This window comes from Tardiphaga sp. GW822-FHT04G09 (genome assembly GCF_058800725.1).
In genome coordinates, this window is record NZ_JBXAMO010000011.1 from 1 (window position 1) to 114,730 (window position 114,730).

Genomic DNA, 114,730 nt, shown 5'->3' on the forward strand with positions numbered 1-114,730 from the left:
CTGCTCCGTGCAAATCACGGAACCCTATGAATCAGCGATTGAACCTCTTGGGAATCCTGAATGTCGATCGGCCCTAGACCGCGCGCTCGGCCAGCTCAGGGGCGACATCCTCGTCTTCGAGCTGTTCGAGGCAGAACCTATCCATTCGAGGCCGCGGGACCACGGGGCATTTCTGCAACCCGGGGTGTCCGGACCACCATGCTTCGACGATCGACCGGATCTGGCCGGGCGCCTCGCTTCACCACGTCTGGTTTCGGGAATTATCACCGATGCCGTAGCCGTAACTGGTCGGCGCCCTCGCATAGGACCCCCTCAGCCGCACCGCCGGAGCGGAGGAAGGCACACTCACGCGGGCCGGAGCATGGACACGCCGTGGCGCGCGACGGGCTGCGCCGATATCGGTGGAGAGCCGGGGATCCCCGATCCAGCGATAGGCCCCGTCGGACGCCGCCGAATTCTCCACCATGGAGGCCAGCATCACGAAAGCCACGGACGCGGCTACCACGAGCCGCCTGGCCGATTTCACCATCATCATGCGCGCAGACATTTGAGCGATCCCTTCATAGTGGTTGAGGTAGCGAGATATCTTCAGGAGCGGCCGTATGAACTATTCATCAAAGGCAGAGACGATCGTGCAAGCGTTCGCGGCGGCGTTTCCGGATACTCCTGAGGAGCATCACTGCTGTCCCGCGAGTTCGGATGTCATCACGTTGTTGCGCCGCCAGGCATTGGGGCTGGCTCCGGTCGCGCGGCGAAACTGGCGGCACAGGTGCGCCTGATCGGAGAAGCCGCAATCGATGGCTATCTCGCAGAGCGATTTGCCGCTGGATTTCATCAGCTCCATCGCGCGTGTCAACCGGCGGGAGACGATATAGGCATGGGGAGACTGGCCAAATGTGGTCTTGAACGCATTCGAGAAGTAACCGCAGCTCAGGCGAGCGATACGCGCGAGATCCGATACCTGGATCGCTTCATCCAGATTTGCATCAATGTGGCGCTTGATACGATCGGTCTGCCAGCGCGCGAGGCCGCCCCGGGCGGGGCTGACGGGCGACGGCTGGACCGGGGCTTCGAGCAGCGAAGCGGCCTGTTCGATGCATCTAAGAGCCGCACCGACATCCGATCCGATGGCCTGCCGCGCATCTAGCAGGAGTTGCGCGACCGTCGTAGAACTTGCGTCAGACAATACGCCGACGAACGTGTCAAAACTCCTGGGCTGTGAATCGAGCAGCATATCGGTCTCTCCTTCTGGTGGTGAACGCCATCAACATCGCGATGACTTCGACAATCCGAAGGTGGAAGATTCCGGCCGCATGGACCATTCTACGAGAATAGAGATTCAGGAAACAAAGGTAATCCCACCATATACCAAGGTTTACCGAGGCAGGATGATGCCACCGAGGTCGACGATTTTCCAATCCCCTGCAGAAGGCGGGACCTGCCTCTTGTTTTGCGACTCAAATGACCAATTCTGATCGGGAGCGACGACCCTCACAGCTCCCCATGGCCGTTGCGGCAGCCATCCTGGCCGCAGGCATTTTTGCGTTCGACGCCTTCAGCACATTCGAGATCGCCGTCGCGGCGCTTTATATCGTCGTGCTGCTGATGGCGCTCCGTTTCACCAATGTCACGGGCATCATTCTGATTGCGTTGGGCTGCATCGGCTTGACGCTCCTCGGCTACCTGATCGGCCACGTCAATGCCCCCAATGAGGGAGCGATGCTGCGCGGCATCGTGAGTGTTCTCGCCATTGCTATAGCCGCGGTGCTCTGCGTCCAGATCAGGACGTCGGATGCAAGGCTCCGGCAGAGCGAAGAGCGTTATCGCAACATCTTTCAGAGCACGAGTGTCGCTATCTGGGAGCAGGATTTCACGGAGGCTGCCAATGCCTGCGCGCCGATCCTGCAACAAGGCCTGCCCCGACTTCGGGACTATCTCATGGCCAATGAGGACTTCCTCAAGCATTGCCTGTTTCTGGTGCGGACCATCGACGCGAATGACGCCGCGAAGCAATTGATCGGCGATCTTGGCCAGAAGAACGTTCAGCAGTCCTGGGATGCTGCACTTGAGCCGGAGACTTTGGTCGCCTTTCGCGAAATCCTGCTCGCATACCTTGCGGGAGAAAGCTCTTTCACGATTGAAGCGACCATCCGTGCCGTCAACGGCGAATTGCGCACCACCATCGTCACCGCAACCTTCCCGAGCGATCGCTCTCGCTCCGTCCTGATCAATTCGCTCGATGTCACTGCCAAGATCGCAGCCGAGCAGGCACTCCAGCAGAGCATCGCAGAACTCACCCGCGTCTCGCGCATCGCCACATTGGGCGCTCTGACCGCGTCGATCGGCCATGAGGTCAATCAGCCTCTCGCCGCGGTGGTGACCAATGCGGAGGCGGCCTTGCGCTGGTTATCGCGGGAGCGGCCCGATCTCGGCGAAACCACGACATGCCTCAAGGAAGTGGTGCAGGAGGGGCGAAGGGCCGGCGATATCATTCACCGGCTGAGGTCTCTCCCGTAAAGGGCGAACTGGCGCGCGGTCCGGTCGATATCAATGCGATCATCACGCAGGTACTGGCGATGGTCCAGCGCGATCTGGCGCAACATCAGATTGCCGCGGCCCTCGATCTGACACCCGATCTGCCCACCATCGCCGGCGACGAGGTGCAGCTTCAGCAGGTGCTGATGAATCTCGTCAGCAACGCCGTGCACGCCATGAAGGCGAGTGCGACGAAGGAGCTGAGGGTGCGATCGACACGCGACGCGACACAGGGAATTCTCGTCACTGTGCGCGATTCAGGATCAGGTATCCCGGACGACCATGTGCAGCGCCTGTTCGCGCCGTTCTTCACGACAAAGGCCGAGGGGATGGGCATCGGTCTCTCGATCTCCCGGTCCATTATCGAGTCGCATCACGGGCGCATCTGGGCGGAGCGAAACGAGGATGGTGGAAGCACCTTTCATTTCATGATACCGACAGCCACCGCAGAGGGACCTGGCAACCTTGGCTAACGACGCAGAAGCACCTTTGGTCGTCATCGTCGACGACGAAGCCGCCATCCGCACTGCGGTCGGCAGTCTGCTGCGTTCGGTTGGTTATGATGTCAGTTTCGCCTCCTCGGCCGCCGAGCTGCTCGACAGCGATATTCTCACCAAGGCCAGCTGCCTCGTCCTTGACATCCGGCTGCCCATCGTCAGCGGCCTCGATTTCCAGAAGCGCCTCGCCGATCTCGGCAGCAATACACCCATCGTATTCATGACCGGCCATGCCGATGTGCCGATGACGGTCCGCGCCATGAAGGCCGGCGCCGTCGACTTTCTGGCCAAGCCGTTTCGCGATCAGGAAATGCTCGATGCCGTCGCCGGCGCCGTTGAGCGCGACCGCAAGGCGCGGCAGGAGCGCGACGGGCTGGCCGGTATCAAGGAACGGTTCGGCACATTAAGCGCACGCGAACGCGAGGTGATGGAATTTGCCACCGCGGGGCTACTGAACAAGCAGATCGCCGCCAGGCTGAACCTCAGCGAAATTACGGTTAAGATTCATCGCGGCAAGGTGATGAAGAAGATGGATGCGAAATCCTTCGCCTCTCTGGTGCGCATGGCTGAGGCCATCGGCATGAAACCGGCTCCCGGTACCTCGCGATAAACCTCAGTATGATTTCGCTGCACGGCAATATTTGACAGTATCCCAGGCGAAACGGCTCAACACTGGGGTCGCTGTCAAAGCCGCCGTGTGGAGATTGCGTTGAACGCTGAACATGCCATTGCCATCATCGACGATTCCTCGTCGGTTCGCCGCGCGCTTGAAAGCCTGCTGCGATCGCTGGGCTTCGCTGTCCTCAGCTTCGAATCCGCCGAGGCGTTTCTGACATCGCCGGCGGCCCTCGATACGTCATGCGTGGTGACCGACGTGGAAATGCCGGGCCTGACAGGCATCGACCTCTATGAGCGCATGCGCTCGGACAACAACGAAACGCCGGTCATCTTCATCACAGCCAATTCCGAGCAGAAAGTGCGTCAGCGGCTGGGCAACACACCCTGTGTCCTCAATAAGCCGTTTGAAGTTGACGAACTCGCGGACTGCATCAACCAGGCTATCGCAGCGCCATAGCCGCCGGCACCCGCCCCGATCATCCGGGCGCCGATCCCCCATGAATGACGGGCTCGCATGCCCTGCACGCCGTCACGCAGCGGTTTTAACCCGCGTGGGTGTCGGATAGTGTGCGCGCACTTGCATGGGGGAAAGACATGAGCTTGTCCGGAATATTTGCGCGCGTCGTCGCGGTGATCGGTGGCGCGGCGCTGCAGTGGCGTCGTCTACAGGGCAACGTGCACGCGCCCGCCTGGGGCAGCGCGCCGGTGGTGCCGGAGGCAAAGCCGCAAGGCGCCATCCCCACATTAAAGATGCCGACGGCCCAGGGCTGGGCCGAGGGACAGAAGCCCGTGGTCGCCCCCGGGCTCAAGGTCAACGCCTTTGCGACCGGCCTGAAACATCCGCGCTGGATCAACGTGCTGCCCAATGGCGACGTTCTCATCGCGGAGGCGACGCAGGTTGCAGGCCCGGTGCGCAACATGTTCGGCTATGCGATGCAGGCTACGATGCGCCGGGCCGCCGCGCTTGGCGTCAGCGCCAACCGCATCACGCTGCTGCGCGACCGGGACGGCGACGGTGTCGCCGAGATCAGCCAGACCTTCATGGAGGGACTGAACCAGCCGTTCGGCATGGCCCTGCTGAATGACACCTTCTATGTCGGTAATGTCGATGGCGTCGTGGTCTTCCCCTATGTGGCGGGCGCAGACAGCATCACCGCCCCGGGCAAGAAACTCACCAATTTCAAATCCGGCGGCCATTGGACGCGGAGCATCCTGCCGAGCCCGGATGGTAGCAAGCTCTATATCGGCGTTGGCTCGCTGAGCAATATCGCCGAGAGCGGCATGGAAGCCGAAGAAGGCCGCGCGGCTGTCTATGAACTCGATATCGCTACTGGCAAGAGCCGCATCTTCGGCGCCGGATTGCGCAATCCGGTTGGTCTCGCATGGGAGCCTACGACCGGTTCGCTCTGGACCGTGGTCAATGAGCGCGACGGCCTCGGCGACGAGACGCCGCCGGACTACCTGACCTCGGTGCGCGACGGCGGCTTCTATGGCTGGCCCTATTGCTACTGGGGCAAGACGGTCGATGACCGCGTCCCGCAGGATCCGGCGCTGGTGGCCACCGCGATTACGCCCGACTATGCACTGGGCGGGCATACTGCGTCGCTCGGCCTGTGCTGGCTGCCGGCCAGCACGCTGCCGGGCTTTCCAGACGGCATGGTCATCGGCCAGCACGGCTCATGGAATCGCAGCACGCTGAGCGGCTACAAGGTCGTCTTCATCCCGTTCGTGAACGGCAAGCCATCCGGGCCGCCGCGGGATATCCTGTCGGGCTTCCTCGCACCCGACGAAAAGGCGTCCTACGGACGCCCGGTCGGTGTCACGCTCACCTCCGACGGCGCATTGCTGGTGGCCGACGATGTGGGCGATGTGATCTGGCGTGTAACGGGTGCGGCCTGAGGGCCGCGGAATAATCCGGCAGGCTCGTGGAGCACGCGTTAGTCGCGTGCTCCACGCTCCGACCTACTTCATTGTTGGCATCACGAATTCCGGCCCCTGCGCAATGCTTGTCGGCCAGCGACTGGTGACCGTCTTGAGCCGGGTATAGAAGCGAACGCCTTCGGGGCCGTGCATCGAATGGTCACCGAACAGCGAGGCCTTCCAACCACCGAAAGAGTGGAAAGCAACCGGCACCGGAATCGGCACGTTGATGCCTACCATGCCGACGCGGATGCGATGAGCGAACTCACGCGCGATGTCGCCGTTCTGGGTGAAGATAGCGGTGCCATTGCCGTATTCGTTGTCATTGATCATGCGCGCTGCCGTCGCGTAGTCCGGCGTACGCACCACCGCGAGCACAGGCCCGAAGATCTCTTCCTTGTAGATCTTCATGTCCGGCGTCACGTGATCGAAAAGCGATCCGCCAATGAAATAACCGCCCTCGTTGGAGCGGAATTCGCGGCCGTCGACGATCAGCTTGGCGCCCTGTTCGACTCCGGAATCGACATAGCCGCGCACCTTGTCGAGATGCTGCTGGGTCACCAGCGGACCCATTTCGGACTCGGCGTTGAAGCCTGAACCAACCTTCAGCGCGCGAATCTTCGGCTCCAGCTTGGAGATCAAGGCATCCGCCGTCTTCTCGCCGACCGGCACCGCGACCGAGATCGCCATGCAGCGTTCGCCGGCCGAGCCATAGGCAGCGCCCATCAACGCATCGACGGCCTGATCGATGTCGGCATCGGGCATCACCACCATGTGGTTCTTGGCGCCGCCGAGCGCCTGGCAGCGCTTGCCGGTGGTGGTCGCGGTCGAATAGATGTAGCGCGCGATCGGAGTCGATCCGACGAAGCTGATTGCCGCAACGTCGGGATGATGCAGCAGCGCATCGACGGCTTCCTTGTCGCCATGCACGACGTTGAACACGCCGGCCGGCAGACCGGCTTCGGCCAGCCATTCGGCAATCAGAAGCGACGCCGAAGGATCACGCTCCGAGGGCTTCAGCACGAAGGTGTTGCCGCAGGCCAGCGCCACCGGGAACATCCACATCGGCACCATGACCGGGAAATTGAACGGCGTGATGCCCGCGACCACGCCCAGCGCCTGTCGTACGCCATAGCTGTCGACACGCGTGCCAACATTCTCGCTGACTTCGCCCTTGAGCAACTGCGGCGCACCGACGGCGAATTCGACGACTTCGAGGCCGCGCTGGATCTCGCCCTTGGCGTCCGACAGCGTCTTGCCGTGTTCGGAGGTGATCACCGCGGCCAGATCGTCGATGCGATCTTCGCAGATACGCAGGAACTTATTGAGAATGCGGGCACGGCGCAGCGAGGGCGTATCGGCCCAGCTTTCGGCAACCGCGAGCGCGGCAGCAACCGCGGCACCCACTTCGGACGTGCTGGCAAGACCCACCTGAGCCGTCTGCTCACCGGTGGCAGGGTTGAAAACAGGCGACGTCCGGCCGCTGCGACCTGCCACCTGCTGTCCGCCGATATAGTGCTTGATTTCCGAAGCCATCGAACTCTCCTTTGATGCTCCGGCGGTCTTGCGCCGCTTCCCCCGCCCGGACAACGCGAAGTATTGCGGCTTCGATGTGCAGCAAATAAAGTCCCGCGATGGATTGGGACAAAGTTCGGATTTTCCTGGAAGTCGCCCGTACCGGCCAGATTCTCGGCGCCGCCAAACGGCTAAAACTCAACCATGCAACAGTGGCGCGCCAGCTCACCGCTCTCGAGAAAGACCTCAAGACAAAGCTCCTGAACCGGCAGACGACCGGGTCTTCGCTGACACCATCAGGGGTTGCGCTTCTTGCAGCGGCAGAGCGCGCGGAATCCGAACTGCTCCGGGTCGGTTCGCAGCTTACCTCGGCCGCCGACAAGGTTGCGGGCACGGTGCGGATTGGCGCACCGGATGGGCTCGGCAACTACTTTCTGGCAGATAAGCTGGGAGGCTTTGCGGCCGCCAATCCGGATCTCATCGTCCAGCTTGTGGCGCTACCGCGCACCTTCTCGCTCGCCAAGCGCGAGGCCGATATCGTGGTGACGCTGGAACGTCCCGATGAAGGCAAGCTGATCTGCACGAAGCTCACCGATTACACGCTGAGCGTCTACGCGTCGGAGGACTATCTGGCCCGATCGACGCCGATCCGCGAGCCCGGCGATCTCGCCGACCACCTGCTGATCACCTATATCTACGACATCATCTACAGCCGCGCCCTCGACTATGCGTCGACCTTCAGCGAACTGATCACACGACGTTTCGAGTGCGGCAGCGTGGTCGGCCAGCTCGAGGCCGTTCGCGCCGGCCATGGCGTCGGCATCCTGCACGATTACGCCGCGCAGCTTTATCCCGGGCTGAAGCGTATCCTGCCGGCCAGCCGCTTCACACGCAGCTACTGGCTCGTCTCGCATCCCGACACGCATGACACCAGCAGAGTCCGGGAGATCCGCCGCTATATCGTCGCCAGGGTGCGCGAAGCGCGCAACCAGTTCATCGTGCAGTAGCGGTCGTTGCGCTCAGCTCGCGGAAACGACTACGCCGAATTTGGTGAAGAACTCGCCGGCCAGCTTCTTGGCGGTGGAGTCGATCAGACGCCCCCCGAGCTGCGCCAGCTTGCCACCGATCTGGGAATCCACCTCGTAATGCAGGATCGTCTCGTTATCGCTGACCGCTTCGAGCCTGATCGCCGCGCCGCCTTTGGCGAAGCCGGCCACGCCGCCGGATCCCTCGCCGGTGATCTTGTATCCGTTCGGCGGATCGAGATCGCTCAACGTGACCTTGCCGCCGAATGTCGCCTTCACGGGCCCGACCTTGATCACAACCGTCGCCGTCATCTCGGTCGACGAAGTCATGTCCAGCACCTGACAGCCGGGAATGCACTGCTTCAGCACCTCCGGATCGTTGAGTGCGGCCCAGACCTTGTCGCGTGAAGCCGGGACGGTCTGGCTGTCTTTCATCTGCATGGAATCACCTGTCTGCAAGCATGCGCGTCACACCGCGCAATAACGTTCCTGGATTTCCTTGTCGGCGAGCAATGCAGCCGAGCTGCTTTCATAAACGACCTCGCCCTGATCCATGATGATCGCGCGATCGGCGAGGCGCAGCGCCCATTCGACATTCTGCTCGACCAGCAGCAGCGTGACGCCCTGATCGCGCAGCTTGCGGAACAGCACGCCCATCTCCTCGACCAGTACCGGCATGATGCCTTCCGATGGCTCGTCGAGCAGGATCATCTTCGGCTTGGCGATGGTCGCGCGGGCGATGGCCAGCATCTGCTGCTCGCCGCCCGACATGGTGACACCTTCCTGGTCGAGACGTTCCTTGAGACGCGGAAAGCTCTCGGCGATTTCCTCGATGGCTTCGCGTTCATCGATCTTGCCCGCGCTGGCGACGAGGCCGAGCTGCAGATTCTCGCGCACGGTGAGCCCCGGAATGATCCGGCGCTCTTCGGGCACGTAAGCGAGGCCGAGCCGGAACCGGTCATGCGCCTTCATCGACACCAGATCGTGGCCGTCGAAAGTGATGCTACCGGTGGTCTTCGACATCAGCCCCATGACCGAACGGATCGTAGTGGTCTTGCCGGCACCGTTGCGGCCAACGAGCGCCACGACCTCGCCCTGCGCCACCGAGATCGAGACCCCGTGCAGCGTATGGCTGGCGCCGTACCAGGCGTTCAGGTCTTTGGTTTCAAGCATAGCCATCGTTCTGTCCCAGATAGACGCGACGGACCTCGGGGTCCGTCTGAATGTCACGCGGTGAGCCGTCCGCAATCAGCCGGCCGTGATGCAGCACCAGGATGCGGTCACTGAGGCCGAGAATCATCTTCATCTTGTGTTCGACCAGCAGGATGGTGCGCTCCGCTGCCAGCTTCTCCAGCAGCGCCACCATTTCCTTGGTTTCTTCCGGCCCCATGCCCGCGGTCGGCTCGTCCAGCAACAACACTTCCGGATTGGAGATCAGCGCGATGGCGATTTCCAGCGCACGCTGCTGACCATGCGCCAGAAACTTCGCGGTCTCGTCACGCTTGGCGACCAGACCCACGGCATCGAGCGCGGCATCGGCCCTGGCATCCAGCTCGGTGAACTTGTTGCGGTTGGTCCAGATATTGTAGCGCGAGCGGCTGGCTTGTGCCGCGACGCGGACATTCTCGTGGACGCTCAGATCCGGAAAAATGTTGGTGATCTGGTAAGAGCGCGCGATGCCCCGATGCACGAATTCATGCTGCTTCGTGCCCTTGAGGTCCGCGCCCTTGAAGCGGATCGATCCGCTGGAGGGCGTCAGCACGCCCGACAGCACGTTGAAGAACGTGCTCTTGCCGGCGCCGTTGGGGCCGATGATGGAGGTGACGCGACCAGGCCGGAACTCCGTCGTCACGCCTTGCAGCGCGACGAAGCCACCGAACCTCACTCCGATATCGTTGACGGCGAGAAGCGGCGCGTTCATCGCATGACCCTTGTGAGAAATGTGCCCCAGATGCCCTTGGGCAGAAACAGCACGAACAGCACGAAGATGGATCCGACGATGATCTGCCAGTGCGACGTCCACAGCGAGAACACGTCTTCCATCACCAGGAAAACCAGTGCGCCAATGAACGGGCCGAAGAAGCTGCTGGCGCCGCCGAGCAGCGTCATCATCACGATCATGCCGGATGACAGATAGTGCAGTGAGTCCAGCGGCACGAAGGCCAGATGCAGCGCCGACATGGTGCCGCCCAGCGCGCAGATCGTGCCCGACAGGGTGAATGACAACAGCTTGGTGCGCTCGACATTGTAACCGCAGGTCCGGGCGCGCCGCTCGTTCTCGCGGATCGCCTCGATGGCTGCGCCGAAGGGTGAATTGAGAATGCGCGAGACCAGCCATAGCGCCAGCGCCGCGAACACCATCAACACATAGTATTTGTTGACCGGATCGAGGAAATTGATCTCGAATCCGAACAGGTTGATCTTGTTGACGGTGAAACCGCGCAATCCGTTCTCGCCACCTGTCCAGGACGGCGTCTGGAGCGCCACGTAATAAACGAGCTGCGCGAGAGCGAGCGTGACCATCGAGAAGTAGATGCCGCGCGTGCGCGTGGATAGCGCGCCCATGATGAAGGCCAGCAGTGCGCCGCCAATAACGCCCATCAGCACGGCGAGATACCACGGCACGCCGAACTGACCGATGGCGATGCCGGTGATGTAGGCTCCGGTGCCGACAAATGCCGCATGGCCGAATGACAGCAGGCCGGTATAACCGAACAGCAGATTGTAGCCGACGGCCACAACGCCATAGATCAGCACATTGACCGCCAGCGCCTTGGACGGCAGCAGCCAGGGTAACAGACAGAGTGCGAGGATCGACAAGGGAACACGATATTTGGTCATGAGCGATTTGAAGCGCACAGACCTACGCATGCTTGCAGAAGGGGGAACGGCCAGCGCCGGAGATGTCATGGTCCGCTCCGTTATGCGAGTTTGCCGAACAGGCCTTGCGGCCGGATCAGAAGAACAATGGCCATCAGCGCGAACATCACGATGGTCGCCATTTCAGGCGCGAACAGCGCCGTCATGCTGATCACGACGCCGACCAGGAGACCGGCGACGATCGAGCCGAGCAGCGAGCCGAGACCACCGATCACCGTCACGACGAAAGCTTCGGCCAGCACCAGTGCGCCCATCTCCGGATTGACTGACCGCATCGGCCCGGACAGCACGCCACCCAGCGAGGCCAGTCCAACGCCGAGACCGAACACCAGAAGCCAGACCTTGCTGATGTCGACCCCAAGCACCTTCATCATGGTCGGATCGCGCGCGCCGGCGCGCACGATCAGGCCGAACTTGGTCTTCTCGAGCCCGAGCCACAGCAGCACGACGACCAGGAACACGACACCGACGACGAAGATGCGATAGATCGGAAAGAATCCGACGCCGAGATCGACGACGCCGGTCAGTGACGACGGCGTCGGGAACGGAATGCCGTCGCTGCCGAATACGATCCGCACGCCTTCCACCAGCACATAGCTCAGGCCGAAGGTCAGCAGCAACGGGTCGTCGATCGAGCGTCCATAGAGCGGACGTATCAACACATATTCGATCAGCATCCCGAACGCACCGATCATGATCGGTGCGACAATCAGCCCCCACCAGAAGCTCCCGGTGAGCGAGGCGACCCAAAGCCCGGCATAGGCGCCGACCATGAACAATGCGCCATGCGCGAAATTCACCACGCCCAGCATGCCGAAGATGATCGACAGGCCGAGCGCGGTGATCACGAGGATCGCACCGAGGGCAACTCCAGAGAAGAGCTGCATCAGGATGAGTTCTGTATCCATGGGAAGGCGCGTACTTTCGTTTAGGCCGGGAAGCCGAGTTCGGTGCAGCTGCGCAGCACGTCTTCGGATGGTGCGTCATTGGCGAGGATGCTGAACAGGTCGCTGTCGCTCTTCATGTCGGCCTTTTTCTTCGACTCGAGCACGAGCACCGACTGTACCGACTGGTGATCGCACTTCCGGTAATATTGCGGACCCTTGGCGACGTCATATTTCAAGGCTTCCAGCGCCGCGATCACCTTGTCGGTATCGGTGCCGCCGGCCACCTGCATCGCCTGCAGCAGCGACGAGACGCCGGTGTAGCCGTAAGCGCCGTAGTCGGTCGGAATCGCGCCGCCATTGGCCGCACGATAAGCATCGTTGAACGCCTTGGCGCTCGGCAACTGGCTCTCGAGGCCCCAATAGTAGTTTGAACCGCCAACGACGCCTTCGAACACTTCCGGGCTGACTGCCAGACGCTGATTGTGCAGCAGCACCGGGACGACGATTCTGGACTGCTGCTTGAGGCCGAAATCCACCGCCTGCTTGATGGAATTGGCCTGGTCGCGGCCGAAATTGCTGATGCACAGCACGTCGGCACGCATCGAACGCAGGCGCGGCATGAAGGTCGAGTAATCGGCCGCACCGAACGGGTGCATGATCTCGCCGACGGTCTCGGCGCCAATTGCGGCCTGTGCGCGTTTGAAGCCGCGCAGCATTTCATGGCCATAGGCATAGTCGGCTACGAGATGCGCGACCTTGGTGCCCTTCTTGAAGGCGTGACGCGCCACCGCGCCAGCGGTCATCGTCGGGTTAAGCGCCTCATGGAACGTATATTTGCTGAAGTCCTTCACCTCATTGATGGTGTCGGACTGGCTGATCGAGACGTAGAGCACGCCGCGCGCGCGGGTGACTTCATTGACGGCGAGCTGCACCGCGCTGGACAGCGATCCGACGATCGCATGCACCTTGTCCTTCTCGATCAGTTCGAGCGTGCGCGTCGCCGCCTCGCCGCCATTGAGCTTGTCGTCGCGCACCAGCAGTTCGACCTTGCGGCCATGGACGCCGCCCTTGTCGTTGAACTGCTTCACTGCGAGTTCGGCGCTCTTGACCTGATCCTTGGCCTCAGCCGCGAACGGGCCGGTCAGCGGCGTCGGAAAGCCGATGCGGATCGTGTCGTCAGCCGCGCGTGCGATCCACGGCATAGCGACGACGCTCGCGCCGGTGCCGAGTGCAGCCAGCACGTGACGACGGGAGATGTGATTGCGCGTGGTGCCTCGAATATCCTTCGTCATGATGTCCTCCGTTTGATTTCTTTTATGGGTCAGATGTGTCCAAGCGCCTTGAGTATTCGTGCAGGTGTCATCGGCACCTGCGCGACCGTGCCTCCGAATGGCTTCATCGCATCATTCATCGCATTAAGCGCTGCTGCTGATGCCGCAGCCGTCCCCGCCTCGCCGACACCCTTGGCGCCGAGCTGGGTGTCCAGGGTCGGCGTCTCCACATGGCCGATTTCGATATCGGGCATCTCCACCGCCATAGGCACGAGATAATCGGCAAGCGAGCCATTGGTGAGCTGGCCGTTGTCTCCGTAGACGCATTCCTCGAAGAAGGCCGCGCCAAGGCCCTGCACGACGCCACCGCGGATCTGCTCGTCGACCAGCAGCGGATTGATCACCCGACCGCAATCCTCGACCACCCATAGCTTGAGTATCTTGACCAGGCCTGTCTCGACATCGAGTTCGAGATGGCAGGCCTGAACGCCATTGGTGAATGCGAACGGATAGCCCTGCGGCGCATAATGATGCGCGACCGAGAGTTGCGCCTGGGTGCCGGACGGCAGTGTGTCCGAGCGGAAATAGGCGATGCGCGCGATCTCGGAGAGTTCAATACGCTGCAGGGCGGTCGCGGCATCCACGATCCAGCCGCCCTGGATGTCGAGATTGTCCGATTCGTCTTGCAGGATGGCCGCGGCCACCGCCAGCACATTGGCCTTCAGCTTCCTGGCCGCCTGCAACGCCGTTTCACCGCCGATACCGGCGCCACGGCAGGCGTAGGTCGCGCCACCATGCGGAGTGGTGTCCGTATCACCTGTCATCACCTTGATGCGATTGCGATCGACGCCGAGATGTTCGGCAACGATTTGCCCGATGATGGTTTCGGTACCCTGCCCGAGTTCGGTCACTGAAATCGAGCAATGAACATCCCCGGACGGCGTGACCTTGATGATGGCGCCGTCCTGCGACGAGATGCGCGCGCCGCCGACGCCATAGAATGCCGGGCCGGGATTGGTGATTTCCACGAAACTCGCAATACCGATACCGCGATGAATGCCTTTGGTTCGCAGCTCGGCCTGTTCGGCGCGCAGCCCGTCGTAGTCCATCATCGCCTTCACCTTGGCGAGGCAGGCGTGATGCGACAGTGCCTCGAACTGATAGCCGGTCGGGGACGTGCAGGGATAGGCATCGTCGGGGATCAAGTTGCGGCTGCGGACGTCGAACACATCCTGCGCCGTCCTGTCGGCGATCAAGTCTACCAGGCGCTCGGTGACGGTGCAGGCCACCGGATGCCCGACGGCCCGGTACTGACTCATCTGCACCTTGTTCTGGAACACCACCTGCAGATCGGCGCGGTAATTCCTGAACGTATAAGGCGCGCCCATCAGGCGGTAGACCTGATTGCCTTCAACGACACTGGTGCGCGGATAGGCGGAGAATGCGCCGATGCCGGTGACATCCTCCACATCCATCGCCAGGATATTGCCATCCGCATCCGCCGCCATGCGGGCACGGACGCGATGATCACGCGCGTGAATGTCGGACACGAAAGATTCGATACGATCGGCAACGTATTTGACGGGACGGCCGAGCATCATGCTGAGCCCGACCACCGCCATGTCCTCATGATACACGTGCAACTTCATGCCGAAGGAGCCGCCAATATCCGGTGCGATCACGCGCACGCGGGATTCGGGGATACCGTAGTGGCGGGCATAGATGTCCTGAAACTGATAAGGTGTCTGCGTGGCATGATGGACCGTCAGCTGCTCCTCACTGGCATCGTAATCGGCGATGATCGCGCGCGGCTCCATGGTCACCGCGGTATGCCGGCCGAAGTGAAATTCTTCTTCCACCACATGGGCTGCGTTGGCGAAGATCTCCTCGACGCCGCCAGTATCGATCTTGCCGTGGAAACAGAGATTGCTGCCCAGTTCCGGGGAAATTACCGGCGCCCCCGGCGCACGTGCGGCATCGATATCGACAATGGCTGGCAGCTCGTCGAATTCGATCGAGACCGCCTCGGCGGCATCCTCGGCCAGCGCGCGCGTATCTGCCACGACCGCAACCACCGCCTGACCGGACCAGACCACCTTGTCGATCGGCAGCGGCAGCTGCGGCGGCGACTTCATGCCCTTGAAGTGATCCATGGCACCGACCCATGGCGTGCAAAGCTTGGCGAGGTCCTCGCCGGTGGCCACCAACCGCACGCCGGGCATCCCGCGCGCGGCCTGCGCATCGATCGAGACGATGCGAGCATGCGCATAAGGGCTGCGCACATAAGCGACATGGAGCATGCGCGGCAGCGTCATGTCGGTGACATAGCGTCCACGGCCGGCCAGCAGCCGCTTGGCATTCGGCCGCGGCACCGAACGGCCGATATAGGAATTCGGACGGTCGAGTGAGGTCAGTGCACTCATGCGCCCCCCTCCTCGTCCTGTACGGCGGAGACGCCCTCGTGGCGCTTGCGCGCGACCATCTCGATCGCATCGACGATCGCTTCATAGCCGGTACAGCGACAATAATTGCCCGACAGCGCGTCGCGAATCTCTTCGCGCGACGGCACGCCGGGCTGCGACAGCAGGCTGTGTGCCGTCATCAGCATTCCGGGCGTACAAAATCCGCATTGCAGCGCATTGCGTTGATGGAACGCCTCCTGCAGATCGGCAATCGCCGCGCGCTCCGACAGGCCCTCGACCGTCTCGATGGTCGAGCCGCTCGCCTGCACCGCAAAGGTCAGACAGGAATGCACGACACGGCCGTCCAGCACGACGAGGCATGCGCCGCAGACGCCCATCTCGCATCCGGTACGAGTGCCGGTGAGCTCCAGTGTCTGTCGCAGAAAATCCGCCAGCGTATTGCGCGGTGCGATGCTGTGAGACACCCGGCTGCCGTTCACCGTCATCGTGACTTTGACGAGATCGCTCATGGCGCTTGCCTCGCGATCTGGCCGAGCAGACGCCCGAGCAGAACGCGCGCAAGATGGCGCTTCATCGCCGGTGGCACGTGCTCGTCTTCCGGGGGATCGATGTCGTCGCCGACGAGCGCCTGCGCCGCAGCGATGGCGGCCTGGTCCAACCGCTTGCCCTTCAGGCTGCCCTCGGCCTGCCGCGCACGGATCGGTGTGCTGCCAACGGAAAAGAACGCAATGCGAATCTCTTCAACCACGTCATCCGCGAATTCCGCCAGAACCCCGCAGCCAACCAGCGCAAAATCGCCGCGGCGGCGCGCAAGCTCGTGAAAGGCCCAGCGATGGCCGGGCTTGACCACCGGCACATGAATGGCAACGAGAAGCTCGCCCGGTTCGATCGCGGTCTGAAACAGATCGACAAAGAAATCATCGGCGGCGACGCGGCGCGTGCCGTCGCGATTGGCGATTTCAAGCTCGGCGCCCAGCGCCAGCGTCATGGCCGGAAATTCGGAGGCCGGATCGGCATGAGAAATACTGCCACCGAGCGTACCCTTATTGCGGATCGCCGGATGCGCCACATGCGGCGCGGCCTCGCTGTAAAGCGGCGCGTGCATGCGAATCAAAGGATCGACCAGCACTTCGCAATGGCGCGTCAACGCACCGATCCGCAACCAGTCGCCCTGCAGTTCAACGCCGCGCAACGTCTCGATATGAGCAATGTCGATCAGCAATTGCGGAGCCTGCAGACGCAAGGCCAGCGCAGGCACGAGACTCTGACCGCCCGCTATATAGCTCGCGTCCTCGCCAGAACCCTCGAATGCCTCCAACGCCTCCATCACCGTGGAGGGCCTGGCATAGCTGAACGCCCGCGCCTTCAAGCCTGAACTCCCGACCGTTTCACCCGCGCCAAATTTTGTGACCATTTGGTCTGAAATCTAGATCACGCGGAATTCCCCCGGTCAACTCAAAATGACCATTTGGTCTCTTTTTCGAATTGGGTTATTCAGAACTCCCGCAAACTGAAGCCAAAATGGCCAAAAAACCCATCAAGTCAGCCAAAAAGCCGCCGCGCCGCAACATGCGGGCGGCCGAGCGCGAGCGATTCATCGTCGATGAGGCCGTGAAATTTTTCGCCGAACAGGGCTTCGGCGGGCAGACGCGCGAACTGGCGAAACGCATGGGCATTACCCATTCGGCGATCTACCGACACTTCCCGAGCAAAGAGGCGTTGATCGAACGCGTCTATGAAGAGATTTACCTGAGCCGCTGGTCGCCCTCGTGGGCTGGCCTGATCCAGGATCGCACGCTATCGCTGCAGGCACGGCTGTCGCGCTTCTATCTGGAGTATGTCGGGCAGGTCTTCGAATACAATTGGGTGAGAATCTTCGTCTTCTCCGGCATGAAGTCGTTCGATATCACCAAGCGCTACCTTCAGATCGTCCGCGAACAAATCATCGAGCCCGCCTGCCGCGAACTTCGTCACGAGTTGAAGCTGCCTTCAAGCGACCAGGTACCGCTATCGGAGCGCGAAGTCGAAATGTTCTGGGGTTTGCACGGCCGCATCTTCTATATGGCCATCCGGCGCTTCGTCTACGACACGCCGACGCCGGAGCGACTAGATGACATCGTCAACGACGCGGTGAGGGTGTTTCTCGACGGCTCAAAACAGCTGATGCCCGAGCTTGTGCAATCGGCATCGTGACGTTTGCGGCCCTGTGCGGCCGCCCTCTTTGGCGATTAGCGCGGTTGTTTCTTGATCTCATCCGAGCGCTTGCGATCCCGATAGGCCTACTTCGGAACCGCGGATTCTCGGAGGCTATTATCGATCGGCCTGCACGACTATCGATCAACACAGCCACGCCGACAGACTGATCAAGTTGATCGAACACATCAAGTACAGTTACGGAGTCTGGCTCTGCCGGAGCATTGATGTAGCTCGGCACGGGTGCGCGCATTTTCTGCCGAAGGCAGTGAAATCGTACCACGCAGGCATTACGGGCTTTCCGGAGCGCTACCCTCGAAGTGAGCACTGCCGCGGCAGAGGAGAGAACCTGCTATCGTTATCGCGAGCACAACTGCCGTAGAGGAAGCCGAAACGCGCATCATCGCGTATCATTTCTCTCGGCGAGTCTTATTAGCGCGTTGTGTAGTTCGCTTACCGATCGGGGCTGTTGAGAAATACCACTGCGAACACGCTATAAATCTTTGCGCACTGCGCTACCGCAGCTCTGATACCTGTCTCCAAGTTTTAGCACAATAAACTCACTGTTTTGCCCATTGCCGCGCCAAACTCCCGCCTCAAACGTAAACAAACGTTAATCCACGGGCGCTTCGATCGAAGCTAATGCAGAACTGTAGTTACGTACCTGCACTTTCTTTTACGAAGTTTCTTGGGGGCTTCGTCAACACAATACAGGGGAACGGTATTGGCAACTTTACACTTCGCTTCCGGCAATAACATCAACGCGCAAGGTACATTCACTCCAGCTCAGGCAGGCTTCAATCTCGCCGACGTTTCGTCGGTCGAGGAAGTGAACGCTTTGCCGGCAGGCGTGAAGGGCCTCGTCTGGCTCGATCAGGGTGATGGTGTCACCCAAAGCTTCATCGACGCTGTGAAACCTTACATCGGTAATCCCAACGTCTACGGTTTCTTCCTCAAGGACGAACCAGATCCCACGGGGCAGTGGAATACCCTCGTGACCGCTGCAAATCTGAAGGCAGAGTCCGACTGGATTCACGCCAACGTACCGGGCGCGAAGACGTTCATTACCATGATGAACATGGGATCTTCAGAGAATCCCAGCTTCGCGAATACCTATACTCCGGAAAACACTCACATCGACCTCTTCGGAATCGATCCGTATCCGGTGCGGTCGGATAGCTCGACAGTCGACTACAGCATGATTGACAAAACTGTCGCTGCCGCCAAAGCCGCCGGAATTCCGGAGGCCAGCATGGTCCCGGTATTTCAGACATTCGGCGGCGGTAACTGGGTCACCGATCAGGGTGGTCACTATGTGATGCCGACCGCCGCGCAGGAACAGCAAATGCTCGACCATTGGGCATCTGTCGTTCCCAATCCGGCTTTCGACTACGCTTATGCCTGGGGATCGCAGAACGGAGACCAGGCGCTCGAAAACTCGCAAGCGCTCCAGAACGTATTTCTGCAGCACAATACGAGCACGACGACGACGGGTTCGACGTCGACGGGTTCGACGACTGGAAGCACGACTCCGGCTGACACGTCGAGCAGCAGCCCGACGACACCGGTCGACACGTCGCATAGCGGCACCTCGACGGGCACGACGTCTTCGAGCGATTCTTCGACGACGCCCACGACCTCCCAGCCAACAACGACGGCGCCGACCACCGATACCAGCAGTTCCGGGCACAACTACCATCACAAGGCTGACTCATCCCAGTCGACAGATGGAAGCACATCGTCCGGATCCGGAGGCGGACACCATCACCACTCGTCAGCCGCAACCGGGTCCGTGAGCGCTGCAGCGGATACCACTTCCAGCAGCGTTACCGACACTGCGTCGGTCGATACGTCTACAACAACAGACTCGACCTCCTCGGCCGACACTTCGACTGTGCCCACGACCTCCCAGCCAACGACAACGACTCCGACCACCGATGTCAGCAGCTCTGGACACAACCACCATCACAAGCTGGACTTCTCCCAGCTGACCGATGGAAGCACGTCATCCGGAGGTGGACACCATCACCACGGATCCGCGGCAACCGCGTCCGTGAACGTTGCAGCGGATACCGCTTCCAGCAGCGTTGTCGACACCTCGACTGCGGCGGCTAGCACCGAGCCGACGACGACGGCTCCGACCACCGACGTCGGCAACTCCGGGCACAACCACCATCATGGGCTGGACTTCTCTCATCTCACAGATGGGAACAAATCTTCCTGGGGTGGTCATCATCAGCAGGCATCCGCTTCGCCCGCTGCAACCGCAGCAGCGACGGCTGCAACGGATACGGCTTCGAGCGACGTCACCGACGCAACTCTGGCGCCGCATCTGGATCTCGCCAGCCTCCACAACAACCATCACGTGGATCACCATTCGTGGCACTGGTAAGCCCGCAGAACTGAATTTGCGGCAAAGAACGACATATGCGCGGTGATCCGCGCATATGAAAGCGACTTTGGGGGGCCTTCATGGCCCCCCATTTGGGGATCATCGCGACCCGTATGTCGCGAGAGGAATGCGTCTCGCGCAGTGCGGGATGTGTTGCGTACGAGCGCATTCGCGCTCGCTTCTTCGCATATGGCTTCTCTAACGTGAGCGCCGTCCGATTCGGGCGGCCTGGATACACACATGTATACTTCGACAAGACCGCCCGCACTTGCGGATGCGTTCCGCCAGATACGTCCAGGCCTGATTGCCGCGGGCGGGCTGTCTATCTTCATAAATCTCCTGGTGTTCGTTTCGCCGCTCTACACGATGCAGATCTACGATCGTGTACTGACGAGCCGGAACGCGATGACGCTGTTGATGCTCTCGCTTATTGCGCTCGCGCTTTTCATCAGCTACGCGGCACTCGAACACTTTCGCAGCCGCGTTCTGGTTCAGACTGGAATGCGCTTCGACCAGCTGCTCTCAGGAGAGGCTTTCGAAACAGCCCTTGCGCAGGCGGTGCGCACGGGCAGCTCGCATCATGTTCAGCTGCTGCGCGATGTCGATACATTGCGTGACGTTCTTTCCGGCGGCGTGATCACGTCGCTGATGGATGTGCCCTGGACCCCGATTTTTCTCGGCATGTGTTTTCTCCTTCATCCGTCGATCGGCCTCGTTGCCCTGACGGGCGCGCTGGCCATCCTTGCGCTCGCCTTTCTCAATGAGCGCGCGACCAAAGCGCCACTGATCGCGGCCTCATTCAAGAATCTCCACGCTCTGGACCGGTTGACCTCATCGCTTCGCAACGCGGAAGCGATTCGGGGACTCGGAATGGGACCCGCCGTGCGTGCCGCATGGAGTGCCACCCGTGGTCAGGCACTCGTTGAAGGCACCAAGGCCGGAGAGCGCGGCGGCACCTTGATCGCAATCTCGAAGTTTCTGCGGATGGCGCTTCAGGTGGCCATTATGGGTGTGGGAGCTTACCTCGCAATCCATCAGGAGATTTCGGGAGGCGTTCTCTTCGCCGCGTCTTTGATTATGGGTCGTGCTCTCGCGCCGGTAGAGGCGGCCGTCGCGCAATGGAGAGCGCTCATCTCCGCGCGCACGTCATTTTCCCGCCTTGACGAAGCCCTGCGAACTCGGGCGACGGAAAGACAACCGACGCGGTTGCCGCCTCCGGTCGGCAACATCTCCGTCGAGGCTTTGACCGTCATGGTTCCAGGATCGCAATTGGCGGCGATTGCCGATGTCACTTTCCGGCTGACCGCTGGTGAAGTTGTTGCGATCGTCGGCGCGTCCGGCTCCGGCAAATCATCCCTGGCGCGTGCATTGGTGGGAGCCTGGCCAGCCGCGCAGGGTTGCGTGCGTATCGACGGAAATGACATCCGGCATTTCGACGCCAGTTTCCTTGGGCAAAGTCTCGGCTACCTTCCGCAGGATGTTGAACTGTTCGCCGGCACTGTGCGCGACAATATCGCTCGCTTTCGTGACGGCGCCCTGGATGAGCAGGTCGTCGAGGCGGCCCAACTGGCCTCGGCACATGCGATGATTCAGCGGCTGCCGCAGGGCTACGACACAGTCATCGGAGAAAACGGGGCCGGTCTTTCCGGCGGCCAGCGACAACGCATCGGATTGGCCCGCGCTCTTTTTGGCAGGCCCGTCTTCGTCGTGCTCGATGAACCAAATGCCAATCTGGACGGCGACGGCGATCGTGCTCTGGCTGACGCCATCCAAATGCTCCGCAAGCAACGCGTGACGATCGTGATCATCAATCACAGACCCAATCTCCTTTCATTGGTCGACAAGATTGTCTTCATGCATGACGGCCGCATCGGGCGCGCAGGCACGCGCGAAGAGCTTCTTCCCTTGCTCCTTGGTGAGACCGTTGCGCCGATACGCCGCGAGTCCCGGGGGGCGGTGGAAGATCATCGAGTTGACAGGGTTTCACGCCACGCGCCGTTCTCAAATTCGGCGCGGCCTGTCCATGTGACGAGGCAATGATGAAGATTACCAGATTGCGAGCAGAGATTGCTGCACAGGACGAACTCGCGCGACTCCTCAGACGTTTGAGTAATGGCGGCCAGGCGTTTCGCAGGTCCGACGTCTTGCACCGATTCAGCGAGATCAAGGAGCGGTCGCTGACCTGGCTCTCCAAAATATGGCTGTCGATATTCCAGAACCGCGACGCTGGAAGCGCAAATGATGACCCATCGGGCGATTGGCGCACTCCGGCGAGACGGGGCTTTGGTATCGTCTTCCTGACCTTCGTTGTGTTTGGCGGCTGGGCTGCCCTGGCGTCGATTGATGGTGCCGTCGTGGCCGCAGGCTCGATCGTCGTCGAGAGCGACCGTAAGACTGTCCAGCACCTTGAAGGCGGCATTGTCAAAGATCTGATGGTGACGGGCGATGCGCATGTCGAGCAAGGGCAGGTGCTGTTGCGCCTCGAACCAACCCAGGACCGGGCACGGGAGGAGATGGCCCGTTCGGCGGTGTATTCGGCAATCGCGGAAGAGGCGCGCTTGCATGCGGAAGCCGATGGGGCCGATACAATCACATTCCCATCCGAACTGACCCAGAAGGTCTCCGACCCCTCCGCGCTGCGCGCCATCGGTGACCAGAAGCGGCGGTTCGAGGAACGCCGCGCTGCGCGAAAGATCGAGGTCTCTATCCTTGAAGAGAAGATCGGACAAGCGCAGCGCCAGATCCAGGGAAACGCTGCGCAAAGCAAGGCTGCACACGCGCAGTTCGACAGCATGGCGCAAGAATATACCAAGCTCAAGCCGCTCGCCGACCAGGGAATCGTTCCGTTCGCGCGGATTGCGACTCTGGAGCGTTCCAAATCCGACCTTGAGGGGCGGATTGGTTCATACGACGCCGATATCGCGCGCTTCGGACGGATCATCGACGAGGCACGGTTACAGATAAATCAAGTCGGGCAGAAAGTTCTGGAGGAAGCCACCGGCAAGCTTGCCGACACCCGCGCTCAGCTCGCCGACGCGCGCGAGAAGCTGCGCATGGCCGCCGACGTTCTCGGTCGGATGGATGTCCGTGCACCTCGCTCCGGACGTATCGTCAATCTGAAAGTCCACACAGTCGGCGCGGTGATTAGGCCGGGTGACGTCTTGATGGAGATCGTGCCCGACAACGACCTTCTCGTGGTGGCCGCGAAAGTATCGTCTCTCGACGTCAATCATGTACAAATCGGCATGCCTACAGAAGTGCGGCTTCCCTCGTTCAAGGCTCGCTCGACGCCGATCGCCATCGGCGAGGTTCTCTCGGTGGCGGCGGACGCGCTTCGCGACGAAGCCACGCACCAGCCTTACTATGAAGTCAAGGTTTCAGTTGAAGTAACGAAATTTCCCGAGAAAATTCGCGAAAAACTGAAGCCAGGCATGATGGCCGACGTCTTGATCGCGACTGGTGAACGCACCGTTCTTGCCTATCTCATGCAACCGATGACCGATGCAATACGACGCGGTATGCGGGAGGACTAAGGAGATCCACCGGCGTCGAGACTTGCCGAGGCCTCGCCGGTGGCTTGGTTCAGTTCAGCGCAAACGTCATTGCCGCAATGCCAAGACATTGCGGATGTTGGAGCGTTGAATGGGCGAGCGAGCGCGAAGGGCAGGTGCGCATGCGGCGAGGCGTTGGATATATCGGGCTGGTATCTTCGCAACAAAGGCGAGCGAACTGTTCCCGTTGTCCTGCACTCGTTTGGCATCTGCGTCAGTCAGGGCGTGGGCCAGCTGCATGCTGTCGCTATCTTGCGCCGGACTGAATCCAGGCCGACCAGTTGAAACGTACTTTCATATGACGGACCTTTCCCAACCTCGACCCTAACGAGAAGTTGGCTGCCCTCCGGCATTGAGCGGAGCAAGCGAACAACGTCGCCCGGAAAGGCAAGACCTTTCCCCGTTTCTAACGCCCGCCAGCGCTGTTCAACAACTGGCTCTTCGTTGATCCGGTGCGCGACCTTCACCTCGCCATCCGCGCCCTGCTTCCAGGATCCCGTTGTGGAAATGGTCAGCTCTGTGCGATGGGCGCGGCAATGGATGGCGAGCGCGGAAGCAGCATTTTGCGATGCTGTGCGCGCTGCCATCTGCGCCTCAATCTGCGGCTGATAATCCACCGGAGAGGTGGTCTCGCTGATGATCCAGTTCGGACTTGGAGACGGCGTGGCAGCATGGGTTTCGGTCATCTCCCCCAACAGCTCATCGACGCACTTCAAGCGCTCCATGCCTTCAAACTGTGAGCAGGTCTTCAAGCGATCTATGGCGCCACCGGTTTGAGCACACACAGCCTGGCTCATAACCAAGAGCACAGCCAGACCGAGAGTACCCGTGTCCTTCATGGGGACCGTCCCGCTGTTACGGCCTGCGGAAGATCAAGCCATTCCTGCGCCGGCTTAAACCGGCCGAGGCTCGGCACGCTGGCCCGCAGATTAACCTCTTTCCATTTCGGATCGAAACCAGGGGACTGCAACCGGTCGAACCGACCAAACAGGTGATCGACAAGGCGCGCCATGCGCCGGTATCGGTCAGACTGTTGTGGCCAGTTATAGGCCGCAAGAATGGTGGGGACTGCAATCGTCGCTATCCGCTCACCTTTCGGCACCAGACTCGGATAGTCCGCGGCGTCGATAGACGATGGAAGATAGTAGTCCTCAAATTTGGCGCTGTATTCGACGGGAAGGAACTTAAATCCGGGATCCCAGCGTCCCTTCAGAAAGGCGTCGACGGGCTTTGACGTCACAAACACAACGGCCGCGATTTCTCCGCGCTTCATTTGCTCCAATGCGACCTGGTGCGGAATGAACATCTTTTCCACGTTTAGTCCCAGCCGACTGAAGATCAGCGGACCGGAATAGGCGGCTGCCGTACCTTGCGTATTGAAATTGACCTTTTTTCCCTTGAGCTCTTCGAGCGACCGGATCTCCGGGCGGACGAATATGTGCAGTTCGGACGGAAAGAGGTTCAAAACGTAGGTGATGCGCCGCTCGATAGACGGAACTTGAGCTTTATATTCCTCAAGAGCATCCGTGTTGATGATCGCCGCATCAACGCCTCTAAGATACAGCAGCGAATTGACGTTTTCCGTTGCTCCGCGCGTCACGATCGGGAGGACGTGAAGCTTATCCTCCTCATTTACGACGCGAGCGATCTCTGCCGCGAGACGAAGCGGAGCGCCTTCAATGAGCCCGCCGGCGAGGCCGACAGTCCATGCATTGATGCGCTCTTTCGCGGCCGTTTCGGTCCTTTTCGCCGCCGCCGTAGCCTGCGTCTCGCGCGTCGGGAGAGATTGGGCATGGGCAGCCAGTTGCAGCCCGAACGCCGCTAATGCCATAGCAAATGAGAACTTGATGACCGACATGCGACTCTCCATTCTCGGGATGACCATCCAGGGCTGACGCGTCAGGAGCTGGCAGCTATTTCAACGACTCAATCCTCGCCTTCGCATCCTCAATGCCGCCCGCCTGTGCCTTTTCATACAGTTCGCGTGCCTTTCTGGAATCACCGAGGACCCCACGAGCGCTCCACGATTTCAGGACGCGGGCGTCGTACGTTTCCGCGAGCATAAAGGCGGCTCGCGCGCTGCCATGTCCAAGAGCGTGTTCGAGCAATGGGCGCGCCCCGCTGATGTCAGCTTGCCGGAGCAATGCGTTGGCCCGAACAAGCAGTCTCTGTTCGTCCGCCACAGAATAGGGAGCGACACTCGCCAGCACGGTTGCCGCTGATGCCACGGGGACTTGCGGCTCCACACCTGGCACGGCTTCGCGAGCGGTCGACCGTGCTTGCGGTGGCGTTTCCAACACGGACGATCGTTCCGCATATAAAGCGACGGCCTGAGTGGAAGCCCACTGCGGCAAGGCGCTCTTTCCCTCGGTCGTCTTCGCGCGGGGCTCCGCCGTGCCCTCGTTCCGGCCAGAGGGGGCGGGTTGGCGCGAAGCGAGAGTCTGAGAAGCAGGCACGGCAGCAAGCTGCTGGTTTCCAGCCTCCAATTGGTTCTTAACGAGAGCAAGCTCCTGCACAAGTGCGTCAGCACGCTCGCGCTCGCTGGCAAGAGCTCGCTTCTGCTCTGCTGCCGTGGCGTTGCTGGCCTCCGTCACCCGAAGCACCTCAGCGTGTGCCGCCGCGAGACGGCTGGCATGCTCCTCGATCTGCTGACGCGCCGAGGAGAGCTCGCGGGCGACTGCCTCGGTCCGGCTGCGCTCCTTTGCAGATGCGCGCTCTTGTTCGACCTTCGCAGCCTCGACAATCTGCGCAGCCTCCGGCGTCGCGGCGCGCGCCGCGTCGAGTTCCGCCCGGAGGGAGATCAATTCACGCTTGAGGGCTGCCGCTCCGTCTTGTTGCTGTTTAAGCTGCAGTTCGAGCGCCTGCTTTTGTTCGATCTCCGCCGCGGAGGCTTTTGCGGCGTCCGAAGCTGCGATCCGCATCGTATCGAGTTCCGCCCGAAGGGAAGCAAGGTCATGAGCGAGCGCGTCTGCCTTTCCCCACTCCTGCTGTTCGAGCGCCCGCTCTTGCTTGATCTCTGCCTCGGTGGCTTGCACAGCTTTCGAGATCACGATCCGCGCCGCGTCGAGTTCCGTTCGAAGGAAGGTGAGCTCATGCATAAGGTTGATTGTTTTTTCTCGCTCCTGTTCGAGCGCTTGCGTTTGCCTGATCCCTACCTCGATGGCTTGGCCAAATTCCTTTTCCTTGCCTGCCGCCCGCGCCGTCTCGAGTTCCGCCCGTAGGATCGCGAGGTCACTCGCAAGGGCGTCTGCCCTAGCTCGCTCTTGATCAAGCCCGTCTCTTGGCATGGTGCCGGTCGCTTCAGCCGCTGACTGCACCGCGTCGAGTTCTGCTCGGGGGCGCGCGACAAGCACAGGTGCAAGGGCTGCCCTGTTCCGTTCCCGTTCAACGGCCAGTTCCCGCTCCCGTGTTTGAGCGGATTCGGAGGCCTCCGCGCGGAATTTACTTTCACCGCATAGCCCGTCCGCCACGGCCCCAATGAAGACCCACAGAACGCAAGCTACTACCGCGGACGAGGCACGCACGGCGGTTCGGCTTGTTACGCGAGAGCCTTCAACAGCTTTGGATCGCGGTAGCCAATGCGATGCTACCTCAACTGCCTGTGACCACATCGTGACAACTCAGGTGAGCTTTTATGTGTGTCCATTTTCATGACACAGCCTTCATCGGCCGTTTGTCGATGTAGCAATGGAAGTAATCACAACGAGGTAGCCGCACCGATCGCGGCAATTAAGTAGATCACGACTGTATTGTCTGAACCATTCTTGACCCGCCTGTTCGCGCGCGACTACGCTGTAGCACACGCTTGAGCCAGCACTCCCAGCACACTCAAGGAAACAACATGAACAGATCACTCGCCGTCTTCGCCAGCGTGGCTGCCATTGGGAGTATCTTGGTGCTGAGCCCCCAAACCAGCGGCGCTGTAGAAATCAATACTTCTGCCAAGACTTCCGCCAGAATGAACGTTAACGCCAAGATGACCACTGCCGCCATCCGAACGCAGCCACATCGGCTCGTTGTACAGGTTGACGTCAATGACCCCGCGATAATGAATCTCGCGCTCAACAATGTCAGCAATGTCGCTCAGTACTACAGCGAGATCGGTCAAAAGGTTGGGATCGAAGTGGTCGCTTTTGGACCCGGACTGCATATGCTGCGAGATGACACTTCTCCCGTCAAAACGCGCATCAAATCCATGAGCGAAACCATACCGCAGCTGACCTTTTCAGCATGCGGAAACACCCGTGAGAATATGTCAAAGGCTGAGGCGAAAGACATTCCTCTTATCTCGCAGGCCAAGGTCACCAAGTCCGGAGTGATACGGCTCATGGAGCTGCAAGAGCGAGGCTGGAGCTACTTGCGACCTTGATCCAGAGGAGTGCCTCTGCGATCTGCATCGCCTCGTTCCAATCTGTTGGATCTGTTGGTCGAAGATCAGGAACAGGACGACGTGATCGCTCGTTCGATGACCGGTCGGTTGACGGTCAGATGCGGATCGATAACGAGATCGAGATGGCCGCCAGCAATCGGAATGACCTCCAGTTTTGCAAACAGAGAGTCCCATCCGAGATGGGCCGGCACCCCCCGCCGGTTGCAAAGGAATAGCGTTCCGGTGATTGGCAGGCGAGGCTTAGCACTCGCCACCCAGCGGCCGAATTCCTGCATCCGGAGAATCTCCTCGAGTTCCAACTTGAGCATGAAACGGGTGTCGGACAGACGCGTCCAGATCCTCGCATCGAGAATTCTGCAAAACTTCACCTCCCAGCGGAGTCGGACAACGCATTTTGCGATAGAGCGACACAACATTCGGTACATCGTGACCCGGTGCGATCTAATCCGCTGCAACGTACGTGACACTGCTTCACGATAGTTGCGCCTGCGGGGGCCGATATTCGTATCCAGAATACCCAGAAATTTCACCGACCGGCCTTGTGCAATCAACCGGGCTGCCACTTCAAATGCCACGCCGCCACCCAGAGAATAGCCGATCAGACTTATGTCGCCGCGAGGATGAACGGCGTTGATCTGCTCTAGAGCTGCCGCCGCCATGTGATCGACTGAACCACATCCGGTCAGGGCGGACGTCAAATCCGGGTAGCGGATCGGGATCACATGAGCCGTCTTGCTCAACTGCGCCCCGAACGCCGCCAGACTTGGGCCGTAACCCATCGAACCTGGCAACATCACAAGATGAGGGAGCAGGTCCTCGGCCGGTTGTTTCCGCGGTGCTTTACCTGCTGCGGCGACGATCTGAACCATATCGGCTGCGCTCATGTCCACCGTGAAGGCTTCCATGTTGAGCTCTTCACCGACCAGCTCTTCCAGCTCCATCACGCATCGCAGAAGCTTCAGGGAATCGCCACCTGCCTCGTCCCAACGGCCGACAACGTCACTCGTGCCGAGAATCCGCGTCCATACCTGCGCCACCATTTTTCCGGCCTGCTTCAATTCGTCCGCCCCGGGTGGCTGAGGTGAGGGCGGACCTCTTCGGTTCTCGGCATCCAGCCCCTTGAGTTTCGCGACGTCTATCTTTCCGCCGGCGAGGCGCGGAAGTTCCGCGATTTCATGCAATCTGGTGGGATGTAATGCGGAGGGAAGCGTCTGCCTGATGACGTCTCGAACGTCAGCCGTGAATGTTGCATTGGCCTCGGAACCTGGCGATGCAAAAATAATCAGCTCGTTTGAATCGGTGACGATGGCGACAGCGTCACTCACATAGGGAATTCTGCGGACGACAACCTCAAGTTCGGCGGGCTCGACACGCCGTCCATTGATTTTGAGCTGACGCCCCTTTCGCCCCAGCATCTGCATCAATCCGTGCGCATCGACAGTAACAAGATCGCCTGTCGGGAAGATGCGGCGACGGTCATCATCCGGGTCAGGTAATGCAGGGAGCACCTGACCGTTCTCCCAATAACCAAGCAATACGTGCATGCTCTTGATGATCAGTTCTCCGACCTCGCCGGTGGGCACAGGTGCTCCGTTGTCGTCGACGACGGCAAACGAAATTCCTGGAAGCAAATAGCCAACGGGTGGTGCGTTGAAATCGCTTTCCTTGCAATCGTCAGGAAGAAACCACTGCGTGCCTGTGGTTTCAGTCGACGAATAGCTGATCTGGATGAAGCAGGATGGCCTCACGACCTTTCGGACGAGCGCAATATCCGTCCATAGCACCTTCTCGCCGCCGATGCGGACAACCCGGAGCGATTCGAAATCACCGGTATCGCTCGCGGCAACCACTGCCCTCAGAAGAGCGGGAACGATATATGTGATCGTTATCTGCTGCGATCGGATCTGACGCAGCAAGCCGCGAAGGCCAAGGGCCTCGACATCCGCCATATGCAATCTCGCGCCGGTCAACAGGGCCGTGAGCATCTCTCTGGTGCCCGCAATGGTCGTGGGGCCGCTCAAAGGCATGAAGACGTCGGTGGCGTCTATGTGGCATGCATCCGCGTATTGCTGGACGCGCTGGAGCAAGCTGCGTTGGCTATTCACAACGCCCTTTGGCTGTCCGGTGCTGCCCGATGTGTAGAGCACGAGGGCAGGCGCATCCACCGAAACCGGCTCAAGCGGTGCGGCATCTCCGAAAGGTTCGTTGGCGAGGGTAATATCGATCCAACGCAGGCCGTCTTCGTGGACCCCTTTGGTTGAACTACCGTCGCCCTGCCCGATCAGCACAGAAATCCGTGCATTTGCGGTGATGTGGGCAAGTCGCTGGTCCGGATCGCGCGGATTGAGCGGCACCAGGGGTCGCCCTGCGGCCATACATGCAAGCATGGCGATCGGATGCCAGATCGAATGACGCAGTAACAGGCCGACGGCGCCCCCCTCGGGAGCTGCCGTTACAATCACCTGGGCCAATGTCAAAACTCTGATCAGAAAGTCCGAATACGTGATTTGGCGGGTGTCGTCGCTGATGGCTACGTTGTTCGGAAATCTCTTTGCCACCGCATTCAGATGCGCGATGGCGGGCACGCTGGCAAATTCGGCTCCCAGACAATTGAACGGACGATCAACAGGCCCGCCCAAGTCGAGGGGCAGCTGGGGAGGTTTCATCCAGAGAGCTTCTGCAGATTCCTCTAGATCGCCGGCAGGTACGCGCCGGACAGCGAAGGCTTTCGCGTGTTTCGACAGCGATTCATCGGGGAATCTTTGAAGTTGCATGACGGTACTCACCGTTGCTGGATGAACATCGTAGATTACAAGTCGGCGATTAGCGTCCTTCGAGTGAATGATAAAGCTGCACCAACTTTTCCACCTCGAACCACTTTCCGGGTTACCTGGTTGCGGCAGGTCGACGAAACTCCGCAACGGCGAACAGCAGGCCGGCCGTCATGTTCGCGCGTTTGTAGATGTAGATCGCCATTGCCGTGTTCCAGGCCACATTCGTCGCGGCCGTCGCCACGGCAGCCCCCATCACTCCAAAGAAAGCGATGCCGATCGCACAGGCGACGACGTTCATGACAGCTCCGATCGCTGTGATCGTGGTTGCTGCCCGTTCGTGCCCCGTCATGGTCAGAAGATTCTGTTGCGGACCGGTAGCTGCAGCAAAGATCTGTCCAACGACAAGAATTTGGGCGACCGGGGCTGTTGCAACGAATTCCTCCCCAAAAAAACGGAGCAGCGGCACCGTCAGTAACAACAGCGGAAGCGCCAGCGCAGCCGTTCCAATCAGCGACAGAACGGTTGCTCGGGCAAACAGGCTCTGAAGCGCGGCCTCATTCCGGTGCGCATGAAGCTTCGAAACGTTTGGTGAAAAGAATGTTCCCACTGCCATGCGAGGAAGAACGAGAAAGAGAGCCAAATTCAAGCCCAGCGCGAAGATGCCGGCCTCGTGAGCATGGCCAATCCAGCCGAGGATGATCACGCCGGCGCGGCTCATGAGAACCTCAACTCCAATCATGATCATGACAGGACAAGCGAGATGCCACCAGTCGCGGGGCGCATAAACCGGCGCTACCGACCGCAGCTGTGGCGGCCAGAGCTTGCGTATGCTCAGTCCGACCATCCCTGCTGTGACGGCAGAGCTTGCCATCAACGCGATCAGGACCGTTGTGGCATCGATCGGCGTGACGTTGAGTATCACGGCAAGCAGAAGCAGCACGACCATAAGGCCGTCCCGAACGAAGCGTTCGGGCGCAATCGCCGAAATGATGCCACCCAGCGCCCGTGCCGTGGCAGAACCGAGAACGTACAGCGCTACCAATGGGACGGTCGCCATACCAACTGCCAGACTGACGGTCAGCTCCCGCTGAAGCGGCTCCGCCAGGAACAGTGCGGTGGCGACTCCGCAGATCGCAATCAACATCCCGACCAGCAATGATCGCCCGAATGCAAATTGAATAACTCCGCGCGCCAATGGCCACTCTCCTGTCGCACTATAGGCCGGCACATATCGCAGCAGAACCGTATTGAACCCGAGTGCTGCGATGTAGGAGAGAAGGGTTGTCCAGGCCAAGACGTATGAGTAGATACCGTAACTCGACGCCCCTATCGTGCGGGCAATGACAAGTTGAGCCACGCACGTCAGACCGGCGCCGCCAACATAGATAACGAATGCCCACAGGCTTGCGCTGGCCATGCGCCGAGCCAGCTCGGGTTCAGGCTGAGCTGTGAAAGCTCCGATTGTCTCGGGCGCCAGCGGGGGTTGGGTGAAACTCTCCGCACAGGGCTCAAGGCTTTCGCTCTCGGGATCGGGTGACGAACTGGCCGTTCCGTTAGGCCTGAACTTGCTGTAAATTTCCTCTTCTATCCGGTCGAGAGCCTTGGACATAAGGCTGGGGTCGAGCGAGTTGATGCAGATCACCCGTTGATGCTCAGCCGCGAGCAATGAGCCAACGTAATCAGTAATCGGCTTTGCCTTGAGAAAGGTACCGACATCAGGCTCGAACCATTTTTCCATATACGTTTTTTGGCGCACTCGCTCATGGAGGCGCTGTTCCAACAATTCCTCCGGAGCATCAAAGCGGATCAGCAGATCTGATTGCGTTCTCATGGCGATGGCATGAGCTATAGTCTTCTCGTTTGCTCGGCTAAAAAGGGCCAAGGTGCAAACGATCTGTACAAAGCCCTGATCAAACAGGACGATGCGATCGGGCTTGTGCGAATCTCCCCATACACAAGAAAATCGCACGACGTATTGGCTAAGCCTGATCCACCAAACGGGGTGGTTGGGTGGCATCAGTCGCAGCAGATCTTTCGCCAGACGTATCCCTTGGGCATTTGCGATAGGCCGGCACAAGATTGCGACAGTGGCGAAGATCGCGAGAGAGACGCGTTGCAGCGCTGGAAGAAATCCACCAAAGTTCGGAAAATGATTGGGCAGATGCGGTAACGTAAGTACGAGATCGACCTTGTACCCGTGGTCACGCAGGCGCTGAGCAAGTGCCCGGCTAAAAGTTGTTTTGCCGGCGCCAGGTGGACCGAAAGTCTCGATGATCATGTTGCCCTCAATCGCTTCTTAACCAATTGCGGGGGTTCAGTTTGGACGATCCGGAGCGCTTCAGTTCGATTGCGTCTGTGCCCCACTTTCTCCAGATGGTTGCTCTCTTCGACCACTGGCGGGGTATGCCCCAAACCCTTTCGAACAGTTGCTGTGTGCGCTCACCGAACTGATCCTGTTGCGGTGGTTCGGCACGAGTTAAGACCGTCGAGAATCGCGTGATCTGGGCGGGGTTGAGATGTTCCGTCCGCACAAGTTGATGCAGCGCGCTCTGCGCGGTCTCCCGATCGGTGCTTCCACAATGAATGGCGAGTAAAACATGATCGGCCCAACTCGCCAGAAGTCTCGCTTCCGGCGCCTCCAGCAGTGAGGGTCCGTCGATGATCACGAAATCATAAGTGTCGCTCAGTTGTCGGAGCAACGCAGAAATCTTGGGATCAGCGAGAACCCGAAGCCGATGCCCGCCAGACAACGCTGCCGGCAGATAATCAATTCCAGATTCATGGATATGTTCGATGGCATCTGCAAGCGGGCGGCCATAGGCCAGGACACTGAGTAAGTTGGCGTTCTCGCCACCCGGTCGACGAACAAGTTGACCGAAGTCAATGAGTAGAGTGCGCCACCCGAGCCGGGCGGCGTAGAGACCAAGGCTCCATGCAAGTGTGGTCTTGCCTTCCCCACCGATACTGGAGCCGACGAGGACGACTCGCTGCGATCGAGGGGTTGCCGGGTCGGAGGCCAGTATGGATACCAGAATAGAGCGAATTGCTCTGGCATATTGGCTCGCAGGTTCCTCCAAAACATAATGCGGGTGCTTGCCCGGCTCCAGTGGAATCGACGGTATCAGGCCAACGCACGGAATACGTAGAGCTTCAGCGGCCTCGGATTCTGTGTGCAGGGTCCGATCGAAGTGATTCAGTATGACTGCAAGAATGCAAGCCAGCAGAGCAAAGACAATTGCCGCAGGAGGAATCATAAGTAACGGGTGTAATGAGGCCGGCTGTTCGGGCGGCGTGGCCGTTGCGAGAATACTGACGTCTGATTGCGCGGTCAGACCTTTTGCAATCAGCTCCTGCCGTCGCCGCAGGAGCGTTTCAAACTGTTGCGCCAGCGTAGTGACGTGCCATTCCAGCGTGGCATCCCGGGAGGGAGAGGACCGGTCAAGACGGGAGGCCTTTAGTTCCTCCTCTGCCTTTGTCAGGTCGCGCTGAACTTTGGATAACTGTGTCGCGAGGGAGCTCAAAGCGTACTCCACATCGCTTTGCTTCTGACGTGCGACCTCACCGACATACGATTGCGCCACCGTATTCGCGATTTCCGCCGCTCGTTGTGGATCGGAGGCTGTAGAGGTAATGGAGATGATTCTGGAGCGCCGCTCCTGGCCAACCTTCAGGCTGCGCTTTAGCGCAGCGAGAGCGGTTCCGTCATCGGGCTCGTGGTGCTTGCCAAGCAGCAGCTCTTTGGTTGCTGACCATGTACGACCAGAGAGCGCGCGCAGGCTTTGCATCCACGTTCGTGTCCTGGCCTCCGCATCGTGCCTCGCATCCTCGAGAGCGCGGAGCGTTGGGAGAAGTCTCCGCAGATACGCGTCGGACAGCATTACCGTAACATGTGTATCGATGGTGGATTCCTCGGCAGCCGGTGTCGGTGCTGCGGATACACCACTGGCATTCAAGGCATCGGCTGCGCCGGATTGTCGGAGATCAACAGCAAGTTGTGCCGTCGCCAAATAAGAAGGTGCCATAAGCAGGCCGGCAATTCCGGCCAGCAAGACGCCGATGACAATCATCCCGACGACCAGCCGCTTGTACTTCCGCACGCTATCCAGCACTCGATTCAATGAGTGGAGACCGTCATTTGAAGCCAGAGATTGTTCTGTCAGGCGCTGCCCAAGTTCGTCCTCTGCGATATCTGGCGAAAGCGCCTGCAACGGCCGAATGCGTCTTCCTACTAACGCTTCCATAGCTCGCTCCTCTACTGTGCGGGCTCGAGGGTGTCCGTCGATCGGGACATTCTCTGTTCAACCATCGTTTCCAGCCATGACTGCAACATCAGGACGGCCCATAGCGTTCGCGAATGATCGCGATGGCCGCTCAGATGGTCGTGCCAGCAGGACTGGACTCTCTGTGCATCCAGCAAATTCTGACGACGAAGGCGTGATTCGGAGAGTAGGTCTGCAGCCCATGAGCGCAGTGGCCCCTTCAACCAGGCGCCAATAGGCACGTCGAACCCCTGCTTGGGTCGATCAATCAAGTGGCGCGGCAAGTAACGGCTGAGAACCTGCCGCAAGATCCACTTGCCCTGCCCCCGACGCACCTTGGCCGTGTTCGGCAGCCGCCAGGAGAATTCCACAACGCGATGGTCGAGAATTGGACAGCGCGCCTCCAGGCCTGTCGCCATGGTGGCGCGATCGAGCTTCACCAGAATATCGCCGGGGAGATACCCGATCATGTCTCGCAGGATGAAATCAGATAGAAGATCGTTCAGTGACGGCACCTTGCCCGAATCGGTGACCATCTGCGCCGGGGTCAATTGCAGCTCGGAAAGTCGCATCACTTTCCGGTACATGTCGTCAGCGTCATTGCCTGCAAACAGTTGCGCGAGGCGGTTAATCCGGTCGCTTCCGATCATCCGCCGCAGACGACCTGGAAGAGGCAGGGCGTCGGCGATGTCCTCCCGCACGCCGCGGGCGAGCAATGACACACCCACTCCCGCGGCTCGCCGAAGTGCTCGATTGGAGTTAAGGAGCGGAGCCAGACGGGCAGTCAACAGATGCCTGGAATATCCGGCAAAACATTCGTCACCTCCGTCACCGGAGAGGACAACAGTTACATCCCGGCGGGCAAGGCGGGATAGCAGCAGTGTCGGAATCTGCGATTCGTCGGCGAACGGCTCGTCCCAAACACGGGGCAGTTCGGGTATGACATCTCTGGCCTCCGAGGGAGTGAGACGCAGCTCCGTGTGGTCCGTGCCGAGGTGACGGGCGACGGCCGCGGCACTGGCTGCTTCGTCGAAGGAGGGTTCGCCGAAACCGATAGTGAACGTGCGGACGGGACGGGCGGATTGGGATTGCATCAGGGCGACGACAGTTGAACTGTCGATGCCGCCGGACAGGAACAGCCCGATCGGCACGTCGGCAACCATACGCTCACCGACGGCCTCTCGAAGCAAGCCATCAAGATGCGACACGAGCTGGCAATCGTCCGCGGAAACGAGGTTCTCTCGGCCGTTCCTGGCAATGTCAGTCAGCGACCACCAGGTGCGCGTCTTTGCCTGAAGCGCTGCAGCATCCCGCGACACCAGAAGATCATCGGCGCTGAAGGATAGAATACTGCCAGGTGGAAGTTTGAAGACGTCTTTCCATATGCAATGCTCGTCCGGAAACCAGCCGCGGGCGAGAAATTCAGCGACCCCGCTCGGATTGATCTCTGGATGGAAATCGGGGAACGCGTCGATCGCCTTCAACTCTGAAGCAAAGACAGCGGCGTTTCGCGTTCTGGCGACGTACAGGGGCTTCTTTCCCATTCGATCGCGGGCCAGATGGAGCGTGCGGGTCTGGCGATCCCAGAGGCCGATTGCGAAGATGCCATTGCTGCGCTCCAGCGCTGCTTCGAATCCCCATCTCTCGATCATCGCGAGCAAGACCTCGGTATCGCTGCTGCCGACGAAGTTTTGGCCGAGGCGTTGAAGCTCCTGTCGCAGCGACAAATAATTGTAGATCTCACCATTGAACGTGATGACGAACCGGCCGCTCTCGGAAAGCATCGGTTGTCGCCCCGCATCCGTGAGGTCGACGATGGCGAGCCGGCGATGCCCGAATGCAATCCCGGCGTCGCGATCGCACCACGAACCGTGGGCATCGGGTCCACGATGGTGCAACCGATCCGTCATTCGGCCGATAGCATCCAGATCGTCGGATCGAGAAGCTCGTGGCATCTGAAGAATTCCGGCGATTCCACACATGATCTAGCTTCCGATGCGCGTGCGCGGCGATGGGGCGGGCGCCGATCCGAGGATCAGGCCGAGAGCAAACGCGAACCACACGATGGGATGACGCAAGATGAAATGGCTGATGCTGAAAATGGCCAGCGCAACAAACAATGCTGCCAAGGCATCGAGCTTCGCTCGGAACGCGAGCAGGAACGCGCTGGCAAAGAGGCTGCAAACAGCGATCACGGCGAGCAAGCCGCCTTGCGTGAATATGTCAAACAGTGTGCTGTGAGCCTCGAAAGGAGTTGGAAGCAACCTGTTGTCGGCGACGTTCGGCTTCTCAAGATGCGGGCCTGGCCCGAGCCCGAGCGATCCGGCTTTGAGCCCTCGACGGAGCGCATCTTCCCAGAGCTGCACTCGCAGGGACGCCGTGCGCTTCGTTGCCTCGCCGCCACGGTCCTTGGCCAAACTGATGGCCAGACCTTCAAACTCATCGGCGGTCGCGACGGCATATGGTGCTAACGTGATTGCCAGGGGAACGGCGGCAACGATGACCAGAACCGCAACTACAGACCGGAGACTGAATCTGTGTTGCGGCGAGGTCAGCCAACTGCGCAAACGCAGCAGGAAAAAGACCGCGACGGCAGTCACCATGGCAACAAGAAATGTATCGCTTTTGGTCAGGCGGCCGACGATGAAGGTTAGCAGGCAACTGAATGATCCCGCGATGCGGCCAAACCCTTTGGCCGATAGGGCAAGGCTGAGAGACAGAGGCGTCAGAACAGCGCAGTAGAGAGCGATCTGATTGGGATTCTCCGCCCAGCCTCGAAATCGATCCCAGTACCATGGATCGACCGACGGCAGGCTGATGATGGACCAGCCCGCAGCGATCTGCAGGACCAGCGCGATGTTCCAGAAAGCGATCAGAAACCATTGGGTTTGACGCAGGGCTACGTTGGTTTCCATCGTTGCCACGATGAGGCAAGTAAACGCCGCCACCAGCAGGTACGCGAAGGCGTCATGCAACATCGAGGGAAGGTCCAGTTCCTGACTCAGATAGGCCACGCATGTCCCTACGCTCAGGGCAAATGAAAGACAGACCCAAAATGCGCCGATCCGGAGCAAAGCTGTCGCGTTGCAAATCCGGCCGGTAACGACGGCACGCAATGAGACGATGACCAGCCATAGGACGAGACAGATTTCGCCAACACCGAGCGGAATTCCCGGAAGGCGCAGTTGTGAAGCTGTCGTGAGCACGACGCCAAAGGAGAGGAGCGCATTGGTGATCATGGTGCTGCCCCGCTGTGCCGGCCAGCCGTTCGATCTTCATGGACATCGCGAGGTAGACCAGTCGGGTCTTCGCTTTGCCTCCCGGTGAAAATCAGCTTCCTGTAAAGATCGGCGTAACGGTCAGCCACAACATTCAGATCGAACTCACGGCGCACGAGTGCGATCGAACGCTGACCCATGCTCTTTGCGCGGGCAGGATGCTGGAGAAGATCAAGAATGGCCGCGGCGAGCGCACGCGGATCGCGGGGCGGTACCAGATGGCCATTGCAGTTCTCCACCACAACATCGCCGCAGCCTGGCATGCGCGTGGCGACAATAGGCACACCCGCCAAAGCTGCTTCCAGCAGAACACGGGGAATTCCTTCGCGATACTCCGTCGGGAAAGCAAAGACATTCGCAATTCCGAGGAGCGCAGGAACATCGGATCGCGCACCGAGGGCGATTACGTGTGGTGCATATCGATCAATCAAAGCCTGATCGACGGCAAAGGGACCTTCGCTCTCCCTTGGGCCCACAAGCAGGAAACGTACGCGGGGCCGTGTTTCACGAACAATGGCCGCCGCGTCCAGAAGCGTGGGTATGCCCTTCTGTACGGTCAGTCGGCTCACAGTGAGGACGATTTCGTCGTCACCGAGTCCGAGTTCTGTACGAAGTTGCACGGTGGACGGCGCCTGAGCCCGTGCTGACTCGAAACCATCGACATCGATACCCGAACTTCCGATCAGTACGGCGGGGCTGTTGCCGAGCAGGCGGTAGCGACGGAAAAAGTCGCTATCCTCCTTATTTTGAAATACCGTTGCCGAGGTCCAGCGGGCTGTCAGCCGCTGCATCGCCAGGTAGGCCGGCCTGAATGCGAGAGCTTTCAGGCCCGCCGAGGAGAATACCCACCCCATTCCGTTGATGGTGCGCACAATGGGGATTGCGCCTCTAACCGCGAGAGGAGCAAGCAGATTTGGTTTGGTATCGAACGTTTGAACAACGTCCGGGCGAATGCCACGCACAAGCTGTGAGAGCTGGCCGATGGCCAGGCGATCTGCAACACGCGCGCCGAATCTATTAAAGTGATAGCGATGATACTCGATACCGCTGTTCGAGAACGGGAGTGCTGCGCCAGTTCCGGCAGCGCTCACCCGGAAACCACGACTGCGCAAAGCTGCCAGAAATGGGATCCGCAGGGAATGATCCTCGCCTCCTACGCAAAGCACGTGCAACGCCATGCTAATCCTCTCGGTCGCAATCGGAAGCAGCTCGGTCGAGCGAAAAATCGGCTACAGATGGACTTCCATGTCCACGAGTGTGATCGGACGATGCGAGCTTACGGGGCGATCACAAAGTGTCTTCATTCGTTCGAATGACGGCGGCGTCGGAAATATTCGGCGATCCTGAAAAGTCAGGGCACCGCTCCCAGAAGGATTACTCCGAAGCGCGTTTGGCATGATGTGCGCAAGCTGAGGCGTCGTATCGTCAAATCCGGAATCAGTTCAAGCGTCGGGCGCGCGAATCTGGCCGGTCGACGACCCGTTTCACTTGCCGCAGCGTTGATGCCTGGATCGATAAGGAGGCCTGCGTCAATGCTTCTCGGACTCAATTATCGGGAGAAGGCAGGACAGCAACGCGCCCGAGTAGTGCTACCAGCTCCGCCTGCCGCCGCGTCTGTGTCTTGACGAACAATGAGGCCAGGTGTGAGCGTATCGTCGTCCGGCTCAGCCGTCGGGAGCGAGCAATATCAAGTAAATTGTGACCCCGCGCTAATTCAACTGCTAGCTGGGTTTCCGCGGCTGTGAAGCCGAACAAGCGCTGGAGCGCCCGTGGGGTTGGCTCCGGATGAGCGTCGAGATCGAGCAGGATGATGGTGCTGGTTTCATCGGTCCAAACATTGAGCATCTGGCTTACCAGGCTGGTGACGCCTTCCTTGAAGGAGGTCGCGAGCCATGATGTCGAGCCAACGGGAATTTGGGCCCCCGCGCGGTTCACCAACTGCTTTACGGCGCTGTAGAGTGTTTCAGGACTGGTCGCGGACTCGCATTCGCGTTCCAGTATCGCGCGTCCGATGGCGCTCACGTCAAGCACGCAACCACGTTTAAGCAAAACCTGCCCGCAACCAATACGCGCCAGAACCGCGTGTAATACGTCACGTTGTTCGCCAAGACCGGGCTTCTTGTCTGGACTGGCGTCTGGCCGGATAGGGGGAGCGCGATTAGAAATATTGAAGATGGATTCCCTGCAGGGGTGAAGCGATGCAATCGCGCCGGGCAATGTGGCGCTCTGATTCAAATTCAACATTTCGTCATTCCCTTCGCCGACTACTTCGACCGGATGACAAGGCTTGATCGAACGGAAAGCATTCCAATTTCGACGGGCCATGTAAATGTTCAAATCGAGGTAACCCGGCTGCGCACTTGGCTGAAGCGATCTACTGTTCGTAGTGCCTCTGGCGGTCTGAATGACATGGAAGAAATGTCGTCTGGAAAAACGATGCACGTTTCAGCGCGCAGTTTTGTGCAGGCCGTCAGGCCGGATGCCGTAAAGAGCGGTATCCTTTGTGGGTACCCCTGCTTGTACCAATAGCTCAATTGGATGCGCTGGCTACTCCCGACGGGCGTAGCGCAACTTCCACCACATCTCCCGGCTCGACATCGAAATCAACTGATACGGCAATCCTGCTCCATTGCTGGCCGACCTTTCGCGCGATCGTTACCTCTGCCTGGAGATCGCTTGTTCCGACAGGTAGCGCTCCCGCACCACCGACAGGTTGCAATTTCTGACTCAGCGCCTGCAATTTAATCCGTAAGTCCGCCATGCGAACGTTTGAATCTTTCAGCTCACGCAACAGATTGATGGTTCGCTGACTGGCGACCCGCTCGATCTGGCGCACGAAGTCGTCGCGCTGACGTTGCAGCCGCATGACTTCGACCATCGTCTGCAGACGCCGTGTCGACGACAACAGAAGAGCGCGTCGACTTTCTGTGACACGAGGGCTTGGCAATGATCCCGCGCCGAACAATTTGACTATCCGATCCAGCTCATCCTCGTCAGCCTGCACCCCCTTTTCCTCACCATCCTGCTGCTTCCTGAGGGTTGAGAGCTGTGCGTCCGATTGTTTGACAGCATCCTCCAGAAAGCTTCGCTCCTTGCGATAGTCCATTTGCGCGGTCTTTAGCGACGCGGCCTCGGATTGCACGATCGGTTCGATGACGGAGGCCGGCAAGGATACATCGCCGGGCACTTTCTGATCGAAGTTATCATTGCCCTGGATTTCCGCATTGGTGCGAGCAACGTGGAAATACTCCTTGATGTACTCGGTCGATAAAGATTGATAGTCGCGTAACAGATCCGCCGGATCAGTGGCGCCGATCTGACCGCGAGATCGCAGCAGGCTAAAGCCGCCGGCGACCGCAACGGCCTGGCGTACGGTCATGGACGCGCGATAGACCAGCTGTCCGGGCGTGAGAACGTCGCCAGTGACGTAGATCGGTCGATACTCCACGACGCTCGTAATCACGTCCCCCGGCTTGATGACGAGCGCCTGCTCACGCCCATCAGGTGAGCGCTGACGCAGAATCCTGGACTGCAGCAGCGTCTCCATGCGGGTCTGAAGTTCCGACGGGGTCAGACCAGCAACCGGCACCGTACCGACCCCAGGAAGAGCGATCGTGCCGTCAATCTGGATCTGAGCTTTATTGCGCTGTTCAGGCGCTCCACCGATCGATATCTCGACAGTATCGCCGGGCGCGAGGCTGTATTGAGCTCCAAGGCAACCGTCGCTGCCTGCCAAGACAGCGATCCCTGCCCAGAAGCTGATAGGGACATAGCTGAAAACCTTACCGCGCCTGTTGCCCTTCATGACGATCTCCTTGCGCTAAGCTGTCTCCGCTTTCCCGATCGGCCCAGTCGATGCGGGAAACGAAATCGAATACCGGCCCGCCTCGTTGCCCCCAATTACTCGACCAAATGACTTGCGATCCATCGGGAGACGGTGAGCCATGCGTTTCACTCCAGTAGTCATACGGAGCGTTGCGCGTATGCGCGAGGCGGCGAAATTCGCCGCTGCCATCGATTTTCAGTGCGATGACTTCCTGAGCGAACGGAGCCACTTTCTGACCGCCGGCCGGAGCGAGCGCGGCACCGGCATAACTCACAAAGGCCCAGCCGGGACGCCGTATCGCTCGCATCGATACATGCTGACCTTCGCCATAGGGAGCGAGCGCCGTCACCTGCCCGTCCTTGAGCCGCCGTTTGATGACCTGATATCTGTCGGGCACCGACTTGCTGATACCGACATAGACTTCGTTGCCGTCGAGATCGACGGTCATGTCACCGTGCCCAGGTCGGTGATGCTCGGTCCAGCTCTGCAGCAGATCGCCCTCGATGCTGAGGACAAATGCTTGATCTGTGAAGTCGATGCGAGACTGCTGGCAGAAGATGTACTTGCCCAGCGGCGAGATCCCGCAATAGCTGTTTTTACCGGGAAGTCGCGCCAGCTCGATGTCGGGAAATTTCCGGCGATCGGAGAGATCCACTGCAAATGCGATTATCGCGCCCTGCCGGTTGGTGGCCCGCACCACGATGCGGTTACCGTCCCAGGAAGGATTGCCCTTATAAGGGCCGAACTGAAGCTCGCTATAAGTGTCCGTGTCCAGAATCACATCTTCGGTGTTGCTTCGCGGCGCCCATCGCGAAATGCGACGCCCGGCGACGCAAATCATGAGCTCTGGATCTTGCGGATGCCATTCGCATTCACCCCCGCGCTGTCGCCGAAACAGCGGCGCATAGGTGTGCCCGTCAAGAAAGCACAGACCATTGCATCCGTTGACAATCAAAAGCAGGCTCTGGTCGGCGTTCCACGCCTGCGCACTCGAATAGCGATGGGTGCAATAGGAACGCTTGCAAGCCAGGCCGTTTCCCATGGGACTTTCAGGCGTGGTCACACGAACAAAGGTCGTACCGAGGGATGCATCGGTGGCTGGATCGAGATAGCCGGGCAAATCCATGGCAGGCGCCGGGAGGAACTGGGCCTTTGCGATCGATTCCGCCGAAGCGGTTCTGGGTGAGACGAGCAAGACAAGGGCGCCACAGCACAGGAGAGCCCGGGCATACCCCAGCGGGGCCATCATGTGATGAAATCCCTCTGCCGCCGGACCTGCTTCCCCGAAAGGCGATTACGCCACCAGTCAACTGTCCGCTCCAGCCCTTCCTCCAGCTTGACCTGCGGTGACCACCCCGTCGCATGGACGAAGCGGGTGCAATCGGCGAGCAACGCTCGCACTTCCGAATTTGTCGGTCGCAGACGCTTCTCATCCTGAAGCACAGGCTTGTGGCTCGACGTAAGGTCGACGATCACGTCAATCAGGTCACGGATCATGATCGCCCGCTGACTACCTGCGTTATATGGCTGGCCGTATTCGATCCCCTCGGCCAGTCCGGCAGCCATGAACGCGGCCGCCGTATCGGCAACGAAGGTAAGGTCGCGTATGGTTGTTGCGTCCCCGACCATGATCGCAGGGCAAGAGGGATCCAGCGCCTGCCGTATGAGGGCAGCGATGATCGCCCTTTCGCTTTGACGTGGCCCAAACGTATTGAACGGCCTGAGGATGACGACCGGCACGCCGAACGACTTCGCGAAAGCCCCTGCCATCATGTCTGCCGCTATTTTGGAAGCGGAGTAAGGCGATTGTCCCTGCAGCGGATGAGTTTCATCGATCGGCATTGTTATGGCTGTGCCGTAGACCTCGCTGGTCGATGTGTGAATGACCCGCTCGGTACCGTGCTGCCGCGCAGCTTCGAGCACATTCAAGGTGCCGATTACGTTCGTTTCGACATAGGATTGCGCCGCGACGTAGGAATAAGGGATCGCGATCAGTGCCGCGAGATGAAAAACAATCTCGTGGCCGGGCACGAGGCGACCGACGAAAGCCGGATCGCGAATGTCGCCGCGAACAAGGTTGACTTCCTTTCGGGTCGAATCCGGCAGATCGTCCAGCCAACCATGGCTATCGAAGGAATTGTACTGGGCAAGAGCGGTAACGTTGGCTCCTGCCGACACAAGCGCTTCGGTCAGGTGCGAACCAATGAAACCGTCGGCTCCCGTGACGAGAATTCTGGCACCAAGGTAGCTCATGGCCGTCAATGTCCGGTTTGTTGTCCAGGGGCTTTCGATAGATCCTTCAGCGTGCATTCGGCCCGCGATCCCGCCGCTATTGCCCAGGCCGCACGAACAATCCAGCCGAGATCGGAAACCAGTGTTCGGCGCGGGAAATAGGCGAGATCAATTTTCGCCTTGGTCGGGAACAGAACTTGCCGATAGAAATCCACAGCCGCAACGTCAGCAGGATAAAACTTGCTTTCATGTCGAAACATGACCTGGCACGGACCAAAAAGGCCGGGCTTATGGTCGAGAACCTTCTCGAACCCATTGCGAAAGCAGTCGAAGAATACGAGCGATTCAGGCCGTGGTCCCACGAGCGCCATGTCGCCGCGCAACACGTTCCAGAGTTGCGGTAACTCGTCCAGCTTACTCGCAGCAAGGATGCGACCAATCATAGTGAGGCGGCCGTCTCCCTCCATTGTGAGCGGATATCCATGCCGGTCGCAATCCGGCCTGAATTTGCGAAATTTGTACATGCGGAATGGTCGGCCACTTTGACCGAGACGAAGTTGCGAAAAGAAGATCGGCTTCCCGCTCTCGATCCAGATAGCAAGCGCTACGATCAGGAAGAGAGGAGCGAGAATAGCCGCCGCAGCACCCGCAAACAGAATATCAAGGGCGCGCCGCAAGCCCACCTGCGTAACAGGAGTGGACGCCAGGAGTTGGTTAGCCGCCCCGCGCATGGCTATGCGATCGCCCCTAGTGGAAACTCCGTGCCAATTGCGGCTGCAAGGGAATTCACTGCCTGTTCCACATCGGCGGGATTCATCCGGGGGTGCAGCGGCAGCGTAAGCTCCCGTTGAGCGAACTCCTCGGTTCGCGGCAGGAACGTATCGGGGTAAAGCTCTCTGTAAAACGTCAGGTGATGTACGGCGGGATAGTGAATGGTGGTCTGTATGCCGCGCTTGCGCAGCCGATCAATCACAGGCTGCCGATCGATTGCCGGCGGCAGGACGACCGGCATCAGATGATGCGCCGATGGCCAGGGATTCGCGAAGGGTATCATCACCGCCGGGCAATGCTCCGCCATCAGCTGACGATAGCACAGTGACAGGCGCCGTCTCGTGTCATTCCATTCCGGAAGTTTCTTGAGTTGGGCAAGGCCGACGGCAGCACGCAACTCGTCCATACGATAGTTGAATCCAAGGATAGTTACATCGTAATCGGGACGGCGGCTGGTGAGGCGCTGTCGCGTGCTGCTTGTCATGCCGTGAGACCGAGCCCGCCTGATGGTTTCCCTTAGAGCACGGCTGCGGGCGATAATGGCGCCCCCCTCGGCCGTCGTCATGTTCTTGTTGCCATAGAAGCTGAATGCTGCCGCCTCGCCAAAGGTCCCTACCGCGGGCAGTCCGGGTGCATGAGCCGCATCCTCGATCAGGAGCAGGCCCTTGCGACGAGCAAAGGACTGCCAGGTGTCGCGGTGGGCGAGGTAGCCGGCGAAATGGACGAGAATAATCGCCTTGGTTCTCGATGTGCATTTGGCCTCGGCGTCATCCAGCGACATCAACGGAATCTCGGCTGAATCGATATCGACGAAGACGGGACGCGCCCCCACATAGAGAACGCTATTGGCTGTGGCGACGAAGGTCAGTGATGGAACAAGAACTTCGTCGCCCGGCCCAATGCCGAGCGCGTGCAGGATCAGGTGGAGGGCTGCCGTGCACGAACCGACGGCGATCGAATCCTCGGCCTCATGAAGATGGGCGAACGCTTGTTCAAATTCCCGGACGCGGTCTCCCATCGTGACCCAGCCGCTCTCGATGACGGAGGCCAGGGCTGTTTGCTCGTCCGGACCCAGGACTGGCTCTGATACCAATAGCATGTGTTATCTCCGATCCCGGATTCAGCGAAATATCTGGAGTGACACGAGCGACAGCCGTGACATGCAACATCTTCGTCAGGCTGCGGCGGTTGCCACGAACGCCGGAGGCGACTGCTCGTCCCATGCGATATCCTGAGCCTTGAGGAAGTCGTCTACCCGCCCGATGTCGAGCCACATGCCGTTGTGCTTGAATACGTTCACGGGTATTTCCTCCTCCAGCATCTGGGCCATCAGATCATCGAAGCCGAATGGAACACCTGACGGAATGCGATCCAGCACCGAGGGATCCATGCAGTAGATGCCCATGCTCACGAGATGCGACAGTTCAGGCTTCTCGCGAAATCCTGTGACGCATCCGCCCGTCTCATCGATCACGCCGAAGTCCATTTTGGTAGGACGTGTGGCGGTGGCAATGGTGAGAGGACCCTGGTGCCGCCGATGACAGCTCACGAATTGACTGAGGTTCAGGTCCGTAAGCACATCGCCATTGAGGACCAGAAACGGCGCATCGAGCTGTTCTCGTAAAAGTGACAGCGGGCCGATCGTTCCAAGCGGTTCCAGCTCCTGCGTATAAACGATCTGCATATTCCACTGGTTGCCGTCGCCGCAAACACTGCGAATAAGATGGCCCAGATATCCAGTCGTGATGAACACGTCCCTGATTCCGTTTCGCCTGAGCCATTTGAGCAGGAGTTCGAGAACGGGCCGCGATCCGATCGGCATAAGCGGCTTCGGCAAGATGGATGTATGCGGCCGCAAGCGCATTCCCTTTCCGCCGCATTGGATGACAGCCTTCATATTATCCTCCTGTGTTGCTGGAGCGCGCAATCGTTCATCATGTCAACGCGAAAGCCCGACCTGGCGCTGATGGCCGAACCGGAATGGCATTGAAGAGAAAACTAGACGCGGACTATCAATACGTCTTCGTGCGTTTGCATGAGATGCGGAAAGGATAGTTGGAATGACATGAGTACATGTATCGGAGCGCAATGCTGCAGCTCCGCATCGCGCATGATGGGACTAGCCGGGCAGGTCTTTGGCTGTCTCGCGGCGTGAATGTCGGAAAGCAAGTTTCACATCGTCGCGATTGGAATGGCGGCGACAGCCACGACGAGCCGGCTTGTAAGCCAGCCTGCCAGCAACTGCCGCCCGGCGCCTGTCACGCGCGCGACGTTGCATCAGCCGTCACCGAGGGTCACCGAAACGATTCATCGGGTCGCGTCGCGACCGCCTGCGCGATTGTCGGCGCCTCACGCGCCTGCGCTTGATCGTTCACCGGTACGAGCACCACCATTCGATAACCATCGATCGGCGCGATCGTTCTGGTCTGCGCAATAATCCCTGGCTATTTGCCGAGCCGTGCCGTGACACAGATCTTTCCGTTGATGCCCTTACGGATCAGACGGTCGATGCTAGAGACTTCAACATGCTTTGACGCATGGTTGATCGTACCCATTGGCACGGGTGCTTCGCTTTTCTTGATCTCGGAGATCATAGCAACCGGATTTGAAAGCCGGCTGTTCGAATCACCAGATGAAGGCGGAGAGTTGCTGTTTGCTGGTTCTGCCAGCGATCCGTTGTTCATCCCCCAAATCGCTGCCTGTGTCCGATTCTGGACTCGGAGCTTGCGAAGGATCGCCTTGACGTGAACTTTTACAGTTGCCTCGGCGATATGGATCTTCCGCGCGATGCTTTTGTTGGAAGCGCCTTCAATCAGGCACTGCAAAATTGATTTCTCCCGTGGCGACAATTGCGGCGTGGCCGGATCTTCTGTCGTGATAAGAATTGCCTGCTTTTTGTCCTGGTCGTGCGATTCCGCATCGCCCGCATAACTACCTTCGGGTGCAAGAACAGATGATAGAAATGCCGGAGGAAAGATTGTTTCCCCCATCATGATCAATTCAATGGATTTTATGAAGACATCGCACGTCATAACGTTGACGAAGTAGCCGTTAGCACCCGCCCGAAACGCGGCGGCCAGTTCGTCCCTTCGATAGTGATCGGCCACGATCGCAATGCGGCCGTCCGGATGGTGGTCCCTGAAAAGTTCGATTTGTTCAATCGCGGCGTCAAAATCATGGCCGGTGTGAACAATAAGAAACAGAGGTTGGTGTGCTTGCAGTTGGCCCGGGAGCAAATCATCGACACTTGATACTGAGGCAAGGATACGAAAATTTGCTGAGCGTAGAATTCTGGCAAGCCCCTCTCTGAGAAGAATACTTTTTCCAACGAGAATAGTTAAAAAAGATTGCTGCCTCCGCATCGCGACCCTCCCAACCATACGCAAACTGATATTCAAAAAAAAAGAGCTATTGAAATCCGAGTTCTTCTTGGTGATCCGTCGGCGGCTAAGCGCCGCTTCTTCGGCAGGTTTTGGTATTGAAATATTTTCAGCCGGCAAGAAACTCTGTCATTGTAGCAAGCCTTTCGTGGTCGGATTTTGAAGAAGCCTCCTTTGCCGGTCGTGACGATTTTACGAATGTTAGATGCGAATTCCCGATCTCCCTATATACCTTTGGTTATAGATGATGCGCCGGTACTGAGGGATGTCGTTCATAATAGCAAACCGGGCCACCGCCACAGATTCCGCAGCGTGATTGCGTGCTTCGTCACACGGCCTCTATCTTGGAGTGATACTTTTATAAGTAGCCACCCAACGTTGCGGCGCAGCGAGGGTGCGTTTTCAGAAAATTAGTGACTCCGGGGTTAAGAAGGAAATATTTGGGGTAGCGTGGAGTTTAAGTGTTGGGGGGCTAGGCTGAGGACCGCCCATGAACTGCACCAGCGTCGTGATCGCAGACCGCCATCCTGTGGTTCTGCAAGGGTTAACGAGCGTGCTTGAAGCGCAAAACGGCTTCAAGGTTGTCGCATGTTGCAGCACAGGCGCGAGCTGTATCGAAGCGATTCGAAATCTGACGCCCGACATCGCCGTTATCGACATCGCAATGCCAGGCCTGACCGGGCTGGAAATAATTACCATCGCCAACTCCGAGGGGCTTTCCACGCGCGTCGTCTTTTTCGCCGCTGTCATTGAGGAACGCCAACTGGCTTTATCGGCTGCGGCTGGCGCCTACGGTGTCGTCCTGAAGGACGTGGCTCTCGAAACCCTGGTGCAGTCGCTGCGGGAAGTCGCAACCGGCCAAAGGCTGTTGCCGCCCCCCTCAATCGATCACATCATACCTTCCGAGCAAAAGAATAACGCTATCACGGAGCGTGTGCTGACGGTGCTGACAGAGCGCGAGCGTCAGATCATGCGCCTGGTCTCCGAAGGGCTGTCGAACAAGGAAGTTGGGCGTCGGCTGAATATTGCTGATGGCACCATCAAGCAGCATCTCCATCACATCTATCAGAAGCTTGAAATCAGTAACCGGACGGTGCTTGCGGCGCTTGCTATATCGCACATCGAACGTGGAGGCCTGCTTGAGGATCAGGCTCCGATAGTTCATTGTGATTGAGCATGAACAGTCCCGCGCTGACCCGCGCGCCACGTCCCCTCTTGGATCCTTCGCCAGATCGAACGCCTCGATGGCCGATTGTCAATTTTAAAAATTGCGACAGATCGCGATTTCGGAAATAGACATGCCTGTCACGCACTCAGCCCTCAGTCTCGATCGCGTAATCGGAGGCCTGAGATCGTGACTCATGGCGGCGAGCATCCGAGTGCGGTCGTCAGATATCCGCTGCCAGACATAACTAGCCTTTGACGTCGTTCACGTTGAAGAGCATGCGTGAATAATCCGGCGCGCGCGGGATGACCCCATATTTTACGAACAGATTGGCGGCGTTGTCCAAGATCGGGATCAGTGCCGGCGTGACTGCGTGGAATTCGCGCGACGCTGGCGGCACGAAGATCGGCGCGACCTTCGGATCAAGATTGCCGAGCTTTTCCCACAGCCGTGCGGTCGCTGCGGGATCCTTGGCCGACTCGGCGGCGCTTTCGCGCAGAGCATCAAATGCTGCCTTGATGGTTCGCGGGTGCTCCTTCGCGAACTGCTCGCGAACGATATAGATCAGCAGGTTCTCCGATCCGACGTCGCGGCCACTGACCAACTTCACGCCATTGCCCTTCGTCTCCGCAGACGCGCCGAACGTCCGCCAGGTCGCGATCGCCTCAACCTGCCCCCCATTGAAGGCGGCCAGCGCGTCCGCCGGGTCAAAATAGCTGATATCGACGTCTTTTGGGCTGATCCCGGCACGATCCAGCGCCTTCAGGAGGACATGATGGCCCGACCCTCCTTTGTCGCTGGCGATCTTGCGACCCTTGAGGTCGGCGAGGCTGTTGATGCCAGCGGCCTTTTTCACCCAGACCCCTTCGCCGTCGAGGTCCGGCTCCTGATAGCCGAAGATCTTGAACTTGGCATTCCCGAGCACCGCCGGCGCCGCATTCGTCGAGGTGGTGAAAGTCGCATCGACCTGACCGGCGGCGAGCGCCTCATAGGGCGTGCCCGGATAGGGGCCGCGCCACACCAGCCTGGCGCCCGCTTCACCGAGCCTGCGGTCAAATGCGCCATTCTCCTTGGCGAGATTCGACGTGGTGAGACCGCGGATGACGCCGAACTGAAAATCAACCGGCTTGGCGCCCTGCGCGGCTAACGGCGCAATATCGGCCAACATCAGCGCGAAGGCCAACCCGGCAAGAGCCGCAGCCAAGAGCAGCGAGTTGAAACGAAGCGACATGATGTCGGTACTCCAAGGGGAAAGGAGGAATCGGACGAGAGCGCGACGCGTCTACGCGACGGTCACCAGGCTTGCGGCGAGTTCACGGGAGAGTGTCCAAATGGCTTTGCTTCGCTCATTAATGGCATCGGAAAGACGAACCGAGCGCAGCACTCCTGCTTGTGCGAGGACGTCGGCCACCCGCTGCTGTTCGGATCTGAAATCGTCATCAGCGACGGACAGGCCCTCCGCTCCGGTCTGCCGGCGAATGCCACGCTCCAAAGCATCGCGCCCGACCGGGCTGCCGTCCTCAAGCAACGCGGCCGCTTCCCGAGGGTTTTGCCCGAGCCAGCGGCCCGCCTGATCCAACGCCGTAACAATCTTCGCAAGCGTTCTGGGCGCGCGGGCCACGATCTCGCTGCGTACAAAACTGACGCTGCGATTGCTCCAGACGTCGCCGACGGCAACGAGTACCCGCAGCGCAGGGTCGTCGATCTCCTCTGGTCGCGCGACCCATGCGTCGACGCTGGCCGGATCGACCCGGCCCTGGCTATCGACGAAGCTGACCGGAATGATATCGCGGAATGATCGACCGATGCCGTCCAGCGCGAGGGCAACAAACGCCGTGTGCCACGAGCCGACGGCAAAGCCGATGCTGCGCCCGACCAGACCAGCGAGATCACGAACCGGGGATGCGGCAGGCACCACGATGGCTCCGGAATGCGGGCGGGGCTGGCCGACCGCAAGATAGGTGATGTCCTGGCCTGCGGCCTGGATGGCGATCGGCGGCGTCGCGCCGGTCAGCCCGACATCGATGGCGCCATCGGCAAATTGCTTCGGCGTCTGCGTGCCGTGTCCGTAATAGACCCACTCGACCTCACCACGCAGCGCCTCGCGGATGCCGGCAAAAGCCGGTGCCCACAGCAGGATCGGGCCAGCCGGCGACTGCGGATGAATTCCAACCTTCACACTCATCACCGCACCCCCACGCCGTTGAGTTGGTTGTTGAAGGTGCGCGCGGTGCGCTGCGCGGCCTCGCGCTGGGGATTGACCGGGCTGAGCGGAAGCAACGGCAGCAGGTCGTCCGCAACGCGGAGCGCTTCCTCCGGCAGCGGGTGATGCGACAGGATGAATTTGTCGACCCCGATATTGTGATATTCGATCAGGCGCGCGGCGACCTGGGCGGGCGTGCCGACCAGCGTGATACTCGACCCGACGCGCAACAGGCCGTAGCCCGCCCAAACGTTCGGTGCGATTTCGAGATCACGCGCATGCTTCGGCAATTTACCCCCATGCAGAGCCGACGCACGTTCCTGTCCCACCGACTGTCCGGCGCGCAAACCGCGCTGAAGCGCATCGACTGCATCCTGATTGGCATATTGCAGCATGTTGTCGACTTCGGCCCAGGCCTGCTGCTCGGTATCGCGAACCACGACATGCACCGTCATCGCGGTTTCGACCTTGCGACCATATTTGGCCGCTGCTGCACGGAACGTCGCGATATGGGCTCCCTGCTTGTCGAGTGGCTCGGCCCAGCTCGCATAGACGTCGCCGTGTTTCGCAGCGAGATCGATCGCCACGTCCGACGATCCACCGACCCAGATCGGCGGATACGGAGACTGGATCGGCGTCCCGACGGGCTGACCGCCGCGAATGTCGAGATACTTGCCCTGGAAATCAATCGGTCCAGAATGGCCGCCAATGAAGCGGCGATACACGTCTAGGTATTCGGCGCCGTGCGCATAACGCTCATCATGCTGCAGATGGACACCGGACGCGCTCAAGCCGGCATGACCGTTCACGATGTTGATATCGAGCCGGCCGCCTGACAGATGATCAAAGGTCAGGGCCTGCTTCGCCAGCAAGGTCGGCGACAGCAGCGACGGATGGACCGCGATCAGGAAGCGCATTCGTTCGGTATGAGCCGCGAGCGTCGATGAAATAACCCAGGGATCCCAGCCACCGCCTGCACCGGTTGCGACCAGCGCGCCATGGAAACCCGAAGCATCGATCGTCGCGCCAAGTGCTTTCAGGTAGCGGCGATCGACGTGACGCGTCTTCGATGCATGCCACGGATGCTGACCGTCGACGTAGAAAACGTACCAATAGACTTCCATTTGTGCTTCCTCACTTATGCGCGTGTGTCAGAATCGGGCCGTGCAGCGGCGTAACGGGCGTGGGCAGCCTCCAGCGGGCGCGAATCAATCCAGGCTTTGAGATCGACCGGCCGGCTGATGAAATCGTGACGCAGCAGAAAGTCGTTCTGCGATTGCAGCGCAGCGAGGCTCTCTTCACCGAGATCGATATCGAGACCATCGGCGAGATCGTCGCCCCAGCTCTGATCGACCAGCGTCTCGGATGTCTTGAACTCCTGCGCCATCAGGCGCACCACCTCGACGCGGTGGGCGCGGGCCCAGTCTCGCGCGCGCAGAAGCTGGAGGATGACCCGCTCGACGATTTCGGGGCGTTGCTCGATGAGATTGGCACTCACCGTCAGCACATCCGGCGTATCGTTGTTGACGCGGTCGAGCCGGTCGGGCGCCAGCGAGCGATCGAAGATCGTCGTGGCGCCGATCAGGCCCTCGAATTCGACGCCATAATGCGCTTGGGTGGCGATGGCATCGACCTCGCCGCGCACCAGCGGCAGCAGCAACTCCCGCCGGCGGGCGAGGCTGCGATCGGCAGTCCAAAGCGAACCGTCCGGCGACAGCTTCGCCTGCGCTCCCGGCTGGGAGCCCACCTGAGAGATCTGCTCCACGAATTGCACATCGGCGAGACCGAGACCGGCCGAAGCCAGCGCGGCTTCATAGGTACGCAAGGTCGATGCGCGCCAATAGTCGATCGACGCGGCCGGACTGCGCTGGATCAGAATCCTGCGGCCAGCCAGATCGGCAGGCGAGCGGATGCCGCTGTCAGGCAGCACCTGCACCTGCTGCCGCATAGTGACCCAGGATACGCCGAGCAACCGCGTCTCGGCCCCCTCCGACCTCGCCCAGAGCGGCGGAATGTTGCCGCCATGACGAAACACATCGGCCTTGGCGTGAGTGAAATGCGCGTTGCGGATAGCATCGTCGCGAGATTCCCCGAGCGAACGCCACGGCACCGAGGCGCCGCCGTCCTGACCCGCCAGCGCGTCATGTAGCCAGCCCTGCTTGAGCGCCACCGCGAACGGCGTCGGAACGGGGCAACGCGAGTACCAGACGTCCCGATCGAAGGCAGCCGGCGGTGCAACAACAGTCATATCGGTCTTCCCTTTTGATGGTTCGGCCACAGGAGCGCCCCAACTAGGACGCCGTCGCTTGGCGACGCTGCACGCCATCGTCACCGGTCGCAGACACGCCGAGCTCTTCAAGCAATTGCCGCCGCAGATATTCGAAGCCCGCGGCGGCGCGCACGCGCGGCCGATCGAATGTCACGGGAAGATCGACGACGATACGCCCGTCGCGCATGACAAGGACGCGGTCCGCCAGAGTGAGGGCCTCATCGACATCGTGGGTGACGAGCAGAACGGCGGGCCCGTGTGCCTGCCACAGGTCGAGCACAAGCTGCTGCATGCGCAGCCGGGTCAGCGCATCGAGCGCCGCGAAGGGCTCGTCCAGCAGCAGCAGCTCCGGCTGCCGCACCAATGCGCGCGCCAGCGCGACGCGCTGCGCCTCCCCGCCCGACAGGGTGCCGGGCCAGTCATCGATGCGCCCGCCGAGACCGACTTCATCGAGCGCGTGCTCGGCGCGCACCCGGTCTCGGGACAGGCCGAGCATGACGTTGCGCCAGACCTTCCGCCACGGCAGAAGGCGCGCATCCTGAAAGACGATGCCGCGGCGCTCCGGCACACCGATATCGCCCGCATCCGGCTGGTCGAGCCCCGCGAGAAGCCGCAACAATGTTGTCTTTCCGCAGCCGCTTGCACCGAGCAACGCGACGAACGCGCCTGGTGCGATATCGACATCGATCTGCCGTAGAACCTGCCGATCGCCGAATTGCCGCGTCGCGCCACGCACGCTGACAACGGGCGCCGCGCGCTCGTTTATTAGCCGGGAAACGATCGGCGCCATGACAACAGCCTCCATTCTGCAACGCGCGCCAGGCCATCGGCGGTGAAGCCGACCAGCGCGTAGATCACGACACACAGGATGACGATTTCGGTCTGGGCGAATTCGCGGGCCTGCGCGACCAGAGCGCCAAGGCCAGTGCCGACACCCGCCAGCTCCGAAGACACCAGCGCTGCCAGCGCCCATGAGAAAGACAGCCGCAGGCCGACCAGGATCGATGGCATCGCGCCCGGCATCACCACCTCGGTGACGATGCCAAAGCCATGAACGCCGAACGCTCTCGCCGCCTCGGCGAGCCGCCCATCGACACCGCGAATGCCTGCGACGGTGTTCAGATAGGCCGGAAACACCGCACCGAAGCAGACCAGCGCAATCTTGGAGGCCTCGTCGGCGCCGAACCACAGGCTGAACATGGGGGCCAGCGCCAGAAACGGAATGGCGCGCAGCGACTGCAGCGTCCCGTCAAACAAATCCTCGGCCCGGGCGGAGAGTCCTACGGCAATGCCAAGCGCGATGCCTGCGACGACGCCGAGCGGAAAACCGACCAGCAACCTGAACAACGAGATCTCCAGCCCGGCCTGCAACGCCCCATCGCGGACGAGAGCGCCTCCTGCATCGAGAATGGTCGAAGGCTGCGGCAGCGCGACCGCCGAAAGCCACCCTGCGCGCCCAGCGATCTCCCAGATCGCGAGCAGGAGGATCGGCATGGCCAGCCGACGCAGACCAAGACGCGCCGGCCAGCGCAGCCATACTGCTCGTCGCCCGGACCCGGGCGCCAGACCTGCCTCGATCGCCGTCATGAGGCCCGCACGCCATTGCGCCATGACAACTGCCAGTCTGCAAAATGTTCGGCGCCCTTGTTCGCGGCCCAGCCGAGCACGGCATAGACGGCGATGCACAGGGCCATCACGTCCGTCTGGACGAAGCGCCGAGCGTCCCCAAGCAAGGCGCCGATGCCGGTGGTGAGATTGATCTGTTCGGCGACCACCAGCGCGATGATCGACATCACCAGCGAATAGCGCAGCCCGACGAGGATCGCCGGCAATGCGCCCGGCACCAGGATCTCGCGGAGCCCTCCCCAGCGGCTCAGACCCGTGACGCGCCCGACCTCGATCAGCCGCGCATCGATGTCGCGGATGCCGCCATGGGTGTTGAGATAGAGTGGAAAAAACGAGGCAAAGGCGACAAGCGCGACTTTCGCGACTTCAGATATGCCGAACCAGACGATGAACAGCGGAGCGAGCGCCACGAAAGGAACAGTGCGCAGCAGCTGAAGGGTGCCATCGAGCAAATCCTCGCCGCCGCGCGAGGCGCCCGAGACGATCCCGGCGGCAAGACCAAGGCCGCCCCCGATCACGAGGCCGAACAGCGCCCGACGAAGCGACTCGCCGATGGCGATCGGCAGGGTGCCATCGGCTGCGAGCTTCCATGCCGTCTGCGCGGTATGCCACGGCGACGCAAGGACGCCATCCGGAATGACGCCCGTCGCCGCACCGGCCGACCAGATGGCCAACAAGCCCGTCGGCAACAGCCATTTGAAGTAATGGGGCGCCGCTCGATCGAGCGCGCTGAAAACGCTCATTGCAATATAACTCTCGCAAATTTCGCAATAGCGCTAGATGATTGCCCTATCGCGTTTCAGGCGCTATCAATACCAAAGCTGCCGAGAGCGACTAGGGTACAGTTTTTCGTTTTTCGATCGGGCGCGGAGCAAAAACTTCATGATAGCGAAGAAAAAGGAAATGGACCCCAAATATGCCCGTCTGGCGGGCGAAGACGCGGCTTTGGCGGTCTCCCATGCGGATGGCGGATTCGTTGCCCGGCTCAACCAAATCGTAGAGGCGGCCGGTGGGGCCTCGGGCCTCGCTCGCAAGGCGGGGATCTCGCCGTCCGGCCTCAGCCGCTATCTTGCCGGCGGCGAGCCGTCGCGGCGGGTTCTGGTCGCGCTCGCCGATGCGGCCGGCGTTCGGATCGACTGGCTTGCGCGGGGAGTCGGAGCGATGCGGGATGGCGACACGCCCCCGCTCCCCGGCAGCACCCTGCGGCTGCTGCCACTCATGCCCGGACATGATCGGCACCCGAAGACCGGCAAACCTCAAAGCGACTTCACCGCCCAGGCTTTCTGCTACAAGTGGCTGAATGACAATGGCCTTGATATCACCTCGCTCAAGGTTATGACGGTGCGGGGAGACGGCATGGCACCGACGCTGTGCAACGGCGACACCGTGCTGATTGACACTCAAGACCGCGACATCGAAGACGGCCGCATCTATCTGCTCAATGAGTCCGGGAACATGCTCCTGCGGCGGCTGCATGTGGAGGCGGGCAACCGCATTCGCGCGCTGGCCGACAATCCCCAACACCACGCTTTTGTGCAAGACGCGACGGAGATCGAAATCGTTGGCCGCGTCGTCTGGCGCGGCTCGGTGCTATAGATCGGTTAGTCTGGCCGTGAGCTGGACATCAGGTCCTGTCCGCAGCTGGCCGAAAATTTCTTCCGAAAGAGACCTTCCGACCCTGAGATGCAGATGCCGTTTCTGATCTGCATACGGGCCGCGGCGCCATCGCCGGTCTTCTACTCACGGCCTCACAACGTCCGCGACGTGCTGGCTACGCATATTCTGAGCAGACTGGGTCTTACGAACAGGCGAGCTACGCTATTCAGGACACGCCAGATATGGCCGCACAGCCCTACGGTCGCTTCTTGCCGCAGGACAAGGCCGCCCTCGCAGCGCGGATTTTGAATCAGGTGTGGGAGGCGGCGTAGACTTCCACCGGCCACGATCCAGGCACGGCAATCACCGCTCTATCGCCAAACGCAAGGCACGGGCTGAGATACGGGCCCCTAGGGGGCTCACGTCAGATGACATTGAGAGATAACGTTTTTCTGGCGGGATTGGCGGAGAGGGGGGGATTCGAACCCCCGATGGGCTTGCACCCATGCCGCATTTCGAGTGCGGTACAATCAACCACTCTGCCACCTCTCCAAGGCGCCAAGAACCCGCAGTCGCCCGCAGGTGGTTGGCGGTGTTCTAGGCGAGGATGACTCGGCAGACAAGCCGGGCGAACAGGAATTTCCGTGATCTTTGCCGATGCCCGGCCAGGTCGCCTTTGGCAGGGGTCTCGCGCGAACCGCGTAGCGGGAGCAATAGTAAAATGTCACGCGCAGGGCGGATACCGTTTCGGCACCGTGCATAAGCCACCGATTTCATTACCGTTTCGGTGAAGCTTCCAGCTTCGGCGCGCTCCGTCGACCCGCGCCTCCTCGTTCGTTGCCCTGGAGCCGTGATCGCCCAGGTGGCTGATTCATCCGCTCGGCACGCCACAATATAGCGGCTTCGGCACCTCCTGCCGCTGTCGCAGGACGACCTGCGCATGGAGAGCGAGAAACTGAAGGACTGGAAGTTCTGATGCCGGGCCGCTGCGGCGGTCCGGCAAGCGCGAAGCTCAATCCTTGTCCTTCTTCGCTTTCTTGTCGTCCTTCTCTTTCTTGCGGTTGGTGAAGCGGGCGTTGCCCAGCCCCGTTCCGATCGTCAGCACCCCCCAGCGTTCGAAGTTCTGCATGAAGGGCACTTCGCTCAAACCTTGTACAACACCGTCATTATGCATCAGCGCCGCAGTGTCGTGATCGCCGATCTGTGGGATGCCTTCGACAAGCAAGGCCGGCAGATTGAACTTGCTGCTTTCCCAATTACCAGGAAGGTTCTGCGCACCCTTCTCGATGGTGCCGTCTTCGTTGATCACGCCGGGGCATGAGATGCCGATGAACGGCGCCAGCTTGAGGCCTTCCTTGTCGGCGGCACTGATCAAATCCTTCAACATCTTCACCAGTCGCTTCACTGCACCTTCACGCGTCGGCTCGTCATCGGCATGCTTCCAGAGATCGGATTTCCATACCGAAGCCTTGGAGAGATCCTTCGATTTCTTCCAGCCGGTTTCCACCACGCCGCAACGGATGTTGGAGCCCCCGATGTCGACTGCGAGAATGCTGTCGTAACCTTCAAAGATCCATGACGGAGCCAGATGCAGGCAACCGATCAGACCGGCTTCATCGGGATGAAAGCGGATCGGCACCAAGTCGACCTTGAAACCTTCGGCCTTCAGGAGAGCGTCGGTACGCGCAATCGCAAGTTCACCGACGCGGCTCTGGCGGAAGCCACCGCCAACCACGATGCATTCGGTATCGGCCCAGACCTTGGTCTTGAAGAAACGGCGAACAACGTAAGCCAATTCTTGGGCGAACTCCTCGATCGCGCCATGCAGCAACGCCGCCGCCGGCACATCGTCGCCGAGCAAAATCCCATCAAGGCTGGATTTTCTGATCTCGTTGGCAGCCTTTTCGCCGAGCGGATCCTCGCCGTTTTTCTTCAACGGCTTGCGCAGGCCGTCCAGAATTTTTCGAAATGCGCCCTTGCTGGCGCGATCACCGAGAAAGCCGTCATTGTCCTTCAACTCGATGTTGAACGTGTCCACGTCAACGGAGGGCAGCCGCTTGGCACCATGATTGCCGATGCCGACGGTCGTCATTGTTTCTTCAGCCATATCGCCCCTGCCAGACCAGAACCGCATTGATAATGCCCGGGGAGCCGGTTTGTTTCATTGCCCCGCCAGGGCGCCCCTGCCGCGCCCCTTGCATCGGTCCTGCGGGCCGGCTTCAGCGATGTCGGTGTTTCGACGATGCCGGTAGAACATTCTTAACTAACGAACATGGCGAGCAGCTCGCACCACCACCTTTCCGCGATCGACCTAACGGTAAATTTATTAACACAGGTAATTATCTCCGCGTTCATACGGGCGCATTTTCATGCTGAAGTCATTCCTCAGGCTCACCAATCGTCTTCGCCGCGACCGGCGCGGCAATGTCGCGGTCATATTCGCGATCACATGCATCCCTCTTATTTCCATGGTTGGCGCCGCGGTCGACTATACGCGCGCACTACAGATCAGATCCCAACTGCAAGCCGCCCTCGATACGGCCAGCGTCGGCTCCATCGTACAGAAGTCTGCTGCATTCATTACCGCAGGTTCGATGACAGCGGACGGCCCCGTCCCCGGGGGCGACGTCGATGCAATCAATATTTTCAAGGGCAACACATCTGGCAGGACCGGTTTCACGCTGACCAGCACGACGGCGACCGTCAATCGCGCCAATGGCGTCGTGACGGCCACGATGCAATTCTCGGCGGATGTGCCGACCAGCCTCACATCCGTCATGGGCTTTTCCAAGATGACGGTCACCGGCAGTTCTGTCGCAACGGCGACGATGCCGAATTATATCGATTTCTACCTGCTGCTCGACAATTCGCCGTCCATGGGCGTCGGTGCAACACCGGCAGACGTGGCTTTGATGGTCAAGAACACGTCCGACAGCTGCGCCTTTGCCTGCCACGACCTCAACAACACCAACAACTACTACAATCTCGCCAAGAAACTTGGCGTGATCACGCGCATCGACGTGCTGCGTACGGCCACCCAGAAGTTGATGGATACCGCAGCCAATACGCAGACCTATTCCAACCAGTTCCGCATGGCGATCTACGACTTTGGCGCTGCGGCCTCGACGTCCGGTTTGAGAGCCCTGTTCGCGTTGTCATCCAGCCTCTCGAGTGCGAAGACGGCGGCCGGGAACATCGATTTGATGACGGTGAACGGCCAGAACGACAACAACGATCAGGACACCGGCTACAGCGCCATATTCCCGGCGATCAACACAGCCATCAGCGCCCCCGGAGCCGGTACAGCCGGTGCGCCGCTCAAATATCTCTTCTTCGTATCCGATGGCGTGGCCGACGAATACAATCCAGGCAACTGCCTGAAGCCGACCACAGGTGGACGATGCCAGTCGCCGATCAATCCGGCGCTTTGCACCACGTTGAAGAATCGCGGCATCAAGATTGCCGTGCTCTACACGACCTACCTCGATCTTCCGACCAATCCCTGGTACAATAGCTGGATCGCGCCATTCAACGCTGGTCCTTACGGACCTTCGCCCAACAGCCAGATCGCCATCAACATGCAGAGCTGTGCTTCGCCGGGCTTCTACTTTGAGATCAGCCCGACCCTGGGCATCTCGGACGCGATGACAGCGTTGTTTCAGCGCGCCGTCGCCGATGCGCGCGTGAGCCGCTAGCCAGCGTAACCACCGGGCTAGCCGGCCAGCTCCGCGACATCGGTTGCGCGATCCATCTTCAAGGTCAGACGCGACACTGCCGTTTGGCGAATCCTCATTCGTTCGCGCTCTCCTTCAGGCTCTCCAGCAGCAATTGCGCCGGTTTGCTCAGGCCCTTGTCGCGCACGGCGACGACGAATTGCCGCTTCGCCCAGTCATTGCTGAGCGGGATGACCTTCAGCCCCAGCGTCTGCTGGATCGTGGACGCTTCTTCCTGAGGAATGATCGCGACGGCCAGTTGTGCGGCGACAATGCGATAGGCGGCATCCACCGTAGAGACCTGGATGCGATAGCGCATCTGCTTGCCGGCCGCCGCCGCGACACTGCGTTGCGTGGTCTGCATGATGCTGCGCGCAACGATGTCGACATGCTCGAAGTCGATCGTATCCTCGAACGACACTGACTTGCGTTTGGCCAGCGGATGATCGGGATGCACCACCACGGCGAGATGATCGCGGTGATAGGGAAATGTCCTGAGGCCGCGCAGGTCGACCGCATTCCAGCACACGCCGATATCGGCACGCCCTTCCTCGACGCCGCGCACGACTTCCCAGATCTCGCGCTCTTCCAGACTGACGCGCACGTCACGATAGCGTTTGGCGAACAGGCTGATGTCTTCCGGCAGCACCTGCGCCACCGCTGACTTCGAGGCGAACACGCGTACATGCCCCTGCACGCCGTCGGCGAAGGCGCCGAGTTCGGCCTGCATCCGGTCGAGCAATTGCAGCGACTCGCGCGCATAGCGACATAGTGCTTCACCAGCCGCGGTCACCGTGACACCACGGCGGCCGCGCTCGAGCAATTGCACGCCGGCCTCCTGCTCCATCAGGCTGATGCGCTTGCTCACCGCGGAGGGCACGATGGCCTCGCGTCTGGCGGCATTGGCGATGTTGCGCTCCTCGCAGACGGCGATGAACAGGCGGAGCGAGATCGGATCGAAGCTTTGCATGGGACGTCCGGGTCGGGGCCTAGCCATCTTAGATGGGAACTTCTCAGATGAAAAATGACCATTTCAGAGATGGCTAAGCGAGGCGTATGCCTCTCCGCAAGCCCGTCTCACCCCAGCCGCAGGAGCGCCTCATGCGCATCGTCGATATCCGGGAGCGTACCGCTCCGATTGCCTCCCCTATCGCTAACGCCTTCATCGACTTCAGCAAAATGACCTTGAGCCTGGTCGCCGTGGTCACCGACGTGATCCGCGACGGCAAACCGGTGATCGGCTACGGCTTCAACTCCAACGGCCGTTACGGCCAGGGTGGCCTGATCCGCGAACGCTTTGCGCCGCGTATTCTGGAAGCCAAGCCTGACAGCCTGATCGACCCGTCCGGCGACAATATCGACCCGCACAAGGTGTGGGCGACGATGTTCACCAATGAAAAGCCGGGCGGCCACGGCGAGCGCTCGGTCGCGATCGGCACCATCGACATGGCGGTGTGGGATGCGGTCGCCAAGATCGCCGGCAAGCCGCTGTTTCGCCTGCTCGCCGAACGCTACGGCACGTCGGCCGATCCGAAGGTCTTCGTCTATGCTGCGGGCGGCTACTACTATCCCGGCAAGGGCCTCGACGGCCTCGCCTCCGAGATGAAGGGCTATCTTGATCGCGGCTACAATGTCGTGAAGATGAAGATCGGCGGCGCGCCCCTCGCCGACGACTGCAAGCGCATCGAACATGTGCTGAAACTGCTTCCCGCAGGGGCCAAACTCGCTGTCGACGCCAATGGCCGCTTCGATCTCGACACGGCCGTGGCCTATGCCAAGGCGCTGCGCGAATATGACCTGTTCTGGTACGAGGAAGCCGGCGATCCGCTCGATTACGAGCTGCAGGCGAAGCTCGCCGAACACTACCCCGGTCCGATGGCGACAGGCGAAAATCTGTTCTCGATGCAGGACGCGCGCAACCTGATCCGCTACGGCGGCATGCGCCCGGACCGCGACTGGCTGCAGTTCGACTGCGCGTTGTCTTATGGCCTTGTCGAATATCTGCGCACGCTGGAGATGCTGAAGAGCTATGGCTGGTCATGGCGCCGCTGCATCCCGCATGGCGGCCACCAGATGTCGCTCAATATCGCGGCCGGCCTCGGCCTCGGCGGCAACGAGTCTTACCCGGACCTGTTCCAGCCCTATGGCGGGTTCCCGGACGGCGTGAAGGTCATCGATGGCCACATCACCATGCCGGAACTCCCCGGCATCGGCTTCGAGGGCAAGTCGGACCTGATCAACGAAATGCGCAGCCTGGCGTCGTGAGGCGGTTAAACCATTGATCGGAAAATAGAACTCGCCATGGCTGGAGCCGACCCGCCCATCCATGTCCTTTGCCACGCGCCGCAAAGATGGATCCCCGGGTCGAGCCCGGGGATGGCAGCGGAGAAAGACGGGGCTTCGCCAAGACCCTGTTTTTGGCCGGTTTTCCGCCCGTTTTCCTTGACTCCCCTCTTTCACCCTCTATAAAGCACGCTTCGGCGCAAGCTTTGTCTCGCGCCGATTGTTTTTGCGTGGGATCGCAACGTCGATCGAAAAGCGCGAAAGCTCAAACCCTTATCGACTGAACAAGAAGCCGGCCCGGATCATCCGAGGCCGGGATCGAACACGAAGGAATATAACGATGTTCGCAGTCATCAAAACCGGCGGCCGGCAATACCGCGTCGTTCCGGATGATGTGCTCGAGATTGGCAAGATCGCCGGCGATGTCGGAACGATCGTGCAGCTTGGTGAAGTTCTCATGCTGGGCGGTGATACGCCTGTGCTCGGCCTGCCCCTCGTGGCTGGTGCGTCGGTTGCAGCCGAAGTGCTCGACCACAAGCGCGGCCCCAAGGTCATCTCTTTCAAGAAGCGCCGCCGCAAGAATTCGAAGCGCAAGCGTGGCTACCGTGACGAACTCACGATGATCCGCATCACCGAGATCCTGGCGGACGGCAAGGCGCCGACCATCGGACCTCGCCCGAAGCGTGAGAAGCCGGTCGTGACCGCTCCGGTTGATGGCGACGAAGCTCCTGCCAAGAAGGCGCCGGCGAAGAAGGCCGCGGCTCCGAAGGCAGCCGCTGTCAAGCCTGCTGCAGCCAAGAAGCCGGCTGCGAAGAAAAAGCCCGCCGCGGAATAAGCCGCTGCGAAAGTTGAGAATCTGTGAGACAATTCCTTCAAGGAATTGATCTAGAACTTATCGAGATCGGAGACGGGCTATGGCTCATAAAAAAGCAGGCGGTTCATCGCGCAACGGCCGCGATTCAGCTGGCAAGCGCCTCGGCGTGAAGGCGTTCGGCGGCGAACGCGTGATTCCCGGTAACATCATTGCGCGTCAGCGCGGCACCACCTGGCACCCCGGCCTTAATGTCGGCATGGGCACAGACCATACCCTGTTCGCCAAGGTCGAAGGCCACGTGGAGTTTCGCGCCAAATCGAACGGCCGCACTTTCGTATCGGTACTCCCGATTACTGAAGCCGCGGCCGAATAGACGGTGGACACATTGGAGTCCGCCGGGTCCTGTTGAACCGGCGGAGCGCCAGAATTGGGCTCCAGGGGAGGCGGGAAACCGGCCTCCCCTTTTCGTTTGGTGCGTCGCTTCGGGGCGCACACAGGAGCCCGAGATGTTGCAGGATATTCCGACCCCGACGTTGCGAGAAACCAGAGGCTGCGTCCTCGAGACCGAACGGCTGGCCTTGCGCAAGCCGACACTCGCGGACGTAAAAGCCATCGCGCTTCTCGCCAATGATCGCCGCATCGCCGAGATGACGCGTCGCCTGCCCTTCCCGTATCGGCAGGATCACGCGATCGATTTCGTCAATTCGTTGAGCGGAACGGCAAGCGAAAGTGTGTTCCTGATCGAACTCGACCGTCGCCCCATCGGCATGGTCGGGATTGACTGGCGCGAAGCCGAATCGCCGGAACTCGGCTACTGGCTCGGCGTCGATCACTGGGGCCAGGGTTTTGCCACCGAAGCTGCTCGCGCCGCGATCGATTACGCCTTCGACGAATTCGACATCGAGCACCTGATCTCGGGGGCGCGCGTTGCCAATCCGTCGTCGCGCAACATCCTGGAGAAGTGCGGCTTCCAGTGGAGTGGCGTTCAACTGCACCGCTTCGAAGCCATCGGCTCATCGACGCCGGTGGATTGCTTCAAGCTGACGCGCGGTGTGTGGAGCTCGCTGAAGAACTGGGGAACGTCGACGCGGAGGTAGTGTCTCTTCCCCCTCCCGCGGAGCGCAGCTTCGCTGCGCTGGGGAGAGGGGAAGAAAGCATCACACTGCCGGTGGCACCTCGTCGGCGATCTTTCCGAGCTGCTGCTCGCGCAGGAAGATATAAAGCCCCGCCGCAATGATGACCGCAGCGCCGATCAGTGTCGCCCATGATGGCAATTCGCCGAACACCAGATAGCCGAAGATCACCGCCCAGATGATCATCGAATACTGATACGGCACCACGGTGCTGGCCGGCGCCAGCTTCAGCGAGCGGTTGACGCAGAGCAGCGCGCAGACCGAGACGATCCCCGCCAGAAAAAACAGGCTGAGATCGCGCAGATCGGGCGTCACCCAGCCGAACGTCGTGAATACCGCGCCGAAGGTGAAAGTGCCAATGAACTGGGTCGTCGCCAGCACCACGTCCGGCGCAGAGCGCAGCGAACGGGTGATCAGCATCAGCGCGGCAAAGGACAGGCTACCGCCAAGCGCAATCAGCGCCGGCCATGTCACTGTCTGCGCCGAGGGCTGCAGCGCGATCAGCACGCCGCAAAAGCCGACAAAGATCGCGCTCCAGCGCCGCCAGCCGACGGATTCGCGAAGAAAGATCGCGGAGCCTGCGGTGACGAAGATCGGACAGGCGAGATAGTAGGTGATGACATCTGCGAGCGGCAGATAGGCCGCCGCCCAGAAGAATGCGGCGACTTCCAGCGTCGACAGCACCACGCGAATGAGCTGCAGGCCCGGCCGGTCGAGCCGCAGGAAATCGGCACGATGCCGCCAGATCGACGGCGCCAGCAGCGCCAGCGCTGCGCAGGCGCGCAGCAGCATCAACTGACCGACCGAATAGGTACCGACGAGGAATTTGCCGATCGCATCGCCACAGGAGAACATACAGATGCCCGCAAGCATCAGGCCGATACCGGCCAGCCGGGCGGCACGATTGTCGGCTGCGGTCGAAATGGTCGCAAACATGCCTATATGAGCCTTTAGGTAAGCTTCTGGGCGCGGGCTTGGTTAACAGCACTATGCGTCTTTAGGACGCCCTCACATACGCAGCAAGGCCGGAAAATAAGGGCTTTTCGCGAAATGTCGGCCATGAAGTGGTTGCCGCGACCACCCCCCTGCGATACGGATACACCATGAAATTCCTCGATGAAGCCAAGGTTTACATTCGCTCCGGCGACGGCGGAAACGGCTGCGTGGCCTTTCGCCGCGAGAAGTATATCGAATTCGGCGGTCCCTCCGGCGGCAATGGCGGCCGTGGCGGCGACGTGATCATCGAAGTCGTCGATGGCCTCAACACGCTGATCGACTATCGCTACCAGCAGCACTTCAAGGCGCCGCGCGGCACCAACGGCATGGGCAAGGACCGCCATGGTGCCAATGGCAAGCCGATCACGCTCAAAGTTCCGGTCGGCACGCAGATCATCGATGAGGATCGCGAGACGCTGATCCACGACTTCACCAAGCTCGGCGAGACCTATGTGCTGGCCGAAGGCGGCAATGGCGGCTTCGGCAATGCACATTTCAAGTCATCGACCAATCGCGCACCGCGCAATGCCAATCCCGGCCAGCCCGGCGAAGAGCGCTGGATCTGGCTGCGGCTGAAACTGATCGCGGACGCCGGCCTCGTCGGCCTGCCCAATGCCGGCAAATCCACATTCCTCTCCAAGGTCAGCGCTGCGCGGCCGAAGATTGCGGACTATCCGTTCACGACGCTGCATCCGCAGCTCGGCGTCGTCGATGTCGATGCGCGCGAATTCGTGCTGGCCGACATTCCCGGTCTGATCGAGGGCGCGCATGAAGGCGCCGGCCTCGGCGATCGCTTCCTCGGCCATGTCGAGCGCTGTCGCGTGCTGCTGCATCTGATCGATGCGACCTGCGAACATGCCGGCAAAGCCTACAAGACCGTCCGCGGCGAACTCGATGCCTATGAAGGCGACCTCGCCAACAAAGTCGAGATCGTCGCGCTCAACAAGATCGATGCGGTCGAGCCGGACGAGTTGAAGAAGCAGAAGGACCGGCTGAAGCGCGCTGCCAAGCAGACGCCGCTGCTGATCTCGGGCGCAACGGGCGAAGGTGTACCGGAAGCTTTGCGTTCGCTGGTCGCGGTGATCGGCGAAGCGCCGGTGTCGGACAAGGCCAAGAGCGCAGCGCAGTCTGCGCCATGGGCGCCGGCGACGAGCTGACCTGCCTCTGACCTCCGTCTACGCATCACACGCACTGCCGAAGCCCACATCATGTCGCGCCCCGAGCTGAAGAACTTCCGCCGTATCGTCGTCAAGGTCGGCTCGTCGCTGCTGATCGATTCCGCGGCCGGTGAAGTCAGGGCCAAGTGGCTTGCGGCGCTTGCCGCCGATATCGCTAAGCTCCATGCCGACGGCCGCGACGTGCTCGTCGTCTCATCCGGCTCGATCGCGCTCGGCCGTAGCCGCCTTAAACTGCCGCGCGGTCCGCTGAAGCTCGAGGAGAGCCAGGCCGCCGCTGCAGTCGGACAGATCGCGCTCGCGCGCATCTGGTCGGAAGTGCTGGGCCATCACGGCATCGGCGCCGGGCAGATTCTCGTGACGTTGCAGGACACCGAAGAGCGCCGCCGTTATCTCAATGCGCGCTCGACCATCGGCAAGCTGCTGGAATGGCGCGCGGTGCCCGTGATCAACGAGAACGACACGGTTGCGACCAACGAGATCCGCTACGGCGACAATGATCGCCTCGCGGCACGCGTTGCCACCATGGCATCCGCCGACCTGCTGGTGCTGCTGTCGGATATCGACGGGCTCTACACCGCGCCACCCGGCGCCAATCCCGATGCGAAACTGATTCCCATTGTCGACAGCGTCACCGCCGAGATCGAAGGCATGGCCGGCGCTGCCGAAAGCGAGCTCTCGCGCGGCGGCATGTACACCAAGATCGAGGCTGCGAAGATCGCCACCACCGCGGGCACGCATATGATCATCGCTTCCGGCAAGGTGGAGCATCCGCTGCAAAGGATTGCCGACGGCGGCCTCTGCACCTGGTTCCTCACGCCTGCCAATCCCGTCACGGCGCGCAAGCGCTGGATCGCCGGATCGCTGGAACCGAAGGGCACGCTGACCATTGATGCAGGCGCGGTCACCGCGCTGCGCGCCGGCAAGAGTCTGTTGCCCGCCGGCGTCATCAAGGTGGAAGGCGACTTCGCGCGCGGCGATGCCGTTATCGTACGCGGACCGGATACACACGAGATCGGACGCGGCCTCGTGGCCTATGACGCGGACAATGCCGAGAAGATCAAGGGCCGTTCATCGCCTGATGTAATGGTCATCCTCGGTATCACCGGCCGCGCGGAAATGATTCATCGCGACGACCTCGTGATTTCGGGATCACGAAGTTAAGCAACGATACTTCGCCTGAATGACGTAACGCGCAATCCGTGAAGTGCCGAACGCTCGCCATCATTGCGCCATTCCCGCGTACTTCGTTGCTCGCTATAGAGTTAGATAGCCAATTTTAGGGAGGCCCCATTTCATGACCCGGCTTTTGATCATTCCGTTTCTGCTGATCGCTTCCTCGGCCTATGCGCAGGGCAACAATACCCCAGCCAATCAATCGGCCTGCTCACGCGACGTGTCGCGCTTCTGCCGCGCCAAGATGAATGATGGCGACATGGTCGTGCTCGCCTGCCTCAAGGAACACCGTTCGAAGCTCAGCAAGGCCTGCGCGAAAGTTCTCGCCGAGAACAATCAATAGCGCCCGTAGCGTTCTCGAGCGAAGCGAGCGGCGGTTCGCGTCAAGAAAACGCGTCACAAAAAAAGATCTAACCGCTGCTGCCGGCCGGCGTCGCGACGGGAAGCACCTCGGTCGCAGCGCGATCGGGCGTCTCGTCTTTCCAGCGCACCGATCCGAACGGCCGCTCCAGCATCCGACGGACGCGGATTGGATCGGGACCGAGATGAAAATCGCTGGCGCGCTGATACAGCGCGCGCTCGGACAGCGTCGCGCGATTGCGCTGCCGCAGGAAATCCAGCCAGGTCGGGCAGTGATAGCGCTCGGTCCATAATTCAGGATCGGCGATATCGCGTGCGATCGACCAGCCATAGGCGCCGTTGCGCTGCCGCGACAGCTGCACGTCCTGCATCACACCATGGAACGCCCGCGCGCTTTCCTGATCCACGCGATATTCGATCTCCACCACCAGCGGGCCGCTGCGCGCTGTGAGCTGCAACTGCACTTCGGGATCGGCCAGCGTCTCGGCATCCTCGTCGCGCGCGCCGGTGGGCGGCATGCGCAGAAATAGGCCGAATACCGGCGAGAGAAACATCGCACCGCCGGACACCAGCAATGCCGCTTCGACGCCGACCATGTCCGTGAGATGCCCCCAGCCCCAACTGCCAATCGCGATGCCGCCGGCAATCGCGGCCTGGAAGGCGGCGAGCGAACGTCCGGCAACCCAGCGCGGCGCCGAGAGCTGTACGCCAATATTGAACAGGGCGACCGCCAGCATCCAGACCGAGCCGGCCACCACCAGCGCCGCCGCGGTGATCACCGGTTCGCTGCTCACGGCAACGACGGCAATCGCCAAGCCCATGATCAGCGCGCAGGCGCGGATTGAGCTTTCGCCGCTCAGATGCTTGCGCACATGGCCGATATTCATCGCGCCGATCACCGCGCCCATGCCGAAGGCGCCGAGCATGATGCCATAGGTCTGCGCACCACCGTGCAGCAGGTCGCGCGCCACCAGCGGCATCAGCGCCGACACCGAGCCGCCGCAAATGCCGGTGATCAGCGTGCGCATCAGCACGATGCGGATCGACGGCGAATTGGCAATGTAACGCACGCCAGACACGATAGCCCGGCTCATCCGCTCGCGCGGCAGCCTGGAAACATCGACTTTGCGACGCCACAGGAACAGCACCACCAGCAACGGGATGTACAGCACCGCATTGGCCGCGAAGGCTGCGACGGCCCCGGCGGTGGCGACCACGATGCCGCCGATCGCCGGGCCGAAACTGCGCGCGATATTGTAGCTGATGCCGTTCAGCGCCACGGCGGATGGCAGTACCTCCGGCGGCACCTGCTCGCCCACCGAGGATTGCCAGGCCGGCCCGAACAGCGCCATGCCGCTGCCGATGATGAAGCAGAAGGCCAGCAGGATGTTCGGCGTGATGTGGCCGGTCCAGTCCAGCATGGTCAGCATGGTGGCGCCGCCCAGCGACAACACCAGCGACACCAGCGACACGATGCGACGGTCATACATGTCGGCCACGGCGCCTGCAGGCATCGAGATCAGCATGATCGGCAGCATCAAGGCGGTCTGCACCAACGCCACCTTGTCGGCCGACGCGGTCATCTGGGTCATCGCCCAGGCGGCGCCCACGCTCTGGATCATCAGGCCCAGATTGGACAGCAGGCTGGCGAGCCAGATCCGCCGGAACACCGCAAACCGCAGCGGGGCGGCAATGCCGTCGGAGGGAAGAACCACTGGTTTCGCTGCTTCGGCCATCATCGTCCCGTCGTCTGCTGCAGTTAGCGACCGCAGGGCCATGCGGGACCTGATTCCCCGCGGGCATATGGAGTTGATGCCTGCGAAACGCGTTGTCTGTCCAGTACCTGCTCCGCTATCACGGAGCCAAGGCGCCGGAAGTGCGCAGATAGGGGAGACCAGCCATGGCACTGTCGCGACGAACCATCCTCACAGGCGCAGCGATGCTGCCACTGGCCGCCCATGCGCTTCGTTTTGGGGCTCTCGCGCAGACCGGCCCCGGCGTGCCCGCTGGTTCCGATACCCCGCCGATCCTGTTCGTGCATGGCAATGGCGACCATGCCGCGCTCTGGATGACGCAGCTCTGGCGCATGGAATCCAACGGCATCCCGCGCAACCGGCTAATGGCGCTCAATTTCACCGATCCGCTGGCGCGTTCCGACGATGCTGTGGCGCAGCAGGGCCGCTCCTCCACCGAAGACCAGCGCCGCGAACTCGGCGAAGCCATCGCGGAACTGAAGAAGCGCACCGGCGCTGCGAAAGTGGCGCTGGTAGCCAATTCGCGCGGTGGCTATGCGGTGCGCAATTATATCAGGAACGGCGGGAGCGCTGATGTCAGCCACGCCGTGCTGTGCGGCACCCCCAATCACGGCGTGTTCGACTGGGCCGACAGTCCCGGCAGCGAATTCAACGGCCGCGGGCCGTTCCTCAGGAGCCTCAATCCCAGTGAGGGCCCTGAGGTGACCGAGGGTACTGCTTTCCTGACGCTGCGCAGCGATGGCATCGACAAATACGCACAGCCCGATGGCCGCCTGCTCGGCAAGCCGGGTGTGACCACCGGCGTCACCGCCGATGGTCCGGCGCTGCGCGGTGCCGCCAATCTCGTGCTCGGCGCGATCGATCATCGCGAGACGGGCTTTCACCCCCGCGCCTTCCGCGAGATCTACAAATTCATCGCCGGCCGCGAACCGGGGAGGATCGATATTGCACGCGAAGCTGACGTGAAAATCAGCGGCCTCGTCACCGGTACTCCCGGCGGCGTGCCGACCAACCGGCCCGTCGCTGATGCGTTGGTCGAGGTGTATCGCGTGGCGCCGGATAGCGGCGAGCGGATCGGGGCGGCGCTCCATTCGGCCCGCACCTCCGCCGATGGTCGCTGGGGCCCGGTTCAGGTCGACCCGACCTGGCCTGTCGAGATCGTGCTGACATCGGCCGGCGCGCCGATCACGCATTCCTATCGCTCGCCATTCCCCCGCTCGTCCGACGTCGTGCATCTGCGCGCCGGCCGTGCACCGGGACCCGCAGACGCCAATGCCGGCGCCGTGGTCTCGATGTCGCGCGTCCGCGGCTATTTCGGACTGCCGCGCGATGTCGTGCTGCTCGACGGCAAGGAGCCGACCGACGTGAAGGCCGGCGTACCCACGGATTCGCTCTCGACAATCAGCCTTCCGGCCACGGAGATCGGCCGTCCGGTGGCGGCGCTGTTCAATCAGGAGCGGATCGTGGCGCGCGCCTGGCCGGCATCGGAAAACCGCATCACGGTCGCGGAATTTACCGAGTAACCGGCGAGCCTCGCCTTCATGGCGCCCGGATTTGCGACTGCTATAGTGTAGCCACACCCAGCCCCGTTTGCAGGTTGCGAGGTCCATCGTGAGCGTTGCCGAAGTCTACGACTTTGCTGCTTCGCGACGGCCCCTGGTGCCGCCGAGTCCGCCGCGCGCGCCCGAAAACATGGGCGCGCTGGGGCGCATGTCCGCGATGCGCCGCAGCGCCATCGAGACCTGGGGCCAGCGTGCCTATGAAGATGACATCGTCAAGGGCCGCTTCTTCGGCCATGCGAGCTTCATCCTCAACGACCCCGACGCGATCCGCCATGTGCTGGTGGACAATTACGAGAACTATACCCGCACGCCCGCTGCGTTCCGCGTGCTGCGGCCGATGCTCGGCGAGGGTCTGCTTCTCGCCGAAGGCCGCGCCTGGAAACACCAGCGCCGCACACTGGCACCGGCCTTCACGCCGCGCGCGGTGAACACGTTAGTGCCGCACATGATCTCGGCCATCGACGACACGCTCGCCGAGTTACAGCGCGCCGAAGGCAAGCCGGTCAATCTGCGCGAGATCATGCAGCGGATGACGCTGGAGATCGCCGGCCGCACCATGTTCTCATTCGGCATGGCCGAGCATGGCGCGAAGCTGCGCGACTTCGTGATGGAATACGGCATGAAGCTGGCACGGCCGCATTTCCTCGATCTGCTGCTGCCGCTGGGCTGGCCGACACCACAGGATATTTCGCGCGCTTTCTTCCGCAGACGCTGGACGACATTCGTCGGCGAGCTGATGACCGCACGTCGTGCCGCCGGCAAGAACGACGACGCGTCGCCGCGCGATCTGTTCGATCTGATGGTGGCCGCACGAGATCCGGAAACCGGCGCATCTTTCACCGATGTGCAGCTCGGCGATCAGGTGGCGACGATGATCCTGGCCGGCCATGAGACCACGGCAACGGCACTGTTCTGGGCGCTCTATCTGCTGACGCTCGATCCCGCGACCCAGGAGCAGGTCGCGGCAGAGGCCCGTGCCGCCGGCGCGAGCGGTACATTCGACATGGACCATCTGAAATTCACCCGCGCGGTGATCGACGAGACCATGCGGCTTTATCCGCCCGCCTTCCTGATCGCGCGCGCCGCGGCGGGCCCTGATAGGGTGGCTGGCCAGTCTGTCGCCCGCAAGGACGTGATCCTGATCGCGCCATGGCTGCTGCATCGGCATGAGAAACTGTGGCGCGAGCCCAATGCCTTCATGCCGTCCCGCTTCATGCCCGGCACGCCGCCGCCGGACCGCTTCGCCTATCTGCCTTTCGGCGTCGGCGCTCGCGTCTGCATCGGCGCGCATTTCGCGCTTGTCGAGGCCACATTGGCGCTGGCGAAAATCATCGGTGCATTCCGCATCGCGTTGCCGGATAAAACGCCCGTCATGCCTATCGGCGTAGTGACGACGCAACCGGATCGCTCGCCACTGTTTCGGATTGAGCGGCGCTGACGTTATTTCGGCACGCCCCCTTCTCACGTCTTTCCGCCCCTACGCGCGCGCGTCGCACGCCAGGCGGAACGACAAGTTGAAGCGCTCCGGCAAAGCCCTGTCTTGGACGCAGCGCCTGTTTGGCCTAAACTGATGCCATGAGTGATGTACAGGCACAATTCGCGACACTGAAACAGGCGACCGACCCCGCCGTAGCCGATGCCATTGCACAACTGATCCGCGACGGCGCCGATCACGAACTCAATCGCATTAACGTGCTGGATTTTGCTGCGCGCTACGGCCTGAACGAAGAGCGCGTCATTTCCGGCTTCCTGCACGCCTCCCGCCTCGGCCTGTTCGACTTGACCTGGAACGTACTGTGCCCGGGCTGCAGCGGCGTCCTCGACGCCCACAGTACGCTGAAATCGCTGCGCCATGACGATTACCATTGCGGACTCTGCGCCTGCGGCTATGAAGCATCGGTTGACGAGCAGGTCGAGGTGGCGTTCACGGTCGCGCCGCGGGTCCGGCACATCGCTGCACACGACCCCAATACGCTGCCGCTCTGGGAATATTTCAAGCAGGTATTCTGGAGCTCCGGCGTCGATCTCAACCAGGAATCCTTCGCGTCACTCACCGACGAGGTGACGCTGGACGCCATGGAATTGCCAGCGCATGAAAAGGCGGTGATGTCGCTGCACCTGCCGTCGGAGTTCGTCATCGTGTTCGAGCCGGTAACCCATGCCGCGCAGTTCATTGATGTGCAGGGCGAGCCGACCAAGGAACGACAGCATCTGTCGCTGATCTACAACCGGCAGCATACACCGACCGGCACCATCACCCTGCGACCCGGACCGCTGCGGTTGTCCCTCGAAAACCAGACCGAGGTGCGCGTGCTACCATCGGTATTCGTCGCGGCGGAGGGCCTCCATCACCTGATCGGCAAGCGCAAGCCGTTCCTCACGGCCAAGCGGATACTCACCAACCAGACCTTTCGCGATGTCTACAAGGCCGATAACCTCAATATCGATCAGCGACTGAAGATTACCTCGCTGACTTTCCTGTTCACCGACCTCAAGGGCTCGACCGCCTTGTACGAGCGCGTCGGCGATCTCGCAGCCTTCGACCTGGTGCGGGCGCATTTCCACGCCCTGCTGGAGATCATTGCGTCGGAAGCCGGTGCCGTCGTGAAGACCATCGGGGATGCCGTCATGGCGACCTTTACACGGCCCGAACAAGCGCTGGCCGCGGGTCTGCGCATGCGCGCGGCGATGGAGCGATTGAACGAGGAGCGCGGCACCAAGGATCTCGTGGTCAAAATCGGCATCCATGAGGGACCCTGCCTTGCTGTGATGCTGAACGAGCGGCAGGATTACTTTGGCCAGACCGTCAATATCGCTGCCAGGGTGCAGGGCCTGTCAACCTCGCAAGCGATCCACGTCACCGGCCCGGTGATATCGACGCAGGCCGTGGAAGCCATCCTGCGAAAGGCTGAAATCACGCCGATCCAGAAGCATGCCGCCTTGCGCGGTATCGCCGACAAGATCGTGGTCTATGAAATCCCGTGATACGTGATCCCTTAAACTGCCGGTCGCCTCAATTGTTACTTAACTGTCATCAGCGCTTCGGGAACCCGCCCGCATTGCGCGCGTTCCATTTTCGCGCCACAAAGCACGGGCGTTTTCGCCGCATGGCGGACCTCTCGATCATCTGGTTCAAAGAATAATGCTGGAAAAATTGCGCCAATTCATTGCCGACGTGGTGTCACCCGATGCGCACGAAAATCAGGCATTTGACGATACCGGTTTCCGCCTCGCCGCCACGGCGCTGATGCTTCACGTCATCTCGCTGGACGGTGAGCCCTCAGCTATCGAGACTGCCAAGTTACACAGCCTGATCGAGTCGCGTTTCGAGCTCGATCCCGGCACGGCAGACAGGCTCATCGCGGCTGCCACGCTTGTCGAAGGCGAGGCCGTCGACCTCTATCACTTCACCAGTGTCATCATGCGCGTGGTCGATGAGCCCGGCCGCGTCCGCCTCGTCGAGATGATGTGGGAGCTGGTCTATGCCGACGGCCGCGTCAGTGAGTTCGAGGAAAATGTGGTCTGGCGCGCAGCCGATCTGCTCGCTGTTTCATCACGCGACCGGATGGAGCTCAAGCGACGTGTGGCGAGCGGCAGGGCGACGACGGATGCCGCGGTCTGAGCAGGATCTCGGCTAGACCGAAAATGACAGCGCCACGACGCACAACCAAAGTTTAATGCGCAGTCCCCGATAATTCATGCGACTGCTACGCGCCCGAGAACCGGTGGCCCTGCGGTACTCCGGTGGTCATTCCGACTTGCACATCACGGGTATCCCTATTACGCCTGTAGATGCATGCAAACCCTCTTCACGTATTTCAAGAGTACCTTATTGTGACTGAGCGCGTGACGTTGATAACCGGAGCCTCGGCCGGAATTGGCGCCGAGTTCGCGCGCATCTTCGCTGCGAACAAGCATCGCGTCGCTCTGGTTGCACGCCGCACCGAGCGTCTGAACGCTCTGGCCGCTGAAATCATAGCTGCGGGCGGTGCTGCGCCCATCATCATTTCCTGCGATCTCGAACAGCGCGACGCCTGCGACCAGATCGCAGCCGCCCTCGCCGCTGCCGATGTCGAAGTTGAGTATGTGGTCAACAATGCCGGCTTCGGCATGTTCGGCCGCGCCATCGAGATGGACCGCGACAGGCAACTCGGCATCGTCGAGGTCAATGTTCGCGCATTGACGGATCTGTCGCTGCGCTTTTCCGACAGCCTCATCCGCAACAAGGGCGGCATTCTCAATCTCAGCTCGATCGCGGGTTTTCTGCCGGGCCCCGGAATGGCCGTGTACTACGCCAGCAAGGCCTATGTGCTGTCCTTCACCGAAGCGCTGCGTCAGGAGCTCGGCTCAAAGGGCGTGCGCGTCACCGCATTGTGCCCCGGGCCTGTGCCCTCGGAATTCCAGGCCCGCGCCGGATTCACCCCGGGTCTCGACTCCGCCATCCTCAATGTCTCGGCCGCCGATGTCGCCCTGCTGGGCTATCAGGGCCTCATGGCCAACAAGCGCACGGTTTTTCCCGGCCTCGGCATCAAGATCGTCCCGTTACTGCTCCGGTTCTTCCCGCGCGGCTTCATCGCCGGCGCCGTGGCAAGGTTGCAGCTGCGCCGGGTGTGACGGGATTTGGCGTGGCCGTGCTGCGCGCAACGTTCAAGATGAAAATCGGGGGCTTCGGCGAGTGCGGGCTGCGCCACGCGTAGCCGCAGGTGAAGCGTGGTGGAGCCAGGCGGGATCGAACCGCCGACCTCGTCATTGCGAACGACGCGCTCTCCCAGCTGAGCTATGGCCCCGATACGTACCGGCCGCGGACGGCCGATCAGTAATCGGCGTCATTTACAATCCCTGTTAACGGCAAGTCAAGAACGTCGCAAAAGCGCGGTTTTGCGGCACTTTTCGCCCGGAACTTCCCTTGTTAGAGGGGGGCTGAACCGATATTTAGCTGACAGTCGAATCCGCGACCTAACCCGCGAGCCATCCCCGCCATGCGCGCCGTTCTCGATATCGTGCTGATCGTTCTCGATCTCTATGTCTGGCTGCTGATCGCCTCGGCGATCCTGTCCTGGCTGATCGCCTTCAACGTCGTCAACACCCGCAACCAGTTTGTCTCCGCGATCGCCGAATTCCTGTTCCGGATCACCGAGCCGGTGCTGGCGCCGATCCGCAAGATGCTGCCGAGCCTCGGCGGTCTCGACATCTCGCCAATCATCCTGATCCTGATCATCATGTTCCTGCAGCGTGTGATCACCTATTACATCTATCCCAGCGTCTTCTGATCGGCCGCCGGCTTCGTGGCGGATCCCTGGCGCTATGCGACTGACGGTGTCAGCATCGCCGTTCGCGTGACGCCGCGCGGCGGCCGCGATGACATCGACGGGATCGAGACCATGGCCAATGGCCGCTCGGTGGTGAAGGTACGGGTACGCGCCATCGCCGAGGGCGGCGAAGCCAACCGTGCCGTGACCGAGCTGCTCGCCAAGCGGCTCGGCGTACCGAAACGCGATGTGCGCGTGCTGTCCGGCACCACATCGCGCGTGAAACAGATCGCGGTCGACGGCGACCCGACGAAACTGGGCGCGATGCTGCGCAGTATCACTGCAGCAACGCCCGACGACACTGACGACAGGACCGACACATGACCGCCAGCATCATCGATGGAAAGATCATCGCCGCCGAATTGCGCGGCCGCGTCGCCGCCGAAGTCACGCGCGTGAAGAGCGAGCATGGCGTGACACCGGGCCTCGCCGTGGTGCTGGTCGGCAGCGATCCCGCCAGCGAGGTCTATGTGCGCAGCAAGCACAAGCAGACCCAGGAAGCCGGCATGGCCTCCTTCGAGTACAAGCTTCCGGCCGACATCGCGCAGGCCGATCTGATCGCGCTGGTGCAGAAGCTGAACGCCGATCCCGCCGTGCACGGCATCCTCGTGCAACTACCGCTGCCAAAGGGCCTCGATACCGACGCCGTCGTCAACGCCATCGATCCCGCCAAGGATGTCGATGGCCTGCACCCGACCAATGCCGGCCGTCTCGCCAGCGGCATGCCCGCACTGTCGCCCTGCACGCCACTCGGCTGCATCATCCTGACCAAGAGCGTGCACACGTCACTGGAAGGTATGAATGCCATCGTGATCGGCCGCTCCAATCTGGTCGGCCGGCCGCTGGTGCAATTGCTGCTCAATGAAAACGCCACCGTGACAATCGCCCATTCGAAGTCACGCGATCTCGCCAAACTCTGCGCGCAGGCGGATCTGGTCTATGCCGCCGTCGGCCGGCCTGAAATGGTCCGCGGCGACTGGATCAAGCCCGGCGCCACCGTGATCGATGTCGGCATCAATCGCCTGCCCGGCGCAGAGGGCAAGACGCGCCTCGTCGGCGACGTTGCCTATCAGGAAGCGCTGAAGACCGCCGGCGCGATCACCCCGGTGCCTGGCGGCGTGGGTCAGATGACCGTCGCCTGCCTGCTGGTAAACACGCTGCGCGCGGCCTGCGCGATCCACAAGCTGGCCGCGCCGACGGTTTAATTCGCCGTGTTCTCGATCAACCGTCGATAGAACCGGATCATGTCGGCGTAGTTCGCCACGCTCAGTCGCTCATTGGTGCCGTGAAAGCGCTTGAGGTCTTCCGACGTCGCCCGCACCGGCGAGAAGCGGAAGATGTTGTCGGTCACATCCGTGTAGTGCCGGGAGTCCGTCGCCGCCACCATCAGGCCCGGCGCCACCAGCGCATCCGGGAAAATCTCGCGGATGGTCTGGTTGAGCGCGCGATAGGACGGACCCGCCGTGCCGGTCACCGGGGGCGGATCGGTATTGCCGGGAAATGGCGCAATCGAAATCCTGTCATTGCTGACGGCACTGCGCACATGTTCGGTGACGCTGGCCTGGGTATCGCCGGGCAACAGCCGGAAATTCACCGTGGCCTCGGCATTGCCCGGCAACACATTGTCCTGTTCGCCGGCCTTGAAGATCGTCAGCGCCGTGGTCGTGCGCACCGTCGCCTCGGTCGGACCGCTCTTCTCGAATTCGCGCAGCAACAGCGGCTTGAACAGCCAGAGATTGGACAGCACCACGCGGTTGAAGCCACTCATTTCCGGCGCGATGGTGTCGAACATCTCGCCGACCGTGCCACGGATCTGCATCGGCAGGCGCTTGTTCTCGAGCTGAGTCAGCGCCGCGCTCATCATGCCGATCGCCGTCTCGCGCGGCGGCATCGACGAGTGACCGGGCGTGCCATGCGCGGTCAACACCAGCGTCGCATAGCCTTTCTCGGCGACGCCAATCAGCGCCATCGGCCTGTCCAGCCCCTTGAGGATGCCCTCGGTGATCAGCAGGCCTTCATCGAGCACGAAGTCGAGCTTGACGCCGCGCGATTTCAGCAACGCCGCGATCGCCCTTGCACCGCGCGTGCCGGAGACTTCCTCGTCGTGACCGAAGGCGAAATAGATGGTGCGCTTCGGCCTGAAGCCGGTCTTTGCCATGGCTTCGGCGGCTTCGAGGATCGAATAGAGATTGCCCTTGTCGTCCCATGAACCACGGCCCCAGATAAAGCCGTCGGCGACGACGCCCTTGAATGGCGGCTGCTGCCAGTCCTTCTCGGTGCCCGGCGCGACGGGCACGACATCCTGATGCGCCAGCAGCCCGATCGGCTTCAAAGCGGGATCGCTGCCTTCCCACGTGTAGAGAAGGCTGTAGTTGCCGACGAGCTCGCGCCTTGCCGCGGCGTGGAAGGCCGGAAAGCTCGCCACCAGATGCGCCTGCATCGCACGCAGCGGCTCGGCCGCCTGATCGGGATTGAGAAAATTGGAGATGGTCGGGAAGCGGATCGCTTCCGCAAGTCGCTCGGCCACCGCCTGTTCGTCAACGGCCGTTTTCGGTACCGCATTCACCTGGAGCTGCCGCGACCCGTGGCTGAACGTGTAGACGAGCACGATGCCCGCGAGCAGCAAAACGGCCGCGATGACAATCAGCGCGGCCGTTCGGAATAGTCTGATCCATCGGCGCATCGGAAGTCCCCTCCTGCTACGCCAATTTCTGTTACTTGGTCTTGGCGGCCGATTCTTTTGCAGATTTGGCGCGCTCGACGCCTTCCATGATCAGGCGCTCCGCATCGGCGGCATCGCCCCAGCGCACCACCTTGACCCACTTGCCGGGCTCGAGATCCTTGTAGTGCTCGAAGAAGTGCTGGATCTGCTGCAGCGTGATCTCCGGCAGATCGCTGTAGTTCTTCACCTTGTCGTAGCGCTGGGTGAGCTTCGAGGTGGGGACGGCGATGATCTTCTCATCGAGACCGCCTTCGTCTTCCATCAGCAGCACGCCGACCGGGCGCACGCTCATGACAGCGCCCGGCACGATGGCACGGGTATTGGCGATCAGCACATCGCAGGGATCGCCGTCGCCGGACAGCGTGTGCGGAATGAAGCCGTAGTTCCCGGGATAGCGCATCGGCGTATAGAGGAAGCGATCGACGAACAGCGCGCCGGATTCCTTGTCCATCTCGTATTTGATGGGCTCGCCGCCCACCTGGACCTCGATGACGACGTTTACTTCATGCGGCGCCTTGGCGCCGAGCGGGATTGCGTCAAGACGCATCGAACACTCCAGATTTCATAGGACAGGTTGCGACAGGCGTAGCCGAGCGGGAGCCCGGATTCAACGCCTGCGGGACCAGAAAATCATGAACCGGCTTAACGGCTTAATTCGTCCAGGCGAATGCCACTTTATCGAGCGACTTTGCGCCGAAACGCTCCGAGGAGCGGGCGACCATACGGCCGCCCAGAGCACGGTAGAACTCCGTCGCGCCCTCGTTGTCGGACAGCGCCCAGATCACCATGCTCTTCAGGCCGCTCTGCACGAGGTCGCGCTTGGCGGAGGCGAACAGGCGGCGGCCAAAGCCGAGGCCCTGGAATTCCGGACGCAGGTAAAGTTCGTAGATCTCGCCTTCGAACTGCAGGCTGCGGGCGCGGTTGCGACCGTAATTGGCATAGCCGGCGACCTTGTCGCCGAAGCACAACACGCTGACGCGGCTGCCCTTGCGGATCGCCGACTCCCACCAGCCGGGACCGCGGCGATTGATCAGCTTTTCCAGTTCGGGGCCCGGGATGAGGCCCTGATAGGCCGCGCGCCAGGCTTCGTCATGGGTGGACGCCACCGCGGCCGCATCTGCAGCTTTGGCCGGCCGAACCTCGATCAGGGTTGTGCTCATGAGGGGATCAAAGCAAGTCGGCGGGCGCTCTTCAAGGTCCATCGTTAATTATCGGTTAACGTGTGGATTTTCAGCATCAGTTTGGCAAAAGAGTTGTATCGAAAAAGGACAGGACTGCATCTTCTGCGCGCCAGGCGCCGCGTTTTCCACTGCTGGCACTTGCTGACGCAAGTCATACCGCAAATGCACACGCGCTCTGATGTGCGGAACTGCAGCCATGTGATTCGTAGCGTATAGAATGCCGCAGCCGTTACTGCCCGACGAAGGCCACCGAGCGCTCATGAAACACCTCCAGGCGCTGTGCCTGCTGGCTGCACTGATCGGCAGCGCCTGCACGGCTGCAGCGCAGACATATGGCGCGCCAGGTCCTGAAGAAGCGCCGCATCGCCGGCAGCTCTGGACGGTGCCGTCGCCCGATCCTGGCACCAGTTCCCGAGCCGTGCTGTTTCGCCCGCCGGGCAACGGTCCGTTTCCGCTCGCTGTGATCGCGCATGCCTCCACGCAGAATGCGCTGCGCCGCGCGCAGATGCCGCAACCGGAGTATCGCGCACTCGCCTCCTGGTTCGTCAGCCGCGGCTACGCCGTGCTGGTCCCTGAGCGCCCCGGTCATGGCGCCACCGGCGGCCGCTATCTGGAAGACCAGGGCGGCTGCGATGATGCCGACTATCTCGGCGCCGGCCGCGCCACGGCTGACAGCATCGCGGCAGCGATGACCGAGATCCGCAAGCAACCCTTCATTCGCGGTAGCGGCACGATCGTCGTCGGCCATTCCGCGGGCGGCTGGGGCGCACTGGCCCTGGCCGGCGCCAATCCGCCAGGCGTGACGGCGATCGTCGTCTTCGCGCCCGGACGCGGCGGCCATGCCAATGACAGGCCGAATGACGTCTGCGCGCCGCAGCGCCTGATCGCCGCAGCGGCAACCTTCGGACAGACGGCGCATGTGCCCGTGATCTGGCTCGCCGCGCGCAATGACAGCTATTTTTCGCCAGCCTTCTCGCGACGGCTTGCCGATGCCTTTCGCAAGGGCGGTGCCAAGGTCGATATCCGCGAACTGCCGGAATTCCGGAGCGAAGGGCACTGGCTTGCGGAGAGCGACGGCGGTGACGACATCTATGGTGCCGCGCTGGACAAGGCGTTGAAGGCAATCACGGCAGGAAAGCGATGACACGCAAGCCCGCGCAACTGGAGTGGACACCGCAGTGACCGAGCTTTGGCCCGATGACGACGTCATTCTCTATGACGGCGTCTGCATCTTCTGCTCGCGCTGGATCCAGTTCGTCGCCGCACGCGACATCGATCGTCGCTTTCGCTTCACCCCGATCCAGTCGGACTATGGCAGCCACCTCGCCCGCCATTTCGGCATCGACCCCGCCGATCCCGATACGAATGCCGTGATCCATGGCGGCGTGGCTTACTTACAATCCGATGCGGCGCTGACAGTGTTATCGACCCTGCCCGGCTGGCAGTGGGTGCGCCTACTGTTCGCCATCCCGAAGGCATTGCGCAATCCCGTCTACAGCCTGATTGCAACCAACCGCTATCGCATCTTCGGAAAGACGGAGGCGTGTATCGTGCCGGATGCGGAGATGCGAGCAAGGGTGATCGAGTAGCGCTATCCGTTACGCCTTCGCGGGCTTGCCCTCGTTCAACACTTCCCTCGCCGCCCTCTCGCCGCTCTCTCGCGCGCCGTGAGCTGTCGAGAAGAAGTTCGGCGATGTCGCCTCGCCGGCGAAGAACAGTTTGCCATTCACCGGCGCGGCGAGCACGGCGCGGGCTTCGGCATGGCCGGGCTTCGCCGCAGAATAGGCGCCCTGTGCGAAGCGGTCGTGGCCCCAGCGGGATTCCGCGAGGGGCGTGAGCTTGCTGCGGATATCCGAGCCGAGCAGCGTGACGATCTCGTCGATGCTTTGCGCAGCGAGCGCCCCGTCGCCGGCGTCTTCGAGCTCGCGCGCGAAACTGCCGCCGAAGAAACCGGCGATGCAGGGACGGCCGGAGGGGCGCAGATGAAAGCTGCCGACGCCGGTGCGCATGGCGGCGCCGCGCAAGCCGATATCGGACGGCCACTTCTCCGCATCGGCAAGCGCCAGCATCACCTTGTTGTCGGCGCCGAGCGGCAGGCTGGCGGCAGCATCGACCTTGCCGGGCAATGGCGGCGTGAAGCGGATATGCGCGTTGGCGATGAGATTGGTCGGCACGCAGACGATGACTTTCGCCGCGCCCAGCGTGCCACGTGAGGTCTCGATGCGGATGCGCGCACCTGAGTGATCGATCAGTGTCACTTCGGTATTCAGCGCCACCGGACACGGCGCGCCATAGGCCGCGATCAGCGCACCATAGCCATCGGGCAGGCGCCAGTTGACCTCGGTGTCCTCATAGGCGTCCATGTCGTGCAGCGACACATCCTTGAGCTCGAAACCGTTGATATAGGTGGAGACCGCGTCGATCATCGGATTCCACGGATTGCCCGGCTCGAGGCATGTCGCGGCAGGCGCATCGATCTCGTTTTCCGCGGCTTCTTCGGCTCGCTCATAAAAGGCGTCTATCGCGGCGAAGAACTCATCGCGCTTCGTCTTTGAGAAGGCGACGTCATAGGCCTGATCGCGCCACGGCGGGCGCGACTTGTCGACGGCAAAGCCAAGGTCCTTCGCGATGCCGACAAAATCGTTCCTGTCGGCGGAGTGCAGCCATTCGCAGCCGAGATCGAACGGAATACCGGGCGCTGCCATGATGGTATGGGCACGGCCACCGATCCGGTCGCGCGCTTCCAGCACGATCACCGAGAGCCCGGAACCTTCCAGCGCACGTGCCGCACCGAGGCCGGCGGCACCGGCACCGATGATGGCGACATCAACTTCGGAGGGGAGATTCGTGCTCATCACGTCATGTCACACCGGATTGTCGTGACACCGGGATAAAGGCTTGCTTGAATTATTCAAGCCACCGCTGCCCTCGGAGAAGACGCATGACAGCCCCACACGAGTTCGAGCTCTACGGCTTCTGGCGAACATCCGCGACCTACCGGGTGCGCGTGGCGCTCAACTTGAAGGGTTTGGAAGCGCACGAGCGCGTGATCGATCTCGACAAGGGCGAACAGCGCGGCGACGCGTTCCTCAAGATCAATCCGCTCGGCGCGATCCCGGCCCTGATCGAGCCCGGCCACCTGCCGCTCACGCAGTCGCTGGCGATCCTGGAATTCCTCGACGAGATCCACCCGACCCCGCCGCTACTGCCGAGCGATCCACACGGCCGCGCCCGGGTACGCTCGATCGCCGCGATGCTGGCCGCCGACACCCATCCGCTCGTTACGCCGCGGGTGCGCAAATATCTCGCCATCACCGCCGGCTTCGACGATGCCGCAATCCGCGCCTGGCTGGTGCACTGGTTCACGACAGGCCTCGCCGCCGTGGAAGAACGCCTGGCCACCGAGCCTGCCACCGGCCGCTTCTGTCATGGCAACGAGGTGACGATCGCCGACATCTGCCTGCTCAGCATCACCGCGACCATGAAGGTGTTGAAGATCGAAATTGCAGGCATTCCGACCATCAATCGCATCGTCGCCACCTGCGAGGCCATGGACGCGTTTGCGAAGGCCGATCCGATGAAGCAACAGGGCGCACCGAAGGGGTCGTGACGTAGCAACCCACTCGTCATCCTCCGGCACACCATTGGTGTGCCGGAGGACGGGATCGGCGCCGAAGGCGACGGGACCGAGCCCGGGATGACAATGTGGGGCAGCGCAAAACAAAAATGCCCGGCTTTCGCCGGGCATTCGTAACCAGTCAAAGAAAGCTCGTCGCTTACGCGATCACTTCCTTGGTCTTTTCGGCGCGCTTGCGGTCGTTGGCATCGAGATGCTTCTTGCGCAGGCGGATCGACTTGGGGGTGATCTCGACCAGCTCGTCGCTCTCGATATAGGCCAGCGCCTTTTCGAGGGTCATGCGGATCGGCGGCGTGAGACGAACCGCTTCATCCTTCGACGTGGTGCGGATGTTGGAGAGCTGCTTGCCCTTGAGAACGTTGAGTTCGAGATCGTTCTCGCGGGTGTGCTCGCCGATGATCATGCCTTTGTAGACCTTCCAGCCCGGCTCGATCATCATCGGACCGCGATCTTCCAGCTTGAACATGGCATAGGCAACCGCTTCGCCCTGATCGTTGGAGATCAACACGCCATTACGGCGGCCGGCGATCTCGCCCTTATAGGGCAGGTAGTCGTGGAACAGCCGGTTCATGATCGCGGTACCCTTGGTATCGGTCATAAGTTCGCCCTGATAGCCGATCAGGCCGCGGGTCGGCGCGTAGAACACCAGACGCAGGCGGTTGCCGCCCGACGGACGCATCTCGATCATCTCGGCCTTGCGTTCGCTCATCTTCTGAACGACCACGCCGGAGAATTCCTCATCCACGTCGATGACGACTTCCTCGACCGGCTCGAGCGTGTTGCCGTTCTCGTCCTTGGTGAGAACCACGCGCGGACGCGACACCGACAGCTCAAAGCCTTCGCGGCGCATGTTCTCGATCAGGATCGCGAGCTGCAATTCGCCGCGGCCCGAGACTTCCATGGCGTCACGGTCGGCGGATTCGACGACCTTGAGCGCGACATTGCCTTCGGCTTCGCGCAGCAGGCGGTCGCGGATCAGGCGGCTGGTGACCTTGTCGCCTTCGGTACCGGCGAGCGGCGAGTTGTTGACGATGAAGGACATCGACACGGTCGGCGGATCGATCGGCTGGGCCTGGATCGGAACTTCAACCGACGGATCGCAGAAGGTATCGGCAACGGTGCCCTTGGGCAGACCGGCGATGGCAACGATGTCGCCGGCTTCGGCGAGTTCCACCGGCTGGCGCTCGAGGCCGCGGAAGGCCAGGATCTTGGTGATACGGCCGGTTTCGACGACCTTGCCGTCACGCGACAGCACCTTGACCGCCTGGTTCGGCTTCACCGAACCCGACGAGATGCGGCCGGTGATGATGCGGCCGAGATAGGGGTTGGCTTCCAGGATCGTGCCGAGCATGCGGAACGGGCCTTCTTCCACCACCGGCGGCGGCACATGCTTGATGACGAGATCGAACAGCGGCTTCATGCCGACGTCATGCGACGCGTCCGGGCTGTCGGCCATCCAGCCGTTGCGGCCTGATCCGTACAGGATCGGGAAGTCGAGCTGGTCGTCGGTGGCGTCGAGCGCTGCGAACAGGTCGAACACTTCGTTGACGACTTCGGTGATGCGGGCGTCCTGACGGTCGACCTTGTTGATCGCGACGATCGGCTTGAGACCGAGCTTCAGTGCCTTGCCGACCACGAACTTGGTCTGCGGCATCGGGCCCTCAGCAGCGTCGACCAGCACGATCACGCCATCGACCATCGACAGGATGCGCTCGACTTCGCCGCCGAAGTCGGCGTGGCCCGGGGTGTCGACGATGTTGATCTGGACCTCGTCCCACAGCACCGAGGTGCACTTGGCGAGAATGGTGATGCCGCGCTCTTTTTCGATGTCGTTCGAATCCATCGCGCGTTCCTGGACGCGCTGATTGTCGCGATAGGTGCCCGACTGCTGCAGCAGCTTGTCGACGAGGGTCGTTTTGCCGTGGTCAACGTGGGCGATGATAGCAATGTTGCGAAGGTTCATAGGTCTTCTTCTGTTTTACGGTCTGGGTGCCCTGATGCGGGTTCAACAAGACATGCTCGACAAAAGGCCAGATCAATTAGAGTTGGGCCTTGCGCTCGAGCGCGTTCGATAACTGCCTCGTCTGAAAACGCGCTGGGGCAATCCCTCCAAAAGCAAACCCGGCCAGAAGGGGCCGGGTACTCGGACGCGTTGCGGCGCAATATAGGGGGAAATCGCCGAAAAACAATGCGAATCTGCCAAATGGTTAGCTCAATTTCGGGTCCAGAACGGTGGCCCAAAGGGCCACATCGGCCCGATCCCGTAGCGTAACGGTCATTTGGCCGCTCGAACCGTCGATTTTGACGTGTCCGAAGAACTGCATACCCGCCGTTGGGGGCAGATTCTGCTTGCCGGGGCCCGGCGCCTTCACGAAACGGACCTCGGGACCGAAGGTATTATCCATCGCTCCGGGACCAAACGTACCGGCATGAAACGGCCCGGAAACGAACTCCCAGAACGGCTCGAAATCCTGGAACTGGGCCTTGTCGGGATTGTAGTAATGCGCCGCCGTGTAATGCACGTCGGCGGTCAGCCAGACCGTGTTGCGGATACCCGCCGACTTGATGAAGCGCAGGATGTCGGCGATCTCCAGCTCGCGGCCGCGCGCCGGGCCATCACCCTGCGCGATCGCCTCCGACCCCGTGTGATTCACCGCATCATTCTCGACGACGATCCCGATCGGCATGTCGGAGGCGATGACCTTCCAGGTTGCCTTTGACGCCATCAATGCGCGCTTCAACCAGGCCATCTGCTCCGGGCCGATGAAATACGCATCGGGACCATAGGTCTCCTGCAGGTTGGGGCCGTTGGGGCCGCGATAGCTGCGCTCGTCCAGCATGAAGACGTCGAGATGCGGCCCGTAATTCAGCGTGCGATAGACGCGGCCCGGTTCGGCCGGATTGACCGAGATCGGATACATCTCGTGAAAGGCACGCGCGCCGCGCGCAGCCAGCAGCGTGATGTCGCGTTCCTTGTAGGCCGCCGGCAACTGCTTGGAGAGCGACCAGTTGTTGGTGACTTCGTGATCGTCCCACTGGCCGAAGATCGGCACCTGCGCATTGAAGGCGCGAACATTCTCGTCGAGCAGATTGTATTTGTGCGCGGCGCGGAATTCGTCGAGCGTCTCGGCGACCTTGGCCTTTTCCGGCACGATGATGGTGTTCTTCCAGACCGTGCCGTCAGGCAATTTCACTTCAGGCAGGATCGGGCCGTCGGCATAGATCGTATCGCCGGAATGGATCAGGAAATCCGGATTGTGCTTGCGCATGGTGGCGTAGGTGACCATGCCGCCATCCTCCGCATTGATGCCCCAGCCCTGTCCGGCGACATCGCCGCCCCAAACGAAAGACACATCGCGGCGATCCGCGGGCGCGGTGCGGAAGCGGCCGGTCACGGGCTCGCCGACGATCTCCGTATGCGAAAGATCACGGAATTTGACGCGGTAGAAGATGTCCTGCCCGGCCGGCAGATTGTCGAGCAGCAGCTTTGCTGTGAAATCGGTTTCCGGCAGCGCCACCATCGGCGGCAAGGTCCGCGCATTGTTGAAGGACTCGGTGGTGGCGACTTCCACCATCATCTGCGCCGGCCGGTCGGCACGCGACCAGATCATGCCGCTATTGATCCCGACATCGCCGGACTGCACGCCATGCGACACCACCGGACGATCCGCCGCGCGGCTGAGATAGGGCATCGCCAGGAAGCTGGCGCCTGCTGCAGCTGAGTGCGTGAGAAAACGGCGGCGGGACATATGTAACGCCGAGAACTTGTAAGTCATGGCGAACTCCTGATCCTGGCTTTGACACCCATGGTGCTAGGCAGATCGCTTGACGCCGCGATGACAGGTGATGCGCAATATCAACACCTGTCGGCGCAAGTTGCGAATGACTGGCGACTAGATTGACACATTTGGAAATTTCACCTTAACGTGAACGGGACGGTTCCCTTCGGGGATCAAAAGGGAATGCGGTGAGGGGATCCCCGATTCCGCGGCTGCCCCCGCAACTGTAAGCGGCGAGCCTGCGCCAAGAGCCACTGGGTGTTCACTTGGGAAGGCGGCAACAGGCATTGACCCGCGAGCCAGGAGACCTGCCGCCAGTCGTGGTCACACGCGAGCACATTGGGCGGGGTGTCCTGGTGGAAGTCACACTGCCTGTTTGAAAGCGGCGGGGCGACTTGGTTTGCGGTGACGTGCCACGTAACCGCGAGTCCTGTAGATGACCTCCGTCTCCCATGCATCCAAGCGATGCAGTGCTCTGCTTTCCTCTGTCGCACTGTCCTGCTTCCTTGTGCCCGCTGAAGGCTCGCTACGACCTGCGCAATCGCACCACGTACTCGATCCCGTGGTAGTTCAGCCGACCGCGACGCCAACACGGGTACGCCGCACGACATCAGGCAAGCCCACGCGCGCTGCGCGCTCGCGGCAGCAGCGCAACATTGCCGCCAATACGGGCGCGCCGGTCGCCGCGCCGACAGGCCCGGTCTTCGCAGCGCCGACGCTCAACCTCACCGGCACGACATCGACCGGCAGCCGCCTCGGCCTCACGCGCCTGCAAACGCCGGCCAGCGTGGAAGTGATCTCCGCCGAGACCATGGCCGAACGCGGCCAGCAAAACATCATCGCCGCGGTGACGCAAAACGCCATCGGCTTCACCGCCCAGCCGGCGCCCGGCAATGGCAGCATCGCCTTCAACACCCGCGGCTTTAACGGCAACGGCACGGTGATGACACTGTATGACGGCACCCGCCTCTATGTCGGGTCCGGCACGCTGACCTTCCCCTATGACACCTGGTCGTCGGAGCGCATCGAAGTGCTGCGCGGTCCTGCCTCGGTGATGTATGGCGAAGGCGCCATTGGCGGCGCCATCAATGTGGTCTCGAAACTGCCGCTGTGGGTGCCGCGTAATCAGGCAGAGATCTCTTTCGACACCAATATGGAGCGCCGCATCGCCGTGGACAGCGGCGGCCCCGTGAGCAAGGACGTCGCCTACCGAATCACCGCCATCGGCAGCATGTCGGATGGCTGGGTCGACCGTGACCACCAGTCCCATGTCGAAGTCCACGCCGCCGTGCAGATCAAACAGACCGAAGACATCACCTGGACGATCTCAACCGATTACGGTGACCGCAGTCCGTCGCGCTACTTCGGCACACCGCTGATCAACGGCAAGCTCGACACGTCGTTGCGCTTCCAGAACTACAATGTCAGCGACAGCAGTATCCGCTATCAGGACAGCTGGAACCAGGTGAAAACCGAGTGGCAGGTGAGCGACGGCATCACGCTGCGCAACACCTTGTATTATCTGAACAGCCAGCGGCATTGGCGCGACGAGGAAAGCTATGTCTACAACGCCAGGACCGGCCTGATCGATCGCGGCGGCGGCAACTACATCGAAATCTTCCACAACCAGACGCAGATCGGCGACCGTTTGGACGCCACCTTCCGCGGCCACATCTTTGGCATGGTCAACGAATTCGTCACCGGTTTCGACGTCAACAACATCTCCTTCACTCACACCAACAACTCGCCCTATGCAGGCTCGTCGTCGGTGCCACTGTTCAATTTCAATCCGGGTTCGTTCTACGCGACCACCTCACCGACGGTGCCGGGCTTCAGCACCACGACCAACCAATATGGCGTGTTCGCGGAAAACCGCTTGTCCGTCACCGACCAGCTGTCGCTGATCGGCGGCATCCGCCAGGACGAGCCGACCGTTGAGCGGACCGACTACGTCACGCCGGGCAACAGCTATGAGAAGGCGTATCATGCGACCTCATGGCGCGCTGGCGCGGTTTATACGCCGATCCAGAATCTCGCTTTCTACGGCCAGTATTCGGTGGCGGTGGATCCGGTAAGCAACCTGATCACCAATTCCGCGGCGAACACCACCTATAAGCTGTCCAGCGGCAAACAGGTGGAAGTCGGCGTCAAGCAATCGTTCTGGGGCGGCCGTGGCGAGTGGACGCTTGCTGGCTATGAGATCGTGAAAAACAATCTTCTGGCCCGCGATCCCAACAACCTGAACGTGACCTTGCAGGTCGGCCAGCAATCGTCACGGGGCATCGAGGCGTCGGTCGGATTCGCGCTCGACCATGGCTGGCGCATCGACGCAAATACCGCATTCCAGCGCGCGAAGTATGACGACTTCCTGCAGTCGGTCGGCGGCCTCCCGGTGAACTATGCCGGCAATGTGCCGGTGAACGTGCCGCAGAACGTCTCCAACGTCTGGGTGACCTGGGCCTTCGCACAGAACTGGTCGGCCAATGCCGGCGTGCAGATCATCGGCAAGCGATTTGCCGACAACGCCAATACGCTGGAAATGCCGGCCTATAACGTCGTCAATGCCGGCCTGCAGTGGAAGCCCGACGTCAATACCACGGTGTCGCTGCGTATCTACAACCTGTTCGACACGGTCTATGCGACGTCCGGGGGCACCAATCAGTGGCTGCTCGGCATGCCGCGGACCGCTCAGCTCGCGGTCAATGTGAAGTTCTGAGCGTGGCACGCACACTGACACGAACACTCCGGCGGTGGCTGTATATCGGTCACCGCTGGGTCGGCATCGTCACCTGCCTCTTCTTCGCGATGTGGTTCATCTCCGGCGTGGTGATGATGTATGTCGCGTTTCCCGGCCTCTCCGACAAAGAGCGGCTGGCGGCATTACCTGACATCGTCTGGGAGAAAGTAACACTCTCCCCCGACGACGCGATGAAGAAGGCCGGCGCCACGCGCTATCCGCGCGATCTGCGATTGAACATGATCGCCGATGAGCCGGTGTATCGACTGAGCTCATGGGACGGCCAATGGCAAGCCATCTCCGCCGTCAATGGCCGCACCATCGCCGAGATCAACGAACAGCAGGCACTTGCTGTTGCGCAGCATCATCCCGACAGCAAGTCGCCTCGGCTCGAAGAGACCGTCGATCGCGACCAGTGGAGCGTCACCGCGCGTTACGATCCGCTGCGACCATTGTATCTGATCACGCTCGGCGACGACGCCGGCACCAAACTCTATGTCTCCTCACGCTCCGGCGAGATTGCACTCGATACCAACCGCACGGAGCGCGTCTGGAACTGGCTCGGCTCGATCCCGCACTGGATCTATCCGACCGTGCTGCGCAAGGACGGACCGCTGTGGCGGCTGGTGGTGCTGTGGATCTCCGGCATCTGCCTGGTCGTCGGCATCACCGGAATCTGGATCGGCATTCTGCGCGTGCGCCTGAAGCGACGTTATGCGAACGGCAACATCACGCCCTATCGCGGCTGGATGGCCTGGCATCACGTCACCGGACTGATCGCCGGCCTCTTTGTCCTGACCTGGATGTTCTCCGGCTGGCTGTCACTGAATCCCGGCGAATATTTTGCCAACCGCAATACGCCACGCGAGGTATTGCAGCGCTATGCCGGCCACGATGCGCCTGATATCGCTGCGGCCATTCGCGCACCGGCGGGCGAGCGCGCGGTCGAGGCACGTTTCGTGTGGCTCGACGGCATGCCGCTGATGATTGTCGCGAAGCGCGACGGCACGAAGACGGTGATCGATCCGGCCAGTGGCGAAATCACAGGACTGCCGCAAGACCGTCTCTGGAATGCCGCAACAAAACTGCTGCCGGATTCGCGGATCGAAAGCCAGCTAAGCCTCGGAGAATACGACGCTTATTGGTATGCGCATCACCATGACCGGGAATTGCCGGTGTTGCGCGCAACATTCGACGACGAGGCGCAGACCTGGTTTCACATCAGCCCGGTCACCGGCGATATTCTCGGCCGCATCGATAGCAGCCGGCGCACCTATCGCTGGCTGTTCAATGCGTTGCACAGTCTGGATTTCAAGCTGCTGCTGATGTATCGCCCGGCCTGGGACATTGTGGTGTGGCTGCTGTCGATCCTCGGCACCATCGTCTCGGTGAGCGGCGTCTTGATCGGGTGGCGCTATCTCAGGCGCTAGACGGCGAGCGGCCGCGGTTGCTGACGGATCGGCTCCGGCGGGATCATGCCGATCAGCGCCTTGCGATCGGCAACAGCGTTGTGGAATTGCTCGAGCGCGATATTGAAAGCGGTCAACGTGCCTTCCTCGATCGCGCCGTTCTCGTAACAATTCAGGGTATGGCGCAGAATATCGTCGGCCTCCGCCTGCATCGTGTCGAGTTCATCCAGAGAATCGCTCTTGCGTGCGGCGGCGATCATGTCGAGCAGACGATCGCGCTCCGAAACATTCACGTTGCGCTCGTCCTTCTTCAGATAGCTCGCGAACCACGCGCCCGCCGAACCCATCGCCGAGAGCCCCATCAGGCTCCACCAGATGTAATCGCTGTAGCGATCGAGGAAGGTCTTCTCTTCGCCGTCCACATAGGCGGCGGCACCGGGATGTACAGGGATCACCGCATCCTTGTCGGTATCCGGCGTTTCGATCTTTGCGGCCAGCGGGAAATCGTTGATGATCTGCTGGCGGATGGAGAACAACTGCCGCGTAAAGGCTGCGATGGTCACATCCGACAGGCCCTGCCGCGCCACGATGTGATGTGAGAAGCTGATGGTCTTGACGTCATCGTCGGGCCGCGCTGGCGCGCCGCCGAATGCGCCTGCAGGAATTTCGGACGCCTCATACATCGGGAAATTCTGCGCGATGGCTTCCGCGGAATCGATCGCGAGGAAAGTCGGTGTACCATCACGGCTCGAGGCCAGGATCGCGTCATTGGTGATCTTGCTGTTCACCGGACCCGCCGCAATGAAGGCATCGACCTTCTGATCCTTCACCGCCTCGGCCACTTCGGTGGTCGAGAACTGCACGATGGTAACCTTGGCCGGATCGACGCCGTATTGCCGCAGGATGATATTGAGCAGATTGACGTTCGCCTGCGTCTTGCCAATCACGCCGACACGGCGTCCGGCGAGCTGCGAGAATTTGGTGATCTTCGGGCCGGACTTCTTGCCCTTCACCGGCGGCGGCACCCAGATCACGGCGACATTCTTGCGCAGCGTGGCAACCGCGCGCGCGTTCTTCGGCACTTCGAGATCGCCGCGAATAATCGCGAGATCGGCCTTGCCGTCAGCCAGGGCCTTGGCGCTGGCAGTGGCGCCTTCGGTGAGGATCGGTCGCAGCCGGACTGTATAGTGATCGCGCGAAAACGACTGCACCAGCGCCTGCACGACCTTGACGTCGTCGCTGTTCGGCGGACCGACGGCGATCCGTAGCGGTACCGGCTTCATGGCGAAGTAGTAAGCGCCGGCTACGGCCGCGACGATCGCCAGCGTGCCCGCAAGCGTGATCAGCGTCATCTTGCGCCGGATGGACCGCGGCGACGGCGGTCCCACCGGCCCGATAACATCGGGACCGTCGGCCATGGATCTGGAAAACAATCGCTTCAAATTCATCTGCGCCAAATGGGGTTCGAGCGACAATTTAGCAAAGTTTCGGGTCGACGCGCTGTTCCACCGGCAGCATGGTTACCGGCACGCTTGGTTACCGTTCTGCATGCGCGGCATTTGCTGCCTTATTGTGGCATGGATCCCAACTGTGTCACCGGGCGTTGAGGTAAAGTTCAAGTGAAGCAGGAGGTTGGCATGATGGAACGACTCTCGGCCGAGGCCCGCAAGGCGGCGCTCAAGGAATTGACAGGCTGGAGCGAGGTCGCCGGGCGCGACGCCATCGCCCGGACCTTCACGTTCAAGGATTTCAACGAGGCCTTCGGCTTCATGGCGCGGGTCGCGCTGGTCGCCGAGAAGAGCGACCATCACCCGGAATGGCGCAATGTTTACAAGACGGTGGAGGTGGTGCTGGCCACCCATGACGCCGACGGCGTCACCAAGCGTGACATCGATTTGGCCAAGGCCATGAATAGCATCGCTGGACAACTCGGCCATTCCTGATGCGTTGCTGAATGTTGCGACGGAGGGGCCAGATCACCATTTAAGCGGAAGGCTGCAATCTTGCAGCCGTGAGGATATTGCCGATGGCAGCCGACCACAGCGTGGGCTTCGAGCCCGCCGATGAACTGGCGAAAGACCGCGAAAGCGTACGCAAACAGTTCTGGCGCAAGCTGAGGGGACTGGCCGTGAAGCTGCCCTTCGCCGAAGACCTGCTGGCTGCGTATTACTGCGCGTTCGACCGGCAGACACCGCGCCACGTCCAGGCGGCACTGCTCGGCGCCATCGCCTATTTCGTGCTGCCGTTCGACTTCGTGCCGGACATGCTGCCCGTTCTCGGATTCACGGACGACGCCGCGGTGCTGGCCACCGCGCTGCGCATGGTCGCGAGCCATATCACGCCGGATCACCGCGAGGCCGCCAGAGCGGCCATCGCGCGTGGATTGAAGAACAGCGCGTTGAAGGATAGCGAGACGGGCGCGTAATCTGCACCCGCCTCGCTCAGCCTTACGGATGAAGGATCACCTTGCCCATGGCCTGACGACCGGCAAGCACCTTGAGGGCATCGGCGGTCTTGGCCAGCGGGAATGTGCGATCCACATGGGATGAAATCTTCCCTTCGGCGGCCCACTTCACCAGCTTTTCGAGATTGGCGCGGTTCTTCTCCGGGTTCTGCCGCACCCATGCGCCCCAGAACACGCCGCGGATGTCGCAGCCTTTCAGCAGCGCGAGGTTGAGCGGCATTTTCGGGATGTCACCGGCGGCGAAGCCGATCACCAGGAAGCGGCCTTCCCAGGCGATGGCGCGCAGCGACGCTTCGGCATATTTGCCGCCGACCGGATCGAAGATGATGTCGACGCCCTTGCCGTCGGTCAGCCGCTTCAGGCCTTCCTTCAGATCCTCGGTTGCATAGTTCAGACCTAGTTCGGCGCCGTGTTTCTTGGCAAATTCCAGCTTCTCGTCCGACGATGCGCAGGCAATCACCTTCAAGCCCAGCAGCTTGCCGAGTTCGCATGCAGCCAGACCCGTGCCACCGGCGGCGCCGAGCACGGCCAGCGTCTCACCCGGCTTCGGACTGGCGCGGTCTTCCAGCGCATGCAGCGCGGTGCCGTAAGTGATGATCACGCCGGCGGCGCGATCGAAGTCCAGATTGTCGGGAATCTTCACGGCGGATGCCGCAGGCACCGCGATCTTTTCACGCGCGCCGTTGTGGCCGACAGAGGCAACCACGCGATCGCCGACCTTGAGGCCGGTGACACCATTGCCAATGCTCTCGATCACGCCTGCAACTTCCGCGGCCGGCGAGAACGGGAAGGGCGGCTTGATCTGGTACTTGCCCTGGATCATCAGGATGTCGAAGAAATTCAGCGCCGCCGCCTTGATGGCGATAACGACCTGACCGTCACCGGCAACCGGATCATCGATATCGGCGAGAACGAGATCATCGGGTTCGCAAAATTGCGAGCAGAGAATGGCTTTCATCTGATCATCTGACCTTCGGCTTGAGACAGTTGAAAGGAGTCATGCCGGATTTGACGGCGCGCTACAATCTGATTCGAGAAAAGGTAATTCCGCCACGCGGCCAAACAAGGAACCCTCCCATGTTCGAGACGACGCTGCTTGCCAACAAGCGCATTCTGGTCACCGGCGGCGGCTCCGGACTCGGCGCGTCCATGAGTCGCCGTTTCGCGGAACTGGGCGCCGAGCTCGTCCTCTGCGGTCGCCGGCTTGAATTGCTCGAACAAACGGCGGTGCAATTGCGTACCGATTTCGGTGGCAAGGTCAGCATTGCCCGATGCGACATTCGCGACGCCGCCGCGGTCGAGTCGATGATGGAGACAATCTGGCGTGACGGAGCGCTCGACGTCCTCGTGAACAATGCCGCAGCCACCTTCATCGCGCAGAGCGAACATCTCTCGGCCCGCGCCGCTGACGCGATCCTCGCACCGACGCTGCATGGTGCGATGTATTGCACACTCGAAGCCGGCCGACGCTGGATCGCAGGGCACCATAAGGGTGTGGTGCTGAGTATCCTCTCCACATCCACCATCACCGGCCGGGCCTTCACGGTGCCATCGGCGATGGCCAAATCCGGACTCCTTGCAATGACGAAGTCGCTCGCGGTGGAGTGGGGCCCCAGGGGCATCCGCACCGTCGCCATCGCGCCGGGCCCGTTCCCCACCGCCGGCGCGACCGGCCAGTTGCGGCCCGAGGCACGCGACCACGGACCTGCGGCGCAAAACCCACTTGGCCGCGTCGGCGAACACAGCGAACTCGCCAATCTCGCAAGCTTCCTCATTTCCGATCAGGCCGGCTACATCAATGGCGAAATGGTGGTGCAGGACGGCGGCGCACACCTGCGCGCATCTGGCGCAGAAGATCTGCTGCAATGGAGCGACGCGCAGTGGGCGGCGCAACGCGCGGCGCGCGCGAAAGGCTGAGCAAAAAACTGAGGACGACTCCTGCGCCGTCAGCGCGCAGCAAGGCAAGGACTGCTATCCTTGGGTGAGTCATATCTGCCTTTTCAAGAAATCCATTTCCGTCTATGGCAGACATCGTGACGTCACCGATTCCAGCCCTTCCCGTTACGAGCCATCTTCCAGTCACAATGATAGAGGATCGAGACTTGATGTCCGTGCGGCGATTCCTGACAGTTGTGTTTATGAGTAGTGCGATGGTCGGCATTGCGACGATCGGCGCTGCCGATCTTGCGCAGGCGCAGAGCGCTGCTTCGAAGGGCAAAGCTGCCGCGCCACCGAAGGCAGCGCCGTCCAAACCAGCTGCTACCGCGCCGGCTGCAGCCGGTGGCGGCGAGCCCACGCTGGTCGGGCAGTTCGGCTCCTGGGGCGCCTACACCGCGACACCGAACGGCAAGAAAGTTTGCTTCGCTCTGGCGAAACCGGCGTCGTCCAAGACCAATCCGGCGAACCGGCCGCGCGATCCCGCTTACGCCTTCATCTCGACCCGCCCGGCCGAGAAGGTGACCAACGAAGTCTCGATCATGATCGGCTATCAGCTGAAGCCGGGATCAGAGTCGACGCTGGAAGTCGGCGGCGCGCGCTATGCCATGTACACGCAGGGCGACGGCCTCTGGATCAAGAATGCCGCCGAGGAGGAGCGCATGGTGGAAGCCCTGCGCAAGGCGGCGGACGTGACCGTCAAGGGCGTCTCCGCCAAGGGCACCGAGACCACCGATACGTTTTCGCTGAAGGGCCTGGCCCAGGCACTGGACCGGCTGGCGCAGGATTGCCGGCGGTAATTGCCGCCAGGCACCGGCTAAATCCTTGTCGTCGTTAATATTGCCGCATTTCGCGCCTTTTCATTCGGGCGCGAAAAGCTTATTTGAAGTCGGCCTGCTTAAGGCCAGATTTCCCGCGACATCATAGATCGAACGCCATGACCCCCGTTTCAGCCGAGGCCGGTTCCGCCATCGACGCTCCCCACGCGCTGCCCGCAGCCGACGTGCCGCTGGAGAAGATCGCCACCGAAACCTATGTGCCGCTGGCCAAGCCGTCGCTGATCGGCCTGTCACGCGCGGAAATCGCTGAAAAGCTCGGTTCCATCGGCGTGGCCCCAGCCCAACGCAAGATGCGCACGCAGCAGATCTGGCACTGGATGTATGTCCGGGGCGTCCAGACCTTCTCAGAAATGTCCAGCATTTCCAAGGGCATGCGCGAAGACCTCGAAAAGCATTTCACGGTGGCCCGGCCCGAGGTCGTGGTTGAGCAAATCTCCAATGACGGCACCCGCAAGTGGCTGCTGCGGCTGCCTTCAGGTACCGCCGGAGAGAAGGCCCATGAGGTCGAGTGCGTCTATATCCCCGAAACCGACCGCGGCACGCTCTGTGTCTCGTCCCAGGTCGGCTGCACCCTGAACTGCTCATTCTGCCACACCGGCACCCAGCGGCTGGTGCGGAACCTGACGGCCGGCGAGATCGTCGGCCAGATCATGGTTGCCCGCGATCGCCTCGGTGACTGGGCCGACCGCGAGACCCCGGACGGCAACCGCCGCGTCACAAATATCGTGATGATGGGCATGGGCGAGCCACTCTACAATTTCGATGCGGTGCGCGACGCACTGCTGATCGTCTCGGACAACGAAGGCATCGGCATTTCGCGCCGGCGCATCACCCTGTCGACCTCTGGCGTGGTGCCGAACATCAAGCGCACCGGCGAGGAAATCGGCGTGATGTTGGCGATCTCGCTACATGCGGTGCGCGATGAACTGCGCAACGAGCTGGTGCCGTTGAATAAGAAATATCCGCTCGAAGAATTGATGCAGGCCTGCCGCGACTATCCCGGCGCATCCAATGCGCGGCGCATCACCTTCGAATATGTGATGCTGAAGGGCGTCAACGACTCGCTCGACGATGCCAAGCTGCTGGTGAAGATGCTCAAGGGCATTCACGCCAAGATCAACCTGATCCCGTTCAATCCGTGGCCCGGCACGCGTTACGAATGTTCGGACTGGGATCAGATCGAGAAATTCTCCGAATACATCTTCAATGCCGGCTATTCCTCGCCGGTCCGCACGCCACGCGGCCGCGACATTCTCGCCGCCTGCGGCCAGTTGAAGTCGGAGACCGAGAAACTGTCCGCGCGCGAGCGCCAGGCGCTGCGTGCGATGGCGATGACGGATTGATGCGCGACGCCGCCACAAGCTCCCTCCTCATGGTGAGGAGCGCGCTCCTTGCGCGCGTCTCGAACCGTGAATGGAGTGCGCAGCCATCCCTAAGCGAATGGCTATGCCATTCGCAGAAGACGCGGTCGAAGACGACCGCTCCTCAGGATGAGGGCAGCGTACGCGGCGGCGAGATTGGCAAGGACTGACACCCCTATGTCCCTGATCGGCCGGCTGTTCGTGATCTTCTTCGCATTTTGCGCTGCCTGCCTGGTGGCCGGCGCGATCGTGGTGTTCGCGGTGCTGTTTCCGGAATTGAGTGCGCTGGATACGGGCGAGATCAATCCCGATGCGATCAACATCCTGCTCGGCTTCGGCTTCATCTTCATCAGCGGCTTTGCGCTGATCCCCGCGATGCTCGTCGTGCTCATTACCGAGGCCTTCTACATTCGCAGCGTCGTCATCTATGCGCTTGGCGGCGCAGTGGTCGGTCTCGCCTGCTATCTCGGCCTGATCCCCTATGATCCCGCCACGATGACTTTCGACGGGATCGTTCGCCGCCATCTCGAAGTGATGACCGGCGCGGGTATCCTTGCGGGGCTGATCTACTGGGTGATCGCCGGCCGCAATGCAGGCGCCTGGCGCCAGCCACGACGCGCGCCTCCGCAGCCTGATGTCGCGGCCGGCCCGTAGCGCTTTAACTTTCCTTCCCACCCCGCCTCGGATAAACCGCCCGCCATGAACCGGACTGGACTTATCATTGCGCTGGGGCTGTTTGCCGTCATTGCCGTTGTCTTCGGAGTCTGGCCCGAACTCGACCTCAAGCTCGCGGCGCTGTTTTACGATCCCGAGACGAAGCGTTTCCCCATCACCTCGCTGCCAGGGGCGCAATTCGCCCGCGATGCAGCCATGTGGATCGCATGGGCCTTCGTCTTGCCCTCGATTGTCGCGCTGATCGTGAAGCTGATCTGGCCGAACCGGCCGTTGCTGGTGAAAGGCCGCACCATGGCCTTCCTGATCCTCACCATGCTGATGTCGGCGGGCGTGCTCACCAATTTCACCTTCAAGACGTTCTGGAGCCGGCCGCGACCGGTGATGGCGACCGAGTTCAACGGCCCCTGGCAGTTCAAGGCCTGGTGGGATCCGACCGGCCAGTGCGGGCACAACTGCTCGTTCTTCTCGGGTGAAGGTGCCACCGCGTTCTGGACTTATGCTCCGGCAGCCCTCGCGCCACCTGCGATACGCCCTTACGCCTATGCGGCCGCGACGGTGTTCGGAATCGCCACATCCGGCTGGCGGATGGCCTTTGGCGGGCACTTCTTTACCGACGTGACCATCGCCGGACTCGTCTCCTTCCTGGTCATCTGGTTGATTCACGGGTGGATTTACCGCTGGGGCTCGCCGCGGATGACGGATGAGGACGTCGATGCGTGGCTGACCCGGGTCGCCTGGCCAGGCTATGCATGGCGCCGCCGGATGCTGTCCGGCCGCAATCCGCCGCAACCGTCTTTCGTGCACCGGATCACCGAACAGCACCACGATTGACCATCTCGCTGTCGTTGCCCGGCTTGATCCGGCAACCAGTCAACGCGGAAGCCGCGGTATATACTGAGCCACCCGGTCAGGCCGGGTGGCGACAGCGCAGAGGTCCCCGATGACCGATGCCGCGTTGACGCCCTTTGCCCGGCCGGGCTATCGCTGGCGGCAGAAATTGCGCGATTGGATGTTCGATGACCACGATCTTGAAGAGCCTGCCCCAAGGAAAAAACGTCGGTATCGCCTTCTCCGGCGGCCTGGACACCAGCGCAGCGTTGCTCTGGATGAAGCAAAAGGGCGCGCGCGTCTTCGCCTATACCGCCAATCTCGGCCAGCCTGACGAGGCCGACTACGACGAGATTCCGCGCAAGGCCATGGAGTTCGGCGCCGAAAAAGCGCGCCTCGTCGATTGCCGCGCACAACTGGTCCACGAAGGCATTGCCGCCATTCAAGCTGGCGCCTTCCACGTCTCGACCGGCGGCATCACTTATTTCAATACCACGCCACTCGGGCGCGCCGTGACCGGCACGATGCTGGTCTCGGCCATGAAGGAGGACGGCGTCAACATCTGGGGCGACGGCTCGACCTATAAAGGCAACGATATCGAGCGGTTCTACCGCTACGGACTGCTGACCAATCCGGACCTGAAGATCTACAAGCCATGGCTCGACGATCAATTCATCGACGAACTGGGCGGCCGCGCGGAAATGTCAGCGTTCATGACCGCCCACGGCTTCGCCTACAAGATGTCAGCCGAAAAGGCGTATTCCACCGACAGCAACCTGCTCGGCGCCACCCATGAAGCCAAGGATCTCGAACAGCTCGACAGCGGCATCAAGATCGTCAACCCGATCATGGGAGTGCCGTTCTGGCGCGACGACTGCGCCGTCAAGGCCGAGAAGGTCACGGTGCGGTTCGTCGATGGTCAACCGGTTGCACTGAACGGCCAGACTTTCGCCGACCCTGTCGCGCTGTTCCTCGAGGCCAATGTCATCGGCGGCCGGCATGGCCTCGGCATGAGCGACCAGATCGAGAACCGGATCATCGAGGCAAAGAGCCGCGGCATCTACGAAGCGCCGGGCATGGCGCTGCTGCACATCGCCTATGAGCGCCTGGTCACCGGCATCCATAACGAAGACACCATCGAGCAATACCGCATGAGCGGCATGAAGCTCGGGCGGCTGCTCTATCAGGGACGCTGGTTCGATTCCCAGGCCCTGATGCTGCGCGAGACCGCGCAACGCTGGGTCGCGCGCGCGATCACCGGTGAAGTGACGCTCGAGCTGCGCCGCGGCAATGACTACTCGATCCTGAACACCGAGAGCCCCAACCTGACCTACGCGCCGGAGCGGCTCAGCATGGAGAAGGTCGAGGACGCGCCGTTTACACCCGCCGACCGCATCGGCCAGCTCACCATGCGCAACCTCGACATCACCGATACCCGCGCGAAACTGAACATCTATGCGAAGACGGGCTTGTTGAGCGCCGGTGAGGGGTCGAACATCCCCAAACTTGACAACGACAAGAGCTGATCGCGCGACAAACGACGCTACCTAATCCGCTCTACGATCGGCAGCCGGACGTCATCGAAGCGACATCCGGCTGTCGTAAATACAAGGATATCGCCTGCCACCCATTTTGCGGGAGCACTTCCTTGAATAACGCATCGAAGACCGTTTCACTGGCCGCACTCGCGGCCTTTTTCATGAGCGCGCCGCTTTGCGCGCAGACGATCTATCCGCTCGACCGCGCTGATATCCTCGCGGGCTCGAAATTCGACTTCAAGGTCGAGTTTCCCGAACTCGTTCAGGCCGCCGACATCAAAGTGACGATCAACGGCGCAGACCAGACCGCGGCCTTCGGCAAATCCGCGGACTACATCGCGAAGGAAGACGGCAAGGATCAGTCCGCTTTGCTGCTGCGCGACGTGACGCTCGACAAGCCCGGCGCCTACAGGATCGAGGTCAGCGACGGCGTACGCAGCAGGGCGGTGACGTGGAACGTGTACGACACCGGCGCTCGCAAGGCGAAGAACGTGATCCTGTTCATCGGCGACGGCATGTCGCTGGCGCATCGCGTCGGCGCCAGAATTCTTTCGAAGGGGATTGCCGAAGGCAAGAGCCGCGGCAAGCTCGCCATGGATGACATGCCGCATATGGCGATGGTGGCAACGGCAGGTTCGGACTCCATCATCACCGACTCCGCGAATTCAGCCAGCGCCTATACGACCGGCCATAAAAGCGCGACCAACGCGCTCGGCGTGTATGCCGACCGTACAGCGAATGTGTTCGACGACCCCCGCGTCGAGACCATCACGAGCCTCGTGAAGCGCAAGCTCGATCTTGCGGTCGGCATCGTTACCAATACCGAGATCGAGGATGCGACGCCGGCATCAATGGTCGCGCATACGCGCCGCCGCGCGGCCTATGACGAGATCGTCGCGCAGATGTTCGCAGCGAAGCCGGACGTGATTCTTGGCGGCGGCGCAGCGAACTTCCTGCCGCAGGCGGCGGAGACCTCGAAGCGGCGCGACGAGGTCGACTACATCGCCAAGTTCAAGGATGCCGGCTATCCCTTCGTGAAGACGGCGGGCGAATTGAAGCTCATCGCCGACAGACCGGACACGACAAAATTGCTCGGTCTGTTCACGCCGGGCAACATGGACGGTGTGCTCGACCGCAAGTTCCTCAAGGGCGGCGGCGTCAAGAAATATCCGGAGCAGCCAGACCTCACCGAACAGGTACAGGCAGCGCTCAACGTGCTGTCGCGCAATGACAAGGGTTTCGTGCTGATGGTCGAGTCCGGCATGATCGACAAATATGCCCATCTGCTCGACATGGACCGCGCCGTCTACGACGTGATCATGCTCGACAACGCGGTGAAGCTCGCCAAGGAATGGGCCGCAAAGCGCGGCGACGACACGCTCATTCTCGTCGTGTCCGACCATAGCCATCCGAACAGCCTCGTCGGCACCGTCAATGACGACATGAGCAAGGAGTCGAACCTGCCGCTGCGCGAGCGCCTCGGCGTCTATGACAAGGCCGGCTTCCCGAATTATCCCGCGCCGGATGCAGAAGGTTATCCATCGCGCGTCGATGTCAGCCGACGCCTTGCGATCCTGTCGGCCAGCCTGCCTGATCACTATGAGACACTGCGGCCGAAGCTCGACAACCCGAACGATCCGACCGAGAAGGGCGACGAGCCCGGCACCTTCAAGGCCAACGAGAAATACAAGAACGCACCCGGCAGCATGCTGCGGCTCGGCAACCTGCCGGCCATGATGGGCGCCAGCGTGCATTCCGGCGAAGACGTGATCCTCACCGCCACCGGCCCCGGCAGCGACCGCGTGCACGGCGCGATGGACAATACGGAAGTGTTTCGCGTGATGGTGGATGCGCTGGGACTGGCGACGAAGGAGCGGTGAGCTTCTTCCTCCCCCAGCCCGCGCACCGGGGAGGGAAATGACAACGACAGCGTACTATCAAAACAAAAAAAATGGCCGGGATTACTCCCGGCCATTTTCATTTCAACTTGCCTCAGCGACGCGGCGGCGCCGTGCCCGGAGGCGGTGGGGGCAGCGAAGCCTGACCGCCATTCAACAGCGGCGTGATGTTGCGGATCGTGACGCGGCGGTTCTGACGCTCCGGACCGTCGGTCTGGATCTTCAGATACTGCTCGCCGTAGCCCTGCGACGTCAGGTTTTCCGCCGGCACCTGGAACTGCTGGGTGAGCAATTCAGCTGCCGACTGCGCGCGGCGATCCGACAGCGACAGATTGTCGACGTCCGAGCCGACCGCATCGGTGTGCCCCTCGATGAGGAACACCGCGCGCGGGTTGCGCGAGATCGCCCGGTTCAGACCATCTGCGATCACCTGCAGCTTCGAGGCCTGGTCCGGCGGGATCTCCCATGAGCCGGTCTCGAAGTTGATCGAGTCCAGATCGATCGACGGCATGCGCTGGCGCACCATCGGGCTGTAGCGGATTTCATCGAGCGTGTAGCGACGCTCGATGCGATCCACCGGAGGCGCGATCAGCGTATCGTAGACAAGATCGGGCGAGGCCTGATCGTAATCGACGATATAGCGGTTCTGCGGAATCCGGATCATCGGCGGCGGCAGATCGACATAGAAGCCGAGACCACCCGGACCGCCGGGGCCACGTGGACCGCGGAACGAGTTATCGATGATGATGATCTCGCGTCCCTCGCGATCCCTACGGATACGTCGCAGCAGCTGGCCATCACGGCCGACCACCGTGATGATCTGCGAACCGTCGGGACGGATCACGATGGTCCGATCCTCGCCGCCGACCCGGTCGGTCCGGATGTCACGCGCGCCATAACGAAAACGATCGACCTCGTTGTGGCGGATGAACGACTGGCCGCTCGGATCCTGCACGATGATGCGGCCGGGCTCGGTGATGATCGTGCGACCGCCTTCCTGGCGCTCGCTGCGCTGACCGCGGAAATCGCCGATGTTGCGCGGCCCCTGCGGGGCGGCGCCCGGTGCGATCGGTGTCAGTGCTGCCGCCGGTGGCGGCGCCTGAGGGATCGGAGCCGTCACCGTTGGTGCAGGCGGCTGGACAACCTTGATGTTGCCGCCACCGGGCGCGACCACGACAGGCGCAGCGGTGCTCTTGGGCGGGGTAGCGGCGGGCGGCGCAGCGTTCGGCGCGCCACCGGGGGCGACTGCGTTGGGCGGCGTGCCGGGTGCACCGGGCGCGCCTGCGCCTGGGCCGCCGGGAGGACCACCACGACCATCCGGGCCACGTCCGTCGGGACCACGTCCGTCAGGACCACGTCTATCAGGGCCACCGGGGCGACCTGACGGAGGCGTACCTGCGGGCGGTGTGCCAGGCGCGGCCGGAGCAGCCGAAGGCGCGGGTGCTGCAGCAGGAGGCGTCGCTGCAGGCGGGGATGCCGCAGGTGGCGTTGCCGCTGCGGGTGGCGTGGCAGGCGTTGGAGCCGGTGTTGGCGCAGGGGCAGGCGCTGGCCGCGCGGCGGGCGGTGTCGCCGGTGCTGCGCCCGGGGGTGGTGCGGGCGGCGTGGGACGTGCGCCGGCCGGCGGCGTTGCGCCGGGTTCGCGGCGCTCAGGGCGTCCTTCGCCGGGCTCGCGACGTTCGGGACGCGCAGCGGGCGGCGTCGGCGCTGTCGGAGCCACAGGCGCAACGGTGGGCGCAGGAGGTGCGGCGCGCGGGGCCGGAGGGGCCACGGGAGCCGGTGGCGGAGCTGGGCGCGGCGGCGGAGCGGCCGCAGGTGGTGGGGGTGGCGGCGGTGCCGGGCGCGGAGGTGCAGCCGCAGGCGGCGGCGCAGCAGGAGGTGCCGGAGGCGCGGGACGCGCAGCAGGGGGAGCCGGTGGCGGCGGGGGTGGCGCCGCAGGGCGTGCGGCCGGCGGCGCAGCGGCGGGAGGCGCAGCAGCTGGCGGAGCCTTGGGCGGCGCCTTCGGGGGAGCCTTGGGTTCTCCCTTGGGCTCACCTTCAGGCGCAGCAGGTGCAGCCTGCGCAAGCACGATCGGCGCATCGACACTCGACGCATAAGCAGCACTCGCTGCGATATGCGCAACGCCGAGCGTTGTCGTGGCCAGCAATACGAGACGAAGTTTTGTCATGATAGACCTTGGGCCCCCGATAAGGATCTTCAACAAACTGATTTTTGTCGGCCGAGCAAATCGGCACATTGATCAACTGATATGCATTGGGCCGGAATGTGGCGACAGGCAAATGCAGATTCGTTTTTATTTTCGACACGATAATGGCCCAAACGCGCTTTGTTCATTTCGCGTTCAGGCCATCGATCTGTAGTTCGCTACATCACTGCCGCTGCATCATTGCAGGTGGCTGTTGACCCGGATTGATATCAGGGTTCGGCAACGGCACTTCATCGGGCCTATCGCCCGGCAGTTCGTCCGGTCGCGACGGTTCACCGGGGTCATGCACCGGGGGCGGCACCTCAGGCCGCGGATTGCCCGGCGGGCTCTCCTGCGGCGGCTCCGCGGGTTGACCGGGCTTGATCGGCGGATCCTCGACGGGATCGATGCCGGGTGAACTTATCATCGACATTGGCATCACAGCTCTCTTCGCAATTGGTCCCACCGCATCGGCAGGACTCGCATGAGACCGTGCCATTGCCTTTCACGGCTTTGGTTCAACACCGAAGACAACGGCACAGCGTGCGCGATGTTCCGAGAGAGCAGGACGTCGCTTGTCAGTTGAGTTTGACAGCGGAACAGGAACCGCCCATCAAGACGCAGTTTGGCCATATTATTTTATCTGGGGGATTTCGATGCCGTTCGCCTATTGGAGCATTCTGATTGCTGCACTGCTGCCCCTGATCATTATTGCCTATGCCAAAGCGGGGTCGCGCGACAACAGCGCCCCACGCGATAGCGCAGAGAACCTTTCAGGCGCCAAACGCCGCGCCTATGCCGCACATCAGAATGCCTTCGAGAGCTTCCCGTTCTACGCCGTCTCGGTCATTGCAGCGCTGAACTTCGGCGCGTCGGCGACGACTGTAAGCGCGCTGGCCGCGCTCTATCTCGCGTTTCGGATTGCGCATGCGCTGCTGTACATCGCGGATAAATCATCGCTGCGCTCTGCCGCCTATGCGGGCGGGCTTTTCGCGAATATCGCGATATTCCTGTCCCCGGCGCTGAAGATCAACTTCTTCTAGCTCCAAGAGATCACGCCGCGCTCTTGACCGACTTGCGATGGCGTAGAAAACGGCCGAGCAGGCGACGCTTGCCGTTGCGCGGGATGAGATCGATATCGCTGACCAGCTTGGCACCCCCCCTTGCGGCGCTCCAGAACGATCTTGCGGCTGTGGAAGGCTTCAAGCTCGACCCGGTGCGCGACAGATACCACCGTGGCGTTGGGTAGCTCCTTGGTGAGCAGCTCCATCATCTTGTCCTGGCTCTTCGCGTCCAGCGCCGAGGTCGCTTCGTCCAGCACGATGATATCAGGGCGGTGCAGAAACAGCCGCGCGAAAGCGAGACGCTGCTTCTCGCCGCCGGACAGTGTCTGGTCCCATGGCGCGTCTTCCTCGATCTTCTCCTTGAGATGACCGAGCCCAGCCTTGTCGAGGGCCTCGCCGATCTGCTCGACAGTCCAGTCCTCCGCCGCGGCCGGATAGGCGGCTGCGCGGCGCAGGGTGCCTGACGGCACATAGGGCTTTTGCGGCAGCATGAACAGCCGCCGGTCTGGATGGAAATCGACGCTGCCACCGCCCCATGGCCACAGGCCCGCAATCGCGCGCACCAGCGTGCTCTTGCCTGTGCCGGATTCGCCGGCCACCAGCACACGCTCGCCGGCCTCGATCTTCACTTCGGCATCGCCGACCACTGCAGTTCCGTCATCGAGCGTTACGGACAGATCATGCAGGCTTAGCATCGTCTCGTCATTGGTCTCGCCGCGCTGGATGCGGCCGATACCGTCACCGAGCTCGGCGCGTTCGAGGCCGTCCAGCGACATCATCAGCGAGGCGATGCGGCGTGCGCAGGCATTCCAGTCGGCAAGGCGCGGATAATTGTCGACCAGCCAGCCGAAAGCGCTCTGCACGATGGTAAAGGCGGATGCTGCCTGCATCACCTGACCGAGCGACATACTGCCATCGAGGAATTTGGGTGCGCACAGCAACAGCGGAACGACCGGCGCGATCAGGCTCGACCCCTGCGACACCAGCGTGGTGCGCATATATTGCCCTGCCAGACGTGACCATTGCTTGAGAACATTGCCGAAGGTCTTGTCGATGCCATCGCGCTCTTCTTCTTCGCCGCCAAGCAACGCGATGCTTTCACCATTTTCGCGCACACGCGTCAGCGCATATCGATACTCGGCCTCGGCCTGATTCTTGTCTTCGGAGATCCCAACGAAGCGGCGGCCGATCACCGTGATCGAGCCCGATGCGATGGCGGCATAGACGATCGCTGCAATAACGAGGAAGCCGGGAATGGTGACGGTACTTCCACCCATCGAGAGCGTCAGCGCACCGCCGATCGTCCACAATACCACGATGAATGTGCTCGCCGACAGAAATGCAGAGATGACGCCGGACACGAAATCCACCGGCGAATCGGTGGCGATGCGCAAATCCTCGGCAATGCGATATTCCGGATTCTGATGGTCCCCGCCGACGAGGTTGAGTTGATAGTAGCGCCCGTTCGTCAACCAGCGAGATACGACGGAACTGGTCAGCCACGCCCGCCAGCGCCGCTGGATGCCCATCCGCGCAAAGACCTGGACGACGCCGAGCAGCACGCTGCCGATAGCCAGCGGAAAGAACACGCCGGTGAGGTGAAAAACGCTGGCCGCATCGCGTTTCTCGATGGCATCGAAGATCGCGCGATTCCAGACATTGATGCCGTATTGAAACGCCACATTGACGACGATCAGCAACACGAGCCCGATCGAAAACGCCCAGGCAAGTTTGTCGCCCGACCTACCCCAGAAGCCGCGCGCGCTGATCCAGAACCGCGTCAGCAGATAATCCTTGCGCGCCTGCTCGGCCTCTTCCGGCGTCAGGTCCTGATCCGGCTCGACGACTTCAGGCGGCGGCGGCTCTATATGCTCACCGGCCTCGTCAACGACCCCGACAATCGGCCCCTTCACGCCAGATGCGCCAGAGGCGGAGTTGGGATTGGGGACGGGCTTGGAATCGTTAACGGAAGGTTTGTTCATGACGCGATAACGCCAGGAAAATCAGAAGGTTCCTTCGGGTTCCCGGGGGTCTAGACGGCCTCGCGCCGGGCCTTCCGCCAGATGCCGGCCTTGGTGAGCACCCGCGACAATTGCTCGATCGAATAAGGCTTCTGCAGCAGTTCGAATCCGAACGTGCCGTTCTGCGCCAGCACATGACTGTAGCCGGAGGTCAGCACCACCGGCAGGTCCGGATAGAGTTTTCGAACCTCCTGCGCCAGTTCGATGCCGGTCATTCCCGGCATCACGACATCGGAGAACACGACGTCATAGTGCGTGGCACGACGGGCGAGTTCGGCGAGCGCTTCCTGGGCGTTCCGCCGCAGCACCGTGGTGTAGCCAAGCTCGCTCAGCGCATCGGTCGCAAAAGTGCCCACGTCGCGATTGTCTTCCACCAGCAGCACCGACATGCCATGGCCATCGACGAGCGGAGCTTCGCTCGCTGACTGCGCCGGCGCGATACGGCCGCCAGAGACGCGCGGCAGATAGAGCGTGAAAGTGCTGCCCTTGCCAATTTCGCTGGCGACCACAACCTCTCCACCGGATTGTTTGGCGAAGCCAAACACCTGCGACAGCCCGAGACCTGTGCCCTGCCCGACTTCCTTGGTGGTATAGAATGGCTCGAAGATGCGCTCGAACTGATCGGCGGGAATGCCGCTTCCGGTGTCGGATACCGAGATCGCCACATAGCCGTCAGACCTCAGGGCGAGCGCAACAGGGATTTGCTCTGCCGCGCTGACAGCGATCGTCAGCCGCCCCTCGCCCGCCATGGCATCGCGCGCGTTAACCGCGATGTTGATCAACGCGGTTTCGAACTGACCGATATCGGCATCTACGAACAACGCCTCATCGGGCACGTGGGTCACAATCTCGATCGGCGCGCCCGTCAGCGTGCCGATAATCTCACTTACCGAATGCACGCATTGGCCGACATCGAACACTTCAGGCTTCAGCGTCTGGCGCCGCGCAAAAGCCAGCAATTGCGCGGTCAATTTCGCCGCACGGTTCACTGTCTCGGAGATCGCTGCAACATAACGAGCACGCCGTTCTTGCGACAGATCCGGACGCCGCAACAGATCGACCGATGAGCGGATTACGGTCAGCAGATTGTTGAAGTCATGCGCGACGCCGCCGGTCAACTGCCCGAGCGCTTCCAACCGCTGGCCATGTTTCAGCGCTTCTTCAGCCTCACGCCGCTTCATCGCTTCGAAATTGAGCCGGCGGGTGCGACGGATCGCGAATACCAGCAACAGGAACAGCAATGCTGTCGCAGGAACACCGAAGACCAGGTGATAGCTGATCGTGCGCAGCCAGCGCGCACGGATCGCTGAGGTTTCAAGACCTGCCGCGACATAGATCGGATAGCCAGCGAGCCGTTGATAGCCGATACGGCGCTCGACATTGTCACCGGGCGAGACGATGGTGATCAAATCACCTGCCGGATGGGCCGCAAGCGCAAGCCCTACTGGACCTTTCGGGTCGAGACGCGCGGCACGATCGAGCTGCGGATAGCGCGCCAGGATAGAGCCGTCGGTGAGACCGAGCGCAAAGAAGCTGCCGGCGTCGCGACCTATGCGGGCGTAGAAGCGATCGAAATATTCCGGAAAAACCGAGGCCTGCACCACGCCGGTGAAACTGCCATCCGCGGAGACCCGCCTGCGGCTGACGCCAAAGAACGGCGCGCCCTGGTAAGGCGGCCGTGGCAGCAATGATCGACCGATGAAAGTGCCGGCATCGCCGACGATATGCGCACTGTAGTAGTCGCGGTCCGAGAAATCGAGATCGGGCAGCGCGAGGTTCAGGCTGTTGATCAGTGCGCGGCCCTTGTTGTCGAACACCCAGACCGATTTCAAGTGTGGCAGCGCGTCTGTTAGCTGTTTCAGCCGTCCGGCCATCTGATCCGATTGTGCACGCAGCTCATCATCTGATCTGCCACGCACGATCTCGTTCATTTCCGACAGGCTGCGATCGATGGTCTCGAACACTTTCAACGCGTGTTCATGCGCCACATCGAGGGCGCGCTCGATCTCGCGGTCGGCGATCTCGCGCGTCGACACCCACGACGTCGCCGCCGCAAACAGAAACAGTGCAAGCGGAAGGGCCAGCGATGCAGCCATCATCCATTGCAGCGTTCTCAGTGAATTCTGGTGTTCTGTCTTCACAGCGCCTGCCCGACTCCTTGCAGTCTAGCGCAAGGGCGGTGTCTCACCAACCACGGCGGGCAGGAACCCGTCCCGGGCCGGGTTCTGCAGCCCTAGCCGGCTGCACTCATCTGTGACCGGAACGCCCATTTGGTGAAATGCTGCTCGATCCCCGCGAACACCGCATACATGAGCACGCCTTCGAAGGCGAGCAGCAGCAAGGCGGCATAGACATTCGCCATGCGGAAGCTGGCCCCCTCCAGCGCGATCAGGTAGCCGAGCCCCGCATTGGCGCCGAGCGTCTCCGACACCACGGTGCCGACGAAAGCCAGCGTGATGGCGATCTTCAGCGAGCCGAAGAAATATGGCAGTGCACGCGGAATGCCGACCTTGAGCATGATGTCCAGTTTGCCCGCACCGAGCGCCCGCAACACGTCCTCGAGTTCCGGCTCGGTGGTCGCCAGACCGGTGGCGATATTGACCACGATGGGGAAGAACGAGATCAGGAAGGCCGTGACGATCGCCGGCACTTCGCCGATGCCGAACCACAGGATCAGCAGCGGCACAATGGCGACCTTCGGGATCGTGTTGAAGCCGATCATCACCGGATAGAGCCCGCGATAGATCGCCCGCGACCAGCCCACCACGAGGCCGAGAATGATGCCGAAGCCCACGGCCAGGGCAAATCCGACCATGGTCACCCAGAGCGTGACCCAGGAATGATAGAGAAACACGCGCCAGAGTTTGAACATCGCCGCAAAGGCGGCCGATGGCGGCTGCAGCACCGACGTGTTGACCTTGAAGACGATGCAGGACAGCTCCCAAACCAGGAAGATGGCAATGGTGAAGAGCCAGGGCGAGAGCTTTTCGAGGGTGCGCGGGTTCATGACTGGCGCACCTGTGCGATCTTCATGCGCAGCTCCATCACGATGTCGCCGAACTCCTTCTCGTAGGTAACTTGCAGATCGCGCGGACGCGGGAAATCCACCGGTTTGATCTGGACGATGTGACCGGGGCGCGCGCTCATGACGTAGATATTATCGGCGAGGAACGCCGCCTCGCGCAGATCGTGCGTCACCAGAATCACGGTGAAGCCGAGCCGCTGCCAGAGATCGCGCAGCACGCACCACAGTTCCTCCCGCGTGAACGCGTCGAGGGCGGCGAAAGGTTCATCGAGCATGAGAAGCGCCGGCTCGTGAATCAGCGAACGACATAGCGACACGCGTTGCTGCATGCCTCCGGACAATTCCCAGGGATAGCGATCGCCGAAGCCGGCGAGACCGACCGTGGCCAGCAGCTGCTCGGCCTTGGCGCGAAACTCGGCCTTCTTCGAACGGAACTGCGAGCGATGCGGCTCGACGATTTCCAGCGGCAGCAGGACGTTGTCGATCACCTTGCGCCACGGGAGCATATTAGCGTTCTGGAACGCCATGCCGGCCATCTTGACCGGACCTTTCACTTCCTTGCCGTCGATGGCGATGGTGCCGGCCGTCGGCTTGTGCAGGCCGGTGACGAGCCGCATCAGGGTGGACTTGCCGCAGCCGGAGGGACCGACCACCGCGGCGAATTCGCCGCGCTGGACTTTGAGCGTCGCATCCTGAAGCGCGACGATATCACCCGAGGCGCCACGGTATTTGAGCGTGACGCCGTCGATATCTACGAACGCTTCCATGCGCGGCGACCTGACTTTCTGTCGTGGCGCTTAGAACTTGCGTGCGTCGGCCGGGGGCAGATATTCCGACGTGAACAGATCCCCCGCCTTCGGTTTCGGATTCTTGAACTCATAGGTCACGGCAATCTGCTCGATGGCATCCGTCATGCGCTTCTCATCGATGCCGCCGACGCCATTGGCCTTCACCCACGGAGTCACGAAGTTGTCCTTCAGCGACATCTTGAGACGGGCGAGTTCGATTTTCTCATCAGCGGTCTCATTGCGCTTCATCACCGATTTGATGGCCGTATCGGGGTCCTTGATGGTGTCGATGATGCCTTTGACGGTTGCGCGCACGAAGCCCGCGACAACCTTCGGATTGGCCTTGGCGAATTCCGGATTCACCATGATGGCGTTGCCATAGAGCACGATGCCGTAGTCGGACATCAGCATCACCTTGATGTCCTTCTCGGCAATACCCTTGGACATCAGGTTGAAGTAGGACGAGAACGAGAAACCGGTGATCGCATCGACTTTGCCATCGGCGAGCATGGGCTCACGCACCGGGAAGCCAACGTTCTCGATCTTTACCTTACTGTCGTCGATCTTGTTCTCTTTGACGAACGCCTTCCACTGCGCATAGGCGCCATCCGGCGCCGGCGCGCCGAGGATCTTGCCTTCGAGGTCCTTCGGGCCATTGATGCCCGACTTCGCAATGCTGACGATGGAGAATGGTGGCCTGTCATAGACCATGAGGACGCCCTTGACGTCCTTGTCCGGATTCTGGTCGCGGAAGCGCGCCAGCGAATTGATGTCGAAGAAGCCGATCGGATAGGTCCCCGCCGCAACCCGCGCGATGCCGGCTACCGAGCCCGGACCGGAGTCGATGGTCACGTTGAGGCCTTCGGCCTTGTAGTAGCCCTTGTCGAGCGCAACGA

At 61.4% G+C, this 114,730-nt stretch carries 99 protein-coding genes, 2 tRNA genes, 2 pseudogenes and 1 riboswitch (1 of these 104 cut by a window edge); of the genes and pseudogenes, 46 read left to right on the forward strand and 57 right to left on the reverse strand.

Annotated elements, in window-relative coordinates:
* Positions 1-238 precede the first annotated feature (238 nt).
* Both AC1RLZ_RS18855 and AC1RLZ_RS18860 read right to left on the reverse strand, forming a co-directional pair.
* A complete protein-coding gene (locus AC1RLZ_RS18855) occupies positions 239-547 on the reverse strand; it encodes a hypothetical protein (protein WP_493189862.1) in 309 nt (102 codons plus the stop codon).
* Between the two features lie 129 nt (positions 548-676).
* Complete coding sequence (locus AC1RLZ_RS18860; protein WP_371423053.1) at positions 677-1,234, reverse strand: helix-turn-helix domain-containing protein; 558 nt, start codon at positions 1,232-1,234, stop codon at positions 677-679.
* Positions 1,235-1,503: 269 nt separating this feature from the next.
* Here AC1RLZ_RS18860 and AC1RLZ_RS18865 point away from each other — a divergent pair, with 269 nt between their 5' ends.
* The 5 genes from AC1RLZ_RS18865 to AC1RLZ_RS18885 all read left to right on the forward strand — a co-directional run bounded on the left by AC1RLZ_RS18865 (position 1,504) and on the right by AC1RLZ_RS18885 (position 5,549).
* On the forward strand, positions 1,504-2,517 hold the full coding sequence (locus tag AC1RLZ_RS18865; protein WP_493189863.1) for a histidine kinase dimerization/phospho-acceptor domain-containing protein: 1,014 nt from the start codon (positions 1,504-1,506) through the stop codon (positions 2,515-2,517).
* A 59-nt stretch (positions 2,518-2,576) separates the two neighbouring features.
* The gene (locus AC1RLZ_RS18870) at positions 2,577-3,008 is read left to right on the forward strand and encodes a sensor histidine kinase (protein WP_493189864.1); all 432 of its coding nucleotides are present in this window, start codon (positions 2,577-2,579) and stop codon (positions 3,006-3,008) included.
* Complete coding sequence (locus AC1RLZ_RS18875) at positions 3,001-3,642, forward strand: response regulator transcription factor (protein ID WP_493189865.1); 642 nt, start codon at positions 3,001-3,003, stop codon at positions 3,640-3,642. The genes AC1RLZ_RS18870 and AC1RLZ_RS18875 overlap by 8 nt, the downstream gene beginning before the upstream one ends.
* Positions 3,643-3,741: 99 nt before the next feature.
* Positions 3,742-4,107, forward strand: a complete 366-nt coding sequence (locus tag AC1RLZ_RS18880; RefSeq protein WP_493189866.1) for a response regulator transcription factor — start codon at positions 3,742-3,744, stop codon at positions 4,105-4,107.
* Positions 4,108-4,244: 137 nt separating this feature from the next.
* Entirely contained in the window at positions 4,245-5,549 is a 1,305-nt protein-coding gene (locus AC1RLZ_RS18885; protein ID WP_493189867.1) for a PQQ-dependent sugar dehydrogenase, read from the forward strand.
* Between the two features lie 63 nt (positions 5,550-5,612).
* Here AC1RLZ_RS18885 and AC1RLZ_RS18890 read toward each other — a convergent pair whose 3' ends face one another.
* Positions 5,613-7,106 (reverse strand): CoA-acylating methylmalonate-semialdehyde dehydrogenase, encoded by a 1,494-nt coding sequence (locus AC1RLZ_RS18890; RefSeq protein WP_493189868.1) that lies wholly within the window; start codon positions 7,104-7,106, stop codon positions 5,613-5,615.
* Positions 7,107-7,204: 98 nt separating this feature from the next.
* Between AC1RLZ_RS18890 and AC1RLZ_RS18895 the strand changes: the two genes are divergently transcribed.
* Positions 7,205-8,092: a LysR family transcriptional regulator gene (locus tag AC1RLZ_RS18895; protein ID WP_493189869.1), complete on the forward strand. Its 888-nt coding sequence runs from the start codon at positions 7,205-7,207 to the stop codon at positions 8,090-8,092.
* 12 nt (positions 8,093-8,104) lie between these two features.
* Here AC1RLZ_RS18895 and AC1RLZ_RS18900 read toward each other — a convergent pair whose 3' ends face one another.
* Genes AC1RLZ_RS18900 through AC1RLZ_RS18940 form a run of 9 tightly spaced genes read right to left on the reverse strand, consistent with a single transcriptional unit; the run spans position 8,105 to position 16,940 of the window.
* The gene (locus AC1RLZ_RS18900; RefSeq protein WP_493189870.1) at positions 8,105-8,551 is read right to left on the reverse strand and encodes an SRPBCC family protein; all 447 of its coding nucleotides are present in this window, start codon (positions 8,549-8,551) and stop codon (positions 8,105-8,107) included.
* A 27-nt stretch (positions 8,552-8,578) separates the two neighbouring features.
* Positions 8,579-9,283 (reverse strand): ABC transporter ATP-binding protein, encoded by a 705-nt coding sequence (locus AC1RLZ_RS18905; protein ID WP_371423100.1) that lies wholly within the window; start codon positions 9,281-9,283, stop codon positions 8,579-8,581.
* Positions 9,276-10,031: an ABC transporter ATP-binding protein gene (locus AC1RLZ_RS18910; protein WP_371423061.1), complete on the reverse strand. Its 756-nt coding sequence runs from the start codon at positions 10,029-10,031 to the stop codon at positions 9,276-9,278. Before AC1RLZ_RS18910 ends, AC1RLZ_RS18905 begins: the two co-directional genes overlap by 8 nt.
* Entirely contained in the window at positions 10,028-10,981 is a 954-nt protein-coding gene (locus AC1RLZ_RS18915; protein WP_371423101.1) for a branched-chain amino acid ABC transporter permease, read from the reverse strand. The genes AC1RLZ_RS18910 and AC1RLZ_RS18915 overlap by 4 nt, the downstream gene beginning before the upstream one ends.
* A 50-nt stretch (positions 10,982-11,031) precedes the next feature.
* Entirely contained in the window at positions 11,032-11,898 is an 867-nt protein-coding gene (locus tag AC1RLZ_RS18920) for a branched-chain amino acid ABC transporter permease (RefSeq protein WP_371423062.1), read from the reverse strand.
* 20 nt (positions 11,899-11,918) lie between these two features.
* Positions 11,919-13,169: an ABC transporter substrate-binding protein gene (locus AC1RLZ_RS18925; protein WP_493189871.1), complete on the reverse strand. Its 1,251-nt coding sequence runs from the start codon at positions 13,167-13,169 to the stop codon at positions 11,919-11,921.
* Positions 13,170-13,198: 29 nt separating this feature from the next.
* Complete coding sequence (locus tag AC1RLZ_RS18930) at positions 13,199-15,571, reverse strand: xanthine dehydrogenase family protein molybdopterin-binding subunit (protein ID WP_493189872.1); 2,373 nt, start codon at positions 15,569-15,571, stop codon at positions 13,199-13,201.
* Positions 15,568-16,080, reverse strand: a complete 513-nt coding sequence (locus AC1RLZ_RS18935; RefSeq protein ID WP_493189873.1) for a (2Fe-2S)-binding protein — start codon at positions 16,078-16,080, stop codon at positions 15,568-15,570. The genes AC1RLZ_RS18930 and AC1RLZ_RS18935 overlap by 4 nt, the downstream gene beginning before the upstream one ends.
* Positions 16,077-16,940, reverse strand: a complete 864-nt coding sequence (locus AC1RLZ_RS18940; RefSeq protein ID WP_493189874.1) for an FAD binding domain-containing protein — start codon at positions 16,938-16,940, stop codon at positions 16,077-16,079. Before AC1RLZ_RS18940 ends, AC1RLZ_RS18935 begins: the two co-directional genes overlap by 4 nt.
* 152 nt (positions 16,941-17,092) lie before the next feature.
* Between AC1RLZ_RS18940 and AC1RLZ_RS18945 the strand changes: the two genes are divergently transcribed.
* The 4 genes from AC1RLZ_RS18945 (at position 17,093) to AC1RLZ_RS18960 (ending at position 23,689) form a co-directional block, all read left to right on the forward strand.
* On the forward strand, positions 17,093-17,764 hold the full coding sequence (locus AC1RLZ_RS18945; protein ID WP_493189875.1) for a TetR/AcrR family transcriptional regulator: 672 nt from the start codon (positions 17,093-17,095) through the stop codon (positions 17,762-17,764).
* Positions 17,765-18,488: 724 nt separating this feature from the next.
* On the forward strand, positions 18,489-20,156 hold the full coding sequence (locus AC1RLZ_RS18950; RefSeq protein ID WP_493189876.1) for a calcium-binding protein: 1,668 nt from the start codon (positions 18,489-18,491) through the stop codon (positions 20,154-20,156).
* 240 nt (positions 20,157-20,396) lie between these two features.
* Positions 20,397-22,196 (forward strand): type I secretion system permease/ATPase, encoded by a 1,800-nt coding sequence (locus tag AC1RLZ_RS18955; protein WP_493189877.1) that lies wholly within the window; start codon positions 20,397-20,399, stop codon positions 22,194-22,196.
* Positions 22,196-23,689 (forward strand): HlyD family type I secretion periplasmic adaptor subunit, encoded by a 1,494-nt coding sequence (locus AC1RLZ_RS18960; protein ID WP_493189878.1) that lies wholly within the window; start codon positions 22,196-22,198, stop codon positions 23,687-23,689. Before AC1RLZ_RS18955 ends, AC1RLZ_RS18960 begins: the two co-directional genes overlap by 1 nt.
* A 236-nt stretch (positions 23,690-23,925) precedes the next feature.
* On the opposite strand, the gene AC1RLZ_RS18965 is transcribed toward AC1RLZ_RS18960, so the two are convergent.
* Genes AC1RLZ_RS18965 through AC1RLZ_RS18975 form a run of 3 tightly spaced genes read right to left on the reverse strand, consistent with a single transcriptional unit; the run spans position 23,926 to position 27,024 of the window.
* Positions 23,926-24,546 carry a hypothetical protein gene (locus AC1RLZ_RS18965; protein WP_493189879.1) on the reverse strand — a complete coding sequence of 207 codons (621 nt, stop codon included), beginning with the start codon at positions 24,544-24,546 and terminating at the stop codon, positions 23,926-23,928.
* Complete coding sequence (locus tag AC1RLZ_RS18970) at positions 24,543-25,565, reverse strand: TAXI family TRAP transporter solute-binding subunit (protein ID WP_493189880.1); 1,023 nt, start codon at positions 25,563-25,565, stop codon at positions 24,543-24,545. Before AC1RLZ_RS18970 ends, AC1RLZ_RS18965 begins: the two co-directional genes overlap by 4 nt.
* Positions 25,566-25,620: 55 nt before the next feature.
* Positions 25,621-27,024, reverse strand: a complete 1,404-nt coding sequence (locus AC1RLZ_RS18975) for a coiled-coil domain-containing protein (RefSeq protein ID WP_493189881.1) — start codon at positions 27,022-27,024, stop codon at positions 25,621-25,623.
* A 524-nt stretch (positions 27,025-27,548) separates the two neighbouring features.
* Here AC1RLZ_RS18975 and AC1RLZ_RS18980 point away from each other — a divergent pair.
* Complete coding sequence (locus AC1RLZ_RS18980; RefSeq protein ID WP_493189882.1) at positions 27,549-28,076, forward strand: DsrE family protein; 528 nt, start codon at positions 27,549-27,551, stop codon at positions 28,074-28,076.
* 65 nt (positions 28,077-28,141) lie between these two features.
* Here the strand turns inward: AC1RLZ_RS18980 and AC1RLZ_RS18985 are convergent, their stop codons facing one another.
* The 14 genes from AC1RLZ_RS18985 to AC1RLZ_RS19050 form a co-directional block, all read right to left on the reverse strand.
* The gene (locus tag AC1RLZ_RS18985; protein ID WP_493189883.1) at positions 28,142-30,871 is read right to left on the reverse strand and encodes an AMP-binding protein; all 2,730 of its coding nucleotides are present in this window, start codon (positions 30,869-30,871) and stop codon (positions 28,142-28,144) included.
* A gap of 112 nt (positions 30,872-30,983) precedes the next feature.
* Positions 30,984-33,149, reverse strand: coding sequence for an oligosaccharide flippase family protein (locus AC1RLZ_RS18990; RefSeq protein WP_493189884.1), 2,166 nt, complete (start codon positions 33,147-33,149; stop codon positions 30,984-30,986).
* A 7-nt stretch (positions 33,150-33,156) separates the two neighbouring features.
* A complete protein-coding gene (locus AC1RLZ_RS18995) occupies positions 33,157-35,112 on the reverse strand; it encodes an AAA family ATPase (RefSeq protein ID WP_493189885.1) in 1,956 nt (651 codons plus the stop codon).
* A gap of 11 nt (positions 35,113-35,123) precedes the next feature.
* Positions 35,124-37,112, reverse strand: coding sequence for an asparagine synthase (glutamine-hydrolyzing) (gene asnB, locus AC1RLZ_RS19000; RefSeq protein ID WP_493189886.1), 1,989 nt, complete (start codon positions 37,110-37,112; stop codon positions 35,124-35,126).
* 3 nt (positions 37,113-37,115) lie between these two features.
* Entirely contained in the window at positions 37,116-38,369 is a 1,254-nt protein-coding gene (locus tag AC1RLZ_RS19005; protein WP_493189887.1) for an O-antigen ligase family protein, read from the reverse strand.
* Positions 38,366-39,586 (reverse strand): glycosyltransferase, encoded by a 1,221-nt coding sequence (locus tag AC1RLZ_RS19010; protein ID WP_493189888.1) that lies wholly within the window; start codon positions 39,584-39,586, stop codon positions 38,366-38,368. Before AC1RLZ_RS19010 ends, AC1RLZ_RS19005 begins: the two co-directional genes overlap by 4 nt.
* Positions 39,587-39,953: 367 nt before the next feature.
* Complete coding sequence (locus AC1RLZ_RS19015) at positions 39,954-40,733, reverse strand: helix-turn-helix transcriptional regulator (RefSeq protein ID WP_493189889.1); 780 nt, start codon at positions 40,731-40,733, stop codon at positions 39,954-39,956.
* 205 nt (positions 40,734-40,938) lie between these two features.
* Positions 40,939-42,213 carry a polysaccharide biosynthesis/export family protein gene (locus AC1RLZ_RS19020; RefSeq protein WP_493189890.1) on the reverse strand — a complete coding sequence of 425 codons (1,275 nt, stop codon included), beginning with the start codon at positions 42,211-42,213 and terminating at the stop codon, positions 40,939-40,941.
* The gene (locus AC1RLZ_RS19025) at positions 42,191-43,360 is read right to left on the reverse strand and encodes a hypothetical protein (protein ID WP_493189891.1); all 1,170 of its coding nucleotides are present in this window, start codon (positions 43,358-43,360) and stop codon (positions 42,191-42,193) included. The genes AC1RLZ_RS19020 and AC1RLZ_RS19025 overlap by 23 nt, the downstream gene beginning before the upstream one ends.
* Before the next feature lie 119 nt (positions 43,361-43,479).
* The gene (locus AC1RLZ_RS19030) at positions 43,480-44,487 is read right to left on the reverse strand and encodes an SDR family NAD(P)-dependent oxidoreductase (protein WP_493189892.1); all 1,008 of its coding nucleotides are present in this window, start codon (positions 44,485-44,487) and stop codon (positions 43,480-43,482) included.
* 5 nt (positions 44,488-44,492) lie between these two features.
* On the reverse strand, positions 44,493-45,149 hold the full coding sequence (locus AC1RLZ_RS19035) for a sugar transferase (protein ID WP_493189978.1): 657 nt from the start codon (positions 45,147-45,149) through the stop codon (positions 44,493-44,495).
* A 50-nt stretch (positions 45,150-45,199) separates the two neighbouring features.
* Positions 45,200-46,336 carry a DegT/DnrJ/EryC1/StrS family aminotransferase gene (locus tag AC1RLZ_RS19040; protein ID WP_493189893.1) on the reverse strand — a complete coding sequence of 379 codons (1,137 nt, stop codon included), beginning with the start codon at positions 46,334-46,336 and terminating at the stop codon, positions 45,200-45,202.
* 75 nt (positions 46,337-46,411) lie between these two features.
* On the reverse strand, positions 46,412-47,134 hold the full coding sequence (locus AC1RLZ_RS19045; protein WP_371423104.1) for a sugar phosphate nucleotidyltransferase: 723 nt from the start codon (positions 47,132-47,134) through the stop codon (positions 46,412-46,414).
* Positions 47,135-47,681: 547 nt separating this feature from the next.
* A complete protein-coding gene (locus AC1RLZ_RS19050) occupies positions 47,682-48,737 on the reverse strand; it encodes a LuxR C-terminal-related transcriptional regulator (RefSeq protein WP_493189894.1) in 1,056 nt (351 codons plus the stop codon).
* Positions 48,738-49,107: 370 nt separating this feature from the next.
* Between AC1RLZ_RS19050 and AC1RLZ_RS19055 the strand changes: the two genes are divergently transcribed.
* Entirely contained in the window at positions 49,108-49,791 is a 684-nt protein-coding gene (locus tag AC1RLZ_RS19055; protein ID WP_493189895.1) for a LuxR C-terminal-related transcriptional regulator, read from the forward strand.
* A 238-nt stretch (positions 49,792-50,029) separates the two neighbouring features.
* Here AC1RLZ_RS19055 and AC1RLZ_RS19060 read toward each other — a convergent pair whose 3' ends face one another.
* Genes AC1RLZ_RS19060 through AC1RLZ_RS19090 form a run of 7 tightly spaced genes read right to left on the reverse strand, consistent with a single transcriptional unit; the run spans position 50,030 to position 56,623 of the window.
* Positions 50,030-51,013 (reverse strand): ABC transporter substrate-binding protein, encoded by a 984-nt coding sequence (locus AC1RLZ_RS19060; RefSeq protein ID WP_493189896.1) that lies wholly within the window; start codon positions 51,011-51,013, stop codon positions 50,030-50,032.
* A gap of 51 nt (positions 51,014-51,064) precedes the next feature.
* On the reverse strand, positions 51,065-51,967 hold the full coding sequence (locus AC1RLZ_RS19065) for an ABC transporter substrate-binding protein (RefSeq protein ID WP_493189897.1): 903 nt from the start codon (positions 51,965-51,967) through the stop codon (positions 51,065-51,067).
* Positions 51,967-53,109: an LLM class flavin-dependent oxidoreductase gene (locus AC1RLZ_RS19070; RefSeq protein WP_493189898.1), complete on the reverse strand. Its 1,143-nt coding sequence runs from the start codon at positions 53,107-53,109 to the stop codon at positions 51,967-51,969. Before AC1RLZ_RS19070 ends, AC1RLZ_RS19065 begins: the two co-directional genes overlap by 1 nt.
* Before the next feature lie 14 nt (positions 53,110-53,123).
* Positions 53,124-54,233: an ABC transporter substrate-binding protein gene (locus tag AC1RLZ_RS19075; protein WP_493189899.1), complete on the reverse strand. Its 1,110-nt coding sequence runs from the start codon at positions 54,231-54,233 to the stop codon at positions 53,124-53,126.
* Between the two features lie 43 nt (positions 54,234-54,276).
* Positions 54,277-55,044 carry an ABC transporter ATP-binding protein gene (locus AC1RLZ_RS19080; protein WP_493189900.1) on the reverse strand — a complete coding sequence of 256 codons (768 nt, stop codon included), beginning with the start codon at positions 55,042-55,044 and terminating at the stop codon, positions 54,277-54,279.
* The gene (locus AC1RLZ_RS19085; RefSeq protein ID WP_493189901.1) at positions 55,020-55,865 is read right to left on the reverse strand and encodes an ABC transporter permease; all 846 of its coding nucleotides are present in this window, start codon (positions 55,863-55,865) and stop codon (positions 55,020-55,022) included. The genes AC1RLZ_RS19080 and AC1RLZ_RS19085 overlap by 25 nt, the downstream gene beginning before the upstream one ends.
* The gene (locus AC1RLZ_RS19090) at positions 55,838-56,623 is read right to left on the reverse strand and encodes an ABC transporter permease (RefSeq protein WP_493189902.1); all 786 of its coding nucleotides are present in this window, start codon (positions 56,621-56,623) and stop codon (positions 55,838-55,840) included. Before AC1RLZ_RS19090 ends, AC1RLZ_RS19085 begins: the two co-directional genes overlap by 28 nt.
* 139 nt (positions 56,624-56,762) lie before the next feature.
* Between AC1RLZ_RS19090 and AC1RLZ_RS19095 the strand changes: the two genes are divergently transcribed.
* Positions 56,763-57,476 (forward strand): LexA family transcriptional regulator, encoded by a 714-nt coding sequence (locus AC1RLZ_RS19095; RefSeq protein ID WP_493189903.1) that lies wholly within the window; start codon positions 56,763-56,765, stop codon positions 57,474-57,476.
* A gap of 110 nt (positions 57,477-57,586) precedes the next feature.
* Positions 57,587-57,808 (forward strand): annotated as a pseudogene (locus tag AC1RLZ_RS19100) (hypothetical protein); the annotation flags it as partial.
* 130 nt (positions 57,809-57,938) lie between these two features.
* Here AC1RLZ_RS19100 and AC1RLZ_RS19105 read toward each other — a convergent pair.
* Positions 57,939-58,028: transfer RNA gene (locus AC1RLZ_RS19105), tRNA-Ser, on the reverse strand.
* A 460-nt stretch (positions 58,029-58,488) separates the two neighbouring features.
* On the reverse strand, positions 58,489-59,583 hold the full coding sequence (locus AC1RLZ_RS19110) for an ROK family protein (protein ID WP_493189904.1): 1,095 nt from the start codon (positions 59,581-59,583) through the stop codon (positions 58,489-58,491).
* 262 nt (positions 59,584-59,845) lie between these two features.
* Between AC1RLZ_RS19110 and AC1RLZ_RS19115 the strand changes: the two genes are divergently transcribed.
* Positions 59,846-61,171: a TadE/TadG family type IV pilus assembly protein gene (locus tag AC1RLZ_RS19115; protein ID WP_493189905.1), complete on the forward strand. Its 1,326-nt coding sequence runs from the start codon at positions 59,846-59,848 to the stop codon at positions 61,169-61,171.
* Between the two features lie 94 nt (positions 61,172-61,265).
* On the opposite strand, the gene AC1RLZ_RS19120 is transcribed toward AC1RLZ_RS19115, so the two are convergent.
* A complete protein-coding gene (locus AC1RLZ_RS19120; protein WP_493189906.1) occupies positions 61,266-62,159 on the reverse strand; it encodes a LysR substrate-binding domain-containing protein in 894 nt (297 codons plus the stop codon).
* 131 nt (positions 62,160-62,290) lie between these two features.
* Between AC1RLZ_RS19120 and AC1RLZ_RS19125 the strand changes: the two genes are divergently transcribed.
* From AC1RLZ_RS19125 to AC1RLZ_RS19140, 4 genes are all read left to right on the forward strand, one after another.
* Positions 62,291-63,454, forward strand: a complete 1,164-nt coding sequence (locus AC1RLZ_RS19125; RefSeq protein ID WP_493189907.1) for a mandelate racemase/muconate lactonizing enzyme family protein — start codon at positions 62,291-62,293, stop codon at positions 63,452-63,454.
* Between the two features lie 358 nt (positions 63,455-63,812).
* Complete coding sequence (gene rplU / locus AC1RLZ_RS19130) at positions 63,813-64,307, forward strand: 50S ribosomal protein L21 (RefSeq protein ID WP_493189908.1); 495 nt, start codon at positions 63,813-63,815, stop codon at positions 64,305-64,307.
* Between the two features lie 79 nt (positions 64,308-64,386).
* Entirely contained in the window at positions 64,387-64,659 is a 273-nt protein-coding gene (gene rpmA / locus AC1RLZ_RS19135; protein ID WP_068737821.1) for a 50S ribosomal protein L27, read from the forward strand.
* Between the two features lie 133 nt (positions 64,660-64,792).
* Positions 64,793-65,383, forward strand: a complete 591-nt coding sequence (locus AC1RLZ_RS19140) for a GNAT family N-acetyltransferase (RefSeq protein ID WP_493189909.1) — start codon at positions 64,793-64,795, stop codon at positions 65,381-65,383.
* Positions 65,384-65,443: 60 nt separating this feature from the next.
* On the opposite strand, the gene AC1RLZ_RS19145 is transcribed toward AC1RLZ_RS19140, so the two are convergent.
* The gene (locus tag AC1RLZ_RS19145) at positions 65,444-66,361 is read right to left on the reverse strand and encodes a DMT family transporter (RefSeq protein WP_493189979.1); all 918 of its coding nucleotides are present in this window, start codon (positions 66,359-66,361) and stop codon (positions 65,444-65,446) included.
* 161 nt (positions 66,362-66,522) lie between these two features.
* Between AC1RLZ_RS19145 and obgE the strand changes: the two genes are divergently transcribed.
* The 3 genes from obgE to AC1RLZ_RS19160 all read left to right on the forward strand — a co-directional run bounded on the left by obgE (position 66,523) and on the right by AC1RLZ_RS19160 (position 69,109).
* Entirely contained in the window at positions 66,523-67,572 is a 1,050-nt protein-coding gene (gene obgE / locus AC1RLZ_RS19150; RefSeq protein WP_493189910.1) for a GTPase ObgE, read from the forward strand.
* Positions 67,573-67,623: 51 nt separating this feature from the next.
* Entirely contained in the window at positions 67,624-68,754 is a 1,131-nt protein-coding gene (gene proB / locus AC1RLZ_RS19155) for a glutamate 5-kinase (protein WP_493189911.1), read from the forward strand.
* A 133-nt stretch (positions 68,755-68,887) separates the two neighbouring features.
* Positions 68,888-69,109, forward strand: a complete 222-nt coding sequence (locus tag AC1RLZ_RS19160) for a cysteine rich repeat-containing protein (protein ID WP_371419797.1) — start codon at positions 68,888-68,890, stop codon at positions 69,107-69,109.
* A gap of 67 nt (positions 69,110-69,176) precedes the next feature.
* On the opposite strand, the gene AC1RLZ_RS19165 is transcribed toward AC1RLZ_RS19160, so the two are convergent.
* Positions 69,177-70,862 (reverse strand): MFS transporter, encoded by a 1,686-nt coding sequence (locus tag AC1RLZ_RS19165; RefSeq protein WP_493189912.1) that lies wholly within the window; start codon positions 70,860-70,862, stop codon positions 69,177-69,179.
* Positions 70,863-71,026: 164 nt separating this feature from the next.
* Between AC1RLZ_RS19165 and AC1RLZ_RS19170 the strand changes: the two genes are divergently transcribed.
* From AC1RLZ_RS19170 to AC1RLZ_RS19190, 5 genes are all read left to right on the forward strand, one after another.
* Positions 71,027-72,403, forward strand: coding sequence for a hydrolase (locus tag AC1RLZ_RS19170; RefSeq protein WP_493189913.1), 1,377 nt, complete (start codon positions 71,027-71,029; stop codon positions 72,401-72,403).
* Positions 72,404-72,491: 88 nt separating this feature from the next.
* Positions 72,492-73,880 (forward strand): cytochrome P450, encoded by a 1,389-nt coding sequence (locus tag AC1RLZ_RS19175; RefSeq protein WP_493189914.1) that lies wholly within the window; start codon positions 72,492-72,494, stop codon positions 73,878-73,880.
* 137 nt (positions 73,881-74,017) lie between these two features.
* On the forward strand, positions 74,018-75,427 hold the full coding sequence (locus tag AC1RLZ_RS19180) for an adenylate/guanylate cyclase domain-containing protein (RefSeq protein WP_371419794.1): 1,410 nt from the start codon (positions 74,018-74,020) through the stop codon (positions 75,425-75,427).
* Positions 75,428-75,584: 157 nt separating this feature from the next.
* Positions 75,585-76,064, forward strand: coding sequence for a tellurite resistance TerB family protein (locus AC1RLZ_RS19185; RefSeq protein WP_493189915.1), 480 nt, complete (start codon positions 75,585-75,587; stop codon positions 76,062-76,064).
* 212 nt (positions 76,065-76,276) lie between these two features.
* Positions 76,277-77,056, forward strand: coding sequence for an SDR family NAD(P)-dependent oxidoreductase (locus AC1RLZ_RS19190; RefSeq protein ID WP_371419792.1), 780 nt, complete (start codon positions 76,277-76,279; stop codon positions 77,054-77,056).
* Between the two features lie 97 nt (positions 77,057-77,153).
* Here AC1RLZ_RS19190 and AC1RLZ_RS19195 read toward each other — a convergent pair.
* Positions 77,154-77,229 (reverse strand) — tRNA-Ala (locus tag AC1RLZ_RS19195).
* Positions 77,230-77,421: 192 nt separating this feature from the next.
* Here AC1RLZ_RS19195 and AC1RLZ_RS19200 point away from each other — a divergent pair.
* From AC1RLZ_RS19200 to folD, 3 genes are read left to right on the forward strand one after another with little or no spacing between them, the layout of a single operon-like run.
* Positions 77,422-77,712: a YggT family protein gene (locus AC1RLZ_RS19200; protein WP_149529426.1), complete on the forward strand. Its 291-nt coding sequence runs from the start codon at positions 77,422-77,424 to the stop codon at positions 77,710-77,712.
* A 15-nt stretch (positions 77,713-77,727) separates the two neighbouring features.
* Positions 77,728-78,075, forward strand: coding sequence for a DUF167 domain-containing protein (locus AC1RLZ_RS19205; RefSeq protein ID WP_493189916.1), 348 nt, complete (start codon positions 77,728-77,730; stop codon positions 78,073-78,075).
* Positions 78,072-78,956 carry a bifunctional methylenetetrahydrofolate dehydrogenase/methenyltetrahydrofolate cyclohydrolase FolD gene (gene folD, locus AC1RLZ_RS19210; RefSeq protein WP_493189917.1) on the forward strand — a complete coding sequence of 295 codons (885 nt, stop codon included), beginning with the start codon at positions 78,072-78,074 and terminating at the stop codon, positions 78,954-78,956. The genes AC1RLZ_RS19205 and folD overlap by 4 nt, the downstream gene beginning before the upstream one ends.
* Here the strand turns inward: folD and AC1RLZ_RS19215 are convergent.
* The 3 genes from AC1RLZ_RS19215 to AC1RLZ_RS19225 all read right to left on the reverse strand — a co-directional run bounded on the left by AC1RLZ_RS19215 (position 78,953) and on the right by AC1RLZ_RS19225 (position 81,633).
* Positions 78,953-80,434 (reverse strand): M20 family peptidase, encoded by a 1,482-nt coding sequence (locus AC1RLZ_RS19215; RefSeq protein ID WP_493189918.1) that lies wholly within the window; start codon positions 80,432-80,434, stop codon positions 78,953-78,955. The two genes, folD and AC1RLZ_RS19215, sit on opposite strands and share 4 nt — an antisense overlap.
* Before the next feature lie 31 nt (positions 80,435-80,465).
* Positions 80,466-81,020, reverse strand: a complete 555-nt coding sequence (gene ppa / locus AC1RLZ_RS19220; RefSeq protein ID WP_493189919.1) for an inorganic diphosphatase — start codon at positions 81,018-81,020, stop codon at positions 80,466-80,468.
* 103 nt (positions 81,021-81,123) lie between these two features.
* Positions 81,124-81,633: a GNAT family N-acetyltransferase gene (locus AC1RLZ_RS19225; protein ID WP_371419787.1), complete on the reverse strand. Its 510-nt coding sequence runs from the start codon at positions 81,631-81,633 to the stop codon at positions 81,124-81,126.
* A 280-nt stretch (positions 81,634-81,913) separates the two neighbouring features.
* Here AC1RLZ_RS19225 and AC1RLZ_RS19230 point away from each other — a divergent pair, with 280 nt between their 5' ends.
* Both AC1RLZ_RS19230 and AC1RLZ_RS19235 read left to right on the forward strand, forming a co-directional pair.
* On the forward strand, positions 81,914-82,798 hold the full coding sequence (locus AC1RLZ_RS19230) for an alpha/beta hydrolase family protein (protein ID WP_493189920.1): 885 nt from the start codon (positions 81,914-81,916) through the stop codon (positions 82,796-82,798).
* Positions 82,799-82,832: 34 nt separating this feature from the next.
* Positions 82,833-83,243: a thiol-disulfide oxidoreductase DCC family protein gene (locus tag AC1RLZ_RS19235; RefSeq protein WP_493189921.1), complete on the forward strand. Its 411-nt coding sequence runs from the start codon at positions 82,833-82,835 to the stop codon at positions 83,241-83,243.
* 9 nt (positions 83,244-83,252) lie between these two features.
* Here the strand turns inward: AC1RLZ_RS19235 and AC1RLZ_RS19240 are convergent, their stop codons facing one another.
* A complete protein-coding gene (locus AC1RLZ_RS19240; protein WP_493189922.1) occupies positions 83,253-84,509 on the reverse strand; it encodes a flavin monoamine oxidase family protein in 1,257 nt (418 codons plus the stop codon).
* A gap of 86 nt (positions 84,510-84,595) precedes the next feature.
* Between AC1RLZ_RS19240 and maiA the strand changes: the two genes are divergently transcribed.
* Entirely contained in the window at positions 84,596-85,264 is a 669-nt protein-coding gene (gene maiA, locus AC1RLZ_RS19245; protein ID WP_493189923.1) for a maleylacetoacetate isomerase, read from the forward strand.
* Positions 85,265-85,430: 166 nt separating this feature from the next.
* On the opposite strand, the gene typA is transcribed toward maiA, so the two are convergent.
* Together typA and AC1RLZ_RS19255 are read right to left on the reverse strand one after the other, a co-directional pair.
* Positions 85,431-87,254 (reverse strand): translational GTPase TypA, encoded by a 1,824-nt coding sequence (gene typA, locus AC1RLZ_RS19250; RefSeq protein WP_493189924.1) that lies wholly within the window; start codon positions 87,252-87,254, stop codon positions 85,431-85,433.
* Between the two features lie 244 nt (positions 87,255-87,498).
* On the reverse strand, positions 87,499-89,067 hold the full coding sequence (locus AC1RLZ_RS19255) for an alkaline phosphatase D family protein (RefSeq protein ID WP_493189925.1): 1,569 nt from the start codon (positions 89,065-89,067) through the stop codon (positions 87,499-87,501).
* A 145-nt stretch (positions 89,068-89,212) separates the two neighbouring features.
* A riboswitch (cobalamin riboswitch) is annotated at positions 89,213-89,400 on the forward strand.
* A gap of 106 nt (positions 89,401-89,506) precedes the next feature.
* Between AC1RLZ_RS19255 and AC1RLZ_RS19260 the strand changes: the two genes are divergently transcribed.
* Both AC1RLZ_RS19260 and AC1RLZ_RS19265 read left to right on the forward strand, forming a co-directional pair.
* Positions 89,507-91,786: a TonB-dependent receptor gene (locus AC1RLZ_RS19260; RefSeq protein WP_493189926.1), complete on the forward strand. Its 2,280-nt coding sequence runs from the start codon at positions 89,507-89,509 to the stop codon at positions 91,784-91,786.
* A gap of 2 nt (positions 91,787-91,788) precedes the next feature.
* The gene (locus tag AC1RLZ_RS19265; protein ID WP_493189927.1) at positions 91,789-93,237 is read left to right on the forward strand and encodes a PepSY domain-containing protein; all 1,449 of its coding nucleotides are present in this window, start codon (positions 91,789-91,791) and stop codon (positions 93,235-93,237) included.
* Here AC1RLZ_RS19265 and AC1RLZ_RS19270 read toward each other — a convergent pair.
* Complete coding sequence (locus AC1RLZ_RS19270; RefSeq protein WP_371423601.1) at positions 93,234-94,634, reverse strand: TAXI family TRAP transporter solute-binding subunit; 1,401 nt, start codon at positions 94,632-94,634, stop codon at positions 93,234-93,236. The two genes, AC1RLZ_RS19265 and AC1RLZ_RS19270, sit on opposite strands and share 4 nt — an antisense overlap.
* Here AC1RLZ_RS19270 and AC1RLZ_RS19275 point away from each other — a divergent pair.
* From AC1RLZ_RS19275 to AC1RLZ_RS19285, 3 genes are all read left to right on the forward strand, one after another.
* Entirely contained in the window at positions 94,633-94,839 is a 207-nt protein-coding gene (locus AC1RLZ_RS19275; protein ID WP_371423600.1) for a hypothetical protein, read from the forward strand. The two genes, AC1RLZ_RS19270 and AC1RLZ_RS19275, sit on opposite strands and share 2 nt — an antisense overlap.
* Positions 94,840-94,853: 14 nt before the next feature.
* Positions 94,854-95,159, forward strand: coding sequence for a 4a-hydroxytetrahydrobiopterin dehydratase (locus tag AC1RLZ_RS19280; RefSeq protein WP_493189928.1), 306 nt, complete (start codon positions 94,854-94,856; stop codon positions 95,157-95,159).
* A gap of 83 nt (positions 95,160-95,242) precedes the next feature.
* The gene (locus tag AC1RLZ_RS19285) at positions 95,243-95,641 is read left to right on the forward strand and encodes a YkvA family protein (protein ID WP_493189929.1); all 399 of its coding nucleotides are present in this window, start codon (positions 95,243-95,245) and stop codon (positions 95,639-95,641) included.
* A 22-nt stretch (positions 95,642-95,663) separates the two neighbouring features.
* On the opposite strand, the gene AC1RLZ_RS19290 is transcribed toward AC1RLZ_RS19285, so the two are convergent.
* Positions 95,664-96,638 carry an NADPH:quinone oxidoreductase family protein gene (locus tag AC1RLZ_RS19290; protein ID WP_371423597.1) on the reverse strand — a complete coding sequence of 325 codons (975 nt, stop codon included), beginning with the start codon at positions 96,636-96,638 and terminating at the stop codon, positions 95,664-95,666.
* 119 nt (positions 96,639-96,757) lie between these two features.
* On the opposite strand from AC1RLZ_RS19290, the gene AC1RLZ_RS19295 reads away from it, so the two are divergent.
* From AC1RLZ_RS19295 to AC1RLZ_RS19325, 7 genes are all read left to right on the forward strand, one after another.
* Positions 96,758-97,597: an SDR family oxidoreductase gene (locus tag AC1RLZ_RS19295; RefSeq protein WP_493189930.1), complete on the forward strand. Its 840-nt coding sequence runs from the start codon at positions 96,758-96,760 to the stop codon at positions 97,595-97,597.
* 233 nt (positions 97,598-97,830) lie between these two features.
* A complete protein-coding gene (locus tag AC1RLZ_RS19300) occupies positions 97,831-98,415 on the forward strand; it encodes an invasion associated locus B family protein (RefSeq protein WP_371423595.1) in 585 nt (194 codons plus the stop codon).
* A 137-nt stretch (positions 98,416-98,552) separates the two neighbouring features.
* Positions 98,553-99,797, forward strand: coding sequence for a dual-specificity RNA methyltransferase RlmN (gene rlmN, locus AC1RLZ_RS19305; RefSeq protein WP_493189931.1), 1,245 nt, complete (start codon positions 98,553-98,555; stop codon positions 99,795-99,797).
* Positions 99,798-99,992: 195 nt separating this feature from the next.
* Entirely contained in the window at positions 99,993-100,469 is a 477-nt protein-coding gene (locus tag AC1RLZ_RS19310; RefSeq protein WP_493189932.1) for a hypothetical protein, read from the forward strand.
* Positions 100,470-100,514: 45 nt separating this feature from the next.
* Complete coding sequence (locus AC1RLZ_RS19315; protein ID WP_493189933.1) at positions 100,515-101,321, forward strand: phosphatase PAP2 family protein; 807 nt, start codon at positions 100,515-100,517, stop codon at positions 101,319-101,321.
* Positions 101,322-101,506: 185 nt separating this feature from the next.
* On the forward strand, positions 101,507-102,844 hold the full coding sequence (gene argG, locus AC1RLZ_RS19320; protein WP_493189934.1) for an argininosuccinate synthase: 1,338 nt from the start codon (positions 101,507-101,509) through the stop codon (positions 102,842-102,844).
* Positions 102,845-103,017: 173 nt separating this feature from the next.
* Positions 103,018-104,736, forward strand: a complete 1,719-nt coding sequence (locus AC1RLZ_RS19325; RefSeq protein ID WP_493189980.1) for an alkaline phosphatase — start codon at positions 103,018-103,020, stop codon at positions 104,734-104,736.
* A gap of 112 nt (positions 104,737-104,848) precedes the next feature.
* Here AC1RLZ_RS19325 and AC1RLZ_RS19330 read toward each other — a convergent pair whose 3' ends face one another.
* Entirely contained in the window at positions 104,849-106,918 is a 2,070-nt protein-coding gene (locus AC1RLZ_RS19330) for an OmpA family protein (protein WP_493189935.1), read from the reverse strand.
* Positions 106,919-107,120: 202 nt separating this feature from the next.
* Positions 107,121-107,375, reverse strand: a complete 255-nt coding sequence (locus AC1RLZ_RS19335; protein ID WP_493189936.1) for a hypothetical protein — start codon at positions 107,373-107,375, stop codon at positions 107,121-107,123.
* Positions 107,376-107,592: 217 nt separating this feature from the next.
* Between AC1RLZ_RS19335 and AC1RLZ_RS19340 the strand changes: the two genes are divergently transcribed.
* A complete protein-coding gene (locus AC1RLZ_RS19340; protein ID WP_493189937.1) occupies positions 107,593-107,979 on the forward strand; it encodes an MAPEG family protein in 387 nt (128 codons plus the stop codon).
* A 10-nt stretch (positions 107,980-107,989) separates the two neighbouring features.
* Here the strand turns inward: AC1RLZ_RS19340 and AC1RLZ_RS19345 are convergent.
* The 5 genes and pseudogenes from AC1RLZ_RS19345 to AC1RLZ_RS19365 all read right to left on the reverse strand — a co-directional run.
* Positions 107,990-109,982 (reverse strand): annotated as a pseudogene (locus tag AC1RLZ_RS19345) (ABC transporter ATP-binding protein/permease).
* Between the two features lie 50 nt (positions 109,983-110,032).
* Positions 110,033-112,162, reverse strand: coding sequence for an ATP-binding protein (locus AC1RLZ_RS19350; RefSeq protein ID WP_493189938.1), 2,130 nt, complete (start codon positions 112,160-112,162; stop codon positions 110,033-110,035).
* 92 nt (positions 112,163-112,254) lie between these two features.
* Positions 112,255-113,028: an ABC transporter permease gene (locus tag AC1RLZ_RS19355; RefSeq protein WP_493189939.1), complete on the reverse strand. Its 774-nt coding sequence runs from the start codon at positions 113,026-113,028 to the stop codon at positions 112,255-112,257.
* Positions 113,025-113,813, reverse strand: a complete 789-nt coding sequence (locus AC1RLZ_RS19360) for an ABC transporter ATP-binding protein (protein WP_371423584.1) — start codon at positions 113,811-113,813, stop codon at positions 113,025-113,027. Before AC1RLZ_RS19360 ends, AC1RLZ_RS19355 begins: the two co-directional genes overlap by 4 nt.
* A 30-nt stretch (positions 113,814-113,843) precedes the next feature.
* Positions 113,844-114,730 carry the 3' portion of an ABC transporter substrate-binding protein gene (locus AC1RLZ_RS19365; protein WP_493189940.1) on the reverse strand. Its footprint extends 130 nt past the window's final position, so only the last 887 of its 1,017 coding nucleotides appear in the window; the start codon falls outside the window, past its right edge; its stop codon occupies positions 113,844-113,846.

Excerpts from the sequence above, each read along its gene's own strand:
- AC1RLZ_RS18855 (WP_493189862.1), bottom strand. The coding sequence starts at position 547 with ATGTCTGCGCGCATGATGATGGTGAAATCGGCCAGGCGGCTCGTGGTA.
- AC1RLZ_RS18860 (WP_371423053.1), bottom strand. The coding sequence starts at position 1,234 with ATGCTGCTCGATTCACAGCCCAGGAGTTTTGACACGTTCGTCGGCGTA.
- AC1RLZ_RS18865 (WP_493189863.1), top strand. The coding sequence starts at position 1,504 with ATGGCCGTTGCGGCAGCCATCCTGGCCGCAGGCATTTTTGCGTTCGAC.
- AC1RLZ_RS18870 (WP_493189864.1), top strand. The coding sequence starts at position 2,577 with ATGGTCCAGCGCGATCTGGCGCAACATCAGATTGCCGCGGCCCTCGAT.
- AC1RLZ_RS18885 (WP_493189867.1), top strand. The coding sequence starts at position 4,245 with ATGAGCTTGTCCGGAATATTTGCGCGCGTCGTCGCGGTGATCGGTGGC.
- AC1RLZ_RS18890 (WP_493189868.1), bottom strand. The coding sequence starts at position 7,106 with ATGGCTTCGGAAATCAAGCACTATATCGGCGGACAGCAGGTGGCAGGT.
- AC1RLZ_RS18895 (WP_493189869.1), top strand. The coding sequence starts at position 7,205 with ATGGATTGGGACAAAGTTCGGATTTTCCTGGAAGTCGCCCGTACCGGC.
- AC1RLZ_RS18900 (WP_493189870.1), bottom strand. The coding sequence starts at position 8,551 with ATGCAGATGAAAGACAGCCAGACCGTCCCGGCTTCACGCGACAAGGTC.
- AC1RLZ_RS18905 (WP_371423100.1), bottom strand. The coding sequence starts at position 9,283 with ATGCTTGAAACCAAAGACCTGAACGCCTGGTACGGCGCCAGCCATACG.
- AC1RLZ_RS18910 (WP_371423061.1), bottom strand. The coding sequence starts at position 10,031 with ATGAACGCGCCGCTTCTCGCCGTCAACGATATCGGAGTGAGGTTCGGT.
- AC1RLZ_RS18915 (WP_371423101.1), bottom strand. The coding sequence starts at position 10,981 with ATGCGTAGGTCTGTGCGCTTCAAATCGCTCATGACCAAATATCGTGTT.
- AC1RLZ_RS18920 (WP_371423062.1), bottom strand. The coding sequence starts at position 11,898 with ATGGATACAGAACTCATCCTGATGCAGCTCTTCTCTGGAGTTGCCCTC.
- AC1RLZ_RS18925 (WP_493189871.1), bottom strand. The coding sequence starts at position 13,169 with ATGACGAAGGATATTCGAGGCACCACGCGCAATCACATCTCCCGTCGT.
- AC1RLZ_RS18930 (WP_493189872.1), bottom strand. The coding sequence starts at position 15,571 with ATGAGTGCACTGACCTCACTCGACCGTCCGAATTCCTATATCGGCCGT.
- AC1RLZ_RS18935 (WP_493189873.1), bottom strand. The coding sequence starts at position 16,080 with ATGAGCGATCTCGTCAAAGTCACGATGACGGTGAACGGCAGCCGGGTG.
- AC1RLZ_RS18945 (WP_493189875.1), top strand. The coding sequence starts at position 17,093 with ATGGCCAAAAAACCCATCAAGTCAGCCAAAAAGCCGCCGCGCCGCAAC.
- AC1RLZ_RS18955 (WP_493189877.1), top strand. The coding sequence starts at position 20,397 with ATGTATACTTCGACAAGACCGCCCGCACTTGCGGATGCGTTCCGCCAG.
- AC1RLZ_RS18960 (WP_493189878.1), top strand. The coding sequence starts at position 22,196 with ATGAAGATTACCAGATTGCGAGCAGAGATTGCTGCACAGGACGAACTC.
- AC1RLZ_RS18965 (WP_493189879.1), bottom strand. The coding sequence starts at position 24,546 with ATGAAGGACACGGGTACTCTCGGTCTGGCTGTGCTCTTGGTTATGAGC.
- AC1RLZ_RS18970 (WP_493189880.1), bottom strand. The coding sequence starts at position 25,565 with ATGTCGGTCATCAAGTTCTCATTTGCTATGGCATTAGCGGCGTTCGGG.
- AC1RLZ_RS18980 (WP_493189882.1), top strand. The coding sequence starts at position 27,549 with ATGAACAGATCACTCGCCGTCTTCGCCAGCGTGGCTGCCATTGGGAGT.
- AC1RLZ_RS18985 (WP_493189883.1), bottom strand. The coding sequence starts at position 30,871 with ATGCAACTTCAAAGATTCCCCGATGAATCGCTGTCGAAACACGCGAAA.
- AC1RLZ_RS18990 (WP_493189884.1), bottom strand. The coding sequence starts at position 33,149 with ATGATCATCGAGACTTTCGGTCCACCTGGCGCCGGCAAAACAACTTTT.
- AC1RLZ_RS18995 (WP_493189885.1), bottom strand. The coding sequence starts at position 35,112 with ATGGAAGCGTTAGTAGGAAGACGCATTCGGCCGTTGCAGGCGCTTTCG.
- asnB (WP_493189886.1), bottom strand. The coding sequence starts at position 37,112 with ATGTGTGGAATCGCCGGAATTCTTCAGATGCCACGAGCTTCTCGATCC.
- AC1RLZ_RS19005 (WP_493189887.1), bottom strand. The coding sequence starts at position 38,369 with ATGATCACCAATGCGCTCCTCTCCTTTGGCGTCGTGCTCACGACAGCT.
- AC1RLZ_RS19010 (WP_493189888.1), bottom strand. The coding sequence starts at position 39,586 with ATGGCGTTGCACGTGCTTTGCGTAGGAGGCGAGGATCATTCCCTGCGG.
- AC1RLZ_RS19015 (WP_493189889.1), bottom strand. The coding sequence starts at position 40,733 with ATGGCCCGTCGAAATTGGAATGCTTTCCGTTCGATCAAGCCTTGTCAT.
- AC1RLZ_RS19020 (WP_493189890.1), bottom strand. The coding sequence starts at position 42,213 with ATGAAGGGCAACAGGCGCGGTAAGGTTTTCAGCTATGTCCCTATCAGC.
- AC1RLZ_RS19025 (WP_493189891.1), bottom strand. The coding sequence starts at position 43,360 with ATGGATTTGCCCGGCTATCTCGATCCAGCCACCGATGCATCCCTCGGT.
- AC1RLZ_RS19030 (WP_493189892.1), bottom strand. The coding sequence starts at position 44,487 with ATGAGCTACCTTGGTGCCAGAATTCTCGTCACGGGAGCCGACGGTTTC.
- AC1RLZ_RS19040 (WP_493189893.1), bottom strand. The coding sequence starts at position 46,336 with ATGCTATTGGTATCAGAGCCAGTCCTGGGTCCGGACGAGCAAACAGCC.
- AC1RLZ_RS19045 (WP_371423104.1), bottom strand. The coding sequence starts at position 47,134 with ATGAAGGCTGTCATCCAATGCGGCGGAAAGGGAATGCGCTTGCGGCCG.
- AC1RLZ_RS19055 (WP_493189895.1), top strand. The coding sequence starts at position 49,108 with ATGAACTGCACCAGCGTCGTGATCGCAGACCGCCATCCTGTGGTTCTG.
- AC1RLZ_RS19060 (WP_493189896.1), bottom strand. The coding sequence starts at position 51,013 with ATGTCGCTTCGTTTCAACTCGCTGCTCTTGGCTGCGGCTCTTGCCGGG.
- AC1RLZ_RS19065 (WP_493189897.1), bottom strand. The coding sequence starts at position 51,967 with ATGAGTGTGAAGGTTGGAATTCATCCGCAGTCGCCGGCTGGCCCGATC.
- AC1RLZ_RS19070 (WP_493189898.1), bottom strand. The coding sequence starts at position 53,109 with ATGGAAGTCTATTGGTACGTTTTCTACGTCGACGGTCAGCATCCGTGG.
- AC1RLZ_RS19075 (WP_493189899.1), bottom strand. The coding sequence starts at position 54,233 with ATGACTGTTGTTGCACCGCCGGCTGCCTTCGATCGGGACGTCTGGTAC.
- AC1RLZ_RS19080 (WP_493189900.1), bottom strand. The coding sequence starts at position 55,044 with ATGGCGCCGATCGTTTCCCGGCTAATAAACGAGCGCGCGGCGCCCGTT.
- AC1RLZ_RS19085 (WP_493189901.1), bottom strand. The coding sequence starts at position 55,865 with ATGGCGCAATGGCGTGCGGGCCTCATGACGGCGATCGAGGCAGGTCTG.
- AC1RLZ_RS19090 (WP_493189902.1), bottom strand. The coding sequence starts at position 56,623 with ATGAGCGTTTTCAGCGCGCTCGATCGAGCGGCGCCCCATTACTTCAAA.
- AC1RLZ_RS19095 (WP_493189903.1), top strand. The coding sequence starts at position 56,763 with ATGATAGCGAAGAAAAAGGAAATGGACCCCAAATATGCCCGTCTGGCG.
- AC1RLZ_RS19110 (WP_493189904.1), bottom strand. The coding sequence starts at position 59,583 with ATGGCTGAAGAAACAATGACGACCGTCGGCATCGGCAATCATGGTGCC.
- AC1RLZ_RS19115 (WP_493189905.1), top strand. The coding sequence starts at position 59,846 with ATGCTGAAGTCATTCCTCAGGCTCACCAATCGTCTTCGCCGCGACCGG.
- AC1RLZ_RS19120 (WP_493189906.1), bottom strand. The coding sequence starts at position 62,159 with ATGCAAAGCTTCGATCCGATCTCGCTCCGCCTGTTCATCGCCGTCTGC.
- AC1RLZ_RS19125 (WP_493189907.1), top strand. The coding sequence starts at position 62,291 with ATGCGCATCGTCGATATCCGGGAGCGTACCGCTCCGATTGCCTCCCCT.
- rplU (WP_493189908.1), top strand. The coding sequence starts at position 63,813 with ATGTTCGCAGTCATCAAAACCGGCGGCCGGCAATACCGCGTCGTTCCG.
- rpmA (WP_068737821.1), top strand. The coding sequence starts at position 64,387 with ATGGCTCATAAAAAAGCAGGCGGTTCATCGCGCAACGGCCGCGATTCA.
- AC1RLZ_RS19140 (WP_493189909.1), top strand. The coding sequence starts at position 64,793 with ATGTTGCAGGATATTCCGACCCCGACGTTGCGAGAAACCAGAGGCTGC.
- obgE (WP_493189910.1), top strand. The coding sequence starts at position 66,523 with ATGAAATTCCTCGATGAAGCCAAGGTTTACATTCGCTCCGGCGACGGC.
- proB (WP_493189911.1), top strand. The coding sequence starts at position 67,624 with ATGTCGCGCCCCGAGCTGAAGAACTTCCGCCGTATCGTCGTCAAGGTC.
- AC1RLZ_RS19160 (WP_371419797.1), top strand. The coding sequence starts at position 68,888 with ATGACCCGGCTTTTGATCATTCCGTTTCTGCTGATCGCTTCCTCGGCC.
- AC1RLZ_RS19165 (WP_493189912.1), bottom strand. The coding sequence starts at position 70,862 with ATGGCCGAAGCAGCGAAACCAGTGGTTCTTCCCTCCGACGGCATTGCC.
- AC1RLZ_RS19170 (WP_493189913.1), top strand. The coding sequence starts at position 71,027 with ATGGCACTGTCGCGACGAACCATCCTCACAGGCGCAGCGATGCTGCCA.
- AC1RLZ_RS19180 (WP_371419794.1), top strand. The coding sequence starts at position 74,018 with ATGAGTGATGTACAGGCACAATTCGCGACACTGAAACAGGCGACCGAC.
- AC1RLZ_RS19185 (WP_493189915.1), top strand. The coding sequence starts at position 75,585 with ATGCTGGAAAAATTGCGCCAATTCATTGCCGACGTGGTGTCACCCGAT.
- AC1RLZ_RS19200 (WP_149529426.1), top strand. The coding sequence starts at position 77,422 with ATGCGCGCCGTTCTCGATATCGTGCTGATCGTTCTCGATCTCTATGTC.
- folD (WP_493189917.1), top strand. The coding sequence starts at position 78,072 with ATGACCGCCAGCATCATCGATGGAAAGATCATCGCCGCCGAATTGCGC.
- AC1RLZ_RS19215 (WP_493189918.1), bottom strand. The coding sequence starts at position 80,434 with ATGCGCCGATGGATCAGACTATTCCGAACGGCCGCGCTGATTGTCATC.
- ppa (WP_493189919.1), bottom strand. The coding sequence starts at position 81,020 with ATGCGTCTTGACGCAATCCCGCTCGGCGCCAAGGCGCCGCATGAAGTA.
- AC1RLZ_RS19225 (WP_371419787.1), bottom strand. The coding sequence starts at position 81,633 with ATGAGCACAACCCTGATCGAGGTTCGGCCGGCCAAAGCTGCAGATGCG.
- AC1RLZ_RS19230 (WP_493189920.1), top strand. The coding sequence starts at position 81,914 with ATGAAACACCTCCAGGCGCTGTGCCTGCTGGCTGCACTGATCGGCAGC.
- AC1RLZ_RS19240 (WP_493189922.1), bottom strand. The coding sequence starts at position 84,509 with ATGAGCACGAATCTCCCCTCCGAAGTTGATGTCGCCATCATCGGTGCC.
- maiA (WP_493189923.1), top strand. The coding sequence starts at position 84,596 with ATGACAGCCCCACACGAGTTCGAGCTCTACGGCTTCTGGCGAACATCC.
- typA (WP_493189924.1), bottom strand. The coding sequence starts at position 87,254 with ATGAACCTTCGCAACATTGCTATCATCGCCCACGTTGACCACGGCAAA.
- AC1RLZ_RS19255 (WP_493189925.1), bottom strand. The coding sequence starts at position 89,067 with ATGACTTACAAGTTCTCGGCGTTACATATGTCCCGCCGCCGTTTTCTC.
- AC1RLZ_RS19260 (WP_493189926.1), top strand. The coding sequence starts at position 89,507 with ATGACCTCCGTCTCCCATGCATCCAAGCGATGCAGTGCTCTGCTTTCC.
- AC1RLZ_RS19275 (WP_371423600.1), top strand. The coding sequence starts at position 94,633 with ATGGATCTGGAAAACAATCGCTTCAAATTCATCTGCGCCAAATGGGGT.
- AC1RLZ_RS19270 (WP_371423601.1), bottom strand. The coding sequence starts at position 94,634 with ATGGCCGACGGTCCCGATGTTATCGGGCCGGTGGGACCGCCGTCGCCG.
- AC1RLZ_RS19280 (WP_493189928.1), top strand. The coding sequence starts at position 94,854 with ATGATGGAACGACTCTCGGCCGAGGCCCGCAAGGCGGCGCTCAAGGAA.
- AC1RLZ_RS19285 (WP_493189929.1), top strand. The coding sequence starts at position 95,243 with ATGGCAGCCGACCACAGCGTGGGCTTCGAGCCCGCCGATGAACTGGCG.
- AC1RLZ_RS19290 (WP_371423597.1), bottom strand. The coding sequence starts at position 96,638 with ATGAAAGCCATTCTCTGCTCGCAATTTTGCGAACCCGATGATCTCGTT.
- AC1RLZ_RS19295 (WP_493189930.1), top strand. The coding sequence starts at position 96,758 with ATGTTCGAGACGACGCTGCTTGCCAACAAGCGCATTCTGGTCACCGGC.
- AC1RLZ_RS19300 (WP_371423595.1), top strand. The coding sequence starts at position 97,831 with ATGGTCGGCATTGCGACGATCGGCGCTGCCGATCTTGCGCAGGCGCAG.
- rlmN (WP_493189931.1), top strand. The coding sequence starts at position 98,553 with ATGACCCCCGTTTCAGCCGAGGCCGGTTCCGCCATCGACGCTCCCCAC.
- AC1RLZ_RS19310 (WP_493189932.1), top strand. The coding sequence starts at position 99,993 with ATGTCCCTGATCGGCCGGCTGTTCGTGATCTTCTTCGCATTTTGCGCT.
- AC1RLZ_RS19315 (WP_493189933.1), top strand. The coding sequence starts at position 100,515 with ATGAACCGGACTGGACTTATCATTGCGCTGGGGCTGTTTGCCGTCATT.
- argG (WP_493189934.1), top strand. The coding sequence starts at position 101,507 with ATGACCACGATCTTGAAGAGCCTGCCCCAAGGAAAAAACGTCGGTATC.
- AC1RLZ_RS19325 (WP_493189980.1), top strand. The coding sequence starts at position 103,018 with ATGAGCGCGCCGCTTTGCGCGCAGACGATCTATCCGCTCGACCGCGCT.
- AC1RLZ_RS19330 (WP_493189935.1), bottom strand. The coding sequence starts at position 106,918 with ATGACAAAACTTCGTCTCGTATTGCTGGCCACGACAACGCTCGGCGTT.
- AC1RLZ_RS19335 (WP_493189936.1), bottom strand. The coding sequence starts at position 107,375 with ATGCCAATGTCGATGATAAGTTCACCCGGCATCGATCCCGTCGAGGAT.
- AC1RLZ_RS19340 (WP_493189937.1), top strand. The coding sequence starts at position 107,593 with ATGCCGTTCGCCTATTGGAGCATTCTGATTGCTGCACTGCTGCCCCTG.
- AC1RLZ_RS19355 (WP_493189939.1), bottom strand. The coding sequence starts at position 113,028 with ATGAACCCGCGCACCCTCGAAAAGCTCTCGCCCTGGCTCTTCACCATT.
- AC1RLZ_RS19360 (WP_371423584.1), bottom strand. The coding sequence starts at position 113,813 with ATGGAAGCGTTCGTAGATATCGACGGCGTCACGCTCAAATACCGTGGC.